Source organism: Paraburkholderia sp. BR10923, from assembly GCF_040948765.1.
Taxonomy (GTDB): Bacteria; Pseudomonadota; Gammaproteobacteria; order Burkholderiales; family Burkholderiaceae; genus Paraburkholderia; species Paraburkholderia youngii.
Genome location: NZ_JBFPKO010000007.1, coordinates 229,249 through 344,591, shown reverse-complemented (window position 1 = coordinate 344,591; position 115,343 = coordinate 229,249). Strand labels below are relative to the sequence as shown.

94 protein-coding genes and 2 pseudogenes (1 of these 96 running past the window's edge) are annotated in these 115,343 nt (G+C 64.3%); 62 read left to right on the top strand and 34 right to left on the bottom strand.

The annotated features are described in order from the left end of the window. Positions 1-94 precede the first annotated feature (94 nt). Together AB3X94_RS16145 and AB3X94_RS16140 are read left to right on the top strand one after the other, a co-directional pair. A complete protein-coding gene (locus tag AB3X94_RS16145) occupies positions 95-2,068 on the top strand; it encodes an APC family permease (RefSeq protein WP_176109053.1) in 1,974 nt (657 codons plus the stop codon). A 136-nt stretch (positions 2,069-2,204) separates the two neighbouring features. Beyond that, positions 2,205-4,163 (top strand): APC family permease, encoded by a 1,959-nt coding sequence (locus tag AB3X94_RS16140; RefSeq protein ID WP_176109052.1) that lies wholly within the window; start codon positions 2,205-2,207, stop codon positions 4,161-4,163. A gap of 334 nt (positions 4,164-4,497) precedes the next feature. On the opposite strand, the gene AB3X94_RS16135 is transcribed toward AB3X94_RS16140, so the two are convergent. Next, positions 4,498-5,271, bottom strand: a complete 774-nt coding sequence (locus tag AB3X94_RS16135; protein ID WP_368612071.1) for a PTS sugar transporter subunit IIA — start codon at positions 5,269-5,271, stop codon at positions 4,498-4,500. Between the two features lie 755 nt (positions 5,272-6,026). Between AB3X94_RS16135 and AB3X94_RS16130 the strand changes: the two genes are divergently transcribed. The 7 genes from AB3X94_RS16130 (at position 6,027) to AB3X94_RS16100 (ending at position 10,376) form a co-directional block, all read left to right on the top strand. Then, positions 6,027-6,266 carry a hypothetical protein gene (locus AB3X94_RS16130; protein ID WP_368612070.1) on the top strand — a complete coding sequence of 80 codons (240 nt, stop codon included), beginning with the start codon at positions 6,027-6,029 and terminating at the stop codon, positions 6,264-6,266. Positions 6,267-6,278: 12 nt separating this feature from the next. Then, complete coding sequence (locus AB3X94_RS16125; RefSeq protein WP_176109050.1) at positions 6,279-6,893, top strand: GNAT family N-acetyltransferase; 615 nt, start codon at positions 6,279-6,281, stop codon at positions 6,891-6,893. A gap of 57 nt (positions 6,894-6,950) precedes the next feature. Next, positions 6,951-7,352, top strand: coding sequence for a hypothetical protein (locus tag AB3X94_RS16120; RefSeq protein ID WP_176109049.1), 402 nt, complete (start codon positions 6,951-6,953; stop codon positions 7,350-7,352). A 415-nt stretch (positions 7,353-7,767) separates the two neighbouring features. Then, positions 7,768-8,058, top strand: a complete 291-nt coding sequence (locus AB3X94_RS16115; protein ID WP_368612069.1) for a hypothetical protein — start codon at positions 7,768-7,770, stop codon at positions 8,056-8,058. 120 nt (positions 8,059-8,178) lie between these two features. Beyond that, positions 8,179-8,553, top strand: a complete 375-nt coding sequence (locus tag AB3X94_RS16110) for a hypothetical protein (RefSeq protein WP_368612068.1) — start codon at positions 8,179-8,181, stop codon at positions 8,551-8,553. A 594-nt stretch (positions 8,554-9,147) separates the two neighbouring features. Further along, a complete protein-coding gene (locus AB3X94_RS16105; RefSeq protein WP_176109046.1) occupies positions 9,148-9,489 on the top strand; it encodes a hypothetical protein in 342 nt (113 codons plus the stop codon). Between the two features lie 2 nt (positions 9,490-9,491). Beyond that, a complete protein-coding gene (locus AB3X94_RS16100) occupies positions 9,492-10,376 on the top strand; it encodes a 4-hydroxy-tetrahydrodipicolinate synthase (RefSeq protein WP_176109045.1) in 885 nt (294 codons plus the stop codon). A gap of 436 nt (positions 10,377-10,812) precedes the next feature. Here AB3X94_RS16100 and AB3X94_RS16095 read toward each other — a convergent pair. Next, a pseudogene (locus AB3X94_RS16095) lies at positions 10,813-11,260 on the bottom strand (SET domain-containing protein). 112 nt (positions 11,261-11,372) lie between these two features. Then, positions 11,373-11,618, bottom strand: a complete 246-nt coding sequence (locus AB3X94_RS16090; RefSeq protein WP_368612067.1) for a response regulator transcription factor — start codon at positions 11,616-11,618, stop codon at positions 11,373-11,375. Between the two features lie 656 nt (positions 11,619-12,274). On the opposite strand from AB3X94_RS16090, the gene AB3X94_RS16085 reads away from it, so the two are divergent. From AB3X94_RS16085 to AB3X94_RS16040, 10 genes are all read left to right on the top strand, one after another. Then, complete coding sequence (locus tag AB3X94_RS16085) at positions 12,275-13,564, top strand: glycine betaine/L-proline ABC transporter ATP-binding protein (RefSeq protein ID WP_368612066.1); 1,290 nt, start codon at positions 12,275-12,277, stop codon at positions 13,562-13,564. Continuing rightward, positions 13,561-14,442 carry an ABC transporter permease gene (locus AB3X94_RS16080; RefSeq protein WP_368612065.1) on the top strand — a complete coding sequence of 294 codons (882 nt, stop codon included), beginning with the start codon at positions 13,561-13,563 and terminating at the stop codon, positions 14,440-14,442. The genes AB3X94_RS16085 and AB3X94_RS16080 overlap by 4 nt, the downstream gene beginning before the upstream one ends. 139 nt (positions 14,443-14,581) lie before the next feature. Continuing rightward, a complete protein-coding gene (locus AB3X94_RS16075; protein ID WP_176109042.1) occupies positions 14,582-15,463 on the top strand; it encodes a glycine betaine ABC transporter substrate-binding protein in 882 nt (293 codons plus the stop codon). Between the two features lie 122 nt (positions 15,464-15,585). Further along, positions 15,586-16,881, top strand: coding sequence for a serine hydroxymethyltransferase (gene glyA / locus AB3X94_RS16070; protein WP_368612064.1), 1,296 nt, complete (start codon positions 15,586-15,588; stop codon positions 16,879-16,881). 74 nt (positions 16,882-16,955) lie between these two features. Next, entirely contained in the window at positions 16,956-17,843 is an 888-nt protein-coding gene (locus tag AB3X94_RS16065; protein WP_176109040.1) for a dihydrodipicolinate synthase family protein, read from the top strand. A gap of 5 nt (positions 17,844-17,848) precedes the next feature. After that, the gene (locus AB3X94_RS16060; protein WP_368612063.1) at positions 17,849-19,180 is read left to right on the top strand and encodes an NAD(P)/FAD-dependent oxidoreductase; all 1,332 of its coding nucleotides are present in this window, start codon (positions 17,849-17,851) and stop codon (positions 19,178-19,180) included. A gap of 17 nt (positions 19,181-19,197) precedes the next feature. Beyond that, positions 19,198-20,691, top strand: a complete 1,494-nt coding sequence (locus AB3X94_RS16055; RefSeq protein WP_176109038.1) for an aldehyde dehydrogenase — start codon at positions 19,198-19,200, stop codon at positions 20,689-20,691. Positions 20,692-21,062: 371 nt separating this feature from the next. Next, a complete protein-coding gene (locus AB3X94_RS16050; protein WP_176110615.1) occupies positions 21,063-22,064 on the top strand; it encodes a LysR substrate-binding domain-containing protein in 1,002 nt (333 codons plus the stop codon). 85 nt (positions 22,065-22,149) lie between these two features. Further along, positions 22,150-23,184, top strand: coding sequence for a GlxA family transcriptional regulator (locus AB3X94_RS16045; protein ID WP_176109037.1), 1,035 nt, complete (start codon positions 22,150-22,152; stop codon positions 23,182-23,184). Positions 23,185-23,318: 134 nt separating this feature from the next. Continuing rightward, complete coding sequence (locus AB3X94_RS16040; protein WP_368612062.1) at positions 23,319-24,392, top strand: phytanoyl-CoA dioxygenase family protein; 1,074 nt, start codon at positions 23,319-23,321, stop codon at positions 24,390-24,392. A gap of 68 nt (positions 24,393-24,460) precedes the next feature. Here the strand turns inward: AB3X94_RS16040 and AB3X94_RS16035 are convergent, their stop codons facing one another. The 6 genes from AB3X94_RS16035 to AB3X94_RS16010 are packed head-to-tail and all read right to left on the bottom strand — an operon-like array spanning position 24,461 to position 30,551. Continuing rightward, complete coding sequence (locus AB3X94_RS16035) at positions 24,461-24,853, bottom strand: Na+/H+ antiporter subunit G (RefSeq protein WP_368612061.1); 393 nt, start codon at positions 24,851-24,853, stop codon at positions 24,461-24,463. An 8-nt stretch (positions 24,854-24,861) separates the two neighbouring features. Then, a complete protein-coding gene (locus AB3X94_RS16030) occupies positions 24,862-25,137 on the bottom strand; it encodes a K+/H+ antiporter subunit F (protein ID WP_008922284.1) in 276 nt (91 codons plus the stop codon). Next, positions 25,131-25,625: a Na+/H+ antiporter subunit E gene (locus AB3X94_RS16025; protein ID WP_176109035.1), complete on the bottom strand. Its 495-nt coding sequence runs from the start codon at positions 25,623-25,625 to the stop codon at positions 25,131-25,133. Before AB3X94_RS16025 ends, AB3X94_RS16030 begins: the two co-directional genes overlap by 7 nt. 2 nt (positions 25,626-25,627) lie before the next feature. Next, the gene (locus AB3X94_RS16020) at positions 25,628-27,421 is read right to left on the bottom strand and encodes a monovalent cation/H+ antiporter subunit D (protein WP_368612060.1); all 1,794 of its coding nucleotides are present in this window, start codon (positions 27,419-27,421) and stop codon (positions 25,628-25,630) included. Continuing rightward, a complete protein-coding gene (locus AB3X94_RS16015) occupies positions 27,418-27,750 on the bottom strand; it encodes a Na+/H+ antiporter subunit C (protein WP_368612059.1) in 333 nt (110 codons plus the stop codon). The genes AB3X94_RS16020 and AB3X94_RS16015 overlap by 4 nt, the downstream gene beginning before the upstream one ends. Continuing rightward, positions 27,750-30,551 carry a monovalent cation/H+ antiporter subunit A gene (locus tag AB3X94_RS16010; protein ID WP_368612058.1) on the bottom strand — a complete coding sequence of 934 codons (2,802 nt, stop codon included), beginning with the start codon at positions 30,549-30,551 and terminating at the stop codon, positions 27,750-27,752. The genes AB3X94_RS16015 and AB3X94_RS16010 overlap by 1 nt, the downstream gene beginning before the upstream one ends. A gap of 327 nt (positions 30,552-30,878) precedes the next feature. On the opposite strand from AB3X94_RS16010, the gene AB3X94_RS16005 reads away from it, so the two are divergent. The 4 genes from AB3X94_RS16005 (at position 30,879) to AB3X94_RS15990 (ending at position 35,657) form a co-directional block, all read left to right on the top strand. After that, a complete protein-coding gene (locus AB3X94_RS16005) occupies positions 30,879-31,781 on the top strand; it encodes a bifunctional 2-polyprenyl-6-hydroxyphenol methylase/3-demethylubiquinol 3-O-methyltransferase UbiG (RefSeq protein WP_176109031.1) in 903 nt (300 codons plus the stop codon). A gap of 75 nt (positions 31,782-31,856) precedes the next feature. Further along, the gene (locus AB3X94_RS16000) at positions 31,857-33,053 is read left to right on the top strand and encodes a phytanoyl-CoA dioxygenase family protein (protein ID WP_176109030.1); all 1,197 of its coding nucleotides are present in this window, start codon (positions 31,857-31,859) and stop codon (positions 33,051-33,053) included. 193 nt (positions 33,054-33,246) lie between these two features. Then, positions 33,247-34,512 (top strand): MFS transporter, encoded by a 1,266-nt coding sequence (locus AB3X94_RS15995; protein WP_176109029.1) that lies wholly within the window; start codon positions 33,247-33,249, stop codon positions 34,510-34,512. Positions 34,513-34,571: 59 nt separating this feature from the next. Then, positions 34,572-35,657, top strand: coding sequence for an asparaginase (locus tag AB3X94_RS15990; RefSeq protein ID WP_368612057.1), 1,086 nt, complete (start codon positions 34,572-34,574; stop codon positions 35,655-35,657). Positions 35,658-35,694: 37 nt separating this feature from the next. Here AB3X94_RS15990 and AB3X94_RS15985 read toward each other — a convergent pair whose 3' ends face one another. Beyond that, positions 35,695-36,687 (bottom strand): chemotaxis protein CheV, encoded by a 993-nt coding sequence (locus AB3X94_RS15985; protein WP_368612056.1) that lies wholly within the window; start codon positions 36,685-36,687, stop codon positions 35,695-35,697. A gap of 351 nt (positions 36,688-37,038) precedes the next feature. Here AB3X94_RS15985 and AB3X94_RS15980 point away from each other — a divergent pair, with 351 nt between their 5' ends. The 3 genes from AB3X94_RS15980 (at position 37,039) to AB3X94_RS15970 (ending at position 40,554) form a co-directional block, all read left to right on the top strand. Beyond that, on the top strand, positions 37,039-37,614 hold the full coding sequence (locus AB3X94_RS15980; RefSeq protein ID WP_176109026.1) for a DUF4142 domain-containing protein: 576 nt from the start codon (positions 37,039-37,041) through the stop codon (positions 37,612-37,614). A 106-nt stretch (positions 37,615-37,720) separates the two neighbouring features. After that, positions 37,721-39,460: a tetratricopeptide repeat protein gene (locus AB3X94_RS15975; RefSeq protein WP_368612055.1), complete on the top strand. Its 1,740-nt coding sequence runs from the start codon at positions 37,721-37,723 to the stop codon at positions 39,458-39,460. Between the two features lie 68 nt (positions 39,461-39,528). Then, positions 39,529-40,554, top strand: coding sequence for an aldo/keto reductase (locus AB3X94_RS15970; protein WP_368612054.1), 1,026 nt, complete (start codon positions 39,529-39,531; stop codon positions 40,552-40,554). 84 nt (positions 40,555-40,638) lie between these two features. Here AB3X94_RS15970 and AB3X94_RS15965 read toward each other — a convergent pair whose 3' ends face one another. Beyond that, positions 40,639-41,382: an SDR family oxidoreductase gene (locus tag AB3X94_RS15965; protein WP_368612053.1), complete on the bottom strand. Its 744-nt coding sequence runs from the start codon at positions 41,380-41,382 to the stop codon at positions 40,639-40,641. 118 nt (positions 41,383-41,500) lie between these two features. Between AB3X94_RS15965 and AB3X94_RS15960 the strand changes: the two genes are divergently transcribed. Both AB3X94_RS15960 and AB3X94_RS15955 read left to right on the top strand, forming a co-directional pair. Then, positions 41,501-42,391: a LysR family transcriptional regulator gene (locus AB3X94_RS15960; protein ID WP_368593127.1), complete on the top strand. Its 891-nt coding sequence runs from the start codon at positions 41,501-41,503 to the stop codon at positions 42,389-42,391. Between the two features lie 136 nt (positions 42,392-42,527). After that, complete coding sequence (locus AB3X94_RS15955) at positions 42,528-44,075, top strand: amino acid racemase (RefSeq protein WP_368612096.1); 1,548 nt, start codon at positions 42,528-42,530, stop codon at positions 44,073-44,075. A gap of 313 nt (positions 44,076-44,388) precedes the next feature. Here the strand turns inward: AB3X94_RS15955 and AB3X94_RS15950 are convergent, their stop codons facing one another. Then, positions 44,389-45,270 (bottom strand): LysR family transcriptional regulator, encoded by an 882-nt coding sequence (locus AB3X94_RS15950; protein WP_368612052.1) that lies wholly within the window; start codon positions 45,268-45,270, stop codon positions 44,389-44,391. Between the two features lie 114 nt (positions 45,271-45,384). Here AB3X94_RS15950 and AB3X94_RS15945 point away from each other — a divergent pair, with 114 nt between their 5' ends. Continuing rightward, positions 45,385-46,263, top strand: coding sequence for an SDR family oxidoreductase (locus AB3X94_RS15945; protein ID WP_176109020.1), 879 nt, complete (start codon positions 45,385-45,387; stop codon positions 46,261-46,263). Positions 46,264-46,429: 166 nt separating this feature from the next. Continuing rightward, positions 46,430-46,600: pseudogene (locus AB3X94_RS15940) on the top strand (integrase); the annotation flags it as partial. Positions 46,601-46,842: 242 nt separating this feature from the next. Here AB3X94_RS15940 and AB3X94_RS15935 read toward each other — a convergent pair. Beyond that, positions 46,843-47,619 carry a pentapeptide repeat-containing protein gene (locus AB3X94_RS15935; RefSeq protein WP_176109019.1) on the bottom strand — a complete coding sequence of 259 codons (777 nt, stop codon included), beginning with the start codon at positions 47,617-47,619 and terminating at the stop codon, positions 46,843-46,845. Positions 47,620-48,248: 629 nt separating this feature from the next. Between AB3X94_RS15935 and uvrA the strand changes: the two genes are divergently transcribed. From uvrA to AB3X94_RS15910, 5 genes are all read left to right on the top strand, one after another. Then, positions 48,249-54,197: an excinuclease ABC subunit UvrA gene (gene uvrA, locus AB3X94_RS15930; RefSeq protein WP_368612051.1), complete on the top strand. Its 5,949-nt coding sequence runs from the start codon at positions 48,249-48,251 to the stop codon at positions 54,195-54,197. 792 nt (positions 54,198-54,989) lie between these two features. Next, on the top strand, positions 54,990-55,982 hold the full coding sequence (locus AB3X94_RS15925) for a GlxA family transcriptional regulator (RefSeq protein ID WP_176109017.1): 993 nt from the start codon (positions 54,990-54,992) through the stop codon (positions 55,980-55,982). Between the two features lie 116 nt (positions 55,983-56,098). Further along, positions 56,099-56,650 (top strand): dTDP-4-dehydrorhamnose 3,5-epimerase, encoded by a 552-nt coding sequence (gene rfbC, locus AB3X94_RS15920; protein WP_176109016.1) that lies wholly within the window; start codon positions 56,099-56,101, stop codon positions 56,648-56,650. Positions 56,651-56,749: 99 nt separating this feature from the next. Then, on the top strand, positions 56,750-57,376 hold the full coding sequence (locus tag AB3X94_RS15915; protein ID WP_368612050.1) for a GNAT family N-acetyltransferase: 627 nt from the start codon (positions 56,750-56,752) through the stop codon (positions 57,374-57,376). A gap of 39 nt (positions 57,377-57,415) precedes the next feature. Continuing rightward, on the top strand, positions 57,416-57,553 hold the full coding sequence (locus AB3X94_RS15910) for a hypothetical protein (RefSeq protein WP_368612049.1): 138 nt from the start codon (positions 57,416-57,418) through the stop codon (positions 57,551-57,553). Between the two features lie 72 nt (positions 57,554-57,625). Here the strand turns inward: AB3X94_RS15910 and AB3X94_RS15905 are convergent, their stop codons facing one another. Further along, positions 57,626-57,787, bottom strand: a complete 162-nt coding sequence (locus tag AB3X94_RS15905; protein WP_013089029.1) for a DUF1328 domain-containing protein — start codon at positions 57,785-57,787, stop codon at positions 57,626-57,628. Positions 57,788-58,045: 258 nt separating this feature from the next. Beyond that, complete coding sequence (locus AB3X94_RS15900) at positions 58,046-58,471, bottom strand: diacylglycerol kinase (protein WP_368612048.1); 426 nt, start codon at positions 58,469-58,471, stop codon at positions 58,046-58,048. Between the two features lie 395 nt (positions 58,472-58,866). Between AB3X94_RS15900 and bcsB the strand changes: the two genes are divergently transcribed. The 9 genes from bcsB (at position 58,867) to AB3X94_RS15855 (ending at position 73,910) form a co-directional block, all read left to right on the top strand. Then, the gene (bcsB, locus tag AB3X94_RS15895; protein ID WP_368612047.1) at positions 58,867-61,257 is read left to right on the top strand and encodes a cellulose biosynthesis cyclic di-GMP-binding regulatory protein BcsB; all 2,391 of its coding nucleotides are present in this window, start codon (positions 58,867-58,869) and stop codon (positions 61,255-61,257) included. A 3-nt stretch (positions 61,258-61,260) separates the two neighbouring features. Beyond that, on the top strand, positions 61,261-62,556 hold the full coding sequence (gene bcsZ, locus AB3X94_RS15890; RefSeq protein WP_368612046.1) for a cellulose synthase complex periplasmic endoglucanase BcsZ: 1,296 nt from the start codon (positions 61,261-61,263) through the stop codon (positions 62,554-62,556). After that, positions 62,535-66,497: a cellulose synthase subunit BcsC-related outer membrane protein gene (locus AB3X94_RS15885; protein WP_368612045.1), complete on the top strand. Its 3,963-nt coding sequence runs from the start codon at positions 62,535-62,537 to the stop codon at positions 66,495-66,497. The genes bcsZ and AB3X94_RS15885 overlap by 22 nt, the downstream gene beginning before the upstream one ends. Positions 66,498-66,574: 77 nt before the next feature. Continuing rightward, positions 66,575-68,524, top strand: a complete 1,950-nt coding sequence (gene bcsE, locus AB3X94_RS15880) for a cellulose biosynthesis protein BcsE (RefSeq protein ID WP_368612044.1) — start codon at positions 66,575-66,577, stop codon at positions 68,522-68,524. Next, entirely contained in the window at positions 68,521-68,733 is a 213-nt protein-coding gene (locus AB3X94_RS15875; RefSeq protein ID WP_176109009.1) for a hypothetical protein, read from the top strand. The genes bcsE and AB3X94_RS15875 overlap by 4 nt, the downstream gene beginning before the upstream one ends. Next, entirely contained in the window at positions 68,730-69,515 is a 786-nt protein-coding gene (gene bcsQ, locus AB3X94_RS15870; protein WP_368612043.1) for a cellulose biosynthesis protein BcsQ, read from the top strand. Before AB3X94_RS15875 ends, bcsQ begins: the two co-directional genes overlap by 4 nt. After that, positions 69,512-72,043: a UDP-forming cellulose synthase catalytic subunit gene (bcsA, locus tag AB3X94_RS15865; RefSeq protein ID WP_368612042.1), complete on the top strand. Its 2,532-nt coding sequence runs from the start codon at positions 69,512-69,514 to the stop codon at positions 72,041-72,043. Before bcsQ ends, bcsA begins: the two co-directional genes overlap by 4 nt. A 50-nt stretch (positions 72,044-72,093) precedes the next feature. Next, a complete protein-coding gene (gene bcsG, locus AB3X94_RS15860; RefSeq protein ID WP_368612041.1) occupies positions 72,094-73,665 on the top strand; it encodes a cellulose biosynthesis protein BcsG in 1,572 nt (523 codons plus the stop codon). After that, on the top strand, positions 73,662-73,910 hold the full coding sequence (locus AB3X94_RS15855) for a hypothetical protein (RefSeq protein ID WP_368612040.1): 249 nt from the start codon (positions 73,662-73,664) through the stop codon (positions 73,908-73,910). Before bcsG ends, AB3X94_RS15855 begins: the two co-directional genes overlap by 4 nt. Before the next feature lie 16 nt (positions 73,911-73,926). On the opposite strand, the gene AB3X94_RS15850 is transcribed toward AB3X94_RS15855, so the two are convergent. Then, positions 73,927-74,556, bottom strand: a complete 630-nt coding sequence (locus AB3X94_RS15850; protein WP_368612039.1) for a LysE/ArgO family amino acid transporter — start codon at positions 74,554-74,556, stop codon at positions 73,927-73,929. Positions 74,557-74,672: 116 nt separating this feature from the next. On the opposite strand from AB3X94_RS15850, the gene AB3X94_RS15845 reads away from it, so the two are divergent. Next, complete coding sequence (locus AB3X94_RS15845; protein ID WP_176109003.1) at positions 74,673-75,566, top strand: LysR family transcriptional regulator ArgP; 894 nt, start codon at positions 74,673-74,675, stop codon at positions 75,564-75,566. A gap of 37 nt (positions 75,567-75,603) precedes the next feature. On the opposite strand, the gene AB3X94_RS15840 is transcribed toward AB3X94_RS15845, so the two are convergent. Then, positions 75,604-76,554, bottom strand: coding sequence for a LysR family transcriptional regulator (locus AB3X94_RS15840; protein WP_176123392.1), 951 nt, complete (start codon positions 76,552-76,554; stop codon positions 75,604-75,606). 117 nt (positions 76,555-76,671) lie between these two features. Between AB3X94_RS15840 and AB3X94_RS15835 the strand changes: the two genes are divergently transcribed. Continuing rightward, positions 76,672-77,844, top strand: a complete 1,173-nt coding sequence (locus tag AB3X94_RS15835; protein WP_368612038.1) for a M20 aminoacylase family protein — start codon at positions 76,672-76,674, stop codon at positions 77,842-77,844. Positions 77,845-77,901: 57 nt separating this feature from the next. Continuing rightward, the gene (locus AB3X94_RS15830; protein WP_368612037.1) at positions 77,902-79,284 is read left to right on the top strand and encodes an MFS transporter; all 1,383 of its coding nucleotides are present in this window, start codon (positions 77,902-77,904) and stop codon (positions 79,282-79,284) included. A 141-nt stretch (positions 79,285-79,425) separates the two neighbouring features. Here AB3X94_RS15830 and AB3X94_RS15825 read toward each other — a convergent pair whose 3' ends face one another. Then, positions 79,426-79,950, bottom strand: a complete 525-nt coding sequence (locus tag AB3X94_RS15825) for a hypothetical protein (protein WP_176108999.1) — start codon at positions 79,948-79,950, stop codon at positions 79,426-79,428. A gap of 419 nt (positions 79,951-80,369) precedes the next feature. Here AB3X94_RS15825 and AB3X94_RS15820 point away from each other — a divergent pair, with 419 nt between their 5' ends. Further along, entirely contained in the window at positions 80,370-80,927 is a 558-nt protein-coding gene (locus AB3X94_RS15820) for a glycine zipper domain-containing protein (protein WP_176378067.1), read from the top strand. Between the two features lie 257 nt (positions 80,928-81,184). On the opposite strand, the gene AB3X94_RS15815 is transcribed toward AB3X94_RS15820, so the two are convergent. From AB3X94_RS15815 to AB3X94_RS15795, 5 genes are read right to left on the bottom strand one after another with little or no spacing between them, the layout of a single operon-like run. Then, entirely contained in the window at positions 81,185-81,526 is a 342-nt protein-coding gene (locus AB3X94_RS15815) for a cytochrome C oxidase subunit IV family protein (RefSeq protein WP_176108997.1), read from the bottom strand. 8 nt (positions 81,527-81,534) lie between these two features. Next, a complete protein-coding gene (locus AB3X94_RS15810; protein ID WP_368612036.1) occupies positions 81,535-82,242 on the bottom strand; it encodes a heme-copper oxidase subunit III family protein in 708 nt (235 codons plus the stop codon). Next, on the bottom strand, positions 82,239-82,850 hold the full coding sequence (locus AB3X94_RS15805) for a cytochrome c oxidase subunit 3 (RefSeq protein ID WP_368612035.1): 612 nt from the start codon (positions 82,848-82,850) through the stop codon (positions 82,239-82,241). Before AB3X94_RS15805 ends, AB3X94_RS15810 begins: the two co-directional genes overlap by 4 nt. Further along, entirely contained in the window at positions 82,847-84,607 is a 1,761-nt protein-coding gene (gene ctaD, locus AB3X94_RS15800; protein ID WP_176108994.1) for a cytochrome c oxidase subunit I, read from the bottom strand. The genes AB3X94_RS15805 and ctaD overlap by 4 nt, the downstream gene beginning before the upstream one ends. Before the next feature lie 13 nt (positions 84,608-84,620). After that, on the bottom strand, positions 84,621-85,766 hold the full coding sequence (locus AB3X94_RS15795; protein WP_368612034.1) for a c-type cytochrome: 1,146 nt from the start codon (positions 85,764-85,766) through the stop codon (positions 84,621-84,623). 332 nt (positions 85,767-86,098) lie between these two features. Here AB3X94_RS15795 and AB3X94_RS15790 point away from each other — a divergent pair, with 332 nt between their 5' ends. Then, positions 86,099-86,608 carry a DUF1269 domain-containing protein gene (locus tag AB3X94_RS15790; protein ID WP_176108992.1) on the top strand — a complete coding sequence of 170 codons (510 nt, stop codon included), beginning with the start codon at positions 86,099-86,101 and terminating at the stop codon, positions 86,606-86,608. A 167-nt stretch (positions 86,609-86,775) separates the two neighbouring features. On the opposite strand, the gene AB3X94_RS15785 is transcribed toward AB3X94_RS15790, so the two are convergent. After that, the gene (locus AB3X94_RS15785) at positions 86,776-88,041 is read right to left on the bottom strand and encodes an MFS transporter (protein WP_368612033.1); all 1,266 of its coding nucleotides are present in this window, start codon (positions 88,039-88,041) and stop codon (positions 86,776-86,778) included. After that, positions 88,038-89,018 carry a PRC-barrel domain containing protein gene (locus AB3X94_RS15780; protein ID WP_368612095.1) on the bottom strand — a complete coding sequence of 327 codons (981 nt, stop codon included), beginning with the start codon at positions 89,016-89,018 and terminating at the stop codon, positions 88,038-88,040. The genes AB3X94_RS15785 and AB3X94_RS15780 overlap by 4 nt, the downstream gene beginning before the upstream one ends. 549 nt (positions 89,019-89,567) lie before the next feature. On the opposite strand from AB3X94_RS15780, the gene AB3X94_RS15775 reads away from it, so the two are divergent. Both AB3X94_RS15775 and AB3X94_RS15770 read left to right on the top strand, forming a co-directional pair. Continuing rightward, positions 89,568-90,965: an NCS2 family permease gene (locus AB3X94_RS15775; protein WP_368612032.1), complete on the top strand. Its 1,398-nt coding sequence runs from the start codon at positions 89,568-89,570 to the stop codon at positions 90,963-90,965. 179 nt (positions 90,966-91,144) lie between these two features. Next, positions 91,145-91,891, top strand: a complete 747-nt coding sequence (locus AB3X94_RS15770) for a DUF899 domain-containing protein (protein ID WP_368612031.1) — start codon at positions 91,145-91,147, stop codon at positions 91,889-91,891. Between the two features lie 91 nt (positions 91,892-91,982). Here AB3X94_RS15770 and AB3X94_RS15765 read toward each other — a convergent pair whose 3' ends face one another. Together AB3X94_RS15765 and AB3X94_RS15760 are read right to left on the bottom strand one after the other, a co-directional pair. Continuing rightward, complete coding sequence (locus AB3X94_RS15765; RefSeq protein WP_176108988.1) at positions 91,983-92,165, bottom strand: hypothetical protein; 183 nt, start codon at positions 92,163-92,165, stop codon at positions 91,983-91,985. A gap of 144 nt (positions 92,166-92,309) precedes the next feature. Next, positions 92,310-93,212 carry an NAD-dependent epimerase/dehydratase family protein gene (locus AB3X94_RS15760; protein ID WP_368612030.1) on the bottom strand — a complete coding sequence of 301 codons (903 nt, stop codon included), beginning with the start codon at positions 93,210-93,212 and terminating at the stop codon, positions 92,310-92,312. Positions 93,213-93,316: 104 nt separating this feature from the next. On the opposite strand from AB3X94_RS15760, the gene AB3X94_RS15755 reads away from it, so the two are divergent. The 8 genes from AB3X94_RS15755 to hutG all read left to right on the top strand — a co-directional run bounded on the left by AB3X94_RS15755 (position 93,317) and on the right by hutG (position 102,773). After that, entirely contained in the window at positions 93,317-94,240 is a 924-nt protein-coding gene (locus AB3X94_RS15755) for a LysR substrate-binding domain-containing protein (protein ID WP_368612029.1), read from the top strand. 272 nt (positions 94,241-94,512) lie between these two features. Next, positions 94,513-96,033, top strand: coding sequence for a histidine ammonia-lyase (gene hutH / locus AB3X94_RS15750; protein ID WP_368612028.1), 1,521 nt, complete (start codon positions 94,513-94,515; stop codon positions 96,031-96,033). 25 nt (positions 96,034-96,058) lie between these two features. Then, positions 96,059-96,754, top strand: coding sequence for a histidine utilization repressor (gene hutC, locus AB3X94_RS15745; protein WP_176108985.1), 696 nt, complete (start codon positions 96,059-96,061; stop codon positions 96,752-96,754). Between the two features lie 91 nt (positions 96,755-96,845). After that, positions 96,846-98,534 carry a urocanate hydratase gene (gene hutU / locus AB3X94_RS15740; RefSeq protein WP_368612027.1) on the top strand — a complete coding sequence of 563 codons (1,689 nt, stop codon included), beginning with the start codon at positions 96,846-96,848 and terminating at the stop codon, positions 98,532-98,534. A 29-nt stretch (positions 98,535-98,563) separates the two neighbouring features. Continuing rightward, a complete protein-coding gene (locus tag AB3X94_RS15735) occupies positions 98,564-99,190 on the top strand; it encodes a HutD family protein (RefSeq protein ID WP_368612094.1) in 627 nt (208 codons plus the stop codon). A gap of 84 nt (positions 99,191-99,274) precedes the next feature. Further along, positions 99,275-100,504 carry an imidazolonepropionase gene (gene hutI, locus AB3X94_RS15730; protein ID WP_368612026.1) on the top strand — a complete coding sequence of 410 codons (1,230 nt, stop codon included), beginning with the start codon at positions 99,275-99,277 and terminating at the stop codon, positions 100,502-100,504. Positions 100,505-100,524: 20 nt separating this feature from the next. Further along, the gene (locus tag AB3X94_RS15725; protein WP_368612025.1) at positions 100,525-101,910 is read left to right on the top strand and encodes a formimidoylglutamate deiminase; all 1,386 of its coding nucleotides are present in this window, start codon (positions 100,525-100,527) and stop codon (positions 101,908-101,910) included. A gap of 50 nt (positions 101,911-101,960) precedes the next feature. Then, positions 101,961-102,773, top strand: a complete 813-nt coding sequence (hutG, locus tag AB3X94_RS15720) for an N-formylglutamate deformylase (RefSeq protein WP_368612024.1) — start codon at positions 101,961-101,963, stop codon at positions 102,771-102,773. 246 nt (positions 102,774-103,019) lie between these two features. Here hutG and AB3X94_RS15715 read toward each other — a convergent pair whose 3' ends face one another. Beyond that, entirely contained in the window at positions 103,020-103,154 is a 135-nt protein-coding gene (locus AB3X94_RS15715) for a hypothetical protein (RefSeq protein WP_013089067.1), read from the bottom strand. Between the two features lie 341 nt (positions 103,155-103,495). On the opposite strand from AB3X94_RS15715, the gene AB3X94_RS15710 reads away from it, so the two are divergent. Then, positions 103,496-104,158 carry a hypothetical protein gene (locus AB3X94_RS15710; protein WP_176108979.1) on the top strand — a complete coding sequence of 221 codons (663 nt, stop codon included), beginning with the start codon at positions 103,496-103,498 and terminating at the stop codon, positions 104,156-104,158. An 83-nt stretch (positions 104,159-104,241) separates the two neighbouring features. After that, a complete protein-coding gene (locus AB3X94_RS15705) occupies positions 104,242-106,188 on the top strand; it encodes a DUF3857 domain-containing transglutaminase family protein (protein WP_368612023.1) in 1,947 nt (648 codons plus the stop codon). Positions 106,189-106,246: 58 nt separating this feature from the next. Here AB3X94_RS15705 and AB3X94_RS15700 read toward each other — a convergent pair whose 3' ends face one another. The 5 genes from AB3X94_RS15700 to glgC form a co-directional block, all read right to left on the bottom strand. Continuing rightward, positions 106,247-107,398, bottom strand: a complete 1,152-nt coding sequence (locus AB3X94_RS15700) for a branched-chain amino acid ABC transporter substrate-binding protein (RefSeq protein WP_176378048.1) — start codon at positions 107,396-107,398, stop codon at positions 106,247-106,249. Between the two features lie 427 nt (positions 107,399-107,825). After that, on the bottom strand, positions 107,826-108,287 hold the full coding sequence (locus AB3X94_RS15695; RefSeq protein WP_176108976.1) for a hypothetical protein: 462 nt from the start codon (positions 108,285-108,287) through the stop codon (positions 107,826-107,828). A 157-nt stretch (positions 108,288-108,444) separates the two neighbouring features. Beyond that, positions 108,445-109,311: a pyridoxal kinase PdxY gene (gene pdxY, locus AB3X94_RS15690; RefSeq protein ID WP_176108975.1), complete on the bottom strand. Its 867-nt coding sequence runs from the start codon at positions 109,309-109,311 to the stop codon at positions 108,445-108,447. A 266-nt stretch (positions 109,312-109,577) separates the two neighbouring features. Beyond that, positions 109,578-111,038 carry a glycogen synthase GlgA gene (gene glgA / locus AB3X94_RS15685; protein ID WP_368612022.1) on the bottom strand — a complete coding sequence of 487 codons (1,461 nt, stop codon included), beginning with the start codon at positions 111,036-111,038 and terminating at the stop codon, positions 109,578-109,580. Between the two features lie 137 nt (positions 111,039-111,175). Next, the gene (glgC, locus tag AB3X94_RS15680) at positions 111,176-112,441 is read right to left on the bottom strand and encodes a glucose-1-phosphate adenylyltransferase (RefSeq protein ID WP_176108973.1); all 1,266 of its coding nucleotides are present in this window, start codon (positions 112,439-112,441) and stop codon (positions 111,176-111,178) included. Positions 112,442-112,919: 478 nt separating this feature from the next. Between glgC and AB3X94_RS15675 the strand changes: the two genes are divergently transcribed. Next, positions 112,920-114,014: an alpha/beta fold hydrolase gene (locus AB3X94_RS15675; protein ID WP_176108972.1), complete on the top strand. Its 1,095-nt coding sequence runs from the start codon at positions 112,920-112,922 to the stop codon at positions 114,012-114,014. A gap of 368 nt (positions 114,015-114,382) precedes the next feature. Here the strand turns inward: AB3X94_RS15675 and AB3X94_RS15670 are convergent, their stop codons facing one another. After that, positions 114,383-115,343 carry the 3' portion of an alginate lyase family protein gene (locus tag AB3X94_RS15670; protein WP_368612021.1) on the bottom strand. Its footprint extends 35 nt past the window's final position, so the window shows 961 of its 996 coding nt (coding positions 36-996); its start codon lies beyond the right edge, outside the window; it ends in the stop codon at positions 114,383-114,385.

Genomic DNA, 115,343 nt, shown 5'->3' with positions numbered 1-115,343 from the left:
GACGGCCCTCGAACACGTGCTTCGCCGATACGGCAGCGCGTCGGCGCCGCCACTCGCGACGACATCGCTGCGGATTGATCTGCCGGGAGACGCCATGGCCACTTTCAACAGGATGTGGCAGTTGATCTTCGGTAAGCCACTCGACCCGCTGGATCCGCGCACCCGCCATGCGATCGCTGTTACACCCCTGTTGGCCTGGGTAGGCCTCGGTGCGGATGGCCTTTCGTCATCCTGCTACGGTCCTGAAGAAGCCTTTCTCGCGCTTGGCCCGCACACGCAGCTCGCTTTTTTTCTCGCTGTCGCCACCGCTGCCACGGTATTCATCATCGCAATCGGCTACAACCAGGTCATCGAACTGTTTCCGACTGGCGGTGGCGGATACCGGGTCGCTACCGCGCTGCTGGGTCCACGCCCTGGGCTCGTGTCGGGCGCGGCACTACTAGTCGACTATGTACTGACGATCGCCACCTCGCTGGCGAGCGGCGTCGATGCGTTTTTCAGCTTGCTGCCCGTTGGCGCGCAGAGCGTCAAACTTGCCACCGAGCTGATACTGATCGTGCTGATGACAGGTCTGAATTTCCGCGGCATGAGGGAATCGATCCTCGTGCTACTGCCGATCTTTCTCGGCTTCGTGGTGCTGCACCTTGTCCTGATCGTTTATGGCGTCGCCGTACACGGCGATCATCTGGCCTCGGTCGTTCCCGGCGCGGTGGGGGAGGCGCGCGGCATTTCGCATGCGCTGGGACCGCTCGTGATGATAGCGCTGCTGATGCGCGCGTTCTCGCTGGGCGGTGGGACCTATACCGGGCTCGAAGCGGTGTCGAACAACGTCAACATGCTGGCCGAGCCGCGCGTGCCCAACGGCAAGATCACGATGTTCTACATGTCGACGTCGCTCGCCTTCACGGCCGGGGGCATCATCCTGCTCTACATGCTGTGGCACGCGCAGCCGGTGGAAGGCCAGACACTCAACGCGGTAGTGTTCGGCAGCGTGATCGACCGCCTCGGCCTTGGTTCGGCACTCGCGCGGCATGCGTTGCTTGCAGCCGTGCTTGCCTTCGAGGCCGGACTGCTGCTGGTCGGCGCGCAAACCGGCTTTCTCGATGGCCCTGCCGTGCTGTCGAACATGGCCTCCGATTCATGGGTGCCACGTCATTTCCGTGATCTGTCGACGCGGCTGGTCAGGCAGAACGGCATCATGGTGATGGGTATCGCGAGCCTTGCGATCCTGATGTGGACGCGTGGAGACGTGTCGGTTCTCGTGGTTCTGTACAGCATCAACGTGTTCCTGACGTTCAGCCTGTCGCTGCTTGGCATGTGCACGTACTGGTGGCGTCACCGCCGTGACGGCGAGCCCTGGGTACGGCAATTCGCATTGTCAGCGCTCGGCTTATCGGTTACCAGTACCGTGCTGGTCATCACGCTGGTCGAGAAGTTCACCGAGGGCGGCTGGCTGACGGTGCTGGTGACGAGCGCCGTGATCGCGCTGTGCTTTCTCATCAAACATCACTACGACGATACGCGTACCCAGCTTGCGAAGGAGGATGCGCTCTTTGCCGGCGCGCCTCCCGACGTCAGCGAGGCCACAGCCCCCGGCAAGCCTGACCCGTCGCAGCCGACGGCGATTCTGCTGGTCGGCAGGCATCGCGGGGCGAGCATGCATGCGCTGCTGTGGGTGAACCGGCTCTTCCCCGGGCATTTCAAAAACGTGATCTTTCTCGCCGTCGGCGAAGTCGACGCACAAAGCTATGAAGGCGCCGAGCACCTGGAGCGTCTGCAGCAAACCATGTCGGCCGCACTCGAATACTACGTCGCGTATTGCCGCAAGCATGGGATGGCAGCCGAGTATCGGATCGCGTTCGGAACGCATCCAGTCGTCGAGTTCATGAAACTCGCCGAATCCACGGTAGACGAGTTTCCTAACAGTGTATGTTTCGCCAGCAAACTGATCTTCAAGCGCGTCAATTTCCTGACTGCATGGTTGCACAACCAGACGCCCGTTGAGATACAGACGCGCCTGCATTTGCAAGGTAGGCAGATGGTGCTGTTGCCCATGAATGTCGGGTGAGGGACGGACCGGGGTTGCAGTCGGTATCACTGTGCCCGGAGGGCTTTGTGCTGGTCACATGGCGATGGGTGGACGCCTGCGGCAAGCTGCCAGGGCTCGCCAGCGGCGAAATGGCGGATGGCAAATCGTGCTTAACATGAAGCGATTCTCGCGGTGGCTGACGGGTGGGCCGCGTGATGCCGCCGATCCCGCCGCGCGCCGCGGGCTCCTGCTGACCACTGTGCTCGCCTCGGCAGGGCTCGGAGCGAACGGCCTGTCGTCGGCATGCTACGGACCCGAGAAGGCCTTCCTGGCGCTCGGCGACCACCCCGAACTCGGGCCGATTCTCGCACTGGCGGCCGTCGCGACCCTCGCTGTTCTCGCGCTGGCCTACACGCAGATCATCGAGCTATTTCCCTCTGGTGGAGGAAACTACAAAATCGTCTCACAGCTGCTTGGACCGAGAATGGGAATGATCGCAGGCGCCGCGCTGCTGGTCGACTACATGCTGACCATTGCCGTATCGCTGGCAAGCGGCACCGACGCCTTGTTCAGCCTTTTTCCATCTGGCGCGCAGGCGCACAAGCTCGCGGTAGAGGCCGGTCTGATTCTGCTGCTGATCACACTGAATATTCGCGGCGTGAGCGCGGCTATCCGGTTTCTCCTGCCGATCATCATTGGGTTTCTGCTGAGTCACGCAATCCTGATCGTTTACGGCATCGCCTCCTCGACGCACAGCGTGTCGGCCGCGGCGGCACACACGGCGACCGGCGCCTATCGACTGTCGCAGGCGATCGGCTGGCCCCTGGTCGCAGCATTCCTGCTGCGCGCCTATTCGCTTGGCGGGAGCTCCTTTACCGGCATCGAGGCGATCGCGAACAACGTCAACCTGCTGGCCTGGCCGCGCTACAGAAGAGGGAAGACAACTCTGATGACTGTCGCGCTGACCCTGGGATTCATCGCCGGCGGCATCCTTCTTCTTTACACGCTGACCGGCGTGCGGCCGGTCCACGGGCAGACACTCAATGCCGTCGCCTTCGGAGCGATCATCGGCAGGCTTCCAGTCGGCCCGTTCGCGAGAGGGTCGATCCTTCTGATCGTACTAGCGTTGGAAGGCGCGATCCTCTTTGTGGCCGCGAATTCGATCCTGATCTTTGCGCCCTCCCTTTTGAGCACCATGGCGACGGACTCGTGGCTGCCCCACGGATTCAGCCATCTGTCGAGCGGACTTGTGAGGAAGAACGCCGTGCTGTTTGTCGGCGGCTGCGCACTCACGATACTCGTCGCGACCCGCGGCGAGCTTGGACTATTGGTGGTTCTCTATAGCATCAACGTGTTCCTCAGTCTCGCGCTAGCGAAGGCCAGCCTATGCCGCTATTGGTGGACCCGCCGCGCGCAGGTTCGCGCGTGGCCCCTGCGGGTGGCTGTGGCCGGCGCCGGGTTTGCGATCGCGGCAACGATACTTCTCGTGACCCTTACACAAAAGTTTTCCGCGGGCGGCTGGGCGACCCTGTGCGTGACGTTGCTGGTGATCGCGGGCTGCATGGTAGTACGGCGGCAATACGATTGGGTCGAGGACAGGCGGCGCGAAATGGATGCGAGCTTTGCCTTACCCGCGCACGAGTTCGTTTCCGCCTGCACGCGAGAGTCGATATCGGGTCACCAGGTCGCGGTGCTGCTTGTTACCGAACACTGGGGACCAGCGGTTCACACGTTCTTGTGGATTCAGCGGCTGTTTCCGGAGCAGTTTCGGGCCGTCGTGCTCGTCGGTGTGGTGAAGGTGCAGGCGGACGCACTCGGCACGCCGGAGGCCATCTGGCGCAGGCAGGAGTGCCTTGACGCGTCACTGCATCAGCTGGAGGCCTATTGCTCGAAAGCCGGCCTTGGTGTCACACGCACGGTTGGCAATGGTACAGATACTATCGTGGAGCTGGAGCGGCTGATTCTGGCCACGGTGGCGAGTTTTCCGGGATGTGTCTGCTTTGCCAATCGACTGATCCTGCCGGCAAGCCGGCGTTTCGGCGAATGGTTGCACAACCAGACCGCACTCGGCCTTCAGCGCCGCCTGCATCTGGAGGGTATCCCGCTGATCATATTGCCAATCTCGTTGAGGTAACCGGCCACTCAGGAGAGATGGGTCCGCCTACACGATTATCTTTCGTTGTCAGCACCGAGATGCCTGCTCACGGCAACTCACCAGTAGTTCTCGCCGGGAAGCGGCGACGAACCGCCGCTATCGCGTTCAGCGCATGCGCACTGACCGCCGCTTTGGGCAATCCACCGCGGAACGGTGAATGTCCACTCCAGCCATGTGCAGTCGCTCCCAGCCAGGGGCTTACTCGCCTGCGGACGATACGGCGGGTTGATGGACTGCAACCCCAAGACAAGGATGATGTTCGTACCGAAGGAAGAAGACGCGGTTGCGGACACGCCGTAGTAGGGGGCACGGCCTATGATGCGACGTAGCTCGCGTACAACTGGCACACGGCCTGTGCATCGGTGCACGCATGAAGCCGCTCGCGAAAGTGATGGTCGCAGAAGCGTTGCGCGACGTCGGCCAGCAGATGCAGATGCGTCGCGTAGGCACATTGCGGGACCAGAAGCATGACCGCATCGGAGACAGGGTATCCATCGGGTGCATCGAAGGGAATCGGTACTGCTGGACGCACATACAAAGCCACGGCGCGACGCAGCACCTTGATCTGACCGTGCGGAACGGCGAGTCCTTGACCGAGCGCGGTCGAGCCCAACGCTTCGCGCGCTTCGAGGGCCGCGCTCACGGTCTCCGCAGGCACGCCGAAGCGTTGTTCGCAAACGCGGCCCAGCTCTACGAAGAGCGAGCGACGCTCAGCAACATCGAGGTCCAGCAGCACGTGATCCGGAGACAGGAGTTGCGCAATGCCGTCCTCTGCCATCGCCGTTTCATCCGGTTGAACGGTCGCGCCAGGATACGGGACGGATGCCGGGTTCATCAAGTCCCGCCAGGCGTCGGTTGGGGTGTCAGGAACCTCGAAAAGTTGCACCAGTTCGGCGGTCGGAGCGAGATGGGCTACTCGGTCAATCGCTCCGCTTAGAGCGTGCCTGGGAAGATAGAGCGACAGCCGCACGCGTTGCGCTCCGGGCAACGCCGCAAGGCGGATCGTCCATGGCTGGCCGGCGCAATCGCGGATCAGCGCCTGACGCAGCGGGGTGGCGTGTTGCGCGTCGAGCGTGACGTGCATCATCACATCGCGGCTCGCCGCCGGACGCGGAGGTAGGGGAAGGGGAGTCCTGCCAGATGCGAACAGATCGCGCAGGCTCGCCAGTGGGTGTGTCATATCGGCCGCCGATTTCAGTAGCGAGCCCTGATGTTAACGGTAGCGACATCAAGTTTGCGTAAAAATCGTTGGGTCCATGGCCCGCTTGGTAGCCGTTGAAGGTGTGACCGTGCGACTAGCGCCTAAGGGCAGGCCGCCTGCCAATCGGCGACGCGCCAAACAATCGCAATCAGGTGTACAGCCGTGTCGCGAGGAGGCTGTGCTCAGATATCGAAGCGCGCTATAACCGGTGCGCATGCAGAGAGCAACACGCTTCTCATGTATGTCTTGGGGCAGTGTTGGATCTATTTTTGGCTCCAACACTGATTAGAGAGTCAAAAGTCCGGGTTCGGTTGACGCAGCGAAAGGTCGTTCCATCGCCGGACTCAATGCGATCCACGCACGCATGGCTGAACTCGAGGACACCCTGCCGGCAATCATGATCTCCGGCCTGCAGGACAAGTTGAGGGACATCGACGGGATTCAGCAGGACATTGATCAGCTTCAGAAGCAGATATCCGCACCGTGCTACGCAAGACCTCGGTGTGGGCCGCGCATTATGGGTCGACGCGGTGAACCAGGTGGAACGGCGTTCGGCAGAAACAGAATGTTTATGAAGCGCCGAATCCCTTTTACGCGATTTTTAGATTGAGTGTCGTAAGCTCTAATGCAGGGAAGTCGCAATGCTCCAACAGGACTACCGTATGTCTACTTTGGTGCGCTTTACACGTCGAACCGGTCGTCGAAATCTGGACGATTCTGGAACGGGACTTGATCGCCGGTGCGCGCGTCTGCAATTCATGCGCGCGATCGGTATCGCCGGTGCGCTGGTTGCCTGTGTCGCGGTCGCGTCGGGCTGGGCCGTTGTTGGCCTTGTCGCCTACATCGCATCGCTCGCGCCGCTAATTATCCTTTCCTGGTGAGGCAGAAGCGCCATGCGGTGTACGCCTGTTACGATACCAATTGACGCCATCTTCACGCAGGATTCACTGGATACTGGCCGGGTAATCATCAGGCCGTTTGATCCCGAAGTCGACCTGAATTCGCAGATCACGAAACTGCTGCGCCGGGCAGCCGCGTCGATTGATGTGGCGAGCAACCTCCCGGTCCATTGCCAGCGAAGGGAGCGTACGGTGCATCGGGACACCGTGGACGAAGCGTGCTTTGTCGCCGTATGCAAGGGTCGCCTCGCGGGAACGCTAACCCTGCGCGGTGCGGACCCGGTTTCGACCTGTCGGCACTTTCGGCGGCCAGATGTCGCCACGGTACATCGGTATGGTGTCGAACCGTCGAGGCAGCGGCGGGGCATCGGTCGCGCGCTGCTTTCGTTTGCGAACCGCTGGGCCGCCGCGCACGGATATATGCAATTGGCCCTGGAAGCGCCGATGAACGCACAGGGCCTGCTGGATTTCTACCGCAGCCAGGGCTTCAGTCTGGTTGATTCCGTCCGATTTCCTGGCTGTGAATACGAAAGTGCCGTCCTTACCCGGCCGAGCCTGCCCGGCTGGCCGTGTTTCCGAATGTCGCGCGTCCGCTATCGCTCGCGATGAGCAGGAATCTCCACGTACCATTGCCCCCAGTAGTTGCTTTCAAAGAGATATGCTGGAATGAGAGCAAGACATGAGAAGCTCGACCCACCGAGCACGCGTGCCGGAATGGTGCCCCGAGGTCGAGACTTGCCGCACAGGCGTGCACTTGTCAAGATCGCGGTCCTGGTTGTGCTCGCCAACCAGATCCTCACTACGGCGTTTGCATTTCTTGCGCATCGCAATTACCCCGACGTCGCGTTTGGCCTCACGACGCTGTTCAGCGTCGCGTTATGCTCCATCCTCATTGTCTGGATTCGGACGGAAGCGAAGTATGCGTGGGAGGACGCGGTCGAATCTGGCGTCGTCAGCCCCGTCGCGATAGCTCGCGGCAGCGCGGTCGTGATCCGGCCGGAATGCCCGCGCCGCTGGCTCGTCGTGCTGCATGTGGAATGGAAGGGCGGATTTGCCGCAACAGAATAGTTTCGAGCCTTTACGATCTTTTTACTTGCCAGTCCGCCACGGCGTAATAGAATATTCGAGTATCAAAAAGATAAAGCCGTTCATATGAGCGCCATCCGAAGTTCCCGTCCCCCGAGTCGTTTCGCTGCCTGACAGGCAGGACGTCTGCGTCTCTTTCTTTGAGCCACCGTCTTGCAATCAGGCAAGCGGTGTGCATTCTCATTACTTTCCATGCACCACATCGCGCCACGTGGGTAGTGGTATTGCGACTGTCCGTGGGCGAAGTGCGGCCACTTCGAACTCTGCGCGAGTTTCGGGCACAAGGCCGCGCAAGCTGGCCGCGTGTCCGACTTACATCCTGCTTCAGGCGTAGTCATCGCAGCGCATGGGATTGCCGCAAACGGGCTGGCGTAGCTTCATTTAAAAAGGAATACTTATGAAAAATTCAGATGCAGAGAATCTGGAGTCAGGTTCGCCGCGTCTGAGCGCGCACGAGATGGCGGCATTGATGCTGCTCGGCCATGCGCCGGTCAAGGTCGACGTGGAAGTGGAGGATCTTGACATGACTGCGCTTCACGATGCGGGACTCGCGCAACGAATTGAGCGCGAACCGGGCTGGCAGGAGTTTTCGATTACGAGCGAGGGCAGGGATGTATTGCGCGTGCTTGGTGCATTGACCGCTCCTGAAGACGTCAGCGAATGGCTCGCCGCGTCCGGCACGTTATGAACGTAGTGCCCTCGTCCGGAATGGGGCACTCCGGGCAGCAAGCAGATATCAGCTACTGCGTTTAATTCCTGGTTAGTAAGTAATGTGTTCTGTACTGGAAAATGAAAAAAGGAGTCTGCCATGTTTGAACTCAACAAGGAATATACCCGCGAAGCGATTCACTCGGTTTGTGGGGGCAGCAAGCAGGCTTTCCTTCCTGCGAAGAATGGAGGGATCGTGGCCGCCTGCCTGCGGACGGATCTGAATCCACAGGCGCCGCACGTCATCATCTGCGACGGCAGCGCTTCGGCGCGTGCTGCTGGCCGGACGCTCGCGGCTCAGCGGAATGCGATTCCGGTATTCATCAAGATCGAAGTGGACTCGTTCCGCTTCGTCGGTCTGTTCACAGTAAGTGAATCCCTGACCGCACCCCTCGACTGCGCGCCATATGTGCGCAGCAGCGGATTCACACCGGGCCAGGTGTCTCGCGTACTGAAGATGGCACGTTGCCAGTAGGTGTCGTCAGTGCCCGACCGACCCGGGAGGCGGCATGCAGGCACTGATGAAAGCACGCGCGGCTGCCCATTGCCGCCGCGCGTTGTTCAATCGAGGTCGAGCCTCGCCGCTATCTCGACTACACGGTTGAGCGGCAGCCTCAGGTGGCTGGTAGTACCCCGGTAATCCGCATCCGATCTAGTGCGGGCGAATCGTTCAAGCGGATGCCCATCGTCCTTCCGGCTCTTCGACCATTTACTCTCAGCACCAACATACGCCTGAATCAAAAACGTGACTGTCACGCTGGGTGACGCCAAAATCGCCATCACTCCACCACCAGCCAAAGTAAAAGTACAAACGTAGCCAGGTATCGGGAACCGAACGCGCTTGCCGCGCCACGTAGCCGATCGCGTCAGCGTGATGAGGGCGGCAATCAGCGTCCAATTGGACAGTCCCGCGTCGGAAGCGTCGGCGACGTTCAGATATCGACGCCCGTCGATCTCGAATCCATCGCACTTTTTTCCACGCGATGGCCTGATTTTTTCACGATCTTTACTCGTTATCCCTTACGCTGAAACCGTGTCGAATCCACCCGGATCTTTCCAAACGCATATCATGGCCCCCGCCCTGTCGCTCAATATCCCCGATGAAGGCACCCGTCGCGCTGTAGCGGCTGTTAAACCCAATAACGTGATCCCGTTTCCTTCGCGCGTGCTGCTGCCCGTGTCCTTCGTGTACGCGTCGGATGAAAGGTCGCCCACGCAACTGCAGGCACTTCTGCACTCGCCGCTCGGCGTCTACGTGACCTCGATCGAGCGGGCTCGCAACGAAGTGAGCGTGCAGCTCGACATCGCGCCCAACGACCTCGACTTCACGTTGCACACATTGATTGCGACGCTGCCGGAAGCGAGGATCGGGCGCGCTTCGCGCCACGTCGGCAACGAGGGGGCACGCTGATCATGTACTCGGGAGTCTGGTTGCCGATCGTCACGCCGTTCCGCCGCGGCAGAGTTGACATCGATGCATTGCAATACCTCGCCGATATGTATCTGCGCACGGAAATCAGCGGCTTCGTCGCGCTTGGCACGACGGGCGAGGCCGCCTTGCTGTCGCAGACCGAGCGTGCCTCGGTGCTGGATGCGCTCTTCGGGGTTGTCGGCAAAAAGCTGCCGGTGCTTGTGGGCGCCGGCGCCCCGGACACGCGCGAAGTGCTGCGCGAAATCGATACCTACGACCGCTGGGACTGCGCGGGCTACCTCGTGTCGGCACCGTCTTACGTCTGCCCCGATCAGACTGGCGTGCGATGGCATTTCGATCAGATTGCGCGGGCAACCAGTCGCCCGATCGTGCTGTACAACGTGCCCCATCGGACGGGCGTGACGATTGCGCCCGACACAGTCGCGGCCCTGCTCGAGCACGACAACGTCGTCGCCATCAAGGAGTGCGTGGCAAGCCACTTTAGCGAACTCAGCAGCTTGTCTGTGAGCCTGTTGTGCGGCAACGATGAAGCATTCGTCGATTGCCTGAGCATGGGGGGCGCCGGTGGCGTCCTCGCGAGCGCTCACGTCTTCGCGGACGTGCTCACCGAAGTTCTCGCACTGATGAACGCCGACCGCGAGACAGATGCCCGCGCGCTGTTCGCACATGTGAGCCCGATTACACGGCTCCTGTTTTCCGCTCCAAACCCGGCCGCGATCAAGGCGATGATCGCTCTCGACCATCCGATTTGCGCCGAGACGCGCATGCCGATCGCTCCCGCATCGGCGGAACTGGTCGCGCGGCTCCGCGATGCGCGCGAGAAGGTGCAAGCGCTGCGTGCCGACTGCCAGGGAGCGAATATCTAGCTGGTGGCTGCCGTTCCTCGAGGACGGTCCGTGCAGCCCTCGGCGAGGCCGCTCCGTGGCTCGTAAGCCGCACGATCGGGATTTGCGGATCCAGCGCGCTTGAACTACTTGCGCAGGGTGAGCGGCAGCGCGTCATGCACGTCCTGAATCCCCTGCGTTACGGACCGTGTACATGACGATGCGGGAGGCATGCAGAGATACCCTAGGAAGGACCGGTATAGCGCATCCTGCGAAGTTCGTAATCCTTGTCGTGCACACGCTGTCCCGTAAGCCCTGTGTTACGCCATGCTGGAAACCTAAGCCGCCGCTGGACTGGCTGCATTACTCCAAGATCTGACTGACAAGCTGCGCACACAACATATCGGCGCGCGCTGGGTCTCTGTGAGACGTCGTAAACATTGCTCATCGGATCGTCTGTACGTCAGCAGAATTACGATTACGCTGACTCAGCACGGTTGCCCAGCATGGTTTGACGACATGCCGAAGCAACCGCAATGACAGGTGTACCTGGCACGGATGTCGTCGGTGACCGCGCCGTCGACTGACAGACCATAGTCGATGAAGAGCTCGTGGCCGGGTGCGATAGCGGCGAGCGCATGAATGAACACCTGCTCGCCCGTTTCGATGGCTTCGCAGTTGGGGGAGCAGGCATTCAGAAAGCGGGCGCTGTTGCCACCACGGCTGCCGTCGATCACACGCCCGTCAGACAGGCCGAACACGAACGTGTGGCCCGCCTCGGAGTGCTGACGGGCGGCGGCGCGCCGCCAGCTGGTCACTTCTCCCTTGTAGTCGATGACCCGTTCACCCGCGGCGATCGGCTGTAGCGCGAACAGTCCCATGCCATGTGCCGGAGAGCGTCGTGCAGTGATGCGTCGCAATCGCATGGTGTCGTTTGCTTCTGGTGCGTCGGTTGGCAAGGGTGGCTGATGGGCGATCCGAAGCATATCGCCACGGTCAGCGCCGTTCAATGTCTTTATCTTAAACTGCAACTAACGATCATGGCCCGATCGCACTCGCACTCCGGCTTCGCGGCAAACCGGCTAGCAAAGGGCGCCCTGGCTGATAGTCGAGAAAGATCAGGTCATAAGCGTCGCGCTGCAAGCGTTCGACGGCCTCGTCATAGCTGCCGGCTTCATCGATATCGAGCGCCGGCTCCGAACTGAGGATCAGTCTTTTCATCGCCGAGCGCGTTAGCCCCTCGTCTTCGACCAGCAAAACGCGGCGAAAAAACAGATTGTCCATGACACCTCCCAGGTCGCAACCATCGTAGCCGGCTTGAGGGGATCTGGAATCCCTCCCTTTTCGGGGGACCCTTCGGGTAAGCCTTCAGGGCGAAGCCCAGCACCGATTCGCTGGTCATGCCTTTTCCGCTCGCGTTCCGTTCCATCGATTTGATAGGCAAGTTACGCAGGATTCCGATAGACCTAGGACATTCCCTATACGGCGTCCCAAGCTTTGTAAGCTTCGAATGTTCGGATTGTTCCTGCTGCCGCCAATGGTCAGCCGCAAACCCAAGCCCGCTTTAACTTCAAACGAATTCCACGTGCAGTCGCGCTTTTCTGCGAAAACTACACAAAAGCGCCCCATTACCAAAGGTATGGAAAAGTACCCAGAAAATGTAGCTGGGTAGTGCAATTTGACGCGCTACTCTGCAATACATGCATTAGGCACCATTGAACGCGATGACGGCGCATGATTATTCTGCGTCCTACCCGAAAAATAGCGTTTCGTTCAATTGCATGGCGCTGCGATGTTTGCTTTCGGCTCTTGCATTCGCACTTCTGCGATGAAACTGGCTCGGAGGCGGCTAAAAGAAGCGAGACACGCAAGTGGCGGCCCTGCAAAGGTCAATACGTCACGCGCTTCAATTTTTTGAACCTGCCAGTTGAGATGACAGAATGGCCCAAAACCTGACGTTCGCACCAGGAGACGTTGTCCATCCCGGTGCAATCAACGCGGAAGACGCTTCCGCCGCAGCGAAACCAATCGCAGTCTCCGGGACCGATATTCTTTCGGTCAAGAATCTGTCGAAAATCTTCGGGCCGAAGCCAGAGCGTGCCGCTGACCTCGTGAAGCAAGGTCTAGGTCGGAACGAAATTTTCGAAAAGACCGGCAACATGGTTGCAGTCAATAACGTCAGTCTCACCGTCAAGGCGGGCGAGATCTTCGTGGTGATGGGCCTGTCGGGTTCCGGTAAATCGACGCTGGTTCGACTGCTCAACCGCCTCATTGAACCCACGTCCGGCCAGGTGGTTCTCGAAGGCCGTGACATCGCACCGATGTCCACCTCGGAACTGCGCGAAGTTCGCCGCAAGAAGATGGCGATGGTGTTCCAGTCGTTTGCGCTTCTGCCGAACCGCACGGTGCTCGACAACATCGCGTACGGACTCGAGGTCGCTGGTCTGAAGAGGGCCGAACGGTACGAAATCGCGCGTGCCGCGCTGACGAGAGTCGGTCTGGGCTCGTACGAAAAGCTGCTTCCCAGCGAATTGTCCGGCGGCATGCAGCAGCGCGTCGGCCTTGCACGCGCACTGGCAGTGAACCCTTCGGTGCTTCTGATGGATGAGGCGTTCTCGGCACTCGATCCGCTGATTCGGTTCGAAATGCAGAACGAGCTTCTGCGGCTACAGAAGGAAGAGCAGCGGACCATCGTCTTCATTTCGCACGACATCGAGGAAGCCATCAAGATTGGCGGCCGGATTGGCATCATGAAGGACGGCTGTCTGATTCAGGTCGGCACACCTGCCGAGCTTATCCAGTCGCCTGTAGACGCGTACGTGCGGGACTTCTTCCGCAATGTCGACGTCTCCCGCTTTCTCAGGGCTTCCACGCTGATGACCGGGGTAGACCGAAGGCTGCTGTCTTGCGACATCGGCACGTCCGCTGAGCGTTACCTCAATCATCTCATCGATAGCGGCATGGAATGCGGCTATGTATGCGACGGGGCAGGTCGATACCAGGGCTGTGTCACGCCAGCATCACTTCACAAGGCGGGTACGCGTCCGGTACGGGACGCGCTGCTCCGCGATGTGAATGCGGTTTCACTCGATGCGGACTTGCACGAGCTCGCGTCCATCGCATTGAGTCAGGAACACGACGTACCCGTCACTGATACGGCCGGAAAGCTCGCAGGCGTGGTGTCCTGCCGGACGATACTGAAGCAGGTTATGGAACGGAGGGCAGCATGAATTCGTCAATCATCGGCAAGTTTGCGGAAGACGCCGTCAATTTTCTCTTTCAGCATTTCCGGGGCGGCTTCGACGCATTCTCTGCGGCGCTAGGAGCAGTGGTCAAGCTGTTGGAGGACGGACTAGGCGCCATCCCATTCGTCGCCATGCTCGTCATCTTCGTGGCTTTCGCGCTATGGCGGCGCGGCATCGTGTTTGCGGTGTTCGTGGGCATTGCGCTGTCGGCGATCCATTACATGGGACTGTGGACTCAAACCGTCTCCACGCTCGCGCTCGTGATTGCCGCAACATTCTTCAGTCTGGTCGTTGGTGTGCCACTGGGCATCTGGGGGGCAAGGAACAAGAGGGTAGAAGTGGTCTTGCGCTCACTGCTCGATTTCATGCAGACGATGCCAGCCTTTGTCTATCTGATTCCGGCCGTCATCCTGTTCGGATTGGGACGTGTTCCAGCCGTGATTGCCACTGTCGTTTTTGCCATGCCGCCCGTCGTGCGTCTCACCACGCTGGGTATCCGGCAGGTGCGGGAAGAGTTGCTGGAGGCAGGGCGCTCTTTTGGCAGCACGGACATGCAACTTCTCTGGAAAATCCAGTTGCCGAACGCGCTGCCGTCCATCATGGCCGGCGTGAACCAGACCATCATGATGGCGCTTTCGATGGTCGTCATCGCATCGATGATTGGCGCCGGTGGCTTGGGCGAGTATGTGTTGAGCGGCATTCAACGGCTCGACATCGGGATCGGCTTCGAAGGTGGCCTCGGAGTCGTATTGCTTGCCATCGTGCTCGACCGCCTGACCGAAAGCTTCGGCATGAAGGCGAAGAAAGCAAAACGCAGCGGGCGAGCAGCAAAAGCCGGCACAGGCGCCGCGGCTCGCACCTGACGGAAACCACCCGTTGCCGCTGATTGCACGGCGGGTGCGGTGCGATCAGCAAAGGCAGTATCGAGATTAGGTACCGGGCCCGTCGTTTAGCCGAGTCCATCGAATCTTCAATGATTTTCTCTTCAAGTAGGAGTGCGATATGAAAAGCCATCTGCTCAAGTCGCTTATTGCGAAAGTAGCGATATCGGCAGTCGTTGCCATGAGCGTCGGCGCTGGGTCAGCCGTCGGGGCCGAACCAATCAAGGTGGCAGTAACAAACTGGGCAGACGTGTTGGCCGTTGCGAACGTGGCCAAATACGTGCTCGAGACCAGGCTTCAGCAGCCGGTCAAGTTTGTGCAGGCGGATATCGGCATTCAGTATCAGGGCGTCGCGCGTGGCGACCTCGACATCATGGTGGGAGGATGGCTGCCGGTCACCCACGCGGCCTATTACGCGAGGTACAAGAACGATATGGATGATGTCGGCGTCATCTACACGGGAGGCAAGAACGGCTGGGCCGTGCCGGCGTACGTTCCCGAGTCGGAACTGTCGTCCATTTCCGACCTCAACAAGCCGGACGTCAAGGCCAGGCTGAATGGGACGATCGACGGCATTGAGCCGGGCGGTGGTCTGATGCAGGCGTCCGAAAAGACCATCAAGGGCTACGACCTCAACGGCTACAACCTGCAGTCGTCGAGTGAGGCCGGCATGCTCGCTGGCGTTTCGCGAGCCTATCAGTCGAAGCAATGGGTGGTTGCCACGGTGTGGAGTCCCCACTGGCTTTTCCAGAAGTGGCAGATGCGTTATCTGAAGGACCCGAAAGGCACCTTGGGTGGCGAGGAGCAGGTTCACGCCTTCGCGTCCAAACAGTTCGCAACCAGGTATCCCCGTGCAGATGTCTTCTTCAAGCATTTCAAGCTGACGCTCGCTGACGTCGAATCGATCGAGTACGAAGGCAATGCCACGAACGACTATGCAAGCGCAGCGAAGAAATTCGTCGACGCACATCCTGACAAGCTGAAGGACTGGTTGCAGCAGTAGGTAAAGGGCGATTTCGCCGGGAACGAGTGGAGTCCGTCTCGTTCGCGGCGATTCGGCCATTGCCCGCATCAACTGTCGTACTTGCAAGTCTTGCTTCAAACGATTTGATCCGGAGTGAACACGTGAACGAGAACTCACGCTTTTTTGCTGAAACCCTCCAGAGCCGCGACCCGGTTATCGCATCAGAAATTGCGTTGGAGCTGCGCCGACAGCAAACGCAGATCGAGCTGATTGCGTCCGAAAACATCGTCTCGGCTGCGGTGATGGAAGCGCAGGGTACCGTGCTGACCAACAAGTATGCCGAGGGATACCCGTCGAAGCGCTATTACGGCGGCTGCGAGCACGTGGATAGGGTGGAAGCGCTCGCCATTGACCGCGTCAAAGCCCTGTTCGAAGCCGAATACGCGAACGTGCAGCCTCATTCGGGAGCGCAGGCGAACGGCGCTGTGATGTTGGCGCTCGTGAGGCCGGGCGACACCGTGATGGGCATGTCGCTCGATGCGGGCGGCCACCTGACGCACGGAGCCCGCCCGGCGCTTTCCGGCAAGTGGTTCAACGCTGTCCAGTACGGCGTAAGCCCGGATACGTACCGCATCGACTACGAGCAGGTCCGGCGGCTCGCGCAAGAGCACCGTCCTAAGCTCATTATCGCGGGCTATTCGGCCTATCCACGCGCTTTGGATTTCGCTGCATTTCGCGAGATTGCCGATAGCGTTGGCGCGCTACTGATGGTCGATATGGCGCACATCGCGGGCATCGTTGCAGCCGGCCGGCACGAGAATCCTATTCGCTTCGCAGATGTGGTGACGTCGACTACCCACAAGACGCTTCGCGGTCCGCGAGGCGGGTTCATCCTGACGAACAACGGCGACATTGCGAAGAAAATCAATTCGGCCGTATTCCCGGGCCTGCAAGGTGGCCCGCTAATGCACGTCATCGCGGGTAAAGCGGTGGCATTCGGCGAAGCGCTTCGTCCGGAATTCTCGGCGTATATCGACCGGGTGTTGCGTAACGCACATGCGCTTGGCAACGTTCTCAAGTCGGGTGGCCTGAACCTCGTGACGGGTGGAACGGACAACCACCTGCTGCTCGTGGATTTGCGCTCGAAGCGCCTGACCGGTACGCAGGCTGAAAAAGCACTCGAGCGTGCGGGCATCACCTGCAACAAGAACGGTATTCCATTCGACACGGAGAACCCGACCGTCACTTCGGGAATCCGGCTTGGCACACCTGCAGGTACCACTCGCGGTTTTGGGACCGAGCAGTTCGAGCAGGTTGGACACATGATTCTGGAGGTTTTGGCCGCACTCGAACAAGCGCCCGACGGCGACGAACGGGTCGAGCGCGCTGTGCGCGGCCGCGTGCGAGACCTCTGCAACCAGTTCCCGATTTACTCACATGCGGACGCGCTCGTTTAACCCACAATAGAGCGAAATGACTTCGACAAGTCGTCGGAAAACGTTGCCATTCCTTATTTGAAGAGAGAACCAAGATGAGCTTCGAGGGAGTACATACACCGCTGGTTACGCCGTTCAAGGCGGACGGCGAAATCAATTACGAATTGCTCGGCAAGCATGCGGCCAAGCTGGCGGGGCGTGTCGCGGGTCTGGGCGTCGGCGGGACCACGGGCGAATACTATGCGCTCAGTTTCGACGAGCGTGTCCGGACGTTCAACACCGTAGCCGAAGCAGCAGGCGGCAAAACGTATCTGACGGCCGGCATCAACGCGACTACGACGAATGAAGTCATTCGCCTCGGGCAGGAAGCGAAGCGCGCAGGTCTGCCTGCATTGCTGCTTGCCGCGCCGTACTACGCCCAGCCGACGCAGGAAGAACTGCTGACCCACATGCTGAAGGTGGACGACAGTCTCGACATGCCGATCATGCTTTATAACTTCCCAGCCCGCACGGGAACGGATATTGGCGATGCCGTGCTGGAAAAGCTGCTCGAACGCCCGAACTTCGTCGCGATGAAGGAGAGCACCGGCGATATTTCGCATTTGCATCACCTTGCCACGCACTTCCGCGACCGGCTGGTGCTGAGCTGCGGCATGGACGACCAGGCGCTCGAGTTCTTCGTTTGGGGCGTAAAGAGCTGGGTCGGAGGCGCGTCCAACTTCCTGCCGGAAGCTCACACCGCGCTGTTCGATGCGTGCGTAAAGCGCAATGACTTCGAATCCGGCCGCAAGCTGATGGCCCAACTGCTGCCTGTGCTCGAACTGCTGGAACGCAGCGGGAAGTTTATTCAATACGTTCGATACGGATGTGAGCTGGCAGGTACGCCTGTCGGTGTCGCCCGGGCGCCGCTCGGCACGTTATCGGAAGACGAGCGCAGCGCGTTCTCCAGGCTGGTTCAACCCCTGTTGCGCGACGCGCAGTAACGTTCATGGCCTCGAACCTGGAATTCGCGCGCTTCCCGGCTCCGGATGGGGTGAACGGGTGGTGGGAAAGTCTGCCGCCGCCTCGCCCCGCCGATACCGTCTCGTCTGAACGGCGATTCGACTGGGTGATTATCGGCGGTGGAATCACGGGGCTATGCGCTGCCCGGCGGCTGGCTGAATTGGCGCCCGCCGCCTCGATAGCACTCGTCGAGGCCGACCGTATTGGGCGCACCACAGCCGGACGCAATTCCGGGTTCTTCGTCGATTTGCCGCATGACATCAGCAGCGAAAGCTATTCGCGAAGCGTTGAGGCGGACAAGGCGGATATTCGACTGCAACGCCACGGTATCGACTACGTACGGTCGGTGGTGAAGCAACACGGCATCGACTGCGACTGGCGAGATGACGGCAAATTCCATGCTTCGGTGAACAGGAAGGGTCACGCGGCACTGACTCACTTCGCCGACGGACTCGCTCGCATCGAGGAAGACTTTGAATGGCTGGATGAAGCCGCCATCGCGAAGGTGACTGGCACCGGGTTTTACCACGGAGCGCTGTTCACGCCAGGATGCAGCACCGTCCAGCCGGCAGCCCTGATGCGTGGCCTTGCCGCGACTCTGCCGGCAAATGTGAAGGTTTTCGAGCTCAGCGCGGTGAAGGGAATCGAGGACCAGGGGGCGAACAAAGTCTTGAGCTTTGCCGCAGGGAAAATCGTGGCGAAGCACGTGATTCGTTGCACCAATGCCTACGCGGCGACATTCGGCGGGCATCCGAACGGTCTGTTGCCCGTATACACGTTTGCGTCGATGACCCGTGTGATGACGCCGGACGAAGTGCGGCAACTGGGCGGCACGCGCTCATGGGCACTGATTCCGGCCGACCCGATGGGTTCGACTGTACGGCGTCTGATTACCGACCGCATCTGCGTTCGCAATCATTTCGCGTTCCGGCCCAGCCTCGAGTTGTCGGAAGCTGATCTCGCGAAGGCGAAGAACCTGCATCAACGCTCGTTCGAGCGGCGCTTTCCGATGCTGAAGGACGTTGAGCTCGAGTACACCTGGGGCGGCCCGCTGTGTCTGTCGGTCAACAACGGGGCACTTTTTGGGCGCCGTGGCGATGGCGTTTTCGAAGCCGTCGGGTGCAATGGTCTGGGTCTGAGCAGGGGCTCCGCGTCAGGGAAGCTGATCGCCGAATACGCACTCGGTCACGACAACGACCTCGTTCACCAGCTATTGAATCAACCGCATCCGCGCTCGCTGCCGGTTCGTCCCATTGCCGACGTCGCTGTCACCGCGGCTATCTGGATGAAGGAATTTTCGGCGGGAGCCGAGCTTTAAATCTGTGAGGACAGGACATGACGACCTATCAGGAATGGAAGCAAAGGGCAGAGAACTTGTCGCTGGACGGACGAGCGTTTATCGGCGGGCAACGATGTCCGGCGGCATCGAACGAGACATTCCAGACCCTGAATCCATCGACGGGAAAAGTACTGGCCGGGATTGCGAAGTGCGAATCGAAAGATATCGACCGGGCAGTCGTCGCGGCGAGGGATGCGTTCGAGTCCGGAGTGTGGTCAAAGGCAGCACCCGCAGAGCGAAAAGCAGTGCTTCTGCGTCTCGCGCAACTGATTGAGGAAAACGCCGAAGAGCTGGCGCTTCTGGAGGCGCTCGAGGCCGGCAAGCCAATCGGCGAGTGCATGGGACTGGACATTCCGGAGTCGGCGGCATGCATCCGCTGGCACGCGGAAGTCACCGACAAGCGATACGACGCGCTGTCGCCGTCGGGCGCGAGCGTCGTGAGCATGATTACCCGTGAACCGATTGGTGTCGTGGGCGCAGTGTTGCCGTGGAATTTCCCGGCGCTGATGCTCGCGTGGAAAATTGGTCCGGCGCTTTCGGTCGGCAACAGCGTCATCGTGAAACCCGCGGAGCAGACGTCTCTATCCACGTTGCGCATCGCGGACCTGGCGTTGCAAGCCGGCGTGCCCGCGGGTGTGTTTAGCGTCGTTACCGGCTTCGGCGAAAGCGCAGGCGAGGCATTGGGCCGACATGCCGACGTCGACCTCGTTGCGTTTACCGGCTCGACGGAAACGGGAAAGCGATTCCTTCACTATTCCGCCGACACCAACCTTAAGCGGGTCGTGCTGGAATGCGGTGGCAAGAACCCGCAAGTGGTGCTTCCCGACGTCGCGAATCTCGATGCTGTTGCTGAGCAGGCGGTGGCCGCCGCGTTCTGGAACATGGGCGAGAACTGCAGCGCGGGCTCGCGGATTCTCGTTCCGTCTGCCACCAAGGCGCAGTTGCTCGAAAAGGTACAGGCCGTTCTCGAAGGATGGAAGACGGGCGACCCGCTCGACCCCGAGGTGAAGCTCGGCTCTCTGATTGAAGAAAAGCACTATGAAAAAGTGCTCGCGCACATCGAGAAGGCGAAGTCGGAAGGGGCGCGCCTGGTTTGTGGCGGCAAGGCCACTCGCACTGGCACGGGCGGATGGTTTGTCGAGCCGACCATCTTCGATAACGTCACGCCGGAGATGAGCATCGCACGTGAAGAGGTCTTTGGTCCTGTCGTCTGCTTTATCGAGTACGCTGATGTCGACGAAGCGGTGCGGATTGCCAACGATACGTGCTACGGACTGGCCGCATCGCTGTGGACCGACAACGTCAATCACGCGCACAAGATTGCCGCTCGTATCCGCGCGGGCACGGTGACGGTGAACTGCTTCGGCGAAGGCGACCTGTCGACGCCATTCGGCGGCTTCAAGCAATCCGGCTTCGGCGGTCGTGACAAGTCCGTTTATGCGCACGACCAGTATTGCGAGCTGAAGACCACCTGGCTGAAGCTGGATTGAATCCGTCCAGACGAAACAACCGTTCTCAGCGATGGTCGCGCAAAGCATGACACCGGGCGGCATCAATGAGCAGATGCACAGCGAACTCAGCCGTCGAGGGGCATGCGACCTGTACAAGGACGCACTTGATGGGGCGCTGAGGCGAATCCAGGGGCACGCATAGCAGGCAGCCGCGAAGCGTAATATAGACAGATGGGGCGGCTGACATTGGCTGCCTGTCCTGGTCAGCTAACCCGAAGACTCACAAACCATTTCTGCGCGAGAGCGCTTTGGCTCGGACGTGGGTTCGACGCACTGTCAGGGGCAGTGCGCGGCGTTTGCGGCGCTATCTTCCGGCCGCACGGGCGCTTCCGTTTCACAGGGTGATAGCCATGCAAAAGAAACAGGTGTTTGCCGACCGATTGCTCACTCAGATGCCGTCTTTACGGGCGCTCAAATGCTTCGTCACGGCCGCTCGATACGAAAGCTTCACACAGGCAGCCGAGGTGCTGTGTGTTACGCAGGCGGCAATCAGCAGACAAATCAAGGAACTCGAAGACTCGCTCGAAGTTGCGCTGTTCGAGCGCACGGGAAGGCACATCGCGCTCACCGACGCGGGGCGCATTCTGTACAACGCGTCCTATCTGTCCATCATGAACATCGCCGAGGCGGCACAGGCGGTACGCCGGACCGACAAACATGCGCTGACGCTGTGCGTTTCGCACACTTTCTCGGCGCTATGGCTGTCGTTCAGGCTGCCCTCGTTCCGCAAGCGCTTTCCGGACATCCGGTTGCACGTGATGGTGACGGAGCACTTCATGGAACTCGATGATCTGATGGAACCGGACATCATCATCACCAAGAATCCGCCACGCGAACCGGAATACGAAACCGAGCCGCTCTTTCATGATGTCGTGTATCCGGTCTGCAGCCAGTCGTTTTACGAGCGTCATTTTCAAGGCAGGTACGTTAAACCGCTGGACCTTCTGTCGCACGCCACGCTCAATCTTTCGTTGTTGGGGCGAGCCCAGATTTGCGAACACGTCGACTGGTCCGTGTGGCGAAACTGGTTTCAGGAAGGTGATGGTCCGGACAAACTGGTCGAGAACGAACGCCTGGAAAGCAACGATTATCGACTTTTGGTATCGCAAGCTGAAGCTGGCGAGGGCACCCTGCTTGGCTGGCATCACCTCGTTCACCGCCAGGTCGAGCAAGGGATACTGGTTCGTCCGGTACAAAACGCGCTCGAATTTCACGACCGGCATCATTACTTGATCACGCACAAGAACGCAAAACTTCGTCCGGAATACCTTCAGTTCCGCGCATGGCTCGGGGAGGAAGTGGGCGCAATGATGCGCGAATGGCGAGGTGTCGAGGCCGAAACGACGAAATAAGGCGTGCGGATCTCGGTCGCGGAACGTGCGAACGTCATTGCATGATGATCGCGGCCAACTCAGCAAGCATTAATGCAGGCAGTTCATGTTTAACGATCCAATCAGCCCCAAAGCCAGTGCCACGCGGCCACTTCGCTTTGGAATCGTGCTGCTGCCCAACTTCACGTTAACCGCATTTTCCGGGTTCGTGGATGTGCTCAGGTTGGCAAGCGATGAAAGCGACATGAGCAGACACGTTCGCTGTTCGTGGACCATCGTCGGGGAGTCGCTGGTTCCAGTCAGAGCAAGCTGCGGAATTCAGGTAACGCCGTGGACGACTTTCGATGAGGCGGGGTCCTTCGATTACGTCGTGGTCGTCGGTGGATTGTTGCACTCGGGACCGCCCGCAAGCAAAGCCACGATTCAGTTCATTCATGATGCAGCGGCAACATCAGCGACGCTGGTCGGAATCTGCACCGGGGTGTTTGCGTTGATGCGCGCCGAGGTCATGGACGGATATCGGATGTGTGTGAGCTGGTTTCACTATTGGGACTTCGTCGAGCGTTTTCCTGGCGTGGACGAGCGCAATCTCGTTGCCGACCGGCTCTTCGTCATCGACCGACGTCGCATTACGTGCTCGGGCGGGCGCGCTTCCATCGACGTTGCCGCAGCTATTTTGCTGCGACATTTTGAGGCGACGATCGTACAAAAGGCGCTGCGTATCATGCTCGTCGACGATGCACAAAAGGGAAACGCCCCCCAGCCATACCCACCGGGGCTCGAACCGGCGACGCATCCCAAAGTAAGGCGCGCAATCCTGCTGATGGAGCAGCACATCGGGCAGCCGCTTTGCATGGCTGAACTGGCGCGACGTCTCGAGATGTCGGTCCGTCAGATCGAACGTCTGTTTACAGTGCAGACTGGCAAGTCGCCCCAGGCGTATGCACGACAGATTCGGATACGAATGGCATCGTGGCTGCTTACCAGTTCGGACCGCACGGTCGCTGACATTGCTTCCTCGTGCGGCTTTTCGGACGCTTCTCACCTTGGCCGCGAGTTCAGAAAGGAGTTTGGCGAATCGCCTAACGCTTATCGCGTGGCGCGACCGCCGAGTCAAACACATGCGTTTGCCGATGCTTAGCGATTGACGAGCGTGATGGCCCGGTCGCGAGCGGCGCTGCGCATAGTGACGACAAGGGAAGGGTGGTGCGGCAAAACCAACGTGCTAGACTGCGTCGGTGGTCATTCGCAACATAAACATTGCCGATACCCAACATGAATACTTCGTTCGTGGATCCGTTGCCAGGCGTCCCCGATGTCGAATCACCGTTCTTCGACGAGCTATTCGCCCAGAAGGAGGCATCTGAAAACGTTTTACGTGTGGCCAGACAGCTGCGGGACAATGGCTTCGCGATTATCGATTTTCCAGATGCCGAGTTCGACGCTCGCGCGGAGCGAATCAAATCGAAATTTCATGGAAGGTTTGATTTCGACCACTGGCGCGACGAGCTCTGGTATAAAAATGACGGTATGAGAGTGCAGGACGCGTGGGAGAGCGACGCGGACGTGAGATCGCTGGCCTCCAATCCCCAGATTCTTCATCTTCTTTTCCAGCTCTACGGGCGCCGCGCCATCCCATTTCAGACCTTGAACTTTCCTGTCGGAACCCAGCAGGCTATCCACAACGACGCCATACACTTTTCGTGCGTTCCCGAGCGCTTCATGTGCGGCGTATGGGTCGCCCTCGAGGACGTGGACGGCACCAATGGCGCGCTCGAATACTATCCGGGCAGTCACAAGTTTCCGACCTATGTGAACGAGCATATGGGCGTCTGCTCGGCGACGCAGCACAAGCCGACGGCCCACTACGCTCAATACCTGAACCTCTGGAAGCAGTTGATCAGCAAAGCGGGAATCGCGCCGGTAACGTTCCACGCCAGGAAGGGGCAAGCACTGATTTGGGCTTCGAACCTGCTGCATGGCGGCTCGAAGCAATCCGATCCAACCCGCACCCGTTGGAGTCAGGTCACGCACTATTACTTCGAAAACTGCGTGTACTACACCCCTGTGGTATCTGACCCGGCGTTCGGTCAGACCCACTACCGACAGATCAAGGATGCCAGCACGGGTTTCGTACAGCCCAATATTTATTCTGGAGTCGAGGTCGAGCATGCCGTGATCGAACGCAGCATGCCTGATGCGTTCGAGCCTTACGCGAGGCCGAAACTTCCAGCGGACTTCGATCCCGCGGTGTACCTGCAACTCAATCCCGACGTCGCGGCAGCCAATGCAGATCCCGCGGCGCACTTCCTCGAATACGGATGTCGGGAAGGGCGTCGGTGGCGGTAGCCTGCCCGTGGCATGCTGGCAACTGATGTCGCGCGGATCGTCACGAGAAGCGCGACGCCCGGCAAGCCTCACCTCTCGTCGTTCTCACGCAGGTCCCCCGTATCCCCCCGGTTCGCACTCGCCCCCGTGGCAGGTGGACGCCCCCGCGTCGCCCGCCACAGCGGCACCCCCTGCTGGGTCCCAGCCTTGGCCAGCATATGTGCACTGATCGGCGCGGTAAGAAACAGGAACGCCGGAATCAGCAACTCGTGCAGGCTCGCGAAGTTGTTATGCGCGCTGAAATACACCACCGACGCGAGCACGATGCCGCCCACACCGAGCGTGGTCGACTTGGTCGGACCGTGCAGCCGCATGAAGAAGTCAGGCAGTCGCGCGAGCCCGACCGCCCCGATCAGCGTAAACAGACTGCCGACGAGCAACAGCAAACAAACGATCGCTTCGACAAAGGTTTCCATCGGCATACCTCACGCTAGTTGAGTTCGATGATGTCGCCGCGCTGCAGGTACTTGGTGAGCGCGACGGTGCCCACGAAACCCATCACCGCGATCAGCAACGCCACCTCGAAGAGAACCGTCGAGCGCAGGCTGATGCCGTACACGACGATCAACGCGATCGCATTGATGTTCAGCGTGTCGAGCGCGACGATGCGATCGGGCAGCGACGGACCGCGCACGAGGCGCCACAGCGTGAGCAGGAACGCGATGCCGAGGATCGCGAGCGAGATCGGAATCACGATGGCTAGCATGCGAAGATCTCCATCAAAGGGGCTTCATAACGGGACTTGATCAGCGCGATGAGCGCCGCTTCGTCGTCGAGGTCGAGCACGTGCACGGTGAGGCGCGTGCGGTCGTCGCTGAGTTCGGCGCACAGCGTGCCGGGGCTCAGCGAGACCACGCTGATGAGCACCGTGAGCGCGATTTCGTGGGTGCTGTCGAGCGGCACTTCGATGAACGCCGGGCGCAGCCGGCTGGTCGGGCCGAGCACGAGCAGTGCGACCTCGACGTTGGCCACGATGATGTCGACCAACACATGCCAGGCGAGACGCACGAGCAGCCGCGGCCGGCCGAAGTGCATCGGCCGCAGCCACAAGCCTTCGGCGACGCGAAAGGAGATCACGCAGCCGAGCACGGCGCCGAGCAGCAGATTGCCCGGCGAGACGTCGTTCATCAGCAGCACCCAGCAGATGATCAGCAACACGGTGAGCCACGGGTGGGGGAAGAGCCTTTTCAGCATCGTCAGTTCCCCTGAGCGTCGGCCGCGGTCGCGGCGGCCGCCGGTGGCGAAGGTCGCGGCGCGGGCAGGATCGCGTGCACATAGGCTGCGCGATCGAATAGCTGCGCGGCGGTATCGGTGAGATAGTGCCGCACCGCGCCCGCGCCGAGCGTGATGGCCGCGACGCAGCCGAGCAGGACCGCGCAAGCGGCGAGCTTCGCATTGCTGCCGCGCGGCGCGCGCTCCTCTTCGCCCGCGGCGGCGCGCGCGGCCGGCGCGGCCCACAACAGGCGTGTGCCCGTGCGGCTCAGCGCGACGATCGACAGCAGGCTCGACAACAGTACGGCCGGCCACAGCACGCCTGCCGCGCCGGTCGGCGTCGCGGCCAGCACCATCGCCTTGCCGAGGAAACCCGACAGCGGCGGCAAGCCAGCGGCACCCACCGCGGCGATCAGATAGAGCAGCGCGGCAAGGTTCGACGGCCACGGTGCACGCGTGCGCGAGGCCGCGTCGGGCGGAGCTTCGGCTTCGGCGCGAGCCGGTTCTGCGGCTAGCGCGGCGAGCGCGCCGGCCGTTTCGACCAGCAGCGGCTGCACGCGCGCCCGCGTCGCCACCGCCTCGCCGTCGGGGTCGGGCGAGAAGACCGCCGCGGCCGCGTCGTCGAGCGCTTCGAGGGAGCCGGGCTCGATCGCATTGGTATCGGCATCGGCATCTGCGGAAACGGCTGGCTGGATGGCGTGCGCTGTCGAAGCCTGCTCGGGTTCGAGCGTGTCGGCGAGCAGGAACAGCGCGCCTGTGCAGAGCGTCGTGCTGATCAGGTAGTAGAGCAGCGCGCTCCATGCAAGCGGCGTCTGTTGCGCGATCGCCGCGATCAGCAGCCCCACCGAAACCAGCACGAGATAGCCCGTCGTGGTCTTGAGACTCGACACCGCCAGCGCACCCAGCGCGCCGAACCCGATCGTCGCGATCGCGAGCCACCATGCCCACTGATGCATGAACGCATCGAGCACGCCGCCCGCTGCGCCGAATACGAGCGCGTCGCAGCGCAGCATCGCGTAGATGCCGACCTTGGTCATGATCGCGAACAGCGCGGCCACCGGGCCGATGGCGCTGCGGTAGGCCTGCGGCAACCAGAACGACATCGGAAACACGGCGGCCTTCAGGCCGAACACCAGCATCAGCGTCGCGCCCGCGAACTGCGCGAGTGGCAGCGTGTCGGGGTCGAGCCGCGCCAGACGTTCACCCATGTCGACCATGTTCAGCGTGCCCGTGACGCCGTAGAGCACGCCGATCGCGACAAGAAAGAACGACGAGCCGACCAGGTTCAGCAACAGATAGTGCAGTCCGTTGCGCACCCGTCGCGCGCCGCCACCATGCAGCAGCAGCGCGTACGACGCGATCAGCAGCAGCTCGAAGAACACGAACAGGTTGAAGAGATCGCCCGCGAGGAAGGCACCGTTCAGACCCATCAGCTCGAACTGGAACAGCGCGCGGAAATAGCGGCCGCGCCTCGCGTCCTCGCTCGATGTGCCGAGCAGGCAGCAGACCGCGAGCACGGCGGTTAGCACCAGCATCAGCGCGCCGAGCCGGTCGAGTTCCAGCACGATGCCGAACGGTGCGGGCCATGCGCCGAGCGCGTAGCTGGCGATCTCGCCTTGCGCGGCGCGCGCCATCAGCAGGCACGCGACGGGCAGCAGCGAGATGATGGCGAGCGCGTTCAGCGCACGCTGCAGGCGCTGAACGCGCAGCGGCAGCGCGACGATCACGCCAGCGGAAAACAGCGGAATCAGGATCGGGAGCAGGAGGACGTGGTTCATTCGCCGCGCGTCTCCTCGTCATCGACGTGATCGTTGCCCGTGCTCGCGAACGAGCGCAACGCGAGCACCACGGTGAAGGCCGTCATCGCGAAGCCGATCACGATGGCCGTCAGCACGAGCGCCTGCGGCACCGGATCGACGTATTGCGCCCCCGCCGTGATGACCGCTGGTTTGCCGATCGCGAGCCGGCCCATGCCGAGCAGGAACAGGTTGATCGCATAGGAGAACAGCGTGATGCCGAGAATCACCGGCAACACGCGCGCACACAGCAGCAGGTAGATGCCGCACGCGGAAAGCACGCCGATCGCGACGGCAAAAGCGGCTTCCATCAGCTTTTCTCCACGGACTGCATGTCCTTGTCGCGCACGCCGAGGTGCGAAACGATCGTGAGCGTCGTGCCGACCACCGCGCCCATCACGCCGAGATCGAACAGCATCGCCGTGGACAGTTCGATTTCGCCGATCAGCGGCACGTGCAGATGCCCGAAGGCGCTCGTCAAAAACGGCTGCCCGAACGCGAGGCTGCCGAGCCCGGTGGCCGCGGCGATCAGAATGCCGAGGCCCGCGAGCGCGCGGTAGTTCAGGTGGATGCGCGACTCCGTCCACAGCACCCCGCTCGCGACGTACTGCAGCAATAGCGCGATCGAGACGATCAGCGACGCGATGAAGCCGCCGCCTGGCAGGTTGTGGCCGCGCAGGAACACGAACACGGCGACGAGCACGGTAAGCGGCAGCATCAGTCGAGCGAGGATCGCCAGCATCAGCGGATGCGATTGCGACGACCACGGCCGGCCGTCCGGCCCCGCCTCGGGCGACTTCAGGCGCAGCCCGCGCAGCAGCGCCTTGACGGCGAGCCCTGCGACCACGAGCACACTGATTTCGACCATCGTATCGAAGCCGCGGAAATCCACGAGGATCACGTTGACGACGTTGTGGCCGCCGCTGCCGGGCAGCGCGTTGGCGAGGAAGTACGGTGCGATGCCAGCCAGCGGCGCGCTCGTCATGATCCTGTACGACACGGCGCCGAGCAATGCGCCGCCCGCGAGCGCCAGCACGCCGTTGCGCAGCCGGACCGGGATCGGCTCGACGGCGCGTTGCAGCGCGGGCAGGAAATAGACGGCCAGCACGAGCAGCAGGATCGTGACCACTTCGACGGAGATCTGCGTGAGCGCGAGATCGGGCGCGGAGAAGCGCACGAAGGCAAGCGACACGAGCAGCCCGCAGGTGCTCAGCATCACGAGTGCGTAAAGCGTGCGCGCACGCACCAGCACTACGCCGACGGCGAGCAACGCCATCAGCACGAGGCCGGCAAGCGTGAACGGATCGGGTGGCAGGCGCGTGTAATTGCCGCTCCACGTGTCGAGCGCGACGAGCGGCACGCCCGGCACGATCAGCATCGCCGCGATCAGCCATGCGAGGTAGGCCGGCAGCGAGCGCGTCTCGAACACGCGCACGATCACGCCGGCGCTCTGTTCGAGACGCTGCACGAAGCGGTCGAAGATCTCGCTCGCGTTCAACTCGGTGAGCGCCGTGCGACGGTGGCGGAACGTATTGCGGCGCAGGAAAAAGAGCGTCGCGCCCGCCGCGAACGACACCACGCTCATCACGAGTGGTGTGTTGACGCCGTGCCACAGGCTCAGGCTGTAGTCGGGCAGCTTTCCGCCGAGCGTGATCCACGCGGCCGACTCGAGCAGCCTGCCGATGCTTTGCTGCGGGAACAGGCCGATCAGCAGGCACAGCGCCACCAGGATCTCGACCGGCAGCCTCATGAAGCGCGGCGCCTCGTGCGGCGGATAGTGCGGCAGGTCGCGCGGCGTCTCGCCGTCGAAGAACACGCCCCAGACGAAACGCAGCGAGTACGCCACGGAGAGCGCCGCCGCCGCGATCGCGATGACCGGCACGGCGAGGTTCAGCGGCCCGAACATGCTTTGCGCGAGCGTTTCGCCGAAGAACATTTCCTTCGACAGAAAGCCGTTGAGCAGCGGCACGCCGGCCATCGACAGCGACGCCACGCTCGCGAGCAAGGCCGTATGCGGCATGTACCTGCGCAGGCCGCGCAGACGGCCCAGATCGCGCGTGCCCGTTTCGTGATCGACGATGCCCGCCGCCATGAAGAGCGACGCCTTGAACACCGCGTGGTTGACCGTGTGAAAAAGCGCGGCGACCGTCGACAGTTGAGTGTCGAGACCGAACAGGAGCACGATCAGGCCGAGATGGCTGATGGTCGAATAGGCGAGCAGGCCCTTCAGATCGCGCTGGATCAACGCCATCCCCGCGCCGCCGACGAGCGTGACGAGTCCGGCCACCGTCGCCGTGTACGCCCACAGGTGGGTGCCTTCGAAGACCGGATAGAGACGCGCGAGCAGGAACACGCCGGCCTTCACCATCGTCGCCGAATGCAGATAGGCCGACACGGGCGTGGGCGCCGACATCGCGTGCGGCAGCCAGAAGTGGAAAGGAAACTGCGCGGACTTCGTGAACGCCGCGAATAGCGTGAGCAGCAGAATCGCCGGATAGCGCGGATCGTGCTGGACCTTGGCAAGCTGGGGGAGCACGTCGTTCAGCTCATAGCTGCCGCATACGTGGCCGAGCAGCAGCACCGCCGCAAGCAGCGCGAGTCCGCCCGCGCCGGTGATGGTGAGCGCCATGCGCGCGCCGCGCCTCGCGTCGGGCCGCGATGGCCAGAAGCCGATCAGCAGGAACGACACGAGGCTCGTCAGTTCCCAGAAGATGACGAGCAGCAGCAGGTTGTTCGACAGCACGATGCCGAGCATCGCGCCCATGAAGAGTAGAAGCTGCAGGTACAGACGCGGCAACGTATCGCTGCCGGCGAGGTAGTAGCTGGCGTAAATGAAGATCAGCAGGCCGATCGCAAGTACGAGCAACGCGAACATGAACGACAGGCCGTCGAGACGCAGCGACAGCGCGAGGCCGATGTCGGGCACCCACTGATGGCGCCATTGCAGCACGTCGCGGTCGGCCATGCCCACGCGTTCGGTGAGCAGCAGAGCGCAGCCGAACAGCGCCGTCGCGAACGCGATCCAGGTGCTGAGCGCGGCGGCGCGCCGCCTCGTGAGCGCGATGAGCGCCGCGGCCATGAATGGAAGTAGGACGAGCCACGCCAATACCATTCGATGCCCTCCGGGAGTTCGAGTGTCAGGCGGTGTCGCTGGCCGGTGGGAGTGGGCCGGAGTGCCGCCTGCCGGACGGCTGCCCACGGGGCACAATCATAGCCGCAAACAGACCGGCAGTTCACATCGATCCATGAAGCATAAATATACGCAGTGCGAAGCGCGCGCGGCGATCCCGACCGATGTCAAATCATGTCCATTAATGCGGACGCGCGTTCGATTTGACACCCGCTTGCGTGACGTGCGGCGCGCGAATGCAAGGTTTGCGTGATTTATCGCCTGAGCGTGCCATAATCGGCAAACTTGACGACCGATCGAGGCGCCAAATTGAAAGGAACTGAACTGGATCTATATGCAACGGAAGAGCCGGGCCACACTTTGGCTTTCAATCTTTTCGATGGCACGTGGGTGTCCGATGTGCCGGGCTATGGTTTAGGTATGGCGCCCCATTTCGACGATGGGCGTCTTCACTGGTTCGAGACGATGTGCGGCGGCTTTTCCGGAAAAAGCGTGCTCGAACTCGGCCCGATGGAAGGCGGCCATACGTTCATGATGGCCAAAGCCGGCGCTTCACGTGTCCTTGCAATCGAGGCGAATTCGAAGTCCTTTCTGAAATGCCTGCTCGTGCAGAATGCATTGAAGTTCAATGCCGAATTCATGTATGGCGATTTCAGAGAATTGCTGAAAAAGCGCGATCAGCGATTCGATCTGATTCTTGCGAGCGGCGTGCTCTATCACATGACCGATCCGGTATCACTACTGGAAGATATGGCGTATGCGTCGGACTCGATCTGCATCTGGACGCACTATTACGACGCCGAAGTCGTGCGCACGAATACGAACTTGCGGACGCACTTCGATCCGACGCCGACCATCTCGGAGTTTCGCGGACGCGAAGTCCATCTGCACCGACACAGTTATCTCGACAGCATCAACAACGCAAAATTCATCGGCGGGAGTGCTCCGCAAGTCAACTGGATGACCCGCGAAAGCCTGATGGCGGTCCTCGACGCGCTGGGTATGACCGTGGTCGTCGGCATGGACGATCGCGATCGACATCCGGCCGGCCCGTCGATTCTGCTTTATGCCGCTCACATTCCGCATTTCGACGAGGCGCAATATCTTCAGCGCAACCCCGACGTAGCAGAAGCCGTTGCGCAAAAGCACATCAGCTCTGGCGCGGAACACTACATCCGTTATGGCCGTACGGAAGGGCGCTCGTTCGGGTGACCGACACCGCACCGCCAGCGTCCTGTTCAAGCCAGGTACCCTGAAACGCTAACCCGGAAAGTTTCCCGATACAACATGAATACTCTCGAGACTCAGCGTTTTTTCGATAAGCCCGTCGTCGCGGACGTTCCGATCGACACTCAGACCCAGGTCTTCAAATTCGAAAAATTTCCCGCAGCAGGCCCGGTTCCCTGGCTCGATCGACCGGATGCGCTGGAGCGGGTCGCCGAGTTGTTGTCCCAAGGTGTAATCAGCGAGCAGGAAGCCGAATGGTGCCGGAAATGGGTCAGCGACGGCTATCTGATCATTGAAGGCTTCTTCGGGCACGAACAGCTCGATGCGACGTGGCAAGCCTACGAAGACGCGATCGCCGACGGCACGCTGCGGCCGCCGCACGAGCCGCTTTTCGAAGGCGATACGCTGCCGGGGCGCACGCTGAATCCGCATTTCAGCGTGCCCGCGATTCGCGACATGCTGTTCGATGCGCGCATGAACGAGATCGTGGGCTTGCTGCTGGGCGCGAAATCGGCGCCGTTCCAGACGATCGGCGGTCACAAGAGCAGCGAGCAACTCGAGCATTCCGATTCGATTCACATGTCGACCTATCCGAACGGGTATCTGGTCGCGAACTGGATCGCCTTCGAGGATATTCATCCGGATTCGGGACCGCTCGTTTATCACCCCGGCACGCACAAGCTGCCGTATCTGATGTCGACCGAATTGGGCATGCCGTTCGGTTGCGGTTATTCCGCTTATCACGACATCTACGAACCCGCGATTCAGAAGCTCATCGCTGACCATTCGGCGGGCCCGAAGTACTTCTATCCGAAGAAGGGCGATGTGCTGTTGTGGCATGCGAACCTGCTGCACGGAGGCAGCAAGATGCGCGATCCGGAGCACGTGAGCCGCAAGGCGCTGGTTTGCCATTTCTTCGCGGACGGCTGTCTGTGCTATCACGACCTGACCGGCATGCCGTCGAGCCTGACGCCAATCGTCGACTTCGACGGCGAGGCGTATCTCGACGCCAATCCGGACGTCGCGGCGAGCGGCGGCAATGCGTTGCAGCATTACATCTACTACGGTCGATTCGAAGGGCGTCCGTTGAGCAGCGCCGAATCGTTTCAGCGCAAGGCGCGGCTTGCCCAACTGCCCGAGGGTTTCGATCCGAAGCTTTACCTCGAAGCGAATCCCGACGTCGCCGCGGCAGGCGTCGACCCCGTCGATCACTTCGTCGAGTTCGGCCGCGCGGAAGGCCGGCCCCTGCACCCCTGAGTCATGCGTGGCGCCGAAGCAGGCGAGGGCGGCCTGCTTCGTTCGAGCGTGCCGGCCCCGGCGCGGGCCGCCCCATCGCCTCCCACCACGCCGCCGCCAGTGCCCGCCGCCTTTCTGCACGCCCCCCGATCTTGCTCTAAACTAGCGGCCGCCCAATCCACGCTCCGATGCTCCCCGTCACGAGCAACAATCGATGCCCCCAGCCTCCACCGATCCCGCCGATTCCCCGCATTTCAGCCTGCCGAAACACCCGCCGTTCCAGCGTTTCTGGTGCACCCGCATCCTGTCGTCGCTGTCGTTCCAGATGCTCGCCGTCGCGATGGGCTGGCATGTCTACGCGCTCACGCATAGCGCGTTCGCACTTGGCCTCGTCGGTCTCGCGCAGTTCCTGCCGATGTTCCTGCTGACGCTCGTCGTCGGTCATGTCGCCGATCGTTACGATCGCCGCCGCATCGCCGCCGTCTGTCAGAGCCTCGAAAGCGTCGCTGCATTGCTGTTCGCGATCGGCACCTTCAGCGGCTGGATCAGCGCGCCGGTGATCTACGTGCTGGCTGCCTGCGTGGGCGCGTCGCGCGCGTTCGAATCGCCGGCCGTGTCGTCGCTGCTGCCGGCCGTCGTGCCGCGCGGCTATCTGCCGAAAGCGACCGCATGGTCCACGTCTGCCAATCAGACCGCGCAGATCGCCGGGCCGGCGCTCGGTGGTCTGCTGTACGGCATCGGCCCCGGTGCCGCTTATCTCGCGTGCACGCTGTCGTTCGCGGCCGCGGCGGCGTCGGTGTGGAGCATTCCGCTGCAAGTGAAGCCGGCGAGTCGCGCGCCCGTCACGCTCGAATCGATCTTTTCGGGCATCGCGTTCATTCGCCGCGAGCCGGTGATCCTCGGCGCGCTGTCGCTCGATCTGTTCGCGGTGCTGTTCGGCGGCGCGACCGCGTTGCTGCCGATCTTCGCGCGCGACGTGCTGCACGCGGGCCCGATCGGTCTCGGCCTGCTGCGCTCGGGCACGGCGATCGGCGCGCTCGCGGGCACGATCTGGCTCGCGCATTTTCCATTGCGGAACCGGCCCGGCGCAGCGATGTTCGGCGGCGTGATCGCGTTCGGCATCGCGACGATCGTGTTCGGGCTGTCGCATCAGTTCCTCGTGTCGCTGCTCGCGCTGATGGTGCTCGGTGCGTCCGACACGATCAGCGTGGTGGTGCGGCTGTCGCTCGTGCAACTGCGCACGCCCGATGAAATGCTCGGCCGCGTCAGCGCGGTCAATTCGCTGTTCATCGGAACGTCGAATCAATTGGGCGAGTTCGAATCGGGCCTGACTGCCGGATGGTGGGGCGCGCAGCCGGCCGTGCTGGTCGGCGGTGTCGCGACGATCGCGATCGCGCTGTTGTGGATGCGGTTCTTTCCCGAACTGCGGCATACCCGCACGCTCGAGCGAGAAGAAGAAGCGCTCGCGGCGAGCGCCTGATCGATTGCCGGGCCTTGGGCGCCATCGCCCGATCAATAAACGACGCGGAGACGATACCGATGAGCCGATCCGAACTGCACCCCGCCGCGCCGGTCGCGGCGACGATCTATCGCGGCGAGTCCGTCGAGAACACGCATCTGGCGCATGTCGCGGTCGTCGATGCGGACGGCCGTCTGCTGTTTTCGTTCGGCGACGCTGCGCGCATCACGCTCGCGCGTTCCGCGGCGAAGCCGGCCCAGGCGCTCGCGGTGCTCGAAACCGGCGCGCTCGAGCGTTGCGGTTTCGACGAAGCCGATCTCGCGCTGATGTGCGCATCGCACAGCAGCGAGCCGCGTCATATCGAACGCACGCACGCGATGCTCGCGAAAGCGCAGGCGAGCGAGGCCGATCTGCGTTGCGGCGGTCATCCGCCGTTGTCGGATGCGGTGTATGTCGACTGGATCCGGCGCGGCTTTACGCCCACCGGCGTGTGCAGCAACTGTTCGGGCAAGCATGCGGGCATGCTGGCCGGCGCGCGGTCGATCGGGGCGGCGCTCGCCGGCTATGAACTGCCCGCGCATCCGTTGCAGGTGCGCGTGAAGCAGACGGTCGCGAGCGTGTGCGACCTGCCGGACGACGGCGTGCAATGGGCGATCGACGGCTGCAATCTGCCGACCCCGGCGTTTCCGCTCGACCGGCTCGCACGTCTGTTCGCGAAGCTCGCGGCGGCGCAGGATCAACACGAAGACGGAGCAGCCGCGACGCCGCCGCGCACGGCCGCGCTCGCGCGCATCTATCGCGCGATGACGTCGTACCCGGAACTGGTCGGCGGGGAAGGGCGCTTCTGCACGCTGCTGATGCGGGCGTTCGGTGGCGCGCTGGTCGGCAAGGTCGGCGCGGACGGCAGCTATGCGATCGGCGTGCGCGCGTCGCGGCAAACCGCGCGGCTGGGTGCGAAGGGCGCGCTAGGCATCGCGCTGAAGATCGAGGACGGCAATGCCGCCGCGCTCTACGCGGTCACTGCCGAGTTGCTCGCGGTGCTCGATATCGGCACGCCTGAACAGCGCGCGACGCTCGACGGCTTTCATGCGCCGAAGCGGCTCAACACGATGGGCGTCGAGATCGGCCGGATGGATTTCTCGATCGAGCTGGCCGCGCATCGTTGAGCGCGGCGATCCGCTTCACTGCTGGGCACGCGAGACCTCAAGCCGCCGTCGCTTTCGCCGGCGCGCAGCCCAGCGCTTGACGGATCGCATCGGCGAGCTCGCTCGCGGCGAACTTCGGGACATAGCCGTTCGCGCCCGCGTTCTTCACATGCGCCTCGTTCGCCGCGCCCGTCAGGGACGAGTGGATGAGCACCGGAATATCGCGCGTGCGTGCGTCCGCCTTGATCTGGCGCGTCAGCATGAAGCCGTCCATCTCCGGCATCTCCAGATCGGTCAATACGAGAGCGATGGTGTCTTTCGCGCGCACGCCTTTTTGCTGCGCTTCGCGTGCGACCTGCTGCAGCGTTTGCCACGCTTCCTCGCCGGTCTTCGTCATGATGTAGTCGGCGCCGATCGCGGTGAGCGCCTGCTCGATCAGCTTGCGCGCGAAGCCGGAGTCGTCGGCGGCAAGGATCTTCGCGCCGCGGCGGATGCCGAGCGCTTCACCTACCGAGGCCGGATCGACGCTCGGATGCTGCGACGGGAACACGTCGCGCAACACCTGCTCGACGTCGATCACCTGAGCGAGCCGCGAATCGCCGGTATTGCCGTCGATGCGCGCGATGCTCGTGACGAGCTTGCCGCCCGCCGAGCCATCGGCCGACAGCACCTGGTTCCATTCGAGCCGCACGATCTCGTCGACTTCCTCGACCGCGAAGGCCTGCGTCGAACGCGCGAATTCGGTGACCAGCAGGATGTTCAGGCCGCGCGTCGGCTCGCAGCCCATCAGCCGCGGCAGGTCGATCACGGGGATGATCTGCCCGCGAATGTCGACCGCGCCCATCACGTGCGGCGACGATCCGGCGATCGGCGTGATGGTCGGCATCGTCGAGATTTCGCGCACCTTGAACACGTTGATCCCATACAGCTCGTGCGCGTCGCTGTCCGGCACGTGGCCGAGGCGGTATAGCAGCAGCTCGAATTTGTTGGAGCTAGTCAGGTTGCTGCGCTCGGTGTGGCGCTCGTGATTGGCACGGTGGTCGTCTGCCATCGGAATCGTTCTCCAGAGTTGCGGTGCTGAGCGGCGCTAAGCGGTGCCTGTCTCTGGTTATCGGCGTCGATGGCGAAAAATTCAGCACTGCGTCGCAGTGGCGAGCGGCGCGCGTGATTCACGCCAATAAGGCAAACGTGTGCGCATTCATATGAGGGTTACCTAAGGTTACAGAAGCGACAGCAGCGTTTCACCTGCCAGACGGCATGGCTTCTAGAATCGGCAGCGATGAAAGCGTGGCGCCCCGCTGGGCTCGCAAGCAGTCCACAGCGTTTTGCATCGCACGCTTTGTTCGCGGCGCACACGTGTCCTTCGTTTTGCTTTCAGATGCTTTCACCTCAAGGAGAACGTATGATCCGCCTGCCTTCCGTCCCTTCGGTCGCTTTGGCCCGCATCGCCGCCGCTGCCTGCTTCGGCGGTCTTCTGACGGCCGCCTCGGTGGCCAGCGCGCAGAGCGCCGCGCCCGCGGACGCAGTCCGCCTGCATGCGGCCGATCAGACATTCGTCGCGGACGGCACCAAAGCCGTCGCGACGCAGCGCGACGCCGCGCGTATCGCCACCGCGCGTTCGGCCGATCGCGACGTGAAGGCGTTCGCCGAGCGCGTGTCGGATGACGACGCGAAGATCACCGACGCATTGCGGGCGGCGAGTCCGCGCGGTGTCGACGTGCCGAAGAACGATCCCGACGAGGCCGTGCTCGCGAGCATCAACAATCTGCGCGGCGCCGACTTCGACAAGAGGTATATCGAGCAGGTCGCGCTCGCCGGTGAGCAGAAAGCGCTGTCCGCGTTCCAGGCGGAAATCGCCTCGGGTCGCGACGAGAAGTTGAAGACCGCGGCGAAAGAGGCGCTGCCGACGATCCAGCAGCACTACGCGATGGCGCAGGAACTCGCGAAGCGCAAGCATCTGTCCGTGGCCGCGCAATAAGCGGCGTCACGACGCGACGCGGCGGCGGTACTTCGAATACAGGCTTTTCAGCGATAATCGTGCGCTTTATCCGACGATTCTTCGCGCCTTCGATTCCAGGTACCGCATGAGCAAGCAAGCCAGTCTGCCGCAACAGTTGGACCATCTGCTTCGACAAGCCGTCGCGCTTCAACAGAACGGCGCGCTCGTCGAAGCAGAAGAGATGTATCGGGAGATTCTCGAACTGAAGCCGAAACACGGCGACGCGTTGCGCTGGCTCGGCGAACTCGCGCTGCAAACGGGCCGCTTGCAGGAAGGCGTCGATCTGCTGAAGAAGGCGCTCGCTGTGAACGCGAGACAGCCGGCCGTGCATTCGAATCTCGCCTATGCGCTGAACGCGTTGCAGCGTCATGACGAAGCGCTTGCGTGCGCCGAGCGGGCGCTCGTGATGCAGCCGAAATTCGCCGATGCATTGAACAATCGCGGCAACGCATTGGCGGCGCTGTACCGTCCGCTCGAGGCGCTCGCGAGCTACGAGCGCGCGCTTTCTATCGCGCCGGAGTTCGCGCCGGCCTGGAACAATCGTGCATGCGTGCTGCGCGATCTCGGCCGATATACCGATGCACTCGATAGCTGCGACCAGGCGCTCGCATTGCAGCCTAACTATCCGGATGCGTGGAGCAATCGCGGCAACGTGCTCGGCGATCTGAACCAGCCGCACGAAGCAGAGCCCTGCTACCAGCGCGCGCTGGAACTCTCGACTGGTTTCGTCGATGCGTGGAATAACCTCGGTCTCGCGCAGATCGATCTGAATCAGCGCGAACAGGCGTTGTCGAGCTATCAGCGCGCGCTTGCGTTGAATCCGGCGTCGGTCGAAACGCATTGGAACCAGGCGCTGTGCCTGCTGCAAATGGGCCGCTTCGAGAGCGGCTGGCGCGAATACGAATGGCGTTGGGAGCGTAGCCGCATCAAGGCCGGCCGGCGCGCGTTCGCGCAGCCGCTGTGGCTCGGCGATTTCGCGCTCGACGGCAAAACGATCCTGCTGCATGCGGAACAGGGCCTCGGCGACACGCTGCAATTCTGTCGCTATGCGACGCTGGTTGCGAAGCTTGGCGCGAAGGTCGTGCTCGAAGTGCCGGGTCCGTTGTTGCGGCTGCTGTCGACGCTCGATGGTGTCGATCAGTTGATCGAAGCTGGGCAGCCGTTGCCGCCGTTCGATTGTCATTGCCCGTTGCTGAGCTTGCCGCTTGCGTTCAGCACCAACGAAGCGAGCATTCCGGCAGCCACACCGTATCTTTTTGCGCAGCCAGCGGCCGTCGGCAAATGGCGCGAGCGTATCGAACCGCACGGCAACACCAATGCGGATGGCAACGCAATCAAACCGCTGAATGTCGGCCTCGTGTGGGCCGGCGAGAACCGCGCGCATGTCGCGGAACTGCGCAAGATCGATGCGCGTCGCTCGCTCGGGTTCGAGCAATTCGCGCCGCTCCTCGACGTGCCGAACGTGCGCTTCTTCAGCGTGCAGAAGGGCGCAGCCGCAGCGCAACTCGCCGAAAGCGCCTACCGTGAACGCGTCGCCGATTACACAGAGCTGCTGCACGATTTCGCCGATACCGCCGCGCTCGTCGCCAGTCTGGATCTGGTGATTTCGGTCGACACGTCCACCGCGCATCTGGCCGGCGCGCTCGACAAACCGGTCTGGATTCTGAACCGCTTCGACACATGCTGGCGCTGGCTGCTCGAACGCAGCGACACGCCGTGGTATCCGTCCGCGCGTCTATTCCGTCAACCGCAACTCGGCGCCTGGGACAGCGTGATTGACGCCGTGCGTGATGCATTGGCCGATCTGAGCGCGTCGCTTTCATGACGCCTTCTCGCCGACGCGCGTAGACTGAATCTCCGTTCATCGACGGCAATGTCACGGAGATTCTGCCAATGGAATACAGACATCTGGGTGCATCGGGGTTCAAGGTGCCGGTGTTGAGTTTCGGCACCGGTACCTTCGGCGGCAAGGGTGAATTCTTCCAGGCGTGGGGAGCGACCGACGTCGCCGAAGCGCGGCGTCTGATCGACATCTGCTTCGACGCGGGCGTCACGATGTTCGACACCGCCGACATCTATTCGAAGGGCGCGTCCGAGTCGGTGCTTGGCGAGGCGCTGAAAGGCAAGCGCGACAAGGCGATCCTGTCGACCAAGGCGACCTTCCGTTTCGACGGCGATCCGAACGGCGTCGGCTCGTCACGCTTCCATCTGATCAACGCGGTCGATGCGGCGCTCAAGCGTCTGCAAACCGATTACATCGACCTGTTCCAGTTGCACGGCTTCGACGCGAAAACGCCGATTCCCGAAGTGCTGTCCACGCTCGACGACCTCGTGCGCGCGGGCAAGATCCGCTACGTCGGCGTGTCGAATTTCTCCGGCTGGCATCTGATGAAGTCGCTCGATATCGCCGACCGCTACGGCTATCCGCGCTACGTCGCGAATCAGACCTACTACTCGCTGGTCGGGCGCGACTACGAGTGGGAGCTGATGCCACTCGGCGTCGACCAGGGCGTGGGTGCGGTGATATGGAGTCCGCTCGGCTGGGGGCGTCTGACCGGCAAGCTCAAGCGCGGCCAGCCGCTGCCCGAGACGAGCCGTCTGCACAAGACCGCCGAATCGGGCCCGCCGGTGCCGGAAGAGTATCTGTTCCGCGTGCTCGATGCGCTCGACGAAGTCGTCGCCGAAACCGGCAAGACCGTGCCGCAGATCGCGCTGAACTGGCTGCTGCAACGGCCGACCGTCGCGACGCTGCTGATCGGCGCGCGCAACGAGGAGCAACTGCGGCAGAACCTCGGCGCGGTCGGCTGGAATCTGACGGCCGACCAGGTCGCGAAGCTCGACGCCGCAAGCGCGGTGCGCCCCCCGTATCCGTACTGGCATCAGGAAGGTTTCGCGGAACGCAATCCGAAGGCGGTTTGAGCGGCGAATCGATCACGTCCCAGGCGCCGCAGCCGGCGCAATGCAGCGGTCCAGCGCGGCAGCACGCTGGACCAGTGCATCCCATCAAGCCAAACCGCCATTGGCCCGCAACGTCTGCCCATTGACCCAGCCCGCATCCGGGCCGACCAGAAACGCGACCACGCCCGCCACGTCTTCCGGCTCGCCGAGGCGTTGCAGCGGCGGCATCTTCGCGAAGGTTTCGATCTGCTCGTCGGTCTTGCCTTCGAGGAACAGCGCGGTCGCAATCGGTCCCGGCGCGACCGCATTCACGGTGATGTTGCGCCCGCGCAGCTCCTTCGCGAACACGCGCGTGAATGCTTCGACGGCCGCCTTGGTCGCCGTGTAGATGCCGTAGCCGGGCAGGTTCAGCGCGAGCACGCTGGTCGAGAAATTGACGATGCGTCCGCCGTCGTTCAGGCGCGCGGCCGCTTCGCGCAGCGTGTTGAAGGTGCCGCGCACGTTGATGTCGAAGGTCTGGTCGTACAGCGCGTCGGACGTGTCGGCGAGCGGCGTGGGCTTCATCACGCCCGCGTTGTTGACGAGCACTTCGACCTTGCCGAGTTCGCGTTCGGTGATCTCGAACATGCGACGCACGTCGCCGGGCTTCGACACGTCGGCTTGCACCGCGACCGCCTTGCCGCCGGCCTCGCGGATCGCGCCGACGAGCGCGTCGGCTTCGCCCGCGCTCGATGCGTAGTTGACGGCGACCGCGTAGCCGTCCTTCGCGAGCCGCTGTGCGATCGCCATGCCGATGCCGCGCGACGCGCCGGTGACGATGGCGACTTTGGGTTGTTGGTTCGTGCTCATGATTCGTTTCCTCACAGAAGGTGGTGGATCGGTGAGGTGAATGATGAACGCTTTCCGTGGCGAGATAATCCGGTTAGACTCGCGATCATCATTCCATTCGCTTTAATAATCCGCCGATATGGACCGTTTCGAGGAAATGCGGGTATTCGTGCGGATCGCCGAGCGCCAGAGCTTTACGCGCGCCGCCGACGATCTGCAAATCCCGCGCGCGACCGTCACCAACCTGATGAAGCGTCTCGAGCAGCGGCTCGGCGCGCGGCTGCTCGAACGCACCACGCGCACGGTGCGGCTCACGCCCGACGGCGACGCGCACTACCAGCGCTGCGTGCGCCTGATCGCCGACATGGAGGAGGCGGAGGGGGCGTTCTCCAATGTCGCGCCGAAGGGACTGTTACGGGTGAACGTGCAGGGCACGCTCGCACGGCACTTCGTGGTGCCGGCGCTGCCCGCGTTTCTCGCGCGGTTTCCAGACATCGAGCTGATGATCGGCGAGGACGACCGGCTCGTCGACCTCGTGCGCGAGGGCATCGATTGCGTGCTGCGCGCAGGCGTCCTGCAGGATTCGTCGATGGTCGGGCGGCGCGTCGCGCAACTGCAGCAGGTGACGGTCGCGAGTCCTGCGTATCTGGCCGCGTATGGCGAGCCGGCCAATCCCGGCGCGCTGTCGACGCATCGCGCGGTTAACTACGTGTCGAGCGCGACCGGCAAGCCGCTGCCGCTCGAATTCCGCGTCGACGGGCGAGATACCGCGCTCGTGCTGCCGTCGGCAGTGTCGGTCAGCGGCGCCGAACTGTATGCGGGCGCGGCGATCGCCGGACTCGGCATCGTGCAGGTGCCGCGCTACCGTGTCGCTGACGAACTGGCGGCCGGACGGTTGCGCGTCATTCTGGCGGACTATCCGCCGCCGCCGATGCCGGTGTCGGTGCTGTATCCGCAGAACCGGCAGTTGTCGTCGCGGGTGCGGGTGTTCGCGCAGTGGCTGCGGGAGATTTTCGAGCCGGTGAGTTGAAGGAGCGCAAACGCAAGGTAATGCTTTGACGTGGTTAACACCTGTACATCTGCGTCTCGCATAGTGTCATTCTCAAGCGCGCAGAAAGCCACCCGCGAGCGAGGGTGGACGCACAGAACGACCGGGGGATCTGATGATGGAGCGTTTTCGTTCGCTGGGTGTGGCGACTGGCGCGGCGCAGTTCGCCAGCGCCGACATCCTCGGCCGGATCAGCACGGCGTCGCGCCGGCCAGGTGCCGCGCAGACCTTCGATCTGATTCTCGAACCGCGCCCGTGGCCCGGGCCCGCCGCGCCCGATACGACGGACGCGCGGTTCAAGATCCATATGCTCGACACGATGCGCGCGTTCGAAAAGCGCGGTGTGGACGCGATCGTGCTGCCGTGCTTCCTCAGCCACACTTTCATCGACGAACTCACGGCCAACGTCACCGTGCCGGTCGCCAACATCATGACCGCGCTGTCTGAGCACGTGCGGCGCATCTATCCGTCGGCGCGGCGCGACGGCGCCCGGCGCGACGGCGCCCGGCGCATTGGTGTGCTGACATCGGCGGCGATCCGCGCGAACGGCCTGTTCGAGCGCTACTTCGGAGCCGGCCAGTTCGACGTGTGCTATCCGCGCAACGACTCTGGTTTCGACTGCGTGACGAGCGCCGTCTTCGGCGACGAGGGCATCCGCGCTGGCCGCCTGCAAGGGCGGCCGGTCGAGTTGCTGCGCGCGGCGTGCGCCGACCTGGTCGCACAGGGCGTCGACGTGATCGTGCCGGGGCTCGCGGAAATCGGCCTCGTGCTGCGCGCGCTCGGGCCCATCGAGGTGCCGCTCGTCGATTCGAACCAGGTGTACGCGCGCTATGTCGCGGCGGCGCGGTACACACAGCCGCAGCGGGCGTTCCGCCTTGGCGTGGTCGGCGGCATCGGGCCGGCCGCGACCGTCGATTTCATGGCCAAGGTCGTGCGCAACACGCCGGCCGCGCGCGATCAGGACCATATCCGGATCATGGTCGAGCAGAATCCGCAGATCCCGGATCGCACCGCGGCGCTGTTCGGTCGCGGCGACGACCCGACGCTCGCGCTATACGCGGCCTGCAAGACACTCGAGGAGGGCGGCGCGGATCTGATCGCGATTCCGTGCAATACCGCGCATGCTTTCGTCGAGCGGCTTCAGCCGGCGCTGCGCGTGCCGATCGTCAATATGCTGACCTGTACCGCCGATTATCTGCGCGAGACCTTCCAGGGGCTGCGCGAAGTGGGCGTGCTGGCCACTTCGGGCACGCTCGCGAGCCGCGTCTACGAACAGGCGCTCGAAGCGCGCGGCCTCGTGCAGATCGCGCCGTCCGCGTCCGCGCAAGCGCGTCTGATGAACGCGATTTATGGGCCGCGCGGCGCGAAGGCTGGGCATACATCGGGCGAATGCTGCGACGACCTCGCGGCGGCCGTCGACGATCTGGTCGCGCGGGGCGTGCAGGTCATCGTGCTCGCGTGCACCGAGCTGCCGTTGCTGTTGCGTGAGCAAGCGCTCGCGTGTGCGGGCGGGCGGGTGGTGCGGCTCGTCGATCCGACCGACGTGCTGGCGAGGCGTTGCGTCGAGTATGCGCTTGGCGATAGTGCCGCGCGCGAGACCCTGGCGGGTCGCGCGGTGCTGGCGGTGACAGGGTGCGCGTCGCCGAAGGAAAGCGCGGTCGGCTAACGAGGTATTGTCGTCGCCGCGCAGTGATTCGCCGCATTCCCGCAGATCGAGGCGCAAGGATACGGAATTCGTGAGGGTGGGGAATCGTAAAATTCGTCAGTTCGTCTGGCCATTGGCGCTTCATCCTCGAAAAGCTGTCGCATGAAGAGGCGCGCCGTGGTGCTCCGTCTCTCAGGGCTGCGAGGGTTCGCCGTCACTGCTGGTGTGTGCCGATGCCGTGTTGAAAGCATCGCGTACCACCTCTTCGATCCGGGCAATGACTGCATCAGGCAGATGCGAGTACGTCTTGCGTTTGTTCGACCGCCACGATTTCTCACGCTCGCGCGGGTAAATCCTGAAGCGCATCCAGGAATGCTCTGACCTTGACGCTCAGCAGCCGACGAGAATGGTAAAGCGCCCAGATCTCCACCGGAGAACCCTCTTCTTTACCCCAGCAGACGAGTCGCCCGGCCTTCACATCTTCTTCGACTAGCAGTCTCGGCAACATCGCCGGTCCCACGCCGGCGAGAACGGCCTCGCGCACCATCAGTAGCGACGATAGCCGGAGGACCGGCATCGGCTCAAATGCCTTTGTACCTTTGGATTTCGTCCGTACGCTCCAGATCGCTCCCGATGGCGCAGCCGCCGACAAGACCGCCGGGACCGGAAACGGGCTCACATCCTGTTTGCGCGTCGCAGGAACCGATACGGCCGGCGTTGCCACAAGCCATCGCTCATCATCAAGAATGCGCCTTCCCACGAGCAGATCGTCTCGCGGCGGATCGACACGAATCACCAGGTCATAGCCGTCTTCCACCGGGTCCACGACACGATCTTCCGCGACAATCTCGAGCTCGACCTGCGGGTAGGCCAACGCGAAGCGCGCAGCGATCGTGCACAGCACGACGTGCGCGAAAACGATGGGAGCACTGATGCGTAGCCGTCCACGCGCGACGGGCGCACGCGAGGCCACCGCGTCGCCCGCCTCTTCAAGCTCTGCCAGAAGGCCTCGAGTGCGCTCATGGAGTGCGATGCCATCTTCCGTCAGGCGCATTCGTCTCGAGCCGCGCTCGATCAACCTCACTCCGAGTTCGTCTTCCAACTCTGCTACATGCCGCGATAGCGTGGCTTTGGGCCGGTCCAGCGCGCGGCCAGCTGGGCCGAAGCCGCCGTGAGTGGCGACCGCATTGAAATCAGAAAGCGCCATTAAATTCATGAAAGTTCTATTTTTGAGACGAGGTGTTTCGATTCTATATCTATCGACTCAAATTCGGAACGAATAACCTGTCTTCACCGGGCCGCTTTGGGCCTTTTCATCAGAGAGACAGTCATGACAATTCTTGTTACTGGAAGTACGGGCACGGTGAGTACGCAAGTTCTTGAACACCTGCAAGGCCGTGGAGTTCAGGTGCACGCACTGACGCGTTCGCCCCAGAAAGCCCAATTTGCTGACGGCATCCGGGCAATCGAAGGCGACTTGTCCGATGCGGATTCGGTACGGCAAGCCATGAAGGGCATCAGCACGTTGTTCCTGCTGGCGCCAAACGCCGCAGACGAATTGACTCAGGCGCTGCAGGCCTTGAGCATCGCGCGAGAGTCGCATGTGAATGGCGTGGTGTATCTGTCCGTATTCAGGGGCGCAGAGTATGTCGACGTGCCACACTTCGCGGGCAAGCACGCAGTCGAGCGCATGATCGAGCAGTGCGACATGCCGGCGACTGTGCTTCGTCCCGCGTACTTCATTCAGAACGATGTGCGGCAGAAAGATGCGTTGCTGAAGCACGGCATCTATGGGATGCCGATTGGCGAGAAGGGCATTTCCATGGTGGACGTTCGCGATATCGGAGAGGCAGCAGCCAAAGAGTTGCTGCGGCGCGAGTTCGCTGCCAGCCCGCTACCGCGAGAAACCTACGAACTGGTCGGCCCGGACGTGCTGACGGCGGAATCCATTGTCCGTATCTGGGCGGATGCACTCGGACGCCCTGTTCGCCATGGCGGTGACGATCTCGATATTCTCGAGCAGCGTTTGAAGTCAGTCGCGCCGGCGTGGCTGGCGTATGACATGCGCTTGATGATGCAGCGATACCAGCAAGACGGTGCCGTGGCTTCGACCGAACAGATCGGGCGCTTGTCGACCCTACTGGGACGCCCGCCCAGGTCTTACCGCGATTTTGCGGTTGCCATGGCCGCTGCGTGGGCGAAGGATTGACCCACGCGCTGCAGGGCGGTTCATCAATCTGTGTTCATATTCTGAACGTCCGGTTGGGCGCTAAAGCCGGACGTCAGCGGTGCGAGCTCGAACGACTCTTCAGGGTCGGGTAGCGCCCATTGCAGACGTACAGACTGAATCTCCCTTCATTTGAAAGGAGATTGTCATGAGCACATTAATCGACACCGGCCCGTCGCGTGTACCGTGGAACAAGGGGAGACTGACTGGGCAGAAGCCACCGCTGAAGCCCAAGGAGATCTGGGCAATCCGCGTGCGCCTGCAGCTTTCGTCCCAGGTGCGGGATCTGGCCATGTTCAATCTCGCCATCGACAGCAAGCCGCAAGGTCTGGATCTGCAGCCGCAAGCAGACACACGACATCGCAGGCCTGCACCAGTTTCCTCGGGCTCGTGTACGAGGCGCTTGAGGAGCGCAAGCGCGCTGGACTGGATATACGGCTCATTCTCCTCCGGGACGAGCTTGACGCGAGGTTCTGCTCGATGCTGGCGGAGAGCCAGTAAAGCGCGCGAGGCCTTCCGCTTCTGATCAGCTGCGTTACCGGCGGTGTTAGCGCCGAGCGCTTATTTTGGCGGCCAGTCTGGGACGACATATTCTTTACCCCACGCCTTGCCCCACTGCAGCATGCACAGCTCGCTCTGTGGGGCCAGCGGCATGATCACGCCGGTGGGGACATAATCCTTGCGCTCGATTCCACCTTCCCTGTGCGTGAACTTCGGCGGGTTGTACTTCGTATAGCAGGCCGCGCCAATGGCGAATTCGTCCAGCTTTACGTCCTCGAATTCAAGCCCGGAAATGTCAGCCCGCGTAAAGTCGGCGTCGGACAGATCGCCCCCGCGGATTCGCGCGTTGCTGAGCTGGGCCGCCTCAAAGTGGACGTGGCCGCAATCCTTGCAATGATCGATAAATGCGTCGCGAAGCACGGCGCCGGTGAAATGGGCGCCGCTCAAACTGGGGGTATCGAATTGCGCTCCCCGCAACTGGGCGCCGGTGAAGTCGGCGCCGTCCAGGTCGGCCGAGATGATGCGCACGCCATCGGCCTCGATGTAGGCCAACGTGACTCCGTTGCTCGCCAGCGTCTGCATCGCAAAACCTTGCCCCTGGTTAAATTGCGAGCGCTTGCCGCTTTGAAAGTAGCCTTGAAGCTGCGTCCACGCCGCGATGTTCTGCAAATTGGCGCGGTCTCGCACTAGAAGGGCCAAGGTGCCCACGGTTGCGAGCGAAGCGAGCAATGTCGTGACATCGACCCAGAAATGAAAATCGCGCGGGAACGCGAGCCACTTCTGCTTGCGCCGCGTGGGCTTGCGTGCTGACGGTTTCCTTAGCGTTTTACGGATCACAGTTAGCCCGCTCTTTGGCTGCCCACAGCCAGGGTACTCGTCAAAGCGTAGGTGATCCCGAGCCAATTGTGCAACCCATCCGGTGCGGTGCGCCCGCCCCCTTACGCTAGGCGGAGTAAATAGGCCCGCGCGCAATGCTGATGGCTCTACCAGCATCTGGCTGGCACCGAAGCAGTCCCTCAGGCCGGCCGCTTCCTCCTCGAGAACTGACGTTCCGCCGTTCCCCTTTGAGTGTCGCATTCGGGTCGGTTTGCGTCGATCCCGCATCCGAGCCGTGCGTTAGGCCAACGCCTCACCGCGTTGGCTGTCGCAGACCAGTATCTTCCCAGTGTGCCTTGATGAGACACTTGCCGCCCGCCGCAGATCCGCCGGGACGCCAATCCCCTGCAGTCTCACCAATGCGGTTCTTCCAGCCTCGAAAACCCGCTCGCGTCCCAGAATTCCCTCCCCAGGCACCACGCGCGAAGCGCACCTCTGCCTGTCATGGAAAACTGTATAAACATACAGTATAGTATCCCCCTACAGCTAGGCTTTCGGGCGCTTCTCGCGCCGTCCCGGCTGCACCGAACTTGCGCGGTCGCGAGAGCCGGCCGTGAGAGGTGAACCACTCCTTCAGACGGTCGGAAAAATTGTCCTCCAACGACGCAACCCCTGACACCCTCGCCGACACCCCCCAAAGCGGCAAGCCGAGCAGCAACAAGACCCACGGCACGATCCGCATTCGCGGCGCCCGCCAGCACAACCTGAAAAACGTCGACCTCGACGTGCGCACCGGCGAAATGACGGTCGTCACCGGGCCATCGGGCTCGGGCAAGTCGAGCCTCGTGTTCGACACGCTGTATGCGGAAGGCCAGCGCCGCTACGTCGAAACTTTCAGTGCCTACGCGCGCCAGTTCCTCGACCGGATGGATCGGCCGCAGGTCGACCGCGTAGACGGCGTACCGCCCGCCATCGCGATCGACCAGACCAACCCGGTGCGCAGCTCGCGCTCCACGGTCGGCACGATGACCGAGCTCAACGACCATCTGAAGCTGCTGTACGCGCGCGCGGCCGAGCTGTTCGACCGCCAGACCGCGCACCCGGTGCGGCACGACACGCCGGAGACGATCTACGCGGAACTGCTCGAGCGCACCGCGCAGCAGGAGCCGCGGCTCGTCGTCACGTTCCCGGTCGAATTGCCGGAGTCGGCGTCCGAGCAGGAGGTCGAGCAGTGGCTGTCGGCGAGCGGCTATACGCGCGTGCAGGCGCAGCGCGAAGTCGATTCGCCCACCGGCAAGCGCAAGCTGCTCGACGTCGTCGCCGACCGCTTCCGGCTGCGCTCGGTCGACAAAGCGCGCGCGATCGAGGCGATCGAGGCATCGCTGAAGCGCGGTGGCGGGCGCGTCAATATCTACGTGCTGCCGGCCACCTCGGACGAACCGAAAGCCGAAGCCGCCGAGCCGCGCATCTGGCGTTTCTCCACTGGCCTGCACAGTCCCGAAAGCGATCTGCGCTATGCCGATCCGCAGCCCGCGCTGTTCTCGTTCAACTCGGCCTATGGCGCGTGCGATGCCTGCCGCGGCTTCGGCCGCGTGATCGGCGTCGACCTTGGTCTGGTGATTCCAGACGCACGCAAGACGCTGCGCGAAGGCGCGGTCAAGCCGATGCAGACACCCGCGTGGAAGGAATGCCAGGACGATCTGATGCGCTACGCGGCGAAAGCCGACATCCGCCGCGACACGCCGTGGGGCGAGCTCAGCGAGCGCGAGCGCAACTGGGTCATCAGCGGCTCGCCGGACTGGAACGGCAAGTGGCAGACGCATTGGTACGGCGTCAAACGCTTCTTCGATTATCTGGAATCGAAGGCGTACAAGATGCATATCCGCGTGCTGCTGTCGAAGTACCGCAGCTATACGCCATGCGAAACTTGCGGCGGCGCGCGTCTGAAAACCGAATCGCTGCTGTGGCGCCTCGGCAGCAAAGCGAACGCGAACGACGTGCTCGCGCCCGAGCACCGCTTCATGCCGCGTGGCGTGCAGTGGTCGCGCGCACAACTCGAAGCGTTGCCGGGTTTGACCGTGCACGATCTGATGCTGATGCCGATCGAGCGCATCCGCCGCTTCTTCGACGACATCACGCTGCCGAGCGCGTTGCTCGACGACGCGCTGAAGCTGCTGCTCGCCGAAGTGCGCACGCGCCTCAAGTATCTCTGCGACGTCGGCCTCGGCTATCTGACGCTCGATCGGCAAAGCCGCACGCTGTCGGGCGGCGAGGTGCAGCGTATCAACCTGACCACCGCGCTCGGCACGTCGCTGACCAAGACGCTGTTCGTGCTCGACGAACCGAGCATCGGCCTGCATCCGCGCGACCTGAACCGCATCGTCGAGGCAATGCACCGGCTGCGCGACGCGGGCAATACGCTGGTCGTGGTCGAGCACGATCCGTCGGTGATGCTCGCGGCGGACCGGCTCATCGACATGGGTCCGGGGCCTGGCGAGCGCGGCGGTTCGATCATTTTCGACGGCGCGCCCGACGCGATCCGCTCGACCAGCACGCTGACCGGTGAATACCTCGGCGGCCGGCGCCATGTCGCGGATGCCGCGCACTGGTCGCGTCGCACGGTCGATTCAAGCACGCCGCGCATCGTGCTCGAAGGCGCGAGCGAGCACAATCTGCGTGACGTCACGGTCGAAATTCCATTGCAGCGGCTCGTCTGCGTGACCGGCGTGTCCGGTTCCGGCAAATCTACGCTGCTGCAGGACGTGCTGTATCCGGCGATGGCGCGCCACTTCGGCCTTGCCACCGAAGCGCCGGGCGCGTTCAAGTCGCTTGAGGGCGCCGACCAGGTGACCGACGTCGTGTTGGTCGATCAGTCGCCGATCGGCAAGACCGCGCGCTCGAATCCGGCCAGCTACGTCGGCGCGTTCGACGAAATCCGCAAGCTGTTCGCGAAGGCGCCGCTCGCGCAGCAGCGCGGCTACGGCCCCGGCATGTTCAGCTTCAACTCGGGCGACGGCCGCTGTCCGACCTGCGGCGGCTCGGGCTTCGAGCACATCGAAATGCAGTTCCTGTCCGACGTGTACCTGCGCTGCCCCGATTGCGACGGGCGTCGTTATCGCGCGGAAATCCTCGAGGTGAAGATCGAGCGAGGCGAGGCCGCGCGCTCGATGAGTATTGCCGACGTGCTCGAGCTGACCGTCAGCGAGGCTGCCGCGTACTTCGCAAAGGATGCCGAAGTATTGCGCGTGCTGCAGCCGATCGTCGACGTCGGGCTCGAATACGTGAAGCTCGGCCAGCCGGTGCCGACGCTGTCTGGCGGCGAGGCGCAGCGGCTCAAGCTCGCGGGCTTTCTCGCGGAATCGGCGCAGACGCGCAGCACGCGTGGCGCGAAGCAGGCGGTCGCGAAGCGTCTGTTCATGTTCGACGAGCCGACCACGGGCCTGCATTTCGACGACATCGCGAAGCTGATGCAGGCGTTCGGCAAGCTGCTCGCGAGCGGTCATTCGCTGATCGTGATCGAGCACAACCTCGACGTGATCCGCGCGGCCGACTGGATCATCGACCTCGGTCCCGAAGGCGGCGACGGCGGCGGCCGCGTGCTGTGCGCGGGCACGCCGGACGAAGTGAAAGCGTGTGCCGAGTCGCATACCGGCGAGGCGTTGCTGCAATACGACCGCGCGATGGGCGTCGCAGCCGAAGCGGAGCCGCAAGGCATCCCGCTGCAGAAGGCACTGAGCGCGGCCCGCGCGCGTCGCGCGATCGAAGGCGAGGACGTGGTGCGCATCGTCAACGCGCGCGAGCACAACCTGAAGGCGCTCGACGTCGATATTCCGCACGGCAAGTTCAATGTGATTACCGGCGTGTCGGGCTCGGGCAAATCGACGCTCGCGTTCGACATCCTGTTCCACGAAGGTCAGCGGCGCTACCTCGAATCGTTGAATGCGTACGCGCGCTCGATCGTGCAGCCGGCCGGGCGCCCCGAAGTCGACGCGGTGTACGGCATTCCGCCGACCGTCGCGATCGAGCAGCGGCTGTCGCGCGGCGGCCGCAAGAGTACCGTCGCGACCACCTCGGAGGTGTGGCACTTCCTGCGTCTGTTGTACGTGAAGCTCGGCTTGCAGCACTGCATTCACGACGGCACGCCGGTCACGTCGCAGAGCGCCGAATCGATTGCCGCGCAGTTGCTGCGCGATCACAAGGGCCAGCATGTCGGCTTCCTCGCGCCGCTCGTCGTGAACCGCAAGGGCGTCTATACCGACCTCGCGAAATGGGCGAAAGCGCGCGGCAATACGCATCTGCGGGTGGACGGCGAGTTCGTGCCGGTCGATCCGTGGCCGAAGCTCGACCGGTTCCGTGAGCACACAATCGAGCTGCCGGTCGCTGATCTCGTCATCTCGGCCGATCATGAAGCCGAGCTGCGCGAAGCGCTCGATCAGACGCTCGACATCGGCAAAGGCATCATGCATCTGCTCGCGCCGCTCGACGGCCTGCACGACGCGATCAACGGCGGCGAGTCCACCGCGAAGCTCGGCGACGTGAAGGTGTTATCGACGAAGCGCGCGTGTCCGGTGTGCGGCACGAGCTATCCCGAGCTCGACCCGCGCATGTTCTCGTACAACAGCAAGCATGGCTGGTGTACGAGCTGCGTCGGCACGGGGCTGTCGCTCACGCGCGAGCAGCGCGCCGCGTATGACGACACGATCGTCGTCGACGACAATCGCGGTCGTGAACAGAGCTTGCCGTCGGAGGAGCAGGAACCGGAAGGGCTCGTCGACGAGCCTTGTCCGGATTGCGCTGGCACCCGGCTGAATCCGGTCGCGCGCGCGGTCACGTTCGACTCGCAGGCGATCGTCGATGTCGCGCAATGGACCGTGTCCGACACGCGCGCGTGGATCGATACCCTGCAGATGATGGGCCGCGATGCCGAAATCGCGCGCGACGTGGTCAGCGAAATCGGCAGCCGGTTGCAGTTCCTCGAAGAGGTCGGGCTCGGCTATCTGAGCCTCGATCGCGCGGCGCCGAGTTTGTCGGGCGGCGAAGCGCAGCGCATCCGGCTCGCCGCGCAGCTCGGCAGCAACCTGCAAGGCGTGTGCTACGTGCTCGACGAGCCGACCATCGGCTTGCATCCGCGCGACAACCAGATCCTGCTGAACGCGCTGCGCAAGCTCGGTGACAAGGGCAATACGCTCGTCGTCGTCGAGCATGATGAGGACACGATCCGGCGCGCCGATCACATCATCGATATCGGGCCGGGCGCGGGCAAACGTGGCGGCACGCTGATCGCGCAGGGCAGCGTCGCGGACCTGTCCGCGCAGGCCGATTCGCTGACCGGGCGCTTTCTCGCGCAGCCGATCGTACATCCGCTGCAGTCGCGTCGCGAGGTCGTCGCGCCGGGCAAGCGTGCAGCCGCGGTGCCGGAGAACTGGCTGACCGTGCATGGCGGCAAGTTGCACAACCTGCGTGACGTGACGGTCGGCATTCCGCTCGCGCGGCTCGTCGCGGTGACGGGCGTCAGCGGCTCGGGCAAATCGACGCTCGCGCGCGACGTGCTGATGACCAATCTGCTCGATGCGGTCGGGCGCTCGGTGCTGTCGTCGCCGGCCACCCGCCGCGCGCGTGCGGCGGCCGAACAGAAACCGGCCGCGAACCGGCGTTCGAGCGTGCTCGCGCGCTCGGCGCCGCGCGCGCCGCTGAACGTCACGCACACGTGGCAGGGCTGCGATTCGGTCACCGGCTGGGAAAGCATCGACCGTGTGCTCGAAGTCGATCAGACGCCGATCGGCAAGACGCCGCGTTCGTGCCCCGCCACCTACATCGGCGTGTGGGATGCGATCCGCAAGCTGTTCGCGGGCACGCTTGAGGCACGCGCGCGCGGCTATACCGCGTCGCGTTTCTCGTTCAATACCGGTGAGGGCCGCTGCCCCGCGTGCGAGGGCCAAGGCGTGCGCACGATCGGCATGAGCTTCCTGCCCGACGTGAAGGTGCCGTGCGATGTCTGTCACGGTCAGCGCTTCAATCCGGAGACGCTCGCGGTCACGTGGCGCGGCAAGAACATTGGCGACGTGCTGACGATGGAAATCGACGAAGCGGTCGAGTTCTTCGCGTCGATCACGAACATCGGGCATCCGCTGCAACTGATGAAGGACGTCGGGCTCGGCTATCTGACGCTCGGCCAGCCATCGCCTACGTTGTCGGGCGGCGAGGCGCAGCGCATCAAGCTCGTCACCGAGCTGAGCAAGGTGCGCGACGACCTCACCCGGCGCGGCCAGAAGCCGCCGCACACGCTATACGTGCTCGACGAGCCGACGGTCGGCCTGCATATGGCGGACGTCGCGAAGCTGATTCGCGTGCTGCATCGGCTCGTGGATGGCGGGCATAGCGTCGTCGTCATCGAGCACGATCTCGACGTGATCGCCGAGGCGGACTGGATCATCGACCTCGGTCCGGAGGGCGGCGTGGGCGGCGGTACGATCGTCGCGGCAACCGATCCGGAAAGCCTGTCGCGTGTGGCCGCGAGTCACACCGGCGCGGCTTTGCGGCCGGTGCTCGCGCGCACGGCCGCTAATGCCGCGCTGGCCGGCGAAGGGACGAATGGCTGAGGCAACCTGACGAGCAGCGGCGCGGCCGTTGCGGGCCGCGATTTGCGGTCCCAACCCACTGTTTGCTTGCATTCCACGCGCTTGTCAGATGTGCCGTGGCAACCTTGCAGGTTGCCACGGCCGGCGCTTCGTCGCGTCTGCGCCACACATCATTGCTGCACTGCAATCAATCGGCAGAGATTCGCCAAACGCGGTGCATCCGCGCGATTAATTCATACGAAAGCGATCGACGATGTTTCAAAATAGAAACGTTTTTGGAACCCCCGATAAATCAGCATTTGGATATTAGTTTTCGGCCCAGAACCAATGCCGCCGATATGCCTAATGGCGCGGGGAATAACTTTACGCTTTGCGAATAAACTACCGAATTGCGCGGACATAATCGGGATGATAAGCAGTTCACAATTGAAACATTTTTGATGCGGCAAGAAACGTACTCGGTAAGATGGGTCCCCTACGCTTCGCATTATCGGCAACTTTGCCCGAACGGGCGAGAGTGCCGTCCCCCAAGGCTTTGCGGTAAGATATCCCCACCCACTGCGCGCAACCTCGCATAGTTGCCGGTCCTGCCGGGCGCTCATATCAATCGCTCAATAACCGCTTTTCCTCAGACATGGATATTCGTGATGAAATATTCTTTTCAAATTTACTATAGCGATCCATTCCGCTAACATCACGCTTAATCCTTTATGCGGCGTTAGTCCGTTTTCCCGCCGTAATAACGCATTCTCTCGTTCCGTCTGCTGACGGGGCAAATCGGGGTCCACAACGTATGCCCGTTTGGGGAAGATCATGCCGCACATGCACCTTGATACAACGAGAATTACGTGGCTTCACACGCCTGCATTGAACGTCCGTACTGCAGCGCGGCGAATCGGCATTCTGCTGTTCGACGGCTTCTGGCTGCTCGGCCCCGGTACCGTCGTCGAAATGTTCCAGACCGCCAATGAGTTCGCGGGCACGCGCTCGGGCGAAGATCCGCCCTACGAAGTGCAGTTCCTGTCGATGGAAGGCGGCAATGTTGCCAGCTCGTCGTCGGCGCGCATCTGGACTGATCGCATCGACACGCGCTTTGGCGGCGGTTTCGACGTGCTGTTCATCGCAGGTGGCTACGGCGCCCACGTGGCCGCACGCGACGAACGCCTGCTGAACTGGCTGCGCGCCGTGCAATCGCGCACCCGCGCGATCGAAACGATCGGCGAGGGACGCCTCGTGCTCGAAGCGGCCGGCCCGACCGAGCATGATGGCCTGATGAGCCGCTATCCGGGCGCGAGCGCGAGCGAAGGCGCGTTCAGCGCGGCCAATGACCGTCACGACTGCGCGCGCAGCGCGCTGATGTTCATCAAGCGCGACCTGGGCGCGGAACTCGCGCGCAGCGTCGCCGATCGCGTGATGCCCGGCATGGCCTCCACGTGGGTGCCGCTGCCGGCCGAGGGCGGCACGCTGAGCGTCGCCGAAAAGATTCGCGCGGCCGCGCGCTGGATGGAGGCGAACTGCGACCGTCCGGTCTCGGTCGCCGATGCCGCGCAGGTCGCCGCAATGAGTGAGCGCAATTTCCTGCGCCGGTTCAAGCACGAGATGCAGGTCACGCCGTCGGACTACCTGCTGCAGGTGCGGCTGCGCATCGCGTGCAACTTCCTGACCGAGACCGAATTGCCGGTCGACAAGATCGCGCGTCGCAGCGGCACTGGCAACGGGGACCGCCTCGCGAAAATCTTCCGCAAGCGCATGGCTTTGTCGCCAACCGAGTATCGCGCCCGAAGCCGGGCGGCCAGTGAGGCGTAGCATGTATCAATAGCATGCGATAGCGCGCCCGCGCCGCGGGCGCGCCTCGTCTGTTGGACGCGGTCGCGAGAGCGGCCGTAGGTTCGCTGGCCAGCCTTCTTACGAGCACAGTGGCGATGGGCAACAGGGTCATGGCGACGGCATTGCCGGAGGTGAAACTCATCGAGCCGGAAGTGTTCATCGACGAATACGGCTTCTGCTTCGAGAGTTTCAGCGCGGACGAGTTTTCGGACGACGTCGCGCAAGGTTTCAACTTCGTGCAGGACCGCCATCTGCGCGCCGTGCATGGCGTGCTGCGCGGCTTGCACTACCAGGTGCAGCGTCCGCAGGGACGGCTGCTGCGCGTCGTGCGCGGCGAAGTCTTCGACGTCGCGGTCGACGTACGCCTGAACTCACCGAACTTCGGCAAATGGAGCGGCGAGTATCTGAGCGAAGGGAACCAGCGGCAAATGTGGGTGCCGCCCGGTTTCGCGCACGGCTTCGTCGTGCTGTCCGATGTCGCCGAGTGCGTGTGGAAGACCACCGAGTACTGGTTCCCCGAACTCGAACGCTGCCTGCTGTGGTCCGATCCCGACATCGGCATCGAGTGGCCGATCGACTTTCAACCTATTCTCGGCAGCAAGGATGCGGCGGGTCGTCGTCTATACGAAGCCGAAAACATGTCGTGAACGACAGGTGATCGGCCAGAGTTTTTACGACATTTTTTCTTGAGACGCTCACCGGCCGACCATACACTTCGGGCATCCAGTCAGTACGAGGTGCTCAACGTGAAGCGTCGCGCAAGCCGTCCGCAATCCGTTCCGGTCCACTATGCATGTCGTGCCGGCCACGTTGAACTCAGGCGCTTCGACGCGTCGCGCGATTCGTTCGTTGCGTTGACGGCGCTGCTGCATCGCGCGTTCGCGCCGCTCGGCGCGCAGGGGCTCAATTGCACGTGCGTGGATCAGACCATCGAAGCGACCCGCGAGCGCGTGCTGCGCGGCGATTGCCATGTCGCGGTATGCGACGGACGGATCGTCGGCACGATGACGCTTTATGCTTCGGACGGCGAAGCATCATGCGAGCTATACAGGCACGACGATGTTGCGAGCTTGCGCCAGTTCGCAGTCGATCCCGCGTGGCAGGGGCGTTGCATCGGCACGTTGCTGATCGCGTTCGCCGAACACTGGGCCGCAACACGCGGCTATGCGCAACTCGCACTCGATACCCCGCAACCGGCCACGCAGCGGATCGCGTTCTATCGCGGGCAGGGGTTTCGCATCGTCGAATTCATGCGCTTCGCGCACAGGTGCTACGACAGCGCGATTCTGAGCAAGCCGCCGGTAGCGATGCGCACGCTCGCGAACTGGTCGCGGCGTCTGCATGCGACGCCGCAGATCGCGCGTGCGGCCTGAAGCAATGCCGCATACGTCCGCGGCATGCGGAGAAAAGCAGTGGAAAAGCAGCGGAAGAAAAGCGGAAGAAAAGCGGAGTTGAAGCGCCCGATGCTTCGGCAACTATTGCAATATGCTGCGGCAAGTATTGCAACGGCGGCAACGGCGGCCACGGCGACCGCAGCGGTGCAATCCTGAACGCGGCACCAACGCAGCGTCGCCGGTTCGCATCGGGCGAGGGGTGAATTCACCGAACGCTGTGTGCAGCCGTCAGCGTCGGATCACGCCCATCAGCAGGGTGACGAGGAAGATCACCAGGAAGATGAAGAACAATACCTTGGCGATTTCGGTTGCGCCCGCGGCAATGCCTCCAAAGCCGAACACTGCGGCGATGATGGCGATGATGAAGAAAATCACAGCGTATCGAAGCATGGTGCCTCCACCGGTGGATTGTTGAAATGACGTTTGAACGGCGCCCCGTTGCGTGCGTCACGCGGCTTCACGGGTGAGATGCCGGCGAGCGGAATTCAGCAATACATGTGCCATCGTTTCATTGACGCCAACGTTTGCGTGACGAATATTTCGCGGCACGCGAAATTACCGTCGAGCCGACGCTAACGTTTGCATTCCCTCTCCGCCAGGCGCGCAACGTGCCAGCCATGCTGCGGACTACGTAGAACCCGTCACGCGTCATCCACGCAGCCAGTGATACGCCAGCGGCCCGCACAGCACGCCCCACGTCAGCACACACATCAGCAGCGCAATGGTCACGGCCGCGCTGCCGCAGTCCTTCGCGCGCTTCGACAATTCATGCCGCTCGAACGAAATCCTGTCGATGGCGGCCTCGATCGCCGAATTCAATAACTCCACCAGCAGCACGAGCAGCACCGATCCGATCAGCAGCGCGCGCGCGATGGCGTCGACCGGCATCAGGAACGCGGCCGGCACGAGGATCGCCGCGAGCGCGGCTTCCTGACGGAACGCGCTTTCCGCGCGCAATGTCGCGACGATGCCGGCGTACGAATGCCGCAACGCGAACAACCCGCGCAGCGGACCGCTGCGCTTCGCGGGCGGCGCGATGCTCGAGTGAGTGGGGGAGTCGGCCGGATCAGGCATGTTTTGGGATGATGTTTGATGTGCAGCAAATGACCGTGGATGTTACAAGATGTCAACAAGGTTGCAAATTGTGATATCTTTGCGCCGCCCAACAGCGGCAGGCTCCTGGCACCTTCTCGCCTGACCGACCGGCTTCGGAAAAATGAAAGGAACGTATAACCGGTTAGGGCTGCTGCCGATTGCGTTCAAATCTCAAATGTTGGTCATCCCCGTTGCTCGTTCCGCTCAAGGTTTCGCCGGATTTTCCGTATACGAGGAATGGTGCGCCGCGTGTTTCTCCTGTGCGTGCCGGCAGTCCGTTTTCCCACTTCGCGCGTTCGCGCGGCAGACCGGATTCGCACCGTAAGTGGCGCACTCGTGTGCGCACGGTCCAGGTCCAACAAGCTGAGCTGTTCATGAAACCAGTTGTGTCGTTGTGCGTTTCGCTGAGCGCCGTTGTCGGCGCGTTGTATGCCGTCGCGTCGGGCGCCGCGCCATCGGTGCCTGTCGTCGCCGCCGCGGCGATTGCGCCGGCCGCGCCCACTGTCGCGAGCGCGAGTGCCGCCAAGGCCAATCCCAGCGCCAACTACCTCGACAACGATGCCAGCGTCCCGACGCCCGCATCCGGCTCCAGCACATCGCGCGTTTCATTCCCGACCTTGGGCGCGTATCAGCCGCTGACGCTGCGCGGTGTCGAAGACGCGCGCACCGTCAATCTCGGCGTGCGGCTCGATCGCGTGGTCACGGCCGCGCGCCTGCGCTTGCGCTACACGTATTCGCCGTCGCTGGTGTTCGCGATGTCGCATCTGAAGGTGTCGATCAACAACGAAGTGATCGCGACCGTGCCGTTCGATCGCGAGCACGCCGGCAAGCTCGTCACCCAGGACATCCCGCTCGATCCGCGTTTTCTGACCGACTACAACCAGATCGGTCTGCGCCTGATCGCGCATTACACGCTCGAGCATTGCGAGGACCCCGAGAACTCGGCGCTGTGGGCCGACGTGAGTCCGTCGAGCGAGTTCATCGTCGATACCGCGCCGATCCGGTTGCCCGACGATCTCGCGCTGCTGCCTGCGCCGTTCTTCGATCACCGCGACGCGAACCGGCTGCGTCTGCCGTTCGTGCTGCCGGCCGCCGCCGACAACGCGACGCTGCACAGCGCGGGGGTACTCGCTTCGTGGTTCGGTGCGCAGGCCGATTATCGGCAGGCGCGCTTTCCGGCGCTGTCGACGTTGCCTACCGACTCACACGCGGTCGTCGTCGCGCGCAGCGAGCAGCTGCCCGCCGGCCTCACGCTGCCGCCGGTCAACGGTCCGATGCTGATCGTCGCCGACAATCCCGTCGCGCCCAACCGCAAGCTGCTGATCGTGACCGGCCGCAGCGCCGCCGAAGTCGATGAAGCGAGCACCGCGCTGGTGCTCGGCACGACCGCGCTAGCGGGTCCCGCGGTGCGCATCACGCAGCTCGCCGCCGGCGCGCCGAGGAAGCCCTACGACGCGCCACGCTGGCTGCCGGTCGACCGGCCGGTCTCGTTCAAGGAACTGATCGACGATCCGTCGCAACTACAGGTGCGCGGCAGCACGCCCGACGCGATCCGTCTGAACCTGCGCGTGCCCGCCGATTTGTACTCGTGGAACGGCGCGGGCGTGCCGCTGAATCTGAAGTATCGCTACACGGCGCCGACCGTGCAGAACAACTCGGCGCTCGCGGTGCAGATCAACGATCAACTGGTCAAGTCGTACCGGCTCGCGCTCGCGACCGCCGACGACGCGCAAGGCCGCCTGCAATTGCCGGTGCTGTCGAACAACGCCAACCGTGCGACGAGCGCGCTCGATATTCCGGCATTCCGGGTCGGCAGCTCGAACCAGTTGCAACTGCGCTTCAATCTCGATTCGCAGAAGACCGGGCTCTGCCAGGGCGTCGCGACGAACCCGGTGCAGGCCGCGGTCGATCCCGACTCGACGATCGACTTCTCGGATTTCGTCCACTACGCACGGATGCCGAACCTCGCGTTCTTCGCGAACAGCGGCTTTCCGTTCACGCGTTACGCGGACCTGTCGCAAACGGCCGTCGTGATTCCCGAGCATCCCGCGCCGCAGGAGCTCGAAAGCCTGCTGACGATGCTTGGCCACATGGGGCAATGGACCGGCTATCCGGCGCTGCGCGTGCAGGTCGCGCGGCCGCGCGAGCTCGCGCAGCTGAGCGGCAAGGATCTGCTCGTGATCGGCGGCAACGGCTCGGCGCCGTGGCTCGCGCGCTGGCCGCATGCGTTGCCACTGACGATCGGCGCCCAGGCGGGCGACGCCGCCGCGTCGGGCGCCGCTGCGTCGAGCCCGCTCGCGCGCGCCTCGTTCGCGGTCGACGAGCAGTGGCACAGCGCCGCCCGGCGCGACGGCGCCGCGCACAGCGACGCGCGTCGGCCGGACGGCGGCGCGCGGATCGAACGCGACGGACCGCTGGCCGCGCTGATGGGCTTCGAATTGCCGGACAGCCATGGACGCAGCGTCGTCGCACTGAGCGCCACCGATCAGCAGCAGTTGTCGCAACTGCTCGACATGCTCGAAAAGCCGGACCGTGTCGCGCAATTGCAGGGCGACGTCGCTTTGCTGCGCGATGGCAAGGTGGACAGCATGCGCGTCGGCGACACCTATCTGGTCGGCTACGTGCCCTGGTATGCGCGGCTGTGGAGCAAGGCGATTCAGCATCCGGTGCTGCTCGGCGTGCTCGGCGCGCTCGCCGGCTTGCTGCTCGCGATCGGCGCGTTCACCGCGTTGCAGGAACTGGCCGCGCGGCGCCGGGGAGTCTGATCGATGAGTCAGTCGAAGGGCGGGGCGCTGTGGCGGGCAGTGCGCGACGGGGTGGGCGTTGAAAGTGTCGCGGACCTGCACGCGAGGTTCGCGAGCAGGCTCGTGCGAACAACGGCGAGCGTTTCAGCAACGGTGCTGACCACGATGCTGACGCTCGCGAGCAGCCACCACGCGTTCGCCACGCAAGCGCCGCTCCCGAGCCACGCCGACATCACAGCTTGCACCGCCGCGCCCTGGCCGCGCTGGCAGCAGTTCAAGCGCGACTTCCTTTCCGCCGATGGCCGCGTGATCGACGTCGGTTCGTCCGACGAGCGGACGGTGTCGGAGGGCCAATCGTACGCACTGTTTTTTGCGCTGGTCGCGAACGACCGCGCGGCCTTCGACACGATCTTGCGCTGGACCGAGCAGCATCTCGCGCAAGGCGACCTGACCGCGCGTTTGCCGGCGTGGCTGTGGGGCCGCTCGGAGGACGGCAACTGGGCGGTGCTCGACGCGAATGCATCGTCGGATGCCGACCTGTGGATCGCCTATGCGCTGCTCGAAGCGGGCGACGCTTGGCGCGAGCGCAGCTACACGGCGCGCGGCGCGGTGCTCGCCCGCCGTGTGCTCGACGAGGAAACGGCCAACGCGCCGGGGCTCGGCTTGACCTTGCTGCCGGGGCCGGTCGGCTTTCATCCGGACGCGGACGTGTGGCGCGTCAATCCGAGCTACATGCCGCCGCAGGTGCTGCGCGGCCTCGCCACGCGGCTGCCCGACGATCCGCGCTGGCCGCGTTTGCTCGCGAGCACGAGCCGCATCCTGGTCGATACCGCGCCGCATGGCTTCTCGCCGGATTGGGCTTTGTACCGCGCGAACCGCGGCTTCGCACCCGACGCCGAGACCCACGCCGAGAGCGCCTATAACGCGATTCGCGTGTACCTGTGGACCGGCATGCTCGACCGGCGCGATCCGCTCGCGCCGACGCTGCTCGCGCGCTTCGCGCCGTTCGCGAACTTCATCGCCGCGCACGGCGCGCCGCCCGAGAAAGTCGACGCGAGCGATGGCCGTGCCGGCATCAACATGGGCAACGCCGGTTTTTCGGCGGCGGCCGTGCCGTTTCTCGATGCGCGCGGCCAGCGCGCGCTCGCCGATGCGCAGATCGCACGCGTCGCCGCGCTCGATAGCGAGACGGCCGCCGGTTACTACACGAGCGTGCTGAGCCTGTTCGCGCTCGGCTGGCGCGAAGGCCGCTATCGTTTCGCCGCCGACGGCACCCTCGATCCGCACTGGAGCACGTCGTGCCGCGCCGCGCCGCAGTAACGCGCGCGGCGCGTTTCAGCGTGGTCGCGTGCGCATGCGCCGCGGCGATCACGGGTCACGCGTACGGCAACACCGGGCAAGCCGAAGCGATGCGCACGACGGCCGCGCGCACCGCTGCCATCGGTACGCTGGCGGCACCCGCTGCTGAGCCGACCATAGCGCCGCCACCAAACCCCGCCGCGCAACGCCTGCTCGCGACCGCGCGCATGTGGTCGACCAAACATCGCGACGACCTTGCGTTGCAGGCAATCAACAAGGCGCTGCTAGCCGCGCCGGGCGATCCGGTGTTGCTTGCCGAACAGGTGCGCATCGAATTGCGTCTCGGGAAAGCGCAAGCCGCGCAGGCGACGCTCGCACGCTTGCGCGCGAAAGCGCCAGACAGCGCGGCGATCCAGCAGATCGACGACGAATTCCGCGTCGCCACCAACGGCCGCGAGGAATTCGCGACCGTGCGTCTGCTCGCGCGTAGCGGCCATTCCGCCGAGGCGGCGCGGCGCTTGCAACTGCTGTTTCCGCACGGCGCGCCGTCGGGCTCGCTCGGCGCCGAGTACTACCAGATTCTCGCGGGCACGCCCGAGGGCCGCGAGCAGGCGCTGGTCGCACTGCATCGGCGGATCGCCGCCGATCCGTCCGACGTCGATGCCGCGCTGGTGCTCGCGAATCTGCTGAACACGCGCGGCGATACGCGCGCGGAGGCCAACCGCATCGCGTGGAATCTGGCGACGCGGCCCGACTCCGATCGCACGGCCTCGCTCGACACGTGGCGTCACGTGCTGCAATCGGCAGGCGTGGACCTCGCGTATCTGCCGGCGTTGCGCGCGTACCTGCAACTCGTGCCGGACGACACCGAATTCCGCGAGCGTGTCGCGACGCTCGAAGCGCGCCTCGACGCGCAACGGCAACTCGAACACAACCCTGACTACATCGCCCAGCAGCGCGGTCTGCGGGCGCTCGAGCGCAACGATGTCGCGGCCGCCGAGCCGCTGCTCGCGCGCGCCGCGAGCGCGCGTCCCGACGATGCCGACGCAGTCGGCGGTCTCGGCATCGCGCGTATGCGGGCCGGGCGGCATGACGAAGCGCGCACGCTGTTTCTGCGCGCGGCCGCGCTCGCGCCCGACAATCGCGCGAAATGGCAGAGCCTCGCGCGCACCGCGCAATTCTGGGGCACGCTCGCGCAAGGCCGCGCGGCTGCCGCGGCGGGCCACGCGCAGGAGGCGGAGCGGGCGGCACGCGCGGCGCTCGCGATGGAGCCGGACAACGCGGACGCGAAGCTGATGCTCGCCGACGCGCTGCTCGCGCAGCACGACTGGAGCGCGGCCGAGCCGCTCTTGCGCGACATGCTGAGCGGGCATGCGCCGAGCGTGGCAGCGCTGCGCAGCACCCAGACGCTCTTCGAAAACACCGGCCGCGCGGCGCAGGTCGAGCCGTTGATCGACGCGTTGCAAAGCCGCTTCACCGCTGCCGACGATCGCCAGAGCCTCGCTCGTCTGCGTGCCGATCTGCTTGCCAAACAGGCGGACCAGTTGCTCGCCGACGGCGAGCGCGGTCCCGCCGCGCAACGCTATGAAGCCGCCTTGCGCAGCGAGCCCGACGCAGCGTGGACCCGTTTCGCGCTCGCGCGTCTGTACCGCGATCTCGGCCTGCCGCAACTCGGCCGCAATGTGATGGACGAGGGGCTCGCGCTCGCGCCATCGGCCGAGATGCGCTATGCGAGCGCGCTTTACCGCGATTCGCTCGATGACCTGAGCGGCGCGCAAGAAGCGCTCGCGCTGATCCCGGAGCAGGAGCGCACCGAGGGTATGCGGGCGCTCGATCGCAATCTGCAAACGCAACGAAAGCTTGCCGACGCGCGCGCCGCATTCGCCCGCGACGATCGCGCGAGCGCGCTCCGCCTGCTCGACGACACACGCGCTTTGGCCGGCGACGATCCGAATCTGCTCGCGTCGGTCGGCGCGCAGTGGATCGACGTGGGCGACGCCGGGCGCGGCCTCGCATTGCTGCGCGACTGGATCGGCGCGCATCCGGGCGAGGCCGACGCGGACGTGCGGCTGCGTTACGGCGATCTGCTCGGCAGCGCGCGACGCGACGCGGAGCTGTCCGCATGGCTTCAGCAGTTGCGTGACGATCCGCGGCTGAAGCTGGACGCTGCGCAACACGCGCGCCTCGAGGATCAGGCGCTGCGTGCGGCCCTACGTCAAACCGACGAAGCGATCGATCATGGGGATTACGAAGCGGCCGGGCAGCGACTCGCGGCGGTCAGCCCCGCCGGTCGGCGCGACAAACGCTATACGCTCGAACTCGCCGACCTCCAGCGCGTGCAGGGCCACTACGCGGCCGCGCGGGCGACGTTGGCGCCATTGCTCGCCGCGCAGCCAAACGATCCGGAAGTGCAGCTCGCGCTGGCCCGTGTGCTGGAGCAGAGCGGCCAGCGCGGCGCCGCGCTGCGCGTCGTGCACGATGTGCTCGACGGCGCCGCGCCCGACGACGTCGACACGCGGCTCTCGGCCGCGCGCCGGCTCGCCGCGTTGAACCAAGCGCGCGACGCGCAGCAGATCACCACGGCACTGCGCGCCGCGTATCCGACGCGGCCGGACGTGACGGTGCAAAGCGGCCGCATCGCCGAAGACCTCGGGCAGTACGAGGATGCCGCTTCGCTGTACCGTTTGTCGCTCGCGCAGGAACGCTCGGCGGGCGTGCGCGCGGGACCCGATGGCACGCCCGCGCGAGCCGCGCTCGACGATCTCGAACAGCGCCGCAATCCGTCGATCGAGACCGGCTGGCTGCCCGCATATAAGTCCGGCGACGCGGGCATCTCGCAGCTGCGCGCGTGGCAGGTGCCGCTGTACGTGCAGATCCCGTATCGCTATGACGGCCATTTCTTCGCGCACATCGATACCGTGCATCTCGACGCGGACACGCTGGATGTCAGCGACGCCAACGCGTTCACGCGCGATACCTTCGGCAGCTTCGGCGCAGCCGACAAGCTCGGCACGTCGCTCGGCCTGTCGCCGCAGCAACTCGCCACGCTGGCCGCGGGCTTGCCGTATCTGCATCAGTCGGTCACCGGGGTCGCGCTCGGCGCGGGCTACACGTCCGACGCGTGGCGCTTCGACTTCGGCACGACGCCGCTCGGATTCCCCGTGTCTTACCTCGTCGGCGGGGTGCGCTACCGCTTCGACGCGGGACCGGCGAGCTTTTCAGTCAGCGGCTCGCGCCGTCCGGAAACCGGTAGCCAGCTGTCGTATGCCGGCATGCACGATCCGGTGACCGGCACCGTGTGGGGCGGCGTGCGCCGCGATGGCATCGACCTGCATTCATCGTTCGATCTCGGTGCGGCGAACCTGTTCGCCGATCTCGGCGCGGGTGAGCTGACCGGGCGCAACGTCGCGAGCAATCAGGAAGTCACGCTGCGCACCGGCTTCACGATGCCGGTCTACCGGCGCGCGAATTCACTGGTGAGCACCGGCCTCGTCGGCAACGCGTGGCACTACACGAACAACCTGCGCTTCTATTCGTTCGGGCAGGGCGGCTACTACAGTCCGCAGCGCTATCTGTCGCTCGGCGTGCCGCTCGAATGGCTGGGGCGGCATGGCGCGCTGAAGTGGGATCTGAGCGCGACCGTCGGCGTGTCGAATTCGTACGAGCGGGATTCGCCGTACTACCCGAACGGTCTGCCCGCCGGTCTCGGCGCGGCGCCGGGGCTCGAGAGTCTCGTCAATGCGGGCAGCTCGACACGGGGCGTCGCGTTTTCGTATGGGCTCGCGGGCGTGGTCGAGTATCGCGCCGATCCGCATCTGGTGTTGGGCGCGCAGTTGAGCATCGATCGCTCGCACGACTACGCACCGAGCGCCGCGCTCGTCTATCTGCGCTACACGTTCGATGCGCGCAGGCAGGACAACCGTCTGTCGCCGCAGCCGGTACGGCTTTATTCGAGCTATTGAACGGCGATGCAACGAGACCTGGGACAGCAGACGTGAACACCGTTTCGAATCCAACCCAAACTTCTGGGCGCACTTTCATGCGACGCTGGCTGCGCATGTTCGGCGGCACCGGCGCGCAGCGTCGCGCACGGCAGGTCGGCCGTCTCGCGATCGAGGCCTTGCCGGGCGAATGGGCCGCGCTCGAAGCGGGCAAGCTGTATGCGATCTACGCGGCGCCGCGCACGCCGGGGGGCGACACGCCGGGCGTCGACACACTGATCTGGGAAAGCGCGCGCATCGCGCTCACCCGCGACGTGACGGTTGTGCTCGCGCGTGAACGCGCGGCCGTTGCCCAGCGTTTGCGCGAGCTGGGCTTTAGCGCCAACGCGCCGGCCGCGGGCTGGCCCCGCAATCTGAACGTGCTGGCGATGCCGGCCGTCAATGATGCGCAAGAGTCGGAGCAGCAAGCCGACAGCGCCGCGACGCACGGCAAACTGTTCGGCGGTCTGCGCGCGCTGAAGCGCTTCGGTTTTCGTGCAGGCTCGCTGTATTTCATCGAAGGCGCCGAACGCTGGTTCAACTGGCACGACGCCGCCGCGCTCGCGCACGAAGGCCGCATGCTCGCGAACTGGTGCGCGGCACGGCGTATTACGCTGGTGCTGCTGCTCGGCGTCGATGGAAATGGCGAAGACGATTCACTCGATACACGCGGCGCGCCGGACGGCGTCATCGATGCATCACGCCGCAACGCGTTCCATGCGGCATGCGCGGGCGTCGCACGGATGGAGCGCACGCATGGCGAGCTGCTGTGGCATGCCGACTTCTGGCGCGCGGATCGCACGCTGGTGACGGGCGAAGTCCGCTCGCTGCGCTTTACCGACAGCGGCCACCTCAGCGTCGCGCCCGATGCGCTGGCCAGCAGCGTCGCGCGCGGCGAACGCCTGCTCGCGCGCGACGAGCAGCGGGTCGTCGTGAGCCGCGCGGTGGTGCGCGGTCACGAGGCGTGGCTGCCGCCGCATTGGGAAGTGTGCGCCGATCAGGCCGCGGTGCTGAGCGCGTGCGCCCATGCTCAGGCCGCGACCGTGGTGCTCGATTACGCGGGCGGCGCGCAGCTCGACGCGTTGTGCGCGACGGTTCATGCGCTGCGCCGCCAGGCCGGGCGCGCGCTGAAGATCGTCGTCGTCGAGCGGGGCGAAGTGTTGCGCCATCAATATGAGCTGCTCGTGCTGACGCTCGGCGCGAACCTCGTGCTCGGCCGCGACCTGCCGTTCTCGCGCATGCAGTCGCTGCTGCAGTCGCTGCAGGGGCAACTCCATACGCGGCCGGTCGCCGCCGACTACCGCAGCGCATTGAGCGCCGCGTTGAGCGACGACGTGCGCGGCTATCTGCCGGCCGGCGCGTTCTGCGAGCGCGTGCGCCTCGTGCTCGCACGCAGCGGCGTGTTGCAACTGCCGCATGTGCTCGTGAAGCTGACGCTGCTGCCGCAATGCGCGCACGTCGATGCGCTGAAGCACTGTGTGCCGCGCCGCGCGGGCGACGTGCTGACCGTCGACGCGTCGCATCTGTATGTGTTCCTGTTCGCCTGCCGGCTCGCCGATGCGGACGCCGCGCTGGCGCGGATCATCGATGTGCCGGTCGAACAGCTCGCCGATTCGCTCGTGCACCTGGCAGAGCAGAGCATCGGCGCCGAACTCGACGCGCTGGACGCGGCCAACCGGCGCAACCGGATCGCCGATTACAGCGATATGTTCGCGGCGTCGATGCGTGATGGCGCGCCTTTGAGCTCACCGCTCGCCGCAGCGCCGCACGAAGCCGCGGGCGAAGCGGCGCACGTGGCCGCCGTGCAACTCGCGCAAGTGGAAGTGGCGTTGGTTCATGCGCGTGCCGAGCTCGAAGTCGATGCCGCGCCAACGTCTGCGCCAACCCGGCCTGCCGGATCAGCCGAAGCGAAACCGCTCGCTACTGAGCGCCGCCGACCCCACCCCATGCCACCGCGTCGTCGCGCCGAACCCAGCGCGATGCCGGTGCGCGCGAGGAGCATCGAATGATCGAACTGGTTCTGATGTGTTTCGTGGCCGGCATGGTCGTCGCGCTGCCGATGTGGATCGTCTGGCAGCGCGTCGGCGCGCGGCGCGCTCTTGCGGCCATGCGCGGCTTCGATCCGCGCGACGCGGTGCCGTGCGAGATCGAGCCGGTCGCGCTGCGCGCGCGGCTGTTGCCCGCGCTCGATACGACCCAGGACGAGGTGGCGCGATGAAAACGATCGCCGTCGTCTCGACCGCGGGCGGCACCGGCCGCACCACCTTGACCGCCGTGCTCGCGGTATTGCTCGCGCGCCGCGGCCGCCAGGTCGTCGCGCTCGACTTCGATCCGCAGAACATGCTCGGCGCGCAGCTCGGCATCGACGGTCTCGCGGCTTCCGGTCTGTCGCAGGCGCTGCTCGATGCGGACACCGCATGGCATGCATCCACGTGGCGCAACGCGGACGGCGTGCTGTTCGTGCCGTACGGCGCGGTGTCCACCGCGCAAAGCACGCAGTGCGACGCACGCCTCGCCGCCGATCCGCGCTGGCTCGCCGACGCGCTCGCCGAGCTCGATCTGCCGCGCGATGGCGTCGTGCTGATCGACACCGCGCGCTATCCGTCGCAGCAGGCCGAGCACGCGCTGCGTTGCGCGGACCTCGCGCTGTGCGTGACCCCGCCCGAACCGGCCGCCTGCGCGACGCTGGTCACGCGGCTTGCGGCGCTGCGCGATACATGCGCGCAGCTGCGCATCATCGTGAACCGGCTGAACCCCGCGCGCGACATGCAGCGCGACGTGCTGGCGATGCTCGGCGCGGCGCTCGGCGACAAGCTGCCGCTCGCGCAGCGCGTGCATCTCGATGTTGCATTGCCCGAGTCGTTCGCGCGCGGCACGTGGCTGTTCGACGACGCCCCGCATTCGCAGGCGTCGCACGATCTGCAGGGGCTCGCGAATTGGCTCGACGCGTGGCTCACCGAAGCCACGGCGCCGCTCGATCGGCGGGACGGCGGGTCATGAGCGAACGGGAAACGCGTTCGTTGCGTACGCGAGCGCTCGACTGGGTCGCGCGCGGCCTTGGCGTGCCCGCGACTCGCACGCCGCTCGACTGGTTCGTGCGGCTGTTCTTCCGGCCGCCCGCGGCGGGCAAGCCCGATTACGCGCGCCGCTGGATGCGCGCGGCCCTGCTGCATTTCGCGCTGCAATGGGGCGTGCTCGAACCGCATCGACTGCGCGCATGGCTGTGGCGCGCGTTCGTGCGCGCGCCGCGTTCGTCGTCACGAAGCGCGGCGGCGACAGTGCGGGCGCTGGCCGCCTGGATCGACCGTTGGCTCGTGCCGCTCTGGTTGCTCGGGCGGCGCGGGCGCGAGCGCGTCGACGCGCTGCTGGCGGGCTTGCCGTGGCAGCGCTGGGGCACGCGGCTCGAAGACGCGACGCAGCGCATCGGCCATGTTCGCTGGCTGCTGCCGTTGATGGTTGTCGCGGGTATCGGTTTGTGGGCGGTGATCGGCACGTCGCCACTGCAGTCCGACGGTCAGTTCGAGTTCTTCGCCGTGCTCGTATTCATTGCGCTGATCGTGCGACGCTTTCCGGGCCGCATGCCGGTGCTGATCCTGACCACGCTCGCGATGCTCGCGATGGTGCGCTACGTGTGGTGGCGCGTCACCCAGACGCTGTCGTTCCAGACGCCGGGGGAGGCGATTCTCGGTTATCTGCTGTTCGGCGCGGAAGCGTATACATGGGTGATTCTGCTGCTCGGTTTCGTGCAGACCGCGTGGCCGCTGAAGCGCGCGGTCGCGAAGCTGCCCACCGACACATCGAGCTGGCCGAGCGTCGACATCTACATCCCGACTTATAACGAGCCCCTCTCCGTCGTGCGGCCCACCGTGTTCGCCGCGCAAGGCATCGACTGGCCCGCCGACAAGCTGCGCGTCTATCTGCTCGACGATGGCCGCCGCGAGGAATTCAGAGCCTTCGCGCAGGCCTGCGGCGTCGGCTATCTGACCCGCGACGACAACCGTCACGCGAAAGCCGGCAACATCAATAGCGCGCTCGCCCGCACGCAGGGCGAGTACGTCGCGATCTTCGATTGCGATCACGTGCCGACGCGCTCGTTCCTGCAGACGACGATGGGCACGTTCCTGCGCGACGCGCGCTGCGCGATGGTGCAGACGCCGCATCACTTCTTTTCGCCGGACCCGTTCGAGCGCAACCTCGGCACGTTCCGCCGCGTGCCGAACGAGGGCAATCTGTTCTACGGGCTCGTGCAGTCGGGCAACGATCTGTGGAACGCGTCGTTTTTCTGCGGCTCGTGCGCGATCCTCAAACGCGATGCGCTCGAAGAAGTGGGCGGCATCGCGGTGGAGACCGTCACCGAAGACGCGCATACCGCGCTTAAGCTGCATCGGCGCGGCTACACGACCGCCTATCTGCCGACCGTGCAGGCCGCCGGTCTCGCGACCGAGAGCCTCGCGGGCCATATCCAGCAGCGCACGCGCTGGGCGCGCGGCATGGCGCAGATCTTTCGCATCGACAATCCGTTCATCGGCCGCGGGCTGGGCTTTTTCCAGCGGCTCTGCTACGGCAACGCGATGCTGCATTTCTTCTACGGCGTGCCGCGGCTCGTGTTCCTGACGATGCCGATGGCGTACCTGTTCTTCCAGATGTACTTCATCAACGCATCGGCGACGACGATCGCCGGATTCGTGCTGCCGTACATCGTGCTCGCGAACCTCGCGAACTCGCGCATGCAGGGCAAGTACCGTCACTCGTTCTGGGCCGAAGTCTACGAGTCGGTGCTCGCGTGGTACATCGTGTTGCCGACCACCATCGCGTTCTTCAGCCCGAAGCACGGCAAGTTCAACGTGACCGACAAGGGCGGGCGCATCAGCGAGGGCTACTTCGACTGGTCGACGTCGAAGCCGTATCTGGTGCTGCTCGCACTGAACAGCGGCGCGCTCGCGGCCGGCGTGTACCGGCTGATGTTCGGGCAGAGCGGCGAAACGGCGACGATTCTGATGAACGTGTTCTGGACCCTCTACAACCTCGTGATGCTCGGCGCGGCCTCGAGCGTTGCGCGCGAGGCGAAGCAGGTGCGCGTCACGCATCGCATCGCGATGCGCGCGGCGGCGACGCTGCTGCTCGCGGACGGCTCGACGCTCGCCTGCACGACCAGCGACTATTCGACCGGCGGCCTCGGTCTCGATGTCGAGCCGGGTTTGAACCTGGCGCCGGGCGACAGTCTCGGCGTGTGCCTGAGCCGCGGCGATCGTCAGTTCCATTTTCCGGTGTACGTGAGCCGCTGCGTCGGCCGGCACCTCGGCGTGCGCTTCGACGGCCTCACGCTCGAACAACAACGGCAGCTCGTGCAATGCACGTTCGGCCGTGCCGACGCGTGGCTCGACTGGCATGAGCAAACGAGCGAGGACGCGCCGCTGCTTGGTTTGAAGGAAGTGCTCGCGATGGGCGTCGAAGGCTATTCGCGACTGTGGGGCGGGCTCGCGCGTGCCTGCGAGACACTGCTCGCGCTCGACCGCACCCGCTATTGATACAGCCTGCGCGCATCGTGGCGCGCGCAGGCCAAAGAGAGAACCTGTCGATGACTTTGTGGAACCTGTACTTCATCCTCAAGCTGTACCTGTTCGCGGGCGGCCATCTGCAGCCGCTGTGGCTCGCGAATCTCGGCTTCGCGCTCGCGCTCGTCGTGACTTCGACGCTGCGCCGGCGCGCGCTGCGCATCGTGCGCAACCTGGTCGGTCTCGCGCTCGGCGTGCCGCTGATGTACTACGAGGCGAACGTGCCGCCGTTCTCGCGTCTGTCCGAGGAGTTCGGCAATCTGACCACGTTCAGCTACGGCTACTGGCTCGAACTGGCGCAGCGCTTCCTGCCGCCGATGCTGCTGCTCGCCGCGCTCGGCGCGCTCGTCGGCTATCTGATCGTGAATCGCTGGGTGCGCGTCGCGACCTTCGTGCTGATCGCGCTGGTCGCGGTTCCGCTGTGGCACGAGGGCGGCGTGGTGCTCGCGCAACTGCGTGGAGCGTCGGCGAACGCAGCGGCGAATGCCGGCCCGAATGGAGCGAACAACCCGCTCGCCGCGCAGCCGCTCGACCATAACGCTGCGCTCGCCGCGTTCCGCACGCAGGAGTCGCAACGGCAGGTCAGCTTCGGCCATCTGGCCGCCGATCCGAACGCGCAGTTCGACGTGATCGTGCTGCACATCTGCTCGCTGTCGTGGGACGACCTCGATGTCGCGAAGGCGCGCAATCATCCGCTGCTGTCCCGCTTCGACTATCTGTTCACGAACTTCAGCACCGCGGCGAGCTATAGCGGGCCGGCCGCGATTCGCGTGCTGCGCGCGAGCTGCGGCCAGCAGGCGCACGCGGACCTGTACAAGAACGCGCCGCAGCAGTGCTATCTGCTCGCCGATCTCGCGCAGGCCGGCTACACGCCGCAGACGATGCTGAACCACGACGGCCACTTCGACAATTTCCTGGAACTGATCCACGACAACGCCGGCATTCCGAACGTGCCGCTGATTCCGAACACGAGCGTGCCGGTCGCGATGCATGCGTTCGACGGCTCGCCGATTCGCGACGACTACGAGACGCTCGCCGCGTGGTACGCGCAGCGCGCGAGCATCGCCGGGCCGGTCGCGCTGTACTACAACACGATCAGCCTGCACGATGGCAACCGGCTGCCGAATAGCAACCTGACGAGTATCGATTCATATCCACTGCGCGTGAACAAGCTGATGAGCGACTTCGACCGCTTCGCCGATCTGATCGCATCGTCCGGGCGGCGCGCGGTGATCGTGTTCGTGCCCGAGCACGGCGCGGCGCTGCGCGGCGACACGAACCAGGTCGCGGGCCTGCGCGAGATTCCGACGCCGCGCATCGTGCACGGGCCGGTCGGCGTGCGCGTGGTCGGCTTCCAGGGCAATCATGGGCCGACCACGGTGATCGACGATCCGTCGAGCTTCCTCGCGCTCGCCCAGCTGCTGTCGAATCTCGTGTCGAACAGCCCGTTCAAGCCGGGTGTGAGCCTGTCGCAGTACGCGACGAATCTGCCGCAAACGCAGATGGTCGGCGAAAACGAGGGGACGGTGACGATGAAGACCGCGTCCGGCTATGTGGTGAAGACGCCGGACGGCGTGTGGGTGGACGGCAAATGATGAAGGCGCGCAATACGTCGAATAACGCCGCGCGCGGCGGCTGGCCCGTCGACGATATCAGCGGCCTCGCACTGCGTCTGCCGGAGGTCGAGGCGGGCCGCTATTTCGATGCCCAGGCGAAGGAGGCTTACGAGCAGTCGCTGCTGAAGTGGCCGGTGCTCGCGCGGCTGATGAACCTCGTGCCGCGCGACGAAGCCGAAGCGCAGGCCGCGCAAGATGCGCGGCAAGAATCGGGCGTGGAATAAGGCCCGCGTCGAACGCTCAACGCAACTGCGTAACCGCCAGCAGCAACACCATGCTGCCGATCGCGCCATCCAGCACACGCCACGCAGTCGCGCGGCGAAACAGCGGCGCCAGCATGCGCGCGCCATAGCCGAGCGCGACGAACCACACTGCGCTGACCGTCATCGCGCCGAGCGCGAAGGCGACCCGCGCGCCTTGCGGTTCGCGCGCGCCGGCCGTGCCGATCAACAGAAACGTGTCCAGATAGACGTGCGGATTGAGCCACGTGAACGCGAGCGTCATCAGGATGATCGGCAGCGCGCGTTGCGTGGGCGGGACTTGATCGGCGGATGCGCCGCTCGAACCGTCGAGCACCGCGTGTCCCGGCCGTACCGCGCGGCGCAGCGCGCTGATGCCGAACCAGGCCAGATACGCGAGCCCGACGTAGAGCATCGCGTGTACGAAGCGCGGGTAGCGCTCCATCAGCACCGCGGCGCCGCCGACGCCTGCGCCGATCAGAATGAAATCCGACAACGTGCACAACAGCACGATCTTGCCGACGTGCGAGCGCATGATGCCCTGCCGCAGGACGAACGCATTCTGCGCGCCGATCGTCACGATCAGTGATGCGCACAGCGCCGCGCCGTGGGAGAAAGACAGCCAGTTCATAAATGGTCCGAAAAATGGAAGCAGTAGGGATAGACGGGATATTCCAGCCGCGCTAGTCTGCGTGATTGCGTCACATAAGAGAACCTAATTTACTTAATGCCGATTAAGGAACGCTAATGCTCGACTACGCCTTGCTCGATGCGCTGGCCGCCGTGGTCCGCCACGGCTCGTTCGACCGTGCTGCAAGCGAGCTGAATATCACTGCGTCCGCGGTGTCGCAGCGGGTCAAGCTGCTCGAGGAGCGCGTCGGCAGCGTGCTGGTGAAGCGCGGTCAGCCGTGCGTCGCCACCACCTCGGGCGCGCTGCTCTGCCGCCACACCGAGCGCGTGCAATTGCTCGAAGCGGAACTGAACGGCCGCCTGCCGACACTGCCCGGCGCGCTCGTCGAGCAGTGGCCGGCGCTGCGCGTCGCCGTCAATGACGACAGCGTCGGCACCTGGTTCATCGACGCGGTCGCGCCGTTCTGCGTCGAACGCGAGATGCTGCTCGACCTCGTGATCGACGACCAGGACTACACCGCGCAGCGCATCCGCGACGGCAGCGTGCAGGGCGCGATCACGACGCAGGCCGAACCGGTGCAGGGCTGCCGCTCGACGCGCCTCGGCCGCATGCGATACCTCGCGGTGTGCTCACCGGCGTTTTTCGCGCGCTATTTCGCCGACGGCGTCACGCGCGACAGCCTGCGGCGCACGCCGTGCGTCGACTTCAACCCCAAGGATCAGCTGCAAAAGCGCTTCATGCGGCGCATCACACGCGCGGAGATCGATCCGCCGCTGCACTGGATTCCGCACGTCGCCGGCTTTATGCGCGCGTGCGTGATGAGCCTCGGCTGGGGCATGTGCCCGGAGCGGATGGTCGCCGGGCATCTGCAGCGCGGCGAACTGGTCGAGGTCGCGCCGGGCAAGCATATCGACGTCGATCTGTACTGGCAGAGCTGGCGGCTGTCGATCGGCTGGCTCGACGATTTCAGCGCGATGCTCAGGAAGCGGGCCGGCGAGTTTCTCGATTGACGACACAGCGAAGACGCATGCAGGAACGCTCCGAGCGCTACAGCATCAGTTCGATCGAATGAAACAGCCGGCGCTGTTCGGGGTTCTGCGAGCGCGCGCCTTCGTCGATCGTCTCGCGCAGGCAGTCGAGAAAGCAGGCGGCCGCCGGGCTCGTCGGCGCACCGCGCCGCGACGTGATGCTGATGATGGTTTCGTCGAGCGTTTCGCGCAGCGGCAGCGCCCACAGGTTTTCCTTCGCGCGTATCGCCTCGACGAGCGGCCACGGAAAGATGCTGACCATGTCCGTGTGCGCGAGCAGGCCTAGCACGATCGCGAGCGAATGCGCGAGCACGATCGTGTGCGGCACCCGCATGCCGCGCTTGACGAACAGATTGTTCGACATCGACTCGCGGCTCGCCGGGTCCCAGTTGAGGATCCATTCCTCGTTCTGAAGGTCGAGCAGCGTGCGGCATCCGGCCTTCGGATGGTCGCGCCGCGCGACCACCGCCGCGTGCGTCGAAAAGAGCGGCGCGTTCTGAAACTCCGACTGCGGCGACGCGGGCGGCGGCCGACCGATCGAAAAATCGAGGCTGCCGTCGCGCAGACGCGGCTGCACGACCGCGAGCAGGCCTTCGAAAAATTCCAGTTGCACGTCCGGCATCCGTTCGCGAAAACGCCGCACGGCGGGCGGCAGAAAGGTCAGCGCGACCCACGGCGTGACGCCGATCGACAGCTTGCCGGCCGCGGCTCCGCGCAATGCCTCGATCTCGGCTTGCGCGCGCTGCAACTGGCCGAGCACGAGCCGCGCATGCACGACGAGCGCGCGGCCGAACTCGGTGAACGCGACACCGCTCGCGCTGCGCACGATCAGCGGCGCGTGCAGGTCGGCTTCGAGTTCGCGCATCGCCTTGGTCACGGCGGCCGGCGACAGCCCCAGCGAGCGGGCGGCAGCCCGGATACTTCCGGTATCCGCGATCGCGGCCAAGGTATTGAGCTGATGCAGTTTCATGCGAATCAGGAGGATGAAAGGGGGCAACCAGTGGTTGGCACCCGCAACGATTCTACGCCTGCCTCTCGAAATTCGGCACGGCTATGCTCGGTTCACGCTGACATGGAGACAGACGGCATGAACACGATGGTCATTCCGGCGGGCATCGCCGAAATCGAACAGGAAATGGTCGCGCTGCGACACAGCATCCACGCGCATCCGGAGCTCGCCTACGAGGAGTTCGCGACCGGCGATCTGGTCGCCGAACGCCTGCGGGAGTGGGGCTACACCGTGCATCGCGGCTTGGGGCAAACGGGCGTGGTCGGTCAACTGAAGCTCGGCAACGGCACGCGCCGGCTCGGCCTGCGCGCCGACATGGACGCGCTGCCGATCCAGGAAACCACCGGCCTGCCATACGCGAGCAAGCGGCCCGGCAAGATGCACGCATGCGGTCACGACGGCCACACGGCGATGCTGCTCGCCGCCGCCAGGTATCTGGCGCATGAAAAGAGTTTCGACGGCACGCTGAATCTGATCTTCCAGCCGGCCGAGGAAGGGCTTGCCGGCGCGAAGAAAATGCTCGACGACGGCCTGTTCGAGCAGTTCCCCTGCGACGCCGTGTTCGCGATGCACAACATGCCGGGCTTTCCCACTGGCAAGCTGGGCTTCATGCCGGGGTCGTTCATGGCGTCGTCGGATACGGTGATCATCAAGGTGATCGGCCGCGGCGGTCATGGCGCGGTGCCGCACAAGGCGGTCGATCCGGTCGTCGTGTGCGCGCAGATCGTGCTCGCGCTGCAGTCCATCGTGTCGCGCAATATCGCGCCGCTCGATATGTCGATCATCACGGTCGGCGCGATTCACGCCGGCGAAGCGCCGAACGTGATTCCCGAAACCGCCGAGATGCGCCTGTCGGTGCGCGCGCTGCGGCCCGAGGTCCGCGACCAACTGCAGCAGCGCATCACCGAGGTCGCGACCGGCCAGGCGGCCGTATTCGGCGCGCGCGCCGAGGTCGACTATCAGCGCCGCTATCCGGTGCTCGTCAACGATGCGGCCATGACCGCGCTCGCGCGCCAGGTTGCGCTCGATTGGCTCGGCGAAGACGGGCTGATTCGCGACATGCAGCCGCTGACCGGCAGCGAGGACTTCGCGTTCCTGCTCGAACGCTGCCCGGGCAGCTATCTGATCATCGGCAACGGTGACGGCGAGGGCGGCTGCATGGTCCACAACCCCGGCTACGACTTCAACGACGCCTGCCTCGCGACCGGCGCGGCCTACTGGGTCAAGCTCGCGCAGACGTTCCTCGTTTGACGCGGCGGCGCGCGAGCGCGTTGCCCTCGCAGCACAAGGATAACGATGGAGACACAAATGGACTATTCCGCCACACCGCGGCCCGCGGCCGCCAACGGACTCGATGCGCTCGATGCGTCGCGCCTCGCCGATCAAGCTCAAAAGCGCGTCGGCCACGCAAAGGCGATCGCCGCGATCACGCTCGGCAACGGCCTCGAGTTTTTCGACTTCACGATCTACAGCTTCTTCGCGACGATCATCGGCAAGCTGTATTTCCCGGTCGAGGGACAACTCGTGCAACTGATGCTCGCGGTCGGCACGTTCGGCGTCGGATTCATCATGCGGCCGGTGGGCGGCATCGTGCTGGGCGGCTACGCGGACCGCGCCGGACGCAAGGCCGCAATGAGCCTGACGCTGTGGCTGATGACGCTCGGTTCGGCGATCATCGCGTTCGCGCCGACCTATGCGGCGATCGGCGTCGCGGCGCCGCTGCTCGTGATTCTCGCGCGGCTGATCCAGGGCTTTGCGCTGGGCGGCGAGGTGGGCGCATCGACGGCGCTGCTGCTCGAATACGGCAGCGATCGCACGCGCGGCTTTTACGGCAGCTGGCAGTTCGTGAGCCAGGGGATGAACACGGTGGTGGGGTCGCTGCTCGGCGTCGCGTTGGCCGCGACGCTGTCGCCGGCCGCGCTCGAAAGCTGGGGCTGGCGCGTGCCGTTCGTGATCGGCATGGCGATGGGGCCGATCGGCATCTACATCCGGCGGCATCTCGACGAGACGCTGCCGGGTGTCGAAGATGGCGCGGCAGCGGCTGGTGAAATGGGTGCGCAGCCCGTGGCGCAAACTCCGTCGCTGCCGGTCCGCGACCTGTTCCGCGACCACGCACGCTCGATCACGACCGGCGTGCTGACGACGATCGGCGGCACCGCGGCGAACTACATCGTGCTGTTCTATCTGTCGACATACGCGATCCGCATCCTGCATCTGCCGATGGCGATCGCGCTGTGGGCCGCGTGGACCGGCGCGGTGGTCACGGTGATCTGCTCGCCGTTCGCGGGCGCGCTGTCCGATCGGCTCGGCCGCAAGCGCGTGCTGTGGGTATCGCGCGTGTTGCTGATTTTCGCCGTCTATCCGGCGTTCATGACGATCAATGCTTCGCCGACGGTGCCGGTGCTGCTCGCGGTGGTCGCGGGCCTCGCGCTGCTCGTCACGTTCACTGCGGTGCCGAACATCGTGATGCTGCCTGAGCTGTTCCCGCGCGCGATTCGCGCGACCGGCATGTCGATCGTGTACTGCCTCGGCGTGTCGATTTTCGGCGGCTTCGCGCAGTTCTTCGCGACCTGGCTGATTCAGGTTTCGGGCAGCAATCTCGCGCCGGCGTGGTATCTGATCGGCTGCGGCGTCGTGTCGTTGCTGCCGCTGCCGTTCATGCGCGAGACCGCGGGCAGGGCGATCGATTGACGTGACGGGGACTGCGGTCGGCTGTAAAAAAGAGGCGTGATTATTTCGATCGCGCCTCTTTTGTCATTTGCACCGCGGTGTCAATACGAACACCGCGCATCACCGGTGAATTCGTGACCTGCTCGTTTGATTACGACCGGGCTACGACGGGCCGCCCGCGTCCGCCCTGACTCTGTTGCGCTCCAGTCTCATGTACAGGTTCGCGACGCAGATACCGAAGACGATGTGAACGAACAGGCTGGCGCCGTTGCGCGCTTCTGCAAACCACGGAAAAAACTGGGTCATGCCGTAGAAATTGATCAGGTAAACGAGTACAGCGAAGGCGCCACCCGCCAGTGAAGCCATTCCCATGCTCGAGTCAAGCTTGAATGACGTCATGATCAGACCGAGGATAAGCGCCAATACGATGGCAAGGCCAAAATGCACCACAAAGGCCGCGAGCACGATGCCAATTGAGAATGATTGCGGCGATTGCAATGCGCCTCGTCCCAGCATGATCGCTGCGACCATGCGTGGGGGCTCCAGCAGACTTCCGCCCGTCATCACTGCCATCAGGACAACTCCTAACGCCAGGAACACAGCCCCCGCGATGACGCCTGCCAGCACGGCTGCCCGCCAGTCGGGCTGGCCGTGTGTGAATTGATGGGAACCCATGTGAAGTTGCACGATTTTTCTCCCGATTGATTCGGATAATTCATTCTAGTTCTCTGTGTCGCGAGATTGATAGCGCCGCGTGACTATCGTCATCCCGAGGAATGATCTGCGTTCTGGCGACCACGTAGCGTGCAGCGTGTCAGCGAATCGATAATTAATCTTTTAACTCGCAGTGGAGGGTCAAATGCCTTGATGTCTGCTTTCGGCAACGGCCGCAAGCGTATCCGTTCGGTGTGCGCGAAAGTGATCAACCAGAACGGCGGCAAAGGCGTAATGTTACATAGCGGACTGTTCAGAGTGGACGGAATGGAACCCGATCGCGGCACCATGGCGTAGTCCCGGTGCGTGCCACCGCGTGCACCTTTGCCTCGGCACCGGTGAGGTGGGGCGGCATAGTCTGCTACCGCTAGTCAATGATGGAAGGAGGCCACATGTCACTCATCGTCGCAGCACGCTTTACGACATTCCCCGCCGCTGAAGACGCGGTGCAACGGCTCTTCAATGCCGGTTTCGTCGAGGAGGACGTCACCCTGTTTTTCGTCAATCCGCCCGGCCAGCACGCACGTTTTCAGCCCGGCGGTGGTACCAGCACCGACGCAAACGCGAGAGAGGCGCCGAAGGGTGCCGAGATTGGTGTCACGATTGGCGCAGCGGTTGGCGCCGTGCTAGGCGTCGGGATCTTCGCGGTGTTTTCGGCGCCGCTCATCGTGTCGCTGATCGCAGCCGGGGTGAGTGCGTATGTCGGTGCTTTGGTCGGCGCGATGATGCGCACGCAGGAAGCCAGCGACGAAGAAATCCGTGGTTCCGGCGTGCTGGTGGCCGTACACGTGTCGCCGGACAACCAGTTGGACGCCGCACGGGTGCTGCGCGATGCGGGAGGCGCGGCGATCGAACGCGCGACCGGCAACTGGCAACAAGGGCGGTGGGCCGACTTCGATCCGCTCAAGCAGCCTGTGCCGCTCAGCGAATTCAGTGAGAAGCACGCCTGATTCGAAGGTGTTTTTCGCCGAAATTTTCAGCGAGCCAGGAAACATGAACGGCCCGGCATTTGTCGGGCCGTTTTGTATTTGGAGCGGTGCGTTCCAGGCGCGCCCCCGTGCTGAATGAACCCCCCTGATACGTGCAAGTATCCGGCGGCGGATTCCATGCTTGACGAAACCGATGGAAGTATTGAATGGTTTCGAACATTGTTTCCGTGCTGAACGACTTGATCGAAACATCTGATGTCGGACTGACTCAGCAGCGATCAATGGAAGAAGAGTTCGCGCATGCCGAAGGTGTGATGCGCTTCGGCAGCCATCAGCACCAGCAGCACCAGCAGGCACAGGGGCGGTATCAGGATCGCGTACACCAGCGCCAGCCGCTCCCACATCATGTGCATGAAAATCGACACGATCAGCCCAGCCTTGGCGATCATCAGCACGATGATCAGCGTCCAGCGCAGCAGGCCCTGCACGTGGAAGTAATCGACCATGTACGACAACGTGCTCAGTACGAACAGCAGGCCCCAGATCTTCAGGTAAATGCCGATCGGATGCTGCTGGCCGTGCGCGGCGTCGGGTCGCTGGGCGAGATCGGTGTGGTCCATGGTCTGCCTCACCACAAATAGAACAGCGCAAAGATGAACACCCACACCAGGTCGACGAAGTGCCAGTACAAGCCGGCAATCTCCACGATCTGGAAGTTGCCGTGCTCGGTGAACCCCGGCTGCAGGATCTTGCGTCTTATCAGCAGCAGGTAGATCACGCCGCAACTCACGTGAAAGCCGTGGAACCCGGTGATCATGAAAAAGCACGCGCCAAACTGCGCCGCGCCCAGCGGGTTACTCCAGGGGCGGATACCTTCATGGACGATCAGCTTGGTCCATTCGAAGGCCTGCATCGACACGAAGGTCGCGCCCAGCAGCGCGGTCGCCAGCAACAGTTGGGCGGCGCGCCTGGCGTTGCGCCGGTAGCCAAAGTTGACAGCCATCGCCATGGTGCCGCTGCTGCTGATCAGGACGAACGTCATGATGGCGATCAGCAGCAAGGGCACATCCACGCCGAAGACAGTGAGCCCGAACACCTTGGAAGGGTCGGGCCACGGCACGGTGGTCGACATGCGCACCGTCATGTAGCCGATCAGGAAACTGCTGAAGATGAAGGTGTCCGACAGCAGGAAGATCCACATCATCGCCTTGCCCCACGGCACCTTGAAGGCCTCGCGGTCGGCCGACCAGTCGGTGACGATGCCGCGCCAGCCGTCAGGCCCGGCGTCGGTGGGCGGGGTGACAGCGGATTCGGTCGGGAGCGTGGGCGTGGTCATGGCGCAGCTCCATACAGCGGCCCGCAGATGGCGGCGACGAACCCAGGGGTGATCCACCACATCGCCGCCAGCAGCACGAGCCAGACAGCCAGCAGGAAATGCCAGTAGATGGCGCACAGCGCGATGGCACGCTGGGTCCGGAACGGGTTCCCGCGCTGGAGCCGCGCGATCGTCACGGCCCAGGCCACCAGCCCGCCCAGCACATGCAACCCGTGCAGGCCGGTGAGCAGGTAGAGGAAGCTATTGGAAGGATTGACGGTGACAGTCTGCCCCGCCGCCGACAGCATGCGCCAGGCGGTCAGTTGTCCGATCACGAACACGGCCGCGAGCACACCGCCGGACAGCAGCCATGCCGCGCGGTGCATGGTAATCCGCCGGGCGCGCTGCATGGCGATGCTTGCCAGCACCAGCGCGCCGGTGTTCCACCACAGCAGAGCCGGATGCGGGATCGGCTGCCAGTCGGGCTCGCGCATGCGCATCGTATAGGCGAGCAGCAGCAGTGAAAACAATGTCGTTGCCACCGCCATGAAGATGATCAGGCCGATGCGGCTCGCATTCGGCAAGACAGGCGGCGCGTCAGGAACGAAGGAGCGGCGCAGTGTAGTCATTCACTTGCCTCGCCGGGTTGCAGCGTCGGGTGGGCCGGTGCCGGTTCGGGCGCCGTCTCGGGCGGCTGGTTTTGCGGGACGAAGTCTTCCGCGCGCCCCGGCGGGCTGTATTCGTACGCCCAGCGGTAGACGACGGGCTGCACGGCGCCCCAGTTGCCGTGCACGGGCGGTGTTTGCGGCGTCTGCCATTCCAGCGTGGTGGCGCGCCACGGGTTGCCGTCGGCACGCTTGCCGCGCACGAGGCTCCACACCAGGTTGTACAGGAACAGCAACTGCGCCGCCGCAACGATCAGCGCAACGATGGTGATGAACGTGTTGAGCGTCTGCGCCGAATGCGGAATGAAGCTGTAGCCCTCATATTGGTAATAACGCCGCGGCATGCCCAGGATGCCGAGATAGTGCATCGGGAAGTAGATCGCATAGGTGCCGACGAAGGTAACCCAGAAGTGCACGCGCCCGAGTGTGTCGTTGAGCATGCGGCCCGTCACCTTCGGATACCAGTGGTAGATGCCGCCAAACACCACCAGGATCGGCGACACGCCCATCACCATATGGAAGTGCGCCACCACGAAGTACGTGTTCGACAGCGGAATGTCCACGCTCACGTTGCCGAGGTAGAGCCCGGTCAGCCCACCCAGGACGAAGGTGCTGATGAAGCCGATGGCAAACAGCATCGGCACGGTCAGGTGGATATCGCCGCGCCACAGCGTCAGCACCCAGTTGTAGACTTTGAGAGCGGTCGGAACGGCGATGATGAGCGTGGTCGTGGCAAAGAAGAAGCCGAAGTACGGATTCATGCCGGCGATGAACATGTGGTGCGCCCAGACCACGAAGCTCAGCGCACCGATGATGATAATGGCCCACACCATCATCCTGTAGCCGAAGATGTTCTTGCGCGCGTGGGTGCTGATCAGGTCCGACACGATTCCAAAGGCCGGCAGCGCGACGATGTAGACCTCCGGATGCCCGAAAAACCAGAACAGGTGCTGGAACAGCAGCGGGCTGCCGCCGGCATGCTTGAGCGTCTGCCCCATCGACACCACGGCCGGCACGAAGAAGCTGGTGCCGAGTGTCCTGTCGAGCAGCATCATCACCGCCGACACGAACAGCGCCGGAAACGCCAGCAGCGCCAGAATGGTCGCCGCGAAGATGCCCCACACCGTGAGCGGCATGCGCATGAGCGTCATGCCGCGCGTGCGCGCCTGCAGTGTGGTGGTGACGTAATTCAAGCCGCCCATCGTTGCCGCGACGATGAAGATCGCCAGCGACACCAGCATCAACACGATGCCCCATTCCACGCCCGGCGTGCCCGGCAGGATCGCCTGGGGTGGATACAGCGTCCAGCCCGCGCCGGTCGGCCCGCCTGGCACGAAGAAGCTCGACACCAGCACCAGCACGGCCAGCAGGTAGACCCAGTAGCTCAGCATGTTGAGAAACGGGAACACCATGTCGCGCGCGCCCAGCATCAGCGGGATCAGGTAGTTGCCGAAGCCGCCCAGAAACAGCGCCGTCAGCAGGTAGATCACCATGATCATCCCGTGCATGGTGACGAACTGGTAGTAGTGGTTGGCGTCGATGAAGCTGAACTTGCCCGGAAAGCCGAGCTGCAAGCGCATCAGGTTCGACAACACAAGGCCGACCAGGCCGATGGCGATGGCCGTCAGCGAGTACTGCACGGCGATGACCTTGTGGTCCTGGCTCCAGACATACCGGGTCCAGAAGCTTTGCGGGCCGTGTTCGGGGTGCGCGTAGGTCATTGCGTCTGCTCCGCTAGGGTTGGGCTGCGCTGGTGGCGGCCGAGCCGCCTAGCGATTGGATGTAGGTCACCAGCGTGGTCAGCTCCTGCTCGCTCAGGTCGAACTTCGGCATGATGGGTGCGAAGCCCTTCACGACGCGGGCCGTCGGGTTGCGGATGAAGGCGCGCAGATAGGCTTCGTCCACCTTCGCCGTGCTGCCGTCGGCCATCGTTTCGGTCTTGCCGTACAGGCCCTTCCAGGTGGGGCCCACGCGCGGACTGCCGTCCACGGTATGGCAGGCGAAGCAGCCCTTGGCCTCTGCGAGCGTCTTGCCCTGGTTAGCGAGCGCCTGGGCACCGCCGCCTGCAGCGGCGGTTGCGGCCTGCACCCTGGCCTGCTGCTGCGCGAACGTGCTCTGCTGCGCCAGCCAGCGCGCGAACGATGCTTCGTCTTCCACTACCACCACGCCGCGCATGTTGGCGTGCCCGAGACCGCAAAGCTGCGCGCACAGAATGTCGTAACGCCCGGCCTTGGTCGGCGTGAACCAGAAGGTGGTCACCATGCCGGGCACTATGTTCATGCGCGCGCGGAACGGCGGTACGTAGAAGTCATGCAGCACGTCGCGCGACCGTGTCAGGACCTGGATCGGCCGGTTCAACGGCAGGTGCACCTCGGGTGTCTCGATCAGGTAGTTGTCACGGCCGTTGGGGTCGCCGGGGTTCATGCCGAAGGGGTTGTCGTTGCTGATGTAGCGAACGTCCGTCGTACCCAGCTTGCCACCGGGGCCGGCAAAGCGGAAGCGCCATTGCCATTGCTGGGCGAACACTTCCATCTGCAGCACGTTGCGCGGCGGCCGTATGTAGTCCGCGTAGACGAAGAGTCCCGGTGCCAGCAACGCCGCCACGCCTACCGAGGTCAGGCCGATCAGCCACCATTCCAGGCGCCTGTTGTGCGGCTCGTAAACAGCGCGATGACCCCTGCGGTGGCGGTAGCGCAGCAATGCGATCACGATGAACAGGTTGATCGCGATGAAGAACACGCCGGTGATGACGAGCGTGATCGTCAGCATGTCGTCCATGCGCACCCAGTTCGAGGCGATCGGCGTGGTCCACCACGGGCTGGCAAAGTGAAACCCCACCGCCAATACGATGATCAGGAACAGGGCAATCGCAAGCGACATAGGTCACCTCGCTGCGCGTCACTCGCTGGCAGCCGCTAACAAAAGGCTCCAGGCGTCGGCGCCGCCTTGCCGTACTTCGGTACTGTCCGCGCCGGCACGTCTTTAGACCAAAGGTAGTCCTCTCCTCTGCATCGTGCAAGGCTGCGCAAGGGGGAAGTGCGCCCCATGTATAGGGCGGATGAATGGCGGAGTCGCTTGCTGCGATGCAATGCAAAACGGCCGCCTCCTGCATCGATTTCCCCAGGCCACCTACGCCTCCCGATGGCACGCGGCAGGGGTACGATAAACAGCATCGACCCGTTGGGGGACTCCTTGATTGATGGAGAGCCGACATGAGACGTCTTTATTTCCTCGTACCTGACACGACGACGGCGAAGGCGATCGTAGACGACTTGCTGCGGGCGCGGATCACATGGCGACATATCCATGTTCTCGCGAATCACAGCGTCGCACTCGAACAGTTACCCGAGGCATCCTTACTGCAAAGCAGCGACGTCGTGCACTCGCTCGAACGCGGCGTGGCGCTCGGCGGTGCGACCGGCGCGCTTCTCGGCCTCGTGGCACTGGTGTTTCCTCCCGCGGGGCTCACGATTGCGGGCGGAGCCGTCGTCGCATTGACGTTGACAGGTGCCGGCTTCGGGGCCTGGACGGCCACGATGATCGGCGTCGACGAACCGAACGCACGACTCGAGCGCTTTCGTGGCGCCATACATGACGGCCAGATCCTGATCATGGCCGACGTGCCTGGATCGCGCGAACAGGAGATCGAGCAGATGGTCGCGCATCATTTTCCGAAGGCCGATCTCGAAGGTGCGGAGCCCACGACCCCGATCTTCCCCTGAGAAGCAGTCGAGACGAGACCATCGGTGCCCCTTGCAGTGAAGCCTTCAGAGGGGAACCGTGAGGTTTGCAAGAAGGGGAGCCGCAGCTTTGTTTCGTCACGTTCCGGACAGCCATGAACCTTGCCGCCCAGGTCAGCTCACGCCCCGACTGATGCACCTGACGCGCCTCACCGCGCCGCCGACTTCCCACGCCCGGGCACCGCCGCGCCATTGCCATCGCCGTTGCTAGCCGCCACCACGCGCGTCTCGGGCATCGCCGCCCACACCAGCAGCACCGCGAGGGCACCGGCCGCCGCGAGGCAGAAGAAGCTCACCATGTTGCCGAAGCGATCGGCGACGAAGCCCGCCGCCGTCGTGCTCAGCGTCGCGCCGATGCCGGCCGCGAGTCCGAACAGGCCGATGCACAGGTTGTAGCGGCCCTTGTCGCCGGCGACGTCGGCGGCGATCAGCGGCAGCATCACGCCGAATACCGCGGCGCTCAAGCCGTCGAGCATTTGCACCGGTACCAGCAGATAAGGGCTGCTGATGCCCGCGAACAGCAGCGCGCGGATCGGCAGTGCGGAGAAGCCGAGCAGCAGGATCGGCCGGCGGCCCCAGCGTTCGGCCGAGCGTCCGACCCACGGCGACAAAATCGCGACGATCGCCTGCGGCACGATGATGCACGCCGCGATCACGAGCTGCACGTTGTCGCCCATGCCGGCCGTCACTTCGCCGGCTGCGAGGTTCAGCATCGCCGCGTTCGACAGATGGAACAGCACGATGCACGCGGCGAACAGCAGCATGCGCCGGTCGCGCAGCAGCTCGCGCAGGCTTTCGCGGCGCTCGAGCTGCTCAGGGGTGGGCAGCGCTTGCGGCAGCTCGATGGTGTCGGTGCGCTGGATCATAGAGAGCGCGATCAGCGCGGGAACCGCGAGACCGGCGGTCAGAAAGAACACCGCGCGCGGCGAGTAGTACTCGCCGAACAGACCCATCAGGCCCGCCGCGACCGCGCTGCCGATCGACGCCCAGCGCGCGTTGCGGCCGAGCCGGTCGCCGAGATTCGCGCGACCCACCAGCGCGAACGAGATCGCCGCGAGCGCCGGCGTCAGCATGCAGCTCGCGAAGCCGTGGAACACCTCGGCGGCGATCACCGGCAGCAGGGTCGGGCTCATCGCGAGCAGCATCGCGCTCAGGATGATCGCGGTGATCGCCCATGCGGCCGCCGCTTTCTTGTTGCGCAGCGCGTCGACCGCGGCGCCGCCGGGCACCTGGCTGACCATCGCGCTGATCGTGCCGACCGACAGCACCATGCCGATCTCGCCCTGGGTCCACTTGTGCGACGCGAGGTACGACGCGATGAACGGCCCGAAGCCCGTCTGCACGTTGGCGACGAAGAAGTTGAGCCAATCGAGCGCGCGCAGACTTCGCGCCGTGACCTGAGTGCGGACCGTCATCGGACCGCCCGTGCGTTGGAAACCGCGACGGCCGATGCGGCCGGCGGCGCGGAGGCCGCCGGCGCGGCGTTCGCGGCAGGCTGCGCAGGCGGTGCGGGTGGCGGCGCGGGCGACACCGCGCGGATCGGCTTGTCGGCCACATAGGGCGGCGTCGCGTTGATCTGCGCATCGCTCAGCTCGATCTGCGGATGCAGCTCCTTGTCGCGCGTGACGAAGCGCAGCGCCGACCAGTTCGCGGCGATCGTGCGCCGGTCGGTGCTGACGATGCCGCCGACGTCGAGCACGACCGCCTGCGGCTGTGCGTAGCCGTCGATCAGCACGTCGACCACGCGGCCCACCTTGGCGCCGTTCGCGCGCTCGACGGTCGCATCGAGCAGCGCCAGCTCCAGCGCATTCGTCTTGTTCGCGGCGGCCGGCACTGCCGTCGCGGTGAGTGTGATCGGCGCGCCCTTCGCGGTCGGGGTGAAGTGGAACGTGCCCCACGGAAAGTTCACCTTGCGATCTCCGACGCCGAGGAAGCCCTGCAGATTGACGACCATCTCGCGCGGCTTGCCGGCCGCGTCGGTGGTCATGTCGATCGCGCGGCCGACCACCTTGCCGTCGGGCTTCTGCACCGGGCTGTCGAGCAGCGCGCGCGCGTCGCTGCGCTCGATCGTGCGCAGTACGATCAGCGGCGGCGGTGGCGGGGGCGGCGGCGGCGGAGCCGGCGCGACGACGGGCGGCGGCGGTTCGACCTTGTGCGGCTTGACGACCGGCTTCTTCGGCTTCTTCGGCTCCTCGGGCCCCTCGTTCGCCTCGGTCTCGACCGGCTCGGGCGCGGACGCGGCGACCGGCGCGCTCGGCGGCTCGACCGGCATCACCCGCGCGTCGACGATCGGCGCCTGCTGCGTACCCCACAGCAGGCTGCTGCAACCGGACAGCGCGGCGAGCGCGAACAGCGCGGCCACGGTGCATAGCCAGCGAAACAGTCGAAGCATCTCCAGCGAATCAGGCGAATCGAGCGGTCCAAGCGGTCCAAGCGGTCCAAGCGGTCCAAACGGGACAATCGGCAGGCGCCCGGCGGGGCGCGGAAAACCGCCAGTCATCAGGAAAAACTCCACGGGCAGGTGCGGACGGGCGCGATGAGCCGCCGCGGTTGGAATGGGGTACGGCCCAGAGTTTAACCTGCGCTGCCGCGCGGGCAGGCTTTCACGGACTGGCTTGCAGGCGTTTCGCCGATGCTCTGGCGGTATTGCGCTGCGCGCCGCGTGCCTGCAACGCGATCGCCGAAGTGGGTTCGGCGCGTTTCGCGGCTGCTCGAATGCCGTAGGTGTAAACGCGCGCAGTGCTGGCGCGAGCGACCGTCGCGCAAAAGTTATAAGTCGCGCGACATGTCCGGCATGCCATACATGCGATTGGACGCATAGTTCGCTTCACCTACATTTCGACTCAGAAAAGCGTTATCCACACCAACAAATCCACGAGACGAACCTGATGACGGCCGCGCTGGCGGCCGTTTCAGCGCGCTGATAAAGGAGGCACTCATCATGATGGAACCCCAGGCCCTCGCGAATTCCGACGTCGCGAGCGAATCCTTCGCAACCGAATCATTCCGCGGTAAGGGCTTTATCGACCGCTACTTCGACATTTCCGCGCGCGGCAGCACGCAGCGCCAGGAGATCGTCGCGGGCATCACGACCTTCCTCGCGATGGTTTATTCGGTATTCGTCGTGCCGGGCATGTTCGGCAAGGCGGGCTTCGATACCAGCGCGGTGTTCGTCGCCGTGTGTCTGACCACCGCGTTCGGCTCGCTGCTGATGGGCGTGTGGGCGCGTCTGCCGATCGCGATCGGCTGCGCGATCTCGCTGACCGCGTTCACCGCGTTCGGCCTCGTGCTCGGCAAGGGCCTGCATCCGAACGTCGCGCTCGGCGCGGTGTTCCTTATGGGCGTCGTGTTCACGACGATTTCGGTGACCGGCGTGCGCTCGTGGATCCTGCGCAATCTGCCGACCGGCATCGCGCACGGCACCGGCATCGGCATCGGCCTGTTCCTGCTGCTGATCGCAGCGAACGACGTCGGCCTCGTCGTCAAGAATCCGGGCGCGGGGCTGCCGGTGTCGCTCGGCAATATCACGGCGTTGCCGGCGCTGATGTCGGTGGCCGGACTCGCCGCGATCTTCGGGCTGGTGCGGCGGCGCGTGCCGGGCTCGATCCTGATCGTGATCGTCGCGATCTCGGCGATCGGGCTCGCGATCGATCCGGCCGTGGCGTTTCACGGCGTGTTCGCGGTGCCGTCGTTGAGCGCGCCGGGGCATGCGTCGCTGATCGGCGCGATGGACGTGAAGGGCGCGCTGTCGATGGCGGTGCTGCCGAGCGTGCTCGCGCTCGTGATGACCGCCGTGTTCGACGCGACCGGCACGATCCGCGCGGTCGCCGGCCAGGCGGGGCAACTCGACGAGAACGGCCGCATCATCAACGGCGGCCGCGCGCTGACCGCCGATTCGCTGAGTTCGATCTTCTCGGGCCTGCTCGGCGGCGCGCCGGCGGCCGCGTATATCGAATCGACGGTCGGGGTCGCGGCGGGCGCGAAGACCGGGATGGCGGCGGCGGTCGTCGGTCTGCTGTTTCTGGTCGTGATGTTCTTCTCGCCGCTCGCCGCGCTGGTGCCTTCGTACGCGACCGCGCCCGCGCTGATGTACGTGGGGCTGCTGATGCTGTCGAACGTCAGCAAGCTGCATATGGACGACATGGTCGATGCGATGGCGGGGCTCGTGTGCGCGGTGTTCATCGTGCTGACCGCGAACATCGTGACCGGCATCATGCTCGGCTTCGCGACGCTCGTGATCGGACGCGTCGTCAGCGGCGAGTATCGCAAGCTCAATGTCGGCACCGTGGCGATCGCGGTGGTGCTGGTCGGGTTTTATCTCGGCGGCTGGGCGATCTGAGTTTCGTTGCAGGCAGTCGTGGTTCTCCACCTTGACGCGGTGCGTCGCGGTTCGATCCGCGGCGTGCCGCGTATCTTTTTGGCCGGTCCCTGGTGCCCACCTGTCCTTGACTTCCGCGCCGGTGCTTCTAAACCATAACCTTATGGTCAGGACCTGCATGCGCAGGAAAGGAGACGCAGATGGAACCGCAACATCGCATCGGCAACCGGGAAGAGTGGCTGGCCGCGAGCCGCGCGCTGCTCGCCGAGGAAAAAGCGCATATGCGCGCCGGCGACGAACTCGCGCGCAAGCGTCGCGAATTGCCGTGGGTCAAGGTCGAGAAGCTTTATACGTTCGATACGCCTGATGGCCGCAAGACGCTCGCGGAACTGTTCGACGGCCGCAGCCAGCTGATCGTTTATCACTTCATGCTGGGCCCGGACTGGGAGGAGGGGTGCGTCGGCTGCTCGTTCCTGTCGGACCATATGACCGGCATTCTCACGCATCTGGTCCATCACGACGTCAGCTATGTGACGGTATCGCACGCGCCGCTCGAGAAGATCGACGCGTTCAAGCGGCGCATGGGATGGACCTTTCCGTGGGTGTCGTCGAGCGGCAGCGATTTCAATTTCGACTATCACGTGTCGTTCACGCCCGAGCAGCTGGCGAGCAAAAAGGCGTTCTACAACTTCACCGAGCAGGACGTCGGCATCGACGAACAGCATGGCCACAGCGTGTTCTACAAGGACGAAAGCGGCGACGTGTACCACACGTACTCATGCTACGCGCGCGGCGACGAGCGCTTCGTGAACACCTACGCGCTGCTGGACATCGCGCCGAAAGGCCGCAACGAGCAGAGCAATCTGACCGACTGGGTCAGGCATCACGACCGCTACGACGATCACGCGCGCGCGGCGTGCCCGGCCTGCGGATCGTACACGGTGTGAAGTGGTGAAGCGGGTGGACGCAGAGGGCGAGGGGCGCGCGCCGCGCTGGCAGGCGCGTCGCCTTCGCGCCGTATGAGCGCTGCAAAGCGCGTTACAGCGCCATCTCGAAGGCGGGTTTGAGGAACAATTCCATCGCCATCACGATGAGGCTCATCGCGGCGGCGGCCAGCGTCAGAACGCCGTATTCGTCGTAGCGCGTGTCGTACAGACACGCGACGACGAACAGAATCGCCATCAGGTTGGTCAGCCAGTCGAAGTTCAGCGCGAAGCTCATCGGTCGAATCGGAGCGGGGATGCGACGGTGGAATCGCACCGTCAGGTGCTCGCGATTCTAGCGAAATGAGCTTACGGATTCGCAACGGCCGTGCTTACACAGTTTACGGCCAGTGACGAGCGCAAAGCCCCGTCAGACGGCGCTTTACGGCACCATCATGTCGCGTTCGATCCATTCGATCACCGACGTGCGCCGCGGCTGCCAGCCAAGCAGCCTGCGCGCGCGCTCGCCGCGCACGCGGCTATTCGAGCCGAGACCGTACGAGGCCATTTCGTAGCCCCATTCCTGTTTCGCGTCTTCGAGCGGCCAGTTTTGCGGCGCGCCGAGCTTCATCGCGCGCGCGATCGCGGCGCTCATGTCGCTAAACGACGCTTCGCCGCTTTCGACGAAATAGAACGTGCCGGCAGGGGTTTTATCGAGCGCGAGACGATACAGCTCGGCGACGTCGTCGATATGCACGTTCGACCAGATGTTGCCGCCGCTGCCCACATGACGCACGACGCCGCTCTTTTGCGCCTGGCGCACGAGCCGCGGCAACTGCACGCTCGCGCTGCCGGCCACCGCGCCGTGACCGTAGATCAGCGTGTTGCACAGCACGGCCGAGCGCACGTTGCGTTGCGCGGCGTCGAGTACCAGCTGATCGATCGCGACGCGCGCGGCCTTGTCGGCGCTCGGGGTGGGCAGCGCGTCTTCGTGATAGATGCGTGCTTCACGGGCTTCGCCGCCCGACGCATCGCCGACGATGCTCGACCCGCTCGTGTGCAGGAACACCTTGCCCGAACCCGCGAGCCCGTCGATCAGCGCGCGCACCGCGCCTTCGTGATCGCTGCTCGCGGCGTTGATCACCGCGTCGGCCGCTTGCGCTTCGGCGATCAGCAGCGCGCGGTCGTCGAGCGTGCCGATGACCGGCTCGATCCCGAGCCGTTGCAGCTCGGCGCTGTGTTCGGGCTTGCGGATCAGCCCGCGCACCACATGACCGGCGCGCGCCAGATGCGCCGCGATCGAGCCGCCGATAAAACCGCTTGCGCCAGTAACGAAAATCTTCAAGACGTTCTCCTGAGGGAAATGCTGGTACAGGCACGCAGTATCGCTCGCTCGGATTCTCGCAAAAAGCGTGTTAGTCTCAAATCAATCTTGATTTGAAATCAACAATGAAAACCTCCACCGACGAATTGCTGGTGTTCGTCACCGTGATCGACAGCGGTTCGATCACGGCGGCGGCCGAGAAACTGGGGCAGACCGTCTCCGGCGTGAGCCGCGCGCTCACGCGCCTCGAACAGAAGCTCGACACCGCGCTGGTGCGGCGTACGACGCGGCGTCTGCATCTGACCGAGGAGGGCGACGCGTTCCTGCGGCGCGCCCGCGCGATTCTCGACGCGCTCGAAGAGGCCGAGGAGTCGGTCGCGCGCGGTCGCCAACGGCCGTCGGGGCGCTTGCGCGTCGATGCGGCGTCGCCGTTCATGCTGCATTGCGTGGCGCCGCATATGACCGCGTTTTCGGCGCTGTATCCGGAGATCCGGCTCGAACTGACCAGCAACGAGCGGATCGTCGATCTGCTCGAACAGAAGGTCGACGTCGCGATTCGGATCGGCGCGCTGCAGGATTCGACGCTGCATGCGCGCGCGCTCGGCGAGAGCAGGCTGCGCGTGCTTGCGAGCCCGGCGTATCTGGCCGAGCACGGCGAGCCGAGCACGTTCGATGCGTTGCGCACGCATCGGCTGATCGGCTTTACGGCGCCTGAGCATCTGAATCGCTGGCCGTTGAGGGAAAGGGGACGGGGAACGAAGCGCGTCAAAGGGCAACGGGACGAAGCCGCGCTGCTGAAGATCGAACCGTCGATCACCGCATCGAGCGGCGAAACCTTGCGGCAACTGGCGCTGTCCGGCTGGGGCATCGCCTGTCTGGCCGACTTCATGACCGCCGCCGACGTGCGCGACAACCGCCTCGTGCCGATTCTCGGCAACCTGCTCGTCGACGAACGGCAACCCGTGCATGCGGTGTACTACCAGAGCGCATCGCTCGCGGGGCGCGTGCAGTGCTTCCTCGATTTCATCGCGGCGCGGGTCAAGCTCTGATCCGCGTCGCGGCGCCTTCTCTCCTATAACTCAGATATCGGCCGGGCCGCGCCGCAAAGGTGTATATACAACTGTAGGTTAAGCCGCAGAGCCCACGCCGGCCCATGCGTCCTGCTCCACCGCATGCCGACGCGCAGCCACACCTGCCGATCTTGCGCGGAATCGTGCGGCAAATAATGGAAATCCCCAGGCACGGAATCTTGAAAAAGAAGTTGTATATACAAGGTCCGCCGGCTAGACTTATTTGAACTTGTATAGACAGGACGACAACCATGATTCTGAAGCCCGGCTACCTGACCCTCCCGCAACTGCGCCAGATCGCACGCGAGCAGGTCACCCTGCAACTCGATCCCGCGAGCCACGCCGCCATCGACGCGTGTGCGCAGGCCGTCGCCGACATCACCGCCAAGGGCGAGCCGGCTTATGGCATCAACACGGGCTTTGGCCGCCTCGCCAGCACCCACATCCCGCGCGATCAGCTCGAATTGCTGCAACGCAATCTGGTGCTGTCGCACGCCGTCGGCGTCGGCGAGCCGATGTCGCGCCCGGTCGTGCGTCTGCTGATGGCGCTGAAGCTCTCGAGCCTCGGCCGCGGCCACTCGGGCATCCGCCGTGAAGTGATGGAAGCGCTGATCGCGTTGTTCAACGCCGACGTGCTGCCGGTGATCCCGGTCAAGGGTTCGGTCGGCGCATCGGGCGACCTCGCGCCGCTCGCGCATATGTCGGCGATCCTGCTCGGCGTCGGCGAAGTGTTCGCGAAGGGCGAGCGCATGCCGGCCACCGAGGGCCTCGCGCTCGTCGGCCTGAAGCCGCTCACACTGCAGGCGAAGGAAGGTCTCGCGCTGCTGAACGGCACCCAGGCGTCGGCCGCGCTCGCGCTCTACAACATGTTCGCGATCGAAGACCTGTTCCGCACGGCGCTCGTCGCCGGCGCGCTGTCGGTCGATGCGGCGATGGGCTCGGTCAAGCCGTTCGATGCGCGCATCCACGAACTGCGCGGCCATCAAGGCCAGATCGACGCGGCGGCCGCATATCGCTCGCTGCTGCAAGGCTCGGCGATCAACGTGTCGCACGCCGATTGCGACAAGGTGCAGGACCCCTACAGCCTGCGCTGCCAGCCGCAGGTGATGGGCGCGTGTCTCGACCAGATGCGCCAGGCCGCCGAAACGCTGCTGAGGGAAGCGAACGCGGTTTCCGACAATCCGCTGATTTTCCCGGACACCGGCGAAGTGCTGTCGGGCGGCAACTTCCACGCCGAGCCGGTCGCGTTCGCGGCGGACAACCTCGCGCTCGCCGCGGCGGAAATCGGCGCGCTCGCCGAGCGCCGCACCGCGCTCCTGATCGACGCGACGCTGTCGGGCCTGCCGCCGTTCCTCGTCAAGGATGGCGGCGTGAACTCCGGCTTCATGATCGCGCACGTGACGGCTGCCGCGCTCGCGTCGGAGAACAAGACGCTCGCGCATCCGGCCTCCGTCGACTCGCTGCCGACGTCGGCGAACCAGGAAGACCATGTGTCGATGGCGACGTTCGCCGCACGCAAGCTCGGCGACATCGCCGAGAACACCGCGAACATCCTGTCGATCGAATTGCTCGCCGCCGCCCAGGGCGTCGATCTGCGCGCGCCGCACAAGACCAGCCCGAGCTTGCAGAAGGTGATGGACCTCGTGCGCAAGGACGTCGCGCACTACGAGCTCGATCACTACTTCGCACCGGATATCGCGGCGGTCACGAAGCTCGTGCAGGCCGGCGCGGTCGCGAAGCTGAGCCCGTTCTCGTTCGTGTCGGAACAATGAGTCGTCGAGAGCGCGGATCACGACAATGAACGCACCCGCTTATCAGGGCATCAAGGACTTCATCCTCGCGCGCATCCATGCGGGCGAGTGGGCCGAAGGCGACCAGGTGCCCTCCGAAAACGAGCTTGCGCGCGAGTTCAGCGTCGCGCGCATGACGGTCAACCGCGCGTTGCGCGAGCTGACCTCGGAGCAGGTGCTCACACGCGTGCAAGGCTCGGGTACTTTCGTCGCGCGGCCCAAGTACGAGTCGACCCTGGTGGCGATCCGCAGCATCTCCGATGAAATCGTTGCGCGCGGTCATCGCTATCAGGCGAAGGTGCTGAACATCGGCGCCAGCATCGCCGATGCGGCGCTCGCCGAAGAGATGCAGGTGAGCGCGGGCAGCCCCGTGTTTCATTCGCGTCTGCTGCATTTCGAAAACGACGAGCCGGTGCAGTTGGAGGAACGCTGGGTCAATCCGGCCGTCGCGCCCGAATACGGGCTGCAGGACTTCACGAACACCACGCCGAACCAGTACCTCGTGCGCGTCGCGCCGCTGCAGCGCGTCGAGTACCGCATCGAGGCGCTTGCCGCCGACGACATCACGCGCGAGCTGTTGAACATGAGTGAACGCGAGCCGTGTCTGGTGCTGCACCGGCGTACGTGGTCGCAAGGCGAGGTCGCCTCGATCGCGAATCTGTGGCATCCGGGCACCCGTTACCGCTTCACTGGGCATTTCTGAATTCGCTTTTTCGCGCCTTTTCGCGCTTTTTCGCGCCTTCTCGTTTCCGCCGAATCTTTATCGAACATCGTCACGCATTCCGAGGGACACCATGAACAATCCGAAACACATCGATCCGCGTCTGGATCCGACTCGCACGATCCGCGCACCGCGCGGCGCGGAAAAGACCTGCAAGACCTGGATCGCGGAAGCCGCGTACCGGATGATCCAGAACAATCTGGACCCCGAGGTCGCCGAGCACCCGCACGCGCTCGTCGTGTACGGCGGCATCGGCCGCGCCGCGCGCAACTGGGATTGCTTCGACCAGATCCTCGCGTCGCTGAAGGATTTGAACGAAGACGAAACGCTGCTGATTCAATCGGGCAAGCCGGTCGGCGTGTTTCGCACGCATGCGGACGCGCCGCGCGTGCTGCTCGCGAATTCGAATCTGGTGCCGCATTGGGCGACCTGGGAACACTTCCACGAACTCGACCGCAAGGGCCTGATGATGTACGGCCAGATGACCGCGGGCAGCTGGATCTATATCGGCAGCCAGGGCATCGTGCAGGGCACCTACGAAACTTTCTTCGCGGTCGCGAACCAGCACTTCGACGGGAAGCCTGCGGGCCGCTGGATTCTGACCGGCGGTCTCGGCGGCATGGGCGGCGCGCAGCCGCTCGCGGCGACGATGGCGGGCTTCTCGATGATCGCGGTCGAATGCGACGAGACGCGCATCGACTTCCGTCTGAAGACGCGCTACGTCGACAGGAAAGCGAAGACGCTCGATGAAGCGCTCGCGATGCTCGACGAAGCGAAGAAGGCCAGCAAGCCGATTTCGGTCGGCCTGCTCGGCAACGCGGCCGACGTGTTCGCCGAGTGCGTCGCGCGCGGCATCACGCCGGATTGCGTGACCGACCAGACCAGCGCGCACGATCCGATCCACGGCTACCTGCCGCAGGGCTGGACGGTGGAAGACTGGCGCGAGCGTCAGAAGACCGCGCCGGACAGCATCGTCACGCCGGCCAAACAGTCGATGGCGAGGCAAGTGCAGGCGATGCTGACGCTGCAGGAACGCGGCGCGGCCACGCTCGACTACGGCAACAACATCCGTCAGATGGCGCTCGAAATGGGCGTGGAGAACGCGTTCGATTTCCCCGGCTTCGTGCCGGCGTATATCCGCCCGCTGTTCTGCGAAGGCAAGGGCCCGTTCCGCTGGGTCGCGCTGTCGGGAGACCCGGAGGACATCTACAAGACCGATGCGAAGGTCAAGGAGCTGATCCCCGACGATCCGCATCTGCACAACTGGCTCGACATGGCGCGCGAGCGCATCGCGTTCCAGGGTCTGCCGGCGCGGATCTGCTGGGTCGGCGTGAAGGATCGTTATCGTCTCGGCCAGGCGTTCAACGAAATGGTCAAGAACGGCGAGCTGAAGGCGCCGATCGTGATCGGCCGCGATCATCTCGACACGGGCTCGGTCGCGAGCCCGAACCGCGAAACCGAATCGATGAAGGACGGCTCGGACGCGGTCAGCGACTGGCCGTTGCTGAACGCGCTGCTCAATACCGCGGGCGGTGCGTCGTGGGTGTCGCTGCATCACGGCGGCGGCGTCGGCATGGGCTTCTCGCAGCACTCGGGCGTCGTGATCGTCGCGGACGGCACCGAAGCCGCGCACCAGCGCCTCGGCCGTGTGCTGCTGAACGATCCGGCCACCGGCGTGATGCGTCACGCGGATGCCGGCTATGAACTCGCGCAGCAGACCGCACGCGAGGCGGGTCTCAATCTGCCGATGCTGGGACGCTGATCGTGACCCAGGCCCACCACGCGGGCGACATGGCAAGCGTCACGCTGATTCGCGGCGCCGAGCTCGTGGCGGCGCCGTGGAAAAACGGCGGCGGCGTTACGCGCGAGGTCGCGGCGTCTCCGTCGCCGGTCGGCGGGCAGGCTGCGGGCGCCGACTTCGTGTGGCGTGTGAGCGTCGCCGATGTCGCGCAGGCCGGGCCGTTCTCGCGCTTCGACGGCGTCGACCGGACGCTCGTGCTGCTGTCTGGCGCGGGCATGCTGCTCGATGAGCTGGGCGACGCGGGCGTCATGTCGACGCATGTGCTGCGGCAGCCGCTCGACGTCGCGCGCTTTAGCGGCGAAACGCGCATCGACGCGCGTCTCGTCGCTGGCGCGACGCGCGACTTCAACCTGATGGTGCGGCGCGACGTGGCGCAGGGCGAACTGGACGTGTGGCGTGTCGGCGCGAAGCAGGACGCGCCGCGCGTGCTCGACGGCGACGTGGCGCTGCTGTTTTGCGCGGGCGGCGCGGTCACGGTCGCGCTGGCGGCGGACCACGCGCAAGCGGTGCGGCTCGACACCGGCGATACGCTGCGCGTCGACGGGCCGAACGCGCTCGCTTGCGCGCTAACGGGGGACGGCGCGGTGCTCGCGATCACGATTCGCTACACGCGATGACGATTCAATCATGATCGGGCATTGCATGCGCTCCATCACGGCCAACCCATCCACAGACACGCAACGAGCGGCAAAGAGCACGCGATGAAGCAAACCGTCTGGCATCACCTTAATTTGTGCCCGCAGGGCGATCTTCGCCACACGCTCGCCGATGCCGCGATCGCCGTCGAAGACGGCCGCATCGCGTGGCTCGGCGGGTTCGCCGAGTTACCCGCGCAATACGCCGGATGGTCGCGCGAAGACCTGCGCGGCGCGTGGGTGACGCCGGGCCTGATCGATTGTCATACGCACCTCGTGTATGGCGGCCAGCGCGCCGACGAATTCGCGCAACGCCTCGCGGGCGTCAGCTACGAAGAAATCGCGCGACAGGGCGGCGGGATCGTGTCGACGGTGCGCGCGACGCGCGCGGCGGATGAAGCGTCGCTGTTCACGCAGGCGGCGGCGCGGCTCGAACCGCTGCTCGCCCAAGGCGTGACGGCGATCGAAATCAAATCGGGCTACGGTCTCGATCTCGCGGGCGAGCGCAAGATGCTGCGCGTCGCGAGACAACTCGGCGAGCGCTATCCGGTCACGGTCTATACGACGTTTCTCGGCGCGCACGCGCTGCCGCCCGAATTCGCGGGCCGCGCCGACGCGTATATCGACGAAGTCTGCGGCACGATGCTGCCCGCGCTAGCGGACGAAGGCCTCGTCGATGCGGTCGATGTGTTCTGCGAGCGCATCGGTTTTTCGCTGGAGCAAAGCGAGCGCGTGTTCAACGCGGCCGCGCGCTACAAGCTGCCGGTCAAGATGCACGCCGAGCAGTTGTCGAACGGCGGCGGCGCCGCGCTCGCGGCGCGGCACGGCGCGCTGTCGGCGGACCACCTGGAGTTTCTCGACGAAGCCGGCGTGGCCGCGATGAAGGAAGCGGGCACCGTCGCGGTGCTGCTGCCGGGCGCGTACTACTTCATCCGCGAGACGCAGTTGCCGCCGCTCGAACTGCTGCGGCGCTACGAGGTGCCGATCGCGATCTCGACCGACAGCAACCCGGGCACGTCGCCGGCAACTTCGTTGCTGCTGATGATGAACATGGCGAGCACGCTGTTTCGCATGACCGTGCCCGAGGTGCTGCAAGGCGTGACCACGCATGCGGCGCGCGCGCTCGGCAACAGCGATCGGCACGGCGCGCTGCAGGTGGGTCGCGCGGCCGACTTCGCGGTGTGGTCGGTCGATTCGCTGGCCGAACTCGCTTACTGGATTGGCCGGCCGTTGTGCGCGCGCGTCGTGCGCGCGGGCGAAACCGTTTATACGCGGCGCGGGTCGAGTGTGACCTGAACCGAACCGGAACCTGAGAGATGACGCAATCCAATCAATCCCTGTTCGCCGCCGACGCGTATCTGCCCGAGGGCTGGCGCCGCAACGTGCTGCTCGAATGGGACGCGCGCGGCACGCTGAGCGCCGTCACGCCGGATCGACCCGAAGCGCCGGCCGGTGTGCCGAAAGCGGCTGGCCCGCTGATGCCTGGCATGCCCAACCTTCACTCGCATGCGTTTCAGCGCGCGATGGCGGGGCTCACCGAATATCGCGCCAACGCGACCGATAACTTCTGGTCGTGGCGCGACCTGATGTATCGCTTCGCCGCGCGCATCACGCCGGAAGGCCTCGCGAGCGTCGCGCAGTGGCTCTACATCGAAATGCTGAAGGCGGGCTATACGTCGGTGTGCGAGTTCCACTACGTGCATCACGCGCAGGACGGCCAGCGCTACGCGAATCAGGCCGAGCTTGCTCAGCGCGTGGTCGATGCGGCGGCGGCGAGCGGCATCGGCATCACGATGCTGCCGGTGCTGTATCAGTACAGCGGCTTCGGCGCGCGCGCTCCGCGCGAGGATCAACAGCGCTTCATCAATACGCCGGAGAGCCTGCTCGATCTGCTCGGCGCGCTGCGCGCCGCGCGCCCCGAACATGCGGCACTGCGTTACGGTGTGGCGCCGCATTCGCTGCGCGCGGTATCGGAAGCATCGTTGCGCGCGCTGCTTGGCGGCATCGATGCGAGCGCGCCCGTGCATATCCATGTCGCCGAGCAAACCGCCGAGGTGGACGCGTGCATCGAAACCGAAGGCGCGCGGCCGGTGCAATGGCTGCTCGATCGTTTCGAGGTGGATAGCCGCTGGTGTCTGGTGCACGCGACCCATGTCGATCCGCATGAAACGCTCGCGCTCGCGAGAAGCGGCGCGGTCGCGGGTCTGTGTCTGACCACCGAGGCCAATCTCGGCGACGGCATTTTCCCCGCGCACGACTATCTGGACGCGCACGGCCGCATCGGCGTCGGCTCGGATAGCCATATCGGCGTCGACTGGCGCGCCGAATTGCGTCTGCTCGAATACGGCCAGCGTCTGACGCGCCGGCAGCGCAACGTGCTGGCGTCGGCGCAGGCTCCGCATGTCGCGGACCGCCTGTATGCGGCCGCGCTCGACGGCGGTGCGCGCGCGACCGGCCGCGCGGTCGGCGCGTTGCAGCCCGGCCATCGCGCGGACTGGCTCGTGCTCGACTCCGCTCATTCGAGCATCGCCGAGCACGAGCGAGAAGCGTGGCTGTCGGGCGTTGTATTCTGCGAGCACGGCGATACGCCGATCCGCGACGTCTATGCGGGTGGCATCAAGGTCGTCGACGATCGCCGGCATCGCGACGAAGAGCGCGCATATGCGCGCTATCGCGCGGCGCTCGCGGAACTGCTCAAATAACGGCGATGAGCGCCGAACCGATTCTCCGATCCCACTGATTCCGGACTGACATGACTGCTTCGAACCTCACGCCGGTTTTCTCGCTGCATCAGGGAAGCCTGCCGCTGCTGATCTCGATCCCGCATCTGGGCACGCAAATCCCCGCCGACATCGCCGCGACAATGACCCCGGTCGCGCAACGCACCGACGATTGCGACTGGCATCTCGATCGCCTGTACGCATTCGCGAAGGTTCTCGGCGCGTCGTTCCTGACGCCGACCTACGCGCGCTACGTGATCGACCTGAACCGTCCGCCCGACGGCGCGAACCTGTACCCGGGGCAGGACACCACGGGTCTCTTGCCGGTCGATACGTTCGACAAGGAGCCGCTCTATCGCGACGGCCATCTGCCCGACGACGCCGAAGTCGCGCGCCGGCGCGATGCGTACTGGAAGCCGTATCACGACGCGCTCACCGGCGAGATCGCGGCGCTGAAGGCGAAGCACGGCAAGGTGCTGCTGTGGGAAGCGCATTCGATCCGCTCGCGCGTGCCGCGATTTTTCGACGGACGTCTGCCGGACTTCAACTTCGGCACGTCGAACGGTGCGAGCGCGGCGCCGGGACTAGGCGACGAACTGGCCGCGCTGGTCGAGCGCCACGGCGGCTATACGGCGGTCGCGAATGGCCGCTTCAAGGGCGGCTATATCACGCGCCAATATGGTCAGCCCGAGCAGGGCGTGCATGCGGTGCAACTCGAACTGTCGCAGATCACGTACATGGAAGAGCGCTTGCCTTATGCATACGATGAAGACCTCGCCACGAAGGTCGCGCCGTTGCTCGAAGCGCTGGTGTCGACGGCTCTCGCTCGCGTGAAAGCAGCCTGACGCCGAGGTGACCTGACGGGTGCCGTGAGGACGGCGTCGGCGTGCATCGGTTAGCGGATCGCGAAGGTGTAACAGCATGTGTCCGTGATTGCATATCGGCGCGATCATATGGAATGGTTTGGGCGTCGAGCGCGCACAGCGTATCGTGCGCCGGCTGTTTCACGACGCGGCGCGCCATGAAAAAAAGCCCCGCGAAAGCGGGGCTTTTTATGTGCACCGCGTCCGTTGGACACGGTTTCACCGCCATTAGTGGCAGCGCTTTTCCCAATGATGATGAACCTTCACCTTATGGCACTCGTGGTGATGTTCATAAGCTTGAGCGGGAGCGATCGCGCTCAGGGTGGCGACGGCTGCGGCGATGGCGAGAACGATTTTCTTCATTACAAAACCCTTAAGTCAATGTTGTGGAGCGACCCATGCAGCACGACCCGTGCCGCATCGGCGTGTAAGCATGCCACATCGAGCGCCCGCGAATAGGAACGGTGCGCAAACACGTGTGTCAATGCAACAGGCGATGTGTTGTAAGCCCTGTTTTAGCGCGCTTTGCGCTGAATTGGCCGGTGCGTACCATGCGATGCGTGTACCTTCGGCATCTGGGCCCCCCGCACGCAAGGCGGCATAGCGGCATTGCACCCGACACCGCGAGACGACTACCCTTTCAAAACGATGACATGCGCGATGCGGTCATCGATTCATCAGGCGAAAAGATGGAAGACCCAGCGATGGAAGATTCCGACGAATTGCTGCTGCCAGTCTGGCGCGCGAACCTGGTGTTGCTGACCAGCGAGGTTGGCGCCGCGACCCGGCTCGCGCGCATGATGACGTTTTCCGCGAGCTATCTGAAGCTGATGCTGTCCGGCCAACGCGAATTCAGCGAGGAATTCGTGCGCGGCGTCGAGGCGGTCACTGGTTTGCCGGGCGGCTGGATGAACGTGCCGCACAGCGGTCACGAGATTCCGCCGAATGCGCGCGAGGCGATCGACAACGAGCAGCCGCTCGCGCGCTTTCGCGGCACCGCGCATCCGGTGCGCAAGAAGACGGTGCTGCGGCCCGAGCCGATTTTTGGGCAACCGGGGCCCGCGCGTCGCGTCGAGGAAGAAACGCTCGATGTCGAAGCGCACCGCCGCCATGTGCATTTTCGCAAGGTACGCGATGTCGCGACGCAGGAAGTGCGGCGCTTCGAGCGGCATCTGCTGCATGCGCCGGTCGAACTCGCGTCGATGCGTGCGAAGGTCGAGGACGTGATGGCCGCGGCCGAGCTCGACGATCGCATTCAGGCCGATCTCGAGGGCCGGCTCGAACAGATCGACAAGCACCGGCACATGCTGCTGCGGCACGTGGAAAAACTGCAGGCGCTGCTGAGCCAGCTCGACGACGGCGAGTGATCGCGACTGACGGCGGCCCCGGTCCGAAACGCGCGGGCCGACGATGTGCTACAACGACGACACGAATCTTGCCGAGGTGGATCTTGGGGAACATCGTCGTCAGGTTGGCGCACGCGTCGCTCGCGCGAAGCGCGCGCGCCGCGGCGCTGCTTGCGGCGCTAACTGCCGCGAGCGGCATCGCCTTCCCCCTTCGCGCGACCGCCGCCGAAATCGCTACCTCCCCCAACGAACGCGCCCCTGCGACGATCGAGCGCGACGTCCATTTGTTCGTGATCCAGAAAGACGGCTCCATCGAGGAACACGACGACACGGTGATGCGCGCGGACACGGCCAGCGGTGTCGACGCAATCGCGCAACGCTACGTGTGGTTCAACAAGGACATCGAGCAGGTGCAACTGCTGGCCGCCGAAACGATCGATCCCGACGGCACCGCGCATGCGGTCGGTCCCGAGGCGATCCGCGACGTGCAGGAGCCGCGTTCGTCCGGTGCGCCGAGCTTCGAAGACGGAGTGTTGCGCACCGTGATCTTCCCCGGCGTCACGAGCGGCTCGCGCGTGCATCTGGCGTTTCGCAAGACCCGCGCGAAGCCGCTGCAGGCGGGCACTTTCGGTTATCTGGTCGAGCCGTCGCTCGAACCCGTCGACGAGCAGCGTCTGATCTTCGATCTGCCCGCCGACGTGCCGCTCTACGCGGACGCGCGCGGCTACGTCGCGGTGCCGCCCGTCACCGCGAACGGCCGCACCCGCTACGAGTTCGACTATCGGCACGGCCCCTATCCGCGCGTGGAAGCGGGCGCGGTCGGCTACGCGAACTGGGGCGACCGGCTGATGGTGTCGACGGTAGCCGACTTCGCGAGCTTCGCCGCGCGCTATCGCGGTCCCGCCGATAACGACGCGACCCGCGACGATCCGGCGATCGTCAGTCTTGCGCAGCAACTGACGGCCGGCCTCAGCGATCCGCGCGACAAAGCCCGCGTGTTATACGACTGGATGCGTCTGAATATCCGCTACGTCGCGCTTTTCCTCGGCGAGACGGCGGCGATTCCGCACAAGGCGGCCGATATCCTGCGCAACCGCTATGGCGACTGCAAGGACCACGTCGCGCTATACGGTGCGTTGCTCGCGGCGGTCGGCATCCGCAGCGAGCCGGTGCTGCTGAATCTCGGCCCGTACTACACGTTGCCCGAGGTGCCGGGCTACGGCGCGAGCGCGATCAATCACGCGATCATCTGGATTCCCGAGTTGGCGCAATTCGCGGACACGACGGCGGGCGGCACCGCGTTCGGCTATCTGCCTGGCGGCGTGATGGACCGGCCGGTGCTGCTCGTCGACGCCGGCGTGCTCGCGCGCACGCCCGCTACTCAACGGCACGAACGCAACGCGCGCGTGCAGATCGACATCGATGAAAACGGCACCGCGCATTACGCGTACCGCGTCGAAGACCGGGGCTATCCCGCGGAGATCGAACGCAACACGTTCCGACGCGCGACGCGCGAGGGCGCGCAGCAGATTGCCGCGAGCCGTCTGCTGAAAACGGGCTTGCATGGCACCGCGCAGTTGCAGACCGACGACGTCGCCGTGACCGGCGGACCGTTCGCGACGTCGATGCAGGGCAGCGTGCCGCATCTGATCTGGCCAGACGGCACGACCGCCGTGCCGGCGCTGACGAGTCTCGCCGGCGGCATGAACTCACAGGTCGAGGCGTGGCTCGCGGAACCCGTCAGAACGCAGCCGTGGGCATGCATCGGCGGGGAGTTCGATGAAACGCTGGAAATGAGTTTGCCGCGCTTCGTGCGCGTGACGGACCTGCCGACCGACAGCACGGTCGAGGACCCGCTGCTCTCATTTGCGTCGCGCTACGTGTTCGATCCGGCGACGCGCACGTTGCAGGTCAACCGGCATCTGCGCGCCGCGTTCGGCCACCAGATGTGTACGGCTAACCAGTTCGCGGCGATTCGCGACGACCTCGTGCGCATCGAGCGCGATCTGGATGCCGAGGTGGTCGTCAGGGCGGCGGGCGCGAAGCAGTAGCGCGCCCCGCGCCGGCCGTAAGCCGGGCAGGGCCGCTACGATTCACTGGACGGCGAGCTCAGGTGCCGCTCTTCGTCACGACCGGCACCCATGCGCCGTTCTTCACCTGATACAGCGTCGAGGCGCCGCTCTTCAACGCGCCGGTGTTGTCGAACGAGATCTTGCCGGTCACGCCGTCGTAGTCGATCGACTTGAGCACCGGGCGGTACACGTTCGGCGAGTCGGATTTGGCCTGCTGCATCGCCTTGATCGCGACCCATGCGCCGTCATAGCCGAACGGCGCATACGACAGCACATCCGCGCCGAAGCGCTTCTTGAACTTCGCGTTGAAGTCCTTGCCACCCGGCAGTTGCGCGAGCGGGCGGCCGTATTCCCAGGCCATCGCGCCGTCGGACGCATCGCCCGCGAGCTTGATGAAGTCTTCGTCCATCACGCCGCCGCCGCCGACCAGTTGCGCGTTCAGGCCGAGCTGCTTCATGCGCCGCGCGAAGCCCGCGGCCTGGCTGTCGAGGCCGGCGAAGAACACGAGGTCCGCATTGGCGCCCTTGAACTTGGTGATCTGCGTGCTGAAGTCGACCGCGTGGTTGTCGGTGTAGTCGCGCGCGACGATCGTGCCGCCGTGCGCCTTCACGGCCTTCTCGAACTCGTCGGCTTCGCCCTGGCCGAACGCGGTGCGATCGTCGATGATCGCGATGCGCTTGGCCTTCGTTACCTCGACCGCATAAATGCCTGCGTTGCCGGCGTTCTGCGCATCGGTCGAAATCACCATGAAGGTGTTCGCGAAGCCGCGGCCCGTGATGATCGGATTCGTCGCGGCGGGATCGAGCACCGGAATGCCGGCCTGCTCGTAGACCTGCGAGGCCGGGATCGTCGTGCCCGAGTTGAAGTGGCCGACCACCACCGCGACGCCCGAGTCGACCAGCTTCTGCGCGGCCTGCACGCCGACGCGCGGGTCGGCCTGGTCGTCCTGCGAGACGATCTCGAAGTGCGCGACCTTGTCGCCGATCTTGATCTTCTGCGCGTTGGCCTCGTCGATCGCGAGCCGCACACCGTTTTCCAGATCCTTGCCGTAGCCGGCATTGGCGCCCGTCAGCGGCGCGGCAAAACCGATCTTGACCGGCAGGTCGTCGGCGAAACTGGCAACAGGCGCGACGGCAAACATCGCACCCACGAGCATGGCCAGCGGTTTCAGCGTGTTGCGAAGACTCATGGTCTCTCCTTGCATCGACGGTTGTTATGAAAGCGGTGCGACAAAAGCGGTACGACACGTGAGGCCGAGGGAAGCCCTCGCGCATCGCAAGGCTACGAAGGATCGGTCGCCGCTCACAATGCTGGAATACACGCAGTGGCGTTGCGCTTCGCAGCGTGTTCGCGGGTCAATCTGGGGCGAATATAGAAAGCCAAATTGCCGTCGTCTTGGCAATTCGTGGCGTTTTGGATGAGCATTTCGGCATAGCGGGGCGTGTGCGCATCACGTCCACAAGGAGCGTGCGTGAGGCATCCCGGCTGGCTTGCCGCGAGAAGTTCCGCTGCGGCTGCGGATTACGGCATACGCTTAAGAAACCGGCGCGAGCGCGCCGGCCGGTGTTGCGGTGTTGCGGAGTTAGCGTGGGGGCGGAGAGATTCGAGCCTTTCGCCTAGCGCTCGCCTTGCTGACGCAGCAATTCTTCACGCAGACGCAGAAGCGGCGCCTTCGTGTCTTCGTCGGCCCACGTGTCGAGATCGTCGATTGCGCGCTGGCAGCCGTCGAGCACCACGTCCAGATCGACCGGCACGCCGTTGTTCAGTGCGAATTCGATCGTTTCGGCGAATTGCTGGCACTCGTCCTCGCCGTACGAGATGTCGAGATTGTCGGCGATGATTTCGGCAATGTTGCTGCGTGCCTTGTCGTCGGCCGTCACCATCTCGACGATGCCGCGCGCGACGGCAGGCGAGTAGTAGAGCGCGATATCGAGCCATTGCGCGGGATCGAAGTCGGGCTGGTCGAACTGGTTCTCGAAGTACTCGATCGCTTCCTGTTCGTGCGCTTCGTCCGCGTCGACGCTGATGCACAACTGCTCAAAAAATTCTTCCCGCTCGCTGCGGATATGACCGTCCATCGAATGCCTCGTCTGCTGAATGCCGAATGCTGAAAAATCCCATGGAATGCGGGCGCAAGCGCCGTTCCACGCGGCACGCATTATAGGACGGCTGCTGGCGCGACGCTGGTGGCGGCGCCCAGCAACGGGTGACTCGCGTCAGTGACCTGAGCTCGACCTAAGCCGTCTCCGCAACCCATGCATCGAACCACTCGCGCGGCTGGGCGATTTCATTTTGCATCGCCACGAGTTCGAGTTCATAGCGCCCGGCCTGCCAGGTCGCCTTGACCACCGCGTTGACCGCGGCGAGCGTGTGCTCGAAGGCCGAGCGGATCGAATCGCCGAGCAGCGTGCGCGCGACGAAGACCGCGCTCGTCAGATCGCCGACGCCGACCGGCTGGCGCGCGAACGGATAGAGCGGGCGCTGTCCCATCCACGCTTCGCGTTCGGTGACGACGAGCATGTTGAAGCGGTCGGCGGGACTGTTGCGATCGAGCAGATGCTTGACGAGCACGAGCTTCGGCCCTCGCGCGAGCACCTCGCGGCACGCGGTGACGGCTTCCTCGAGCGTCTCGATCTCGCGGCCGACGAGGCGCTGCAATTCGATGTGATTCGGCGCGATCCCGTCGGCGACCTGCGGCATTTCATTGACGAGGAATTCCTGGATGCCGGGATCGACCTTGTAGCCGCCCATGGCGCCCATCACCGGATCGCAAAAGTACCAGGCGCGGGGATTGGCCGCCTTCACGGCCTTGACGATGTCGATCACCGCCTGCGCCTGTTCCGTCGTGCCGAGATAGCCGGAGAGCACCGCGTCGCAGCGCGGCAGCATGCCGATCGCGCCGATGCTGTCTACGAGATCTTCCATCTTCGATGCGTCGATCGCGCTGCCGCTCCAGTGCCCGTATTGCGTGTGATTCGATAGCTGCACCGTATTGAGCGGCCACACGTTGACGCCGAGCCGGCACATCGGAAACACGGCCGCGCTGTTGCCGGCGTGACCGAACACGACATGGGACTGGATGCTCAGAACGTTTTTCGTCATGGTAAGGCTCGCGCAACCGGTCATGCGCGATCAACAAAGCGGGAAGGGAGTCTCGCGCGGGCGGGCAGATGGCCCCGACGCCGCGCGGCAGACATGCCTGATACAGATGGTGCAGGAAAAACGCACAAACTGCATAGCCGGCAAGTCAGCAAACGATACAGGAGTTTGACCGCCGCGAGTTGATCCGTCCCCGTGCTGTTGCGCCAAACCATCAAACGCGCCTGAACATTAACGAAATCTGACAGTTTTCCCCCATGCCCGATGCTTCAGACGAGTTCGCGATACAAAGCCAGATAGCGGTCGGCCGAGGCGCCCCAGCCGAAGTCCTGGCGCATTGCGCGCCGCTGCGCGGCTTTCCATTCGGTGCGGCGTCCGTACAGCGCAAATGCGCGGCGGATCGCTGCGGCGAGTCCGGTCGGATCGAAGCGGTCGAACACGAAGCCGGTGGCGAGATCGTCGGCGAGGTTTTCGAGCGATGCGTCGGCGACCGTATCGGCGAGACCGCCGACGCTGTGCACGAGCGGCAGCGACCCGTAGGCGAGTGCATAGAGTTGCGTGAGCCCGCACGGCTCGAAGCGTGACGGCACCGCGACCACGTCGCTGCCGGCGATGATCGTATGCGCGAGCGCTTCGTCGAAACCGAGTTCGACCGCGACCGATTCGGGATGCGCCTGCGCGACCATCCTCAGGCCATTCTCGAGCGCCGGATCGCCGGTGCCGAATACGACCAGTTGGCCTCCGCGCTTGACGATCTCGGGCACCGCGCCGAGCAGCAGATCGAGGCCTTTCTGTTCGGTCAGCCGGCTCACCACGCCGAACAGCAGCGCGTCGCTTCGTTGCGCGAGGCCGAAGCGCTTTTGCAGCGCTTCCTTGCAGGCGAGCTTGCCGGCCAGCCGCGACGAGCTGAAGCGCGTCGCGAGCAGCGTATCGCTGGCGGGATTCCACACCGTGTAGTCGACGCCGTTCAGAATCCCGCTCAGATCGTGCGCGCGATGGCGCAGCAGCGCATCGAGTCCGCCGCCGTGCGCGAGCGTCTGGATTTCGCGCGCATAGTTAGGGCTGACGGTCGTGATGCGGTCGGCGTAATAGAGCCCCGCCTTCAGGAACGACAGCTGTCCGTAGAATTCGACGCCGTGCATGTTGAAGAAATCGTGCGGCAGGCCGAGCAGGCCGAACTGATGCGCGGGAAAGATCCCCTGGTACGCGAGATTGTGGATCGTGAACACGCTGTGCGCCGGCGCGCGGCCGCGCTCGCGTTCGGCGGCTTTCAGGTAGGCAGGCGCGAGCCCAGCGTGCCAATCGTGCGCGTGGACGATCTGCGGCGACCACGTCGGGTCCATCTGCTGCGCGAGTTGCGCGGCGACCCAGCCGAGCAGCGCGAAACGCTGCGCGTTGTCGCCGTACGGCACGTGTTCGTCGTTCAGATACGGGTTGCCCGGGCGGTCGTAGAGCGACGCGGCCCGGATCACGTAGACCGCGAGCCCGTTGGTGGGCAGCGTGCCGCGTTCGAGCGTCACGTTCGGCGCGCCGAAGCGGTTGCCCAGTTGCGCGACCGGTTGAAGATCGTGCAAGCCGGCGAGTACCGCCGGAAAGCCGGGCAGCAGCACGCGCACGTCGGCGCCGCGCTCGATCAGCGCGGACGGCAGCGCGCCCGCGACGTCGGCGAGACCGCCCGTTTTGAGAAGGGGATACAGCTCGCTTGCGACGTGCAGGGCGCGAATCGTCATAGGCCGGGTCTCTGTCGGGTTGGCAGGGTTGCTCGGGTTGGTAAAAGGTCAGCGGTGTTGCGGGTGAAGCCGGATGAAGCGAGGAAAGGCATGGCCGGCGGCGCCGTGGCCGCCGGTGCATGCATGCGGCGGGCGCGCTACTTCGGATGCTTGCGCAGCGCTTCCTGCGTGACCAGCACGACGCCATCGTCGGTGCGATAGAAGCGCTCGGCGTCGCGCGCCGGGTCTTCGCCGATCACGGTGCCTTCCGGAATCGTGCAGCCGCGGTCGATCACCACCTTTTGCAGGCGGCAACTCGCGCCGACCGTGACCTGCGGCAGCAAGACTGCCTCATTGATATTACAGAACGAACTCACTTTCACGTTCGACGACAGCACCGAGCGCGAAATCTGCGAGCCCGAGATCACGCAGCCGCCGCAGACGAGCAGGTTGTTGCCCGAACCCTGCAGCCCCTTCATGTCGCGTACGAACTTCGCGGGCGGCAACTGCTCCTGGTAGGTCCAGATCGGCCACGACTCGTCGTACAGGTCGAGGGTCGGGATCGTCGAGGCGAGGTCGAGGTTCGCGGCCCAGTACGCGTCGATCGTGCCGACGTCGCGCCAGTACGGCTCGACGCTCGGGTCCGACGACACGCACGACATGCTGAACGGATGCGCGATCGCCACGCCCTGGGTGACCACGCGCGGCAGGATGTCCTTGCCGAAGTCGTGGTCGGTATCGATCGCGGCGATGTTTTCCTCGAGCTGCGTGTACAGGTAGTCGGCGTTGAACACGTAGATGCCCATGCTAGCGAGCGCCGTGTCGGGACGGCCGGGTATCGCGGGCGGGTCGGCCGGTTTTTCGACGAAGCCGGTCACGCGGCGGTTTTCGTCGACCGCCATCACGCCGAACGCGACCGCATCCATGCGCGGCACCTCGATGCAGCCGACCGTGCAGTCGGCACCGCTGTCCGCGTGATCGGCGATCATGCGCGTGTAGTCCATCTTGTAGATGTGGTCGCCCGCGAGCACAACCACATACTTCGGACGGATCGAGCGGATGATGTCGAGGTTCTGGAACACCGCGTCGGCGGTGCCGCGATACCAGTGCGCGCCTTCGACGCGCTGCTGCGCGGGCCACAGATCGATGAACTCGCCCATCTCGCCGCGCAGGAAGCTCCAGCCGCGCTGCAGATGCCGCAGCAGCGAATGCGCCTTGTACTGCGTGACCACCGCGATGCGGCGGATGCCGGAATTCAGGCAATTGGAAAGCGCAAAGTCGATGATCCGGTATTTGCCGCCGAAGTGCACCGCCGGCTTCACACGCTTGTTCGTCAGCGGCCCGAGCCGGGTGCCGCGTCCGCCGGCGAGGACGATCGCCAGGGTAGTGCGCTGTAAGTCGTTCAGCCGTGCCGGAGTATTCATATTTGTCTCCTGTCGATCGGCGCGAGCCCTTCAGCACTCACGCCGACCTCATGCAAGATGGTTGCCTGATTGGTATACCCCCGGGAATGATCTGGCCGCGTCCTCTCCGCTGATGATTTGGGCTGCCTGGCAGTCGTACCGCATTGCCGTTCTTTGCTGCCTGTTTTTCGCGAGTCCGTCTGTCAGTTCTAGCACCGATTGGACTCGAGGGAATAAATGTTTGTTGCGGGGGCCGCGTGGCCGACCATCCTGTAACGATCGCCTGTTATGGCGCATTTTTCGGTGCGGCGCAGCACATTGGCCACGAGGTCGTGTCCGGACGATGCTCGAGCACGAAGGCGCAATATGCATGCCACAATCGGTTCTGCCGCGTGCCGTGTCCGCGCTGCGCGACTGGCGCCAGAGTTCGGCGGTACATCGTAGAATCGTGCGCTCCACGCCTCGTGCATCCCTGCTGCGTTTTTTCCAGACCATCCCGATGAATCTTCGCCCCCCGTTCCTGCTTGCCCTGTCGAGTATCTGCGCCTGTGTCGTGCTCTGCGCGGCGACTGTCGCCGTGGCCGCCACGCCGGCGAGCGAGGCGAGCCCGGGCGCCGCAAGCGGCGCGTCCTCAGTCGACGATTCCGGCCCGGCCTACGGTCCGGAACTGCAGGGCTTCAGCTATCCGGCGCCGGTCGAGCGCTTCGAATTCACGTCGCAGGGGGTGCCTCTGCAGATGGCCTACATGGACGTGAAGCCCGCGCATGCGAACGGCCGCACCGTGGTGTTGCTGCACGGCAAGAATTTTTGCTCGGCGACATGGGGCGCGACGATTCGCCGGCTGAGCGACGCCGGTTATCGCGTGATCGCACCGGATCAGATCGGTTTTTGCAAATCGAGCAAGCCCGAGCATTACCAGTACAGCTTCCAGCAGCTCGCGCGCAATACGCATGCGCTGCTCGAGTCGTTCGGCATCAGCGACGTGACGGTGGTCGGCCATTCGACGGGCGGCATGCTCGCGGTTCGCTATGCGCTGATGTATCCGCGTGAAACGCAGCAGCTGGTGCTGGTGAACCCGATTGGACTCGAGGACTGGAAGGCGAAGGGCGTGCCGTCGCTATCGGTCGACCAGTGGTATCAGCGTGAGCTGGAGACCAGCGCCGACGGTATTCGCCGCTACGAACAGGCGACTTATTACGCGGGGCAATGGCGCGCGGACTATGAGCCGTGGGCGCAGATGCTCGCGGGCATGTATCGCGGGCCGGGTAAGCAGATCGTCGCGTGGAATTCCGCGCTGCTGGATGACATGATTTACACGCAGCCGGTTTTCTATGAACTGGGGCAACTCAGCATGCCGACGCTGCTGCTGATCGGTCAGAGGGACACCACCGCGATCGGCAAGGATGCCGCGCCGCCCGAAGTGCGCGCGAAGCTCGGCCATTATCCGGAACTAGGCCGCGCGGCCGCGAAGGCGATTCCGCACGCGACGCTCGTGGAGTTCGCAGCGCTTGGTCACGCGCCGCAGATGCAGGACCCGGATGCGTTTCATAAGGCGCTGCTCGAGGGGCTGGCGGCGGTGCAGACGAATCGCTGAAGGTTCGAACTGCTTTCTGGCCTCCTACCGTATTTGCGAGTAGTTCAGCAGCAGGCGAAACTTGCTGACAGCTGACTCTTCGTGGTTCGTCTCGGATTTCCAGGGAGGACGCTTGCGGACAGGCTGTAGTCGGCCCAATTGCGGCCGTTCGACAAAAGGCAAGTGAATCGTCAACAATATGGAACTGACAGAATTCGCCACGAACACGCGACGTACAGCTTCTTGAGCGAGGTCGCGGCCGTTCCGCTCAGAGCGCACGACGAAAAGTGCTTCCAAGGTGCGCCGCTTAGGATGACGCAGGCGTCCTGATAATGGTCGCGTCCCTTTGAGTCACCCCCGTTCTGCGAGTGAGCACCCGAGCAGATCTGCTACTTGAGGGTGTACGTCAACGTGCCATACCCAAGTTGGTCGAAGCCACCGCTGGTCGAACCATAGTCGCCGCCGCCGCCTTCCGGGCGCACCTGCTGCGCATATGCGGCAACGCCCGGCGCCTTGAGTTTCTTCAACACCACGTAGTGGTTGTAGAGCAATTCCCAGATCGGCCGGGTATCACCTCTTGATCCTGGCGAAATCTCTGGCTGCGTCGCCAGGCTGTCGGAATACAACGTGTAGGGCACATCCAGGCCGAGATTGTATTGCGCGACGTATTCGGCACCCTTCAGCAGACGGTTGTTGTCGTATCCGAACAGATCGTCTCCCTGATTCCAGGCCATCTGGCAAAACGCACCCGCCAGTGCGAAGTCGAGCATGGTGTGCCCTTGGTCGCGGCCGCTTTCCTGGACTTGACCGAGCCCGTTCGGATACAGCTTCCAGACGAGGTGTTCGATCGAGCCATTGCCCGCGCCGTGCTTGAAATACTCGACCGCTTCCGCATAAATGTCCCGGCGGTCGGTCAGCACGCCAATCGCCAGCATTGACGCCATATTGGCGAGATCCCAGTTGGCCCAGTAATGATCGACCTTCGTGCCGTTGTGTTGGGTCAGGAAGTTGTGGTTCATCGGGTAGAACACGGTGAGCATCATCGACTGGAAGCGCCGGAAATCCGCCGCTTTCCATTGCGGCGACGTGCGCAGGATTTCCGCCGCATTCGCCAGCTCGTAGCCGTAGATGCCGGAGGCGAGGAACTTGTCCGAGTTCCCGTCGATCATCTTCAGACTGCCCGACCACGCGTTCAGGATATCGATGGCCTTGCCGGCATAGGCGTCGTCACCGGAGACTTTCCAGCGCAGCGCGAGCGTATAGGCCGCCGCCGCGTCGTTGAACAGCAGCGAATAGTTCTCGGCATGCTCGGGGTTCTTGCCGCGATAGATGGCATCCTGCGGGCGCGGG

Excerpts from the sequence above, each read along its gene's own strand:
- AB3X94_RS16145 (WP_176109053.1), top strand. The coding sequence starts at position 95 with ATGGCCACTTTCAACAGGATGTGGCAGTTGATCTTCGGTAAGCCACTC.
- AB3X94_RS16140 (WP_176109052.1), top strand. The coding sequence starts at position 2,205 with ATGAAGCGATTCTCGCGGTGGCTGACGGGTGGGCCGCGTGATGCCGCC.
- AB3X94_RS16135 (WP_368612071.1), bottom strand. The coding sequence starts at position 5,271 with ATGATGCACGTCACGCTCGACGCGCAACACGCCACCCCGCTGCGTCAG.
- AB3X94_RS16130 (WP_368612070.1), top strand. The coding sequence starts at position 6,027 with ATGCTCCAACAGGACTACCGTATGTCTACTTTGGTGCGCTTTACACGT.
- AB3X94_RS16125 (WP_176109050.1), top strand. The coding sequence starts at position 6,279 with ATGCGGTGTACGCCTGTTACGATACCAATTGACGCCATCTTCACGCAG.
- AB3X94_RS16120 (WP_176109049.1), top strand. The coding sequence starts at position 6,951 with ATGAGAGCAAGACATGAGAAGCTCGACCCACCGAGCACGCGTGCCGGA.
- AB3X94_RS16115 (WP_368612069.1), top strand. The coding sequence starts at position 7,768 with ATGAAAAATTCAGATGCAGAGAATCTGGAGTCAGGTTCGCCGCGTCTG.
- AB3X94_RS16110 (WP_368612068.1), top strand. The coding sequence starts at position 8,179 with ATGTTTGAACTCAACAAGGAATATACCCGCGAAGCGATTCACTCGGTT.
- AB3X94_RS16105 (WP_176109046.1), top strand. The coding sequence starts at position 9,148 with ATGGCCCCCGCCCTGTCGCTCAATATCCCCGATGAAGGCACCCGTCGC.
- AB3X94_RS16100 (WP_176109045.1), top strand. The coding sequence starts at position 9,492 with ATGTACTCGGGAGTCTGGTTGCCGATCGTCACGCCGTTCCGCCGCGGC.
- AB3X94_RS16090 (WP_368612067.1), bottom strand. The coding sequence starts at position 11,618 with ATGGACAATCTGTTTTTTCGCCGCGTTTTGCTGGTCGAAGACGAGGGG.
- AB3X94_RS16085 (WP_368612066.1), top strand. The coding sequence starts at position 12,275 with ATGGCCCAAAACCTGACGTTCGCACCAGGAGACGTTGTCCATCCCGGT.
- AB3X94_RS16080 (WP_368612065.1), top strand. The coding sequence starts at position 13,561 with ATGAATTCGTCAATCATCGGCAAGTTTGCGGAAGACGCCGTCAATTTT.
- AB3X94_RS16075 (WP_176109042.1), top strand. The coding sequence starts at position 14,582 with ATGAAAAGCCATCTGCTCAAGTCGCTTATTGCGAAAGTAGCGATATCG.
- AB3X94_RS16065 (WP_176109040.1), top strand. The coding sequence starts at position 16,956 with ATGAGCTTCGAGGGAGTACATACACCGCTGGTTACGCCGTTCAAGGCG.
- AB3X94_RS16060 (WP_368612063.1), top strand. The coding sequence starts at position 17,849 with ATGGCCTCGAACCTGGAATTCGCGCGCTTCCCGGCTCCGGATGGGGTG.
- AB3X94_RS16055 (WP_176109038.1), top strand. The coding sequence starts at position 19,198 with ATGACGACCTATCAGGAATGGAAGCAAAGGGCAGAGAACTTGTCGCTG.
- AB3X94_RS16050 (WP_176110615.1), top strand. The coding sequence starts at position 21,063 with ATGCAAAAGAAACAGGTGTTTGCCGACCGATTGCTCACTCAGATGCCG.
- AB3X94_RS16045 (WP_176109037.1), top strand. The coding sequence starts at position 22,150 with ATGTTTAACGATCCAATCAGCCCCAAAGCCAGTGCCACGCGGCCACTT.
- AB3X94_RS16040 (WP_368612062.1), top strand. The coding sequence starts at position 23,319 with ATGAATACTTCGTTCGTGGATCCGTTGCCAGGCGTCCCCGATGTCGAA.
- AB3X94_RS16035 (WP_368612061.1), bottom strand. The coding sequence starts at position 24,853 with ATGCCGATGGAAACCTTTGTCGAAGCGATCGTTTGTTTGCTGTTGCTC.
- AB3X94_RS16030 (WP_008922284.1), bottom strand. The coding sequence starts at position 25,137 with ATGCTAGCCATCGTGATTCCGATCTCGCTCGCGATCCTCGGCATCGCG.
- AB3X94_RS16025 (WP_176109035.1), bottom strand. The coding sequence starts at position 25,625 with ATGCTGAAAAGGCTCTTCCCCCACCCGTGGCTCACCGTGTTGCTGATC.
- AB3X94_RS16020 (WP_368612060.1), bottom strand. The coding sequence starts at position 27,421 with ATGAACCACGTCCTCCTGCTCCCGATCCTGATTCCGCTGTTTTCCGCT.
- AB3X94_RS16015 (WP_368612059.1), bottom strand. The coding sequence starts at position 27,750 with ATGGAAGCCGCTTTTGCCGTCGCGATCGGCGTGCTTTCCGCGTGCGGC.
- AB3X94_RS16010 (WP_368612058.1), bottom strand. The coding sequence starts at position 30,551 with ATGGTATTGGCGTGGCTCGTCCTACTTCCATTCATGGCCGCGGCGCTC.
- AB3X94_RS16000 (WP_176109030.1), top strand. The coding sequence starts at position 31,857 with ATGAATACTCTCGAGACTCAGCGTTTTTTCGATAAGCCCGTCGTCGCG.
- AB3X94_RS15995 (WP_176109029.1), top strand. The coding sequence starts at position 33,247 with ATGCCCCCAGCCTCCACCGATCCCGCCGATTCCCCGCATTTCAGCCTG.
- AB3X94_RS15990 (WP_368612057.1), top strand. The coding sequence starts at position 34,572 with ATGAGCCGATCCGAACTGCACCCCGCCGCGCCGGTCGCGGCGACGATC.
- AB3X94_RS15985 (WP_368612056.1), bottom strand. The coding sequence starts at position 36,687 with ATGGCAGACGACCACCGTGCCAATCACGAGCGCCACACCGAGCGCAGC.
- AB3X94_RS15980 (WP_176109026.1), top strand. The coding sequence starts at position 37,039 with ATGATCCGCCTGCCTTCCGTCCCTTCGGTCGCTTTGGCCCGCATCGCC.
- AB3X94_RS15975 (WP_368612055.1), top strand. The coding sequence starts at position 37,721 with ATGAGCAAGCAAGCCAGTCTGCCGCAACAGTTGGACCATCTGCTTCGA.
- AB3X94_RS15970 (WP_368612054.1), top strand. The coding sequence starts at position 39,529 with ATGGAATACAGACATCTGGGTGCATCGGGGTTCAAGGTGCCGGTGTTG.
- AB3X94_RS15965 (WP_368612053.1), bottom strand. The coding sequence starts at position 41,382 with ATGAGCACGAACCAACAACCCAAAGTCGCCATCGTCACCGGCGCGTCG.
- AB3X94_RS15960 (WP_368593127.1), top strand. The coding sequence starts at position 41,501 with ATGGACCGTTTCGAGGAAATGCGGGTATTCGTGCGGATCGCCGAGCGC.
- AB3X94_RS15955 (WP_368612096.1), top strand. The coding sequence starts at position 42,528 with ATGGAGCGTTTTCGTTCGCTGGGTGTGGCGACTGGCGCGGCGCAGTTC.
- AB3X94_RS15950 (WP_368612052.1), bottom strand. The coding sequence starts at position 45,270 with ATGAATTTAATGGCGCTTTCTGATTTCAATGCGGTCGCCACTCACGGC.
- AB3X94_RS15945 (WP_176109020.1), top strand. The coding sequence starts at position 45,385 with ATGACAATTCTTGTTACTGGAAGTACGGGCACGGTGAGTACGCAAGTT.
- AB3X94_RS15925 (WP_176109017.1), top strand. The coding sequence starts at position 54,990 with ATGCCGCACATGCACCTTGATACAACGAGAATTACGTGGCTTCACACG.
- rfbC (WP_176109016.1), top strand. The coding sequence starts at position 56,099 with ATGGGCAACAGGGTCATGGCGACGGCATTGCCGGAGGTGAAACTCATC.
- AB3X94_RS15905 (WP_013089029.1), bottom strand. The coding sequence starts at position 57,787 with ATGCTTCGATACGCTGTGATTTTCTTCATCATCGCCATCATCGCCGCA.
- AB3X94_RS15900 (WP_368612048.1), bottom strand. The coding sequence starts at position 58,471 with ATGCCTGATCCGGCCGACTCCCCCACTCACTCGAGCATCGCGCCGCCC.
- bcsB (WP_368612047.1), top strand. The coding sequence starts at position 58,867 with ATGAAACCAGTTGTGTCGTTGTGCGTTTCGCTGAGCGCCGTTGTCGGC.
- bcsZ (WP_368612046.1), top strand. The coding sequence starts at position 61,261 with ATGAGTCAGTCGAAGGGCGGGGCGCTGTGGCGGGCAGTGCGCGACGGG.
- bcsE (WP_368612044.1), top strand. The coding sequence starts at position 66,575 with ATGCGACGCTGGCTGCGCATGTTCGGCGGCACCGGCGCGCAGCGTCGC.
- AB3X94_RS15875 (WP_176109009.1), top strand. The coding sequence starts at position 68,521 with ATGATCGAACTGGTTCTGATGTGTTTCGTGGCCGGCATGGTCGTCGCG.
- bcsQ (WP_368612043.1), top strand. The coding sequence starts at position 68,730 with ATGAAAACGATCGCCGTCGTCTCGACCGCGGGCGGCACCGGCCGCACC.
- bcsA (WP_368612042.1), top strand. The coding sequence starts at position 69,512 with ATGAGCGAACGGGAAACGCGTTCGTTGCGTACGCGAGCGCTCGACTGG.
- bcsG (WP_368612041.1), top strand. The coding sequence starts at position 72,094 with ATGACTTTGTGGAACCTGTACTTCATCCTCAAGCTGTACCTGTTCGCG.
- AB3X94_RS15855 (WP_368612040.1), top strand. The coding sequence starts at position 73,662 with ATGATGAAGGCGCGCAATACGTCGAATAACGCCGCGCGCGGCGGCTGG.
- AB3X94_RS15850 (WP_368612039.1), bottom strand. The coding sequence starts at position 74,556 with ATGAACTGGCTGTCTTTCTCCCACGGCGCGGCGCTGTGCGCATCACTG.
- AB3X94_RS15845 (WP_176109003.1), top strand. The coding sequence starts at position 74,673 with ATGCTCGACTACGCCTTGCTCGATGCGCTGGCCGCCGTGGTCCGCCAC.
- AB3X94_RS15840 (WP_176123392.1), bottom strand. The coding sequence starts at position 76,554 with ATGAAACTGCATCAGCTCAATACCTTGGCCGCGATCGCGGATACCGGA.
- AB3X94_RS15835 (WP_368612038.1), top strand. The coding sequence starts at position 76,672 with ATGAACACGATGGTCATTCCGGCGGGCATCGCCGAAATCGAACAGGAA.
- AB3X94_RS15830 (WP_368612037.1), top strand. The coding sequence starts at position 77,902 with ATGGACTATTCCGCCACACCGCGGCCCGCGGCCGCCAACGGACTCGAT.
- AB3X94_RS15820 (WP_176378067.1), top strand. The coding sequence starts at position 80,370 with ATGTCACTCATCGTCGCAGCACGCTTTACGACATTCCCCGCCGCTGAA.
- AB3X94_RS15815 (WP_176108997.1), bottom strand. The coding sequence starts at position 81,526 with ATGGACCACACCGATCTCGCCCAGCGACCCGACGCCGCGCACGGCCAG.
- AB3X94_RS15810 (WP_368612036.1), bottom strand. The coding sequence starts at position 82,242 with ATGACCACGCCCACGCTCCCGACCGAATCCGCTGTCACCCCGCCCACC.
- AB3X94_RS15805 (WP_368612035.1), bottom strand. The coding sequence starts at position 82,850 with ATGACTACACTGCGCCGCTCCTTCGTTCCTGACGCGCCGCCTGTCTTG.
- ctaD (WP_176108994.1), bottom strand. The coding sequence starts at position 84,607 with ATGACCTACGCGCACCCCGAACACGGCCCGCAAAGCTTCTGGACCCGG.
- AB3X94_RS15795 (WP_368612034.1), bottom strand. The coding sequence starts at position 85,766 with ATGTCGCTTGCGATTGCCCTGTTCCTGATCATCGTATTGGCGGTGGGG.
- AB3X94_RS15790 (WP_176108992.1), top strand. The coding sequence starts at position 86,099 with ATGAGACGTCTTTATTTCCTCGTACCTGACACGACGACGGCGAAGGCG.
- AB3X94_RS15785 (WP_368612033.1), bottom strand. The coding sequence starts at position 88,041 with ATGACGGTCCGCACTCAGGTCACGGCGCGAAGTCTGCGCGCGCTCGAT.
- AB3X94_RS15780 (WP_368612095.1), bottom strand. The coding sequence starts at position 89,018 with ATGCTTCGACTGTTTCGCTGGCTATGCACCGTGGCCGCGCTGTTCGCG.
- AB3X94_RS15775 (WP_368612032.1), top strand. The coding sequence starts at position 89,568 with ATGATGGAACCCCAGGCCCTCGCGAATTCCGACGTCGCGAGCGAATCC.
- AB3X94_RS15770 (WP_368612031.1), top strand. The coding sequence starts at position 91,145 with ATGGAACCGCAACATCGCATCGGCAACCGGGAAGAGTGGCTGGCCGCG.
- AB3X94_RS15765 (WP_176108988.1), bottom strand. The coding sequence starts at position 92,165 with ATGAGCTTCGCGCTGAACTTCGACTGGCTGACCAACCTGATGGCGATT.
- AB3X94_RS15755 (WP_368612029.1), top strand. The coding sequence starts at position 93,317 with ATGAAAACCTCCACCGACGAATTGCTGGTGTTCGTCACCGTGATCGAC.
- hutH (WP_368612028.1), top strand. The coding sequence starts at position 94,513 with ATGATTCTGAAGCCCGGCTACCTGACCCTCCCGCAACTGCGCCAGATC.
- hutC (WP_176108985.1), top strand. The coding sequence starts at position 96,059 with ATGAACGCACCCGCTTATCAGGGCATCAAGGACTTCATCCTCGCGCGC.
- hutU (WP_368612027.1), top strand. The coding sequence starts at position 96,846 with ATGAACAATCCGAAACACATCGATCCGCGTCTGGATCCGACTCGCACG.
- AB3X94_RS15735 (WP_368612094.1), top strand. The coding sequence starts at position 98,564 with ATGGCAAGCGTCACGCTGATTCGCGGCGCCGAGCTCGTGGCGGCGCCG.
- hutI (WP_368612026.1), top strand. The coding sequence starts at position 99,275 with ATGAAGCAAACCGTCTGGCATCACCTTAATTTGTGCCCGCAGGGCGAT.
- AB3X94_RS15725 (WP_368612025.1), top strand. The coding sequence starts at position 100,525 with ATGACGCAATCCAATCAATCCCTGTTCGCCGCCGACGCGTATCTGCCC.
- hutG (WP_368612024.1), top strand. The coding sequence starts at position 101,961 with ATGACTGCTTCGAACCTCACGCCGGTTTTCTCGCTGCATCAGGGAAGC.
- AB3X94_RS15715 (WP_013089067.1), bottom strand. The coding sequence starts at position 103,154 with ATGAAGAAAATCGTTCTCGCCATCGCCGCAGCCGTCGCCACCCTGAGC.
- AB3X94_RS15710 (WP_176108979.1), top strand. The coding sequence starts at position 103,496 with ATGGAAGATTCCGACGAATTGCTGCTGCCAGTCTGGCGCGCGAACCTG.
- AB3X94_RS15700 (WP_176378048.1), bottom strand. The coding sequence starts at position 107,398 with ATGAGTCTTCGCAACACGCTGAAACCGCTGGCCATGCTCGTGGGTGCG.
- AB3X94_RS15695 (WP_176108976.1), bottom strand. The coding sequence starts at position 108,287 with ATGGACGGTCATATCCGCAGCGAGCGGGAAGAATTTTTTGAGCAGTTG.
- pdxY (WP_176108975.1), bottom strand. The coding sequence starts at position 109,311 with ATGACGAAAAACGTTCTGAGCATCCAGTCCCATGTCGTGTTCGGTCAC.
- glgA (WP_368612022.1), bottom strand. The coding sequence starts at position 111,038 with ATGACGATTCGCGCCCTGCACGTCGCAAGCGAGCTGTATCCCCTTCTC.
- glgC (WP_176108973.1), bottom strand. The coding sequence starts at position 112,441 with ATGAATACTCCGGCACGGCTGAACGACTTACAGCGCACTACCCTGGCG.
- AB3X94_RS15675 (WP_176108972.1), top strand. The coding sequence starts at position 112,920 with ATGAATCTTCGCCCCCCGTTCCTGCTTGCCCTGTCGAGTATCTGCGCC.